This window comes from Cupriavidus gilardii, from assembly GCF_008801915.1.
Taxonomy (GTDB): Bacteria; Pseudomonadota; Gammaproteobacteria; order Burkholderiales; family Burkholderiaceae; genus Cupriavidus; species Cupriavidus gilardii.
Window position 1 is genome coordinate 1 of record NZ_VZOV01000015.1, and the last position, 113796, is coordinate 113796.

Annotated in this window: 98 protein-coding genes, 1 tRNA gene and 3 pseudogenes (1 of these 102 only partly in view); 69 read left to right on the forward strand and 33 right to left on the reverse strand. The window is 66.4% G+C overall.

Going from position 1 to position 113796, the window contains the following annotated elements:
• A pseudogene (locus F7Q96_RS27205) lies at positions 1-125 on the reverse strand (EamA family transporter); the annotation flags it as partial.
• On the opposite strand from F7Q96_RS27205, the gene msrQ reads away from it, so the two are divergent.
• Complete coding sequence (gene msrQ / locus F7Q96_RS17350; protein WP_151023025.1) at positions 83-772, forward strand: protein-methionine-sulfoxide reductase heme-binding subunit MsrQ; 690 nt, start codon at positions 83-85, stop codon at positions 770-772. The pseudogene F7Q96_RS27205 and the gene msrQ overlap by 43 nt on opposite strands.
• Here the strand turns inward: msrQ and lysA are convergent.
• The gene (gene lysA / locus F7Q96_RS17355) at positions 769-2040 is read right to left on the reverse strand and encodes a diaminopimelate decarboxylase (protein ID WP_053823222.1); all 1272 of its coding nucleotides are present in this window, start codon (positions 2038-2040) and stop codon (positions 769-771) included. The two genes, msrQ and lysA, sit on opposite strands and share 4 nt — an antisense overlap.
• Positions 2041-2463: 423 nt before the next feature.
• Here lysA and cyaY point away from each other — a divergent pair, with 423 nt between their 5' ends.
• Positions 2464-2799 (forward strand): iron donor protein CyaY, encoded by a 336-nt coding sequence (gene cyaY / locus F7Q96_RS17365; RefSeq protein ID WP_053822666.1) that lies wholly within the window; start codon positions 2464-2466, stop codon positions 2797-2799.
• A 140-nt stretch (positions 2800-2939) separates the two neighbouring features.
• Here the strand turns inward: cyaY and F7Q96_RS17370 are convergent, their stop codons facing one another.
• Positions 2940-5318, reverse strand: coding sequence for a penicillin-binding protein 1A (locus tag F7Q96_RS17370; RefSeq protein WP_053822665.1), 2379 nt, complete (start codon positions 5316-5318; stop codon positions 2940-2942).
• 164 nt (positions 5319-5482) lie between these two features.
• On the opposite strand from F7Q96_RS17370, the gene F7Q96_RS17375 reads away from it, so the two are divergent.
• The 9 genes and pseudogenes from F7Q96_RS17375 (at position 5483) to F7Q96_RS17415 (ending at position 19750) form a co-directional block, all read left to right on the forward strand.
• Positions 5483-6478, forward strand: coding sequence for a PilN domain-containing protein (locus F7Q96_RS17375; RefSeq protein WP_144425847.1), 996 nt, complete (start codon positions 5483-5485; stop codon positions 6476-6478).
• Positions 6465-7625: a pilus assembly protein PilP gene (locus tag F7Q96_RS17380; protein ID WP_053822663.1), complete on the forward strand. Its 1161-nt coding sequence runs from the start codon at positions 6465-6467 to the stop codon at positions 7623-7625. Before F7Q96_RS17375 ends, F7Q96_RS17380 begins: the two co-directional genes overlap by 14 nt.
• 155 nt (positions 7626-7780) lie before the next feature.
• Positions 7781-9121: pseudogene (locus F7Q96_RS17385) on the forward strand (type IV pilus secretin PilQ); the annotation flags it as partial.
• Positions 9122-9309: 188 nt separating this feature from the next.
• Positions 9310-9945: a shikimate kinase AroK gene (gene aroK / locus F7Q96_RS17390; RefSeq protein ID WP_226994776.1), complete on the forward strand. Its 636-nt coding sequence runs from the start codon at positions 9310-9312 to the stop codon at positions 9943-9945.
• Complete coding sequence (aroB, locus tag F7Q96_RS17395; protein WP_053822661.1) at positions 9932-11038, forward strand: 3-dehydroquinate synthase; 1107 nt, start codon at positions 9932-9934, stop codon at positions 11036-11038. The genes aroK and aroB overlap by 14 nt, the downstream gene beginning before the upstream one ends.
• A 60-nt stretch (positions 11039-11098) precedes the next feature.
• Positions 11099-12235 carry a deoxyguanosinetriphosphate triphosphohydrolase gene (locus tag F7Q96_RS17400; RefSeq protein WP_053822660.1) on the forward strand — a complete coding sequence of 379 codons (1137 nt, stop codon included), beginning with the start codon at positions 11099-11101 and terminating at the stop codon, positions 12233-12235.
• Positions 12236-12315: 80 nt separating this feature from the next.
• A complete protein-coding gene (locus tag F7Q96_RS17405; protein ID WP_151023029.1) occupies positions 12316-13032 on the forward strand; it encodes a transposase in 717 nt (238 codons plus the stop codon).
• 301 nt (positions 13033-13333) lie between these two features.
• On the forward strand, positions 13334-18148 hold the full coding sequence (locus tag F7Q96_RS17410; RefSeq protein ID WP_053822658.1) for a glutamate synthase-related protein: 4815 nt from the start codon (positions 13334-13336) through the stop codon (positions 18146-18148).
• Positions 18149-18286: 138 nt separating this feature from the next.
• Positions 18287-19750: a glutamate synthase subunit beta gene (locus F7Q96_RS17415; protein ID WP_053822657.1), complete on the forward strand. Its 1464-nt coding sequence runs from the start codon at positions 18287-18289 to the stop codon at positions 19748-19750.
• Between the two features lie 181 nt (positions 19751-19931).
• Here F7Q96_RS17415 and F7Q96_RS17420 read toward each other — a convergent pair whose 3' ends face one another.
• Entirely contained in the window at positions 19932-20456 is a 525-nt protein-coding gene (locus F7Q96_RS17420; RefSeq protein ID WP_053822656.1) for a GNAT family N-acetyltransferase, read from the reverse strand.
• Positions 20457-20705: 249 nt separating this feature from the next.
• Here F7Q96_RS17420 and F7Q96_RS17425 point away from each other — a divergent pair, with 249 nt between their 5' ends.
• The 26 genes and pseudogenes from F7Q96_RS17425 to F7Q96_RS17550 all read left to right on the forward strand — a co-directional run bounded on the left by F7Q96_RS17425 (position 20706) and on the right by F7Q96_RS17550 (position 41477).
• Positions 20706-21866 carry a Bug family tripartite tricarboxylate transporter substrate binding protein gene (locus F7Q96_RS17425; RefSeq protein WP_053822655.1) on the forward strand — a complete coding sequence of 387 codons (1161 nt, stop codon included), beginning with the start codon at positions 20706-20708 and terminating at the stop codon, positions 21864-21866.
• A gap of 217 nt (positions 21867-22083) precedes the next feature.
• Positions 22084-22905 (forward strand): ABC transporter ATP-binding protein, encoded by an 822-nt coding sequence (locus F7Q96_RS17430; RefSeq protein ID WP_053822654.1) that lies wholly within the window; start codon positions 22084-22086, stop codon positions 22903-22905.
• Complete coding sequence (gene mlaE / locus F7Q96_RS17435) at positions 22905-23693, forward strand: lipid asymmetry maintenance ABC transporter permease subunit MlaE (protein WP_023263295.1); 789 nt, start codon at positions 22905-22907, stop codon at positions 23691-23693. Before F7Q96_RS17430 ends, mlaE begins: the two co-directional genes overlap by 1 nt.
• Positions 23694-23742: 49 nt before the next feature.
• On the forward strand, positions 23743-24222 hold the full coding sequence (gene mlaD / locus F7Q96_RS17440; protein WP_006575761.1) for an outer membrane lipid asymmetry maintenance protein MlaD: 480 nt from the start codon (positions 23743-23745) through the stop codon (positions 24220-24222).
• Positions 24219-25052, forward strand: a complete 834-nt coding sequence (locus F7Q96_RS17445; RefSeq protein WP_151023031.1) for an MlaA family lipoprotein — start codon at positions 24219-24221, stop codon at positions 25050-25052. Before mlaD ends, F7Q96_RS17445 begins: the two co-directional genes overlap by 4 nt.
• 194 nt (positions 25053-25246) lie before the next feature.
• Positions 25247-25870, forward strand: a complete 624-nt coding sequence (locus tag F7Q96_RS17450; RefSeq protein ID WP_006575763.1) for an MlaC/ttg2D family ABC transporter substrate-binding protein — start codon at positions 25247-25249, stop codon at positions 25868-25870.
• 119 nt (positions 25871-25989) lie between these two features.
• Positions 25990-26280: pseudogene (locus tag F7Q96_RS17455) on the forward strand (STAS domain-containing protein); the annotation flags it as partial.
• Between the two features lie 390 nt (positions 26281-26670).
• A complete protein-coding gene (locus F7Q96_RS17460) occupies positions 26671-27708 on the forward strand; it encodes an ABC transporter ATP-binding protein (protein WP_053822653.1) in 1038 nt (345 codons plus the stop codon).
• 77 nt (positions 27709-27785) lie between these two features.
• Positions 27786-28556: an ABC transporter permease gene (locus F7Q96_RS17465; RefSeq protein WP_043436578.1), complete on the forward strand. Its 771-nt coding sequence runs from the start codon at positions 27786-27788 to the stop codon at positions 28554-28556.
• A gap of 65 nt (positions 28557-28621) precedes the next feature.
• Positions 28622-28894, forward strand: a complete 273-nt coding sequence (locus F7Q96_RS17470) for a BolA family protein (RefSeq protein WP_053822652.1) — start codon at positions 28622-28624, stop codon at positions 28892-28894.
• Positions 28895-28919: 25 nt separating this feature from the next.
• Positions 28920-30173 carry a UDP-N-acetylglucosamine 1-carboxyvinyltransferase gene (gene murA, locus F7Q96_RS17475; RefSeq protein WP_053822651.1) on the forward strand — a complete coding sequence of 418 codons (1254 nt, stop codon included), beginning with the start codon at positions 28920-28922 and terminating at the stop codon, positions 30171-30173.
• A 19-nt stretch (positions 30174-30192) separates the two neighbouring features.
• Positions 30193-30855, forward strand: a complete 663-nt coding sequence (hisG, locus tag F7Q96_RS17480; RefSeq protein WP_006575769.1) for an ATP phosphoribosyltransferase — start codon at positions 30193-30195, stop codon at positions 30853-30855.
• Positions 30856-30886: 31 nt separating this feature from the next.
• On the forward strand, positions 30887-32215 hold the full coding sequence (hisD, locus tag F7Q96_RS17485) for a histidinol dehydrogenase (protein ID WP_053823221.1): 1329 nt from the start codon (positions 30887-30889) through the stop codon (positions 32213-32215).
• A gap of 63 nt (positions 32216-32278) precedes the next feature.
• Positions 32279-33379, forward strand: a complete 1101-nt coding sequence (gene hisC / locus F7Q96_RS17490; protein ID WP_053822650.1) for a histidinol-phosphate transaminase — start codon at positions 32279-32281, stop codon at positions 33377-33379.
• Positions 33380-33383: 4 nt separating this feature from the next.
• A complete protein-coding gene (gene hisB / locus F7Q96_RS17495; RefSeq protein WP_006575772.1) occupies positions 33384-33971 on the forward strand; it encodes an imidazoleglycerol-phosphate dehydratase HisB in 588 nt (195 codons plus the stop codon).
• A gap of 153 nt (positions 33972-34124) precedes the next feature.
• Entirely contained in the window at positions 34125-34778 is a 654-nt protein-coding gene (hisH, locus tag F7Q96_RS17500) for an imidazole glycerol phosphate synthase subunit HisH (protein WP_053822649.1), read from the forward strand.
• A 91-nt stretch (positions 34779-34869) separates the two neighbouring features.
• Positions 34870-35616 (forward strand): 1-(5-phosphoribosyl)-5-[(5-phosphoribosylamino)methylideneamino]imidazole-4-carboxamide isomerase, encoded by a 747-nt coding sequence (hisA, locus tag F7Q96_RS17505; protein WP_006575774.1) that lies wholly within the window; start codon positions 34870-34872, stop codon positions 35614-35616.
• A 77-nt stretch (positions 35617-35693) separates the two neighbouring features.
• Complete coding sequence (gene hisF / locus F7Q96_RS17510; protein ID WP_006575775.1) at positions 35694-36464, forward strand: imidazole glycerol phosphate synthase subunit HisF; 771 nt, start codon at positions 35694-35696, stop codon at positions 36462-36464.
• A 2-nt stretch (positions 36465-36466) separates the two neighbouring features.
• Positions 36467-36874, forward strand: a complete 408-nt coding sequence (gene hisI / locus F7Q96_RS17515) for a phosphoribosyl-AMP cyclohydrolase (RefSeq protein ID WP_006575776.1) — start codon at positions 36467-36469, stop codon at positions 36872-36874.
• A complete protein-coding gene (locus tag F7Q96_RS17520) occupies positions 36874-37266 on the forward strand; it encodes a phosphoribosyl-ATP diphosphatase (RefSeq protein WP_053822648.1) in 393 nt (130 codons plus the stop codon). The genes hisI and F7Q96_RS17520 overlap by 1 nt, the downstream gene beginning before the upstream one ends.
• An 85-nt stretch (positions 37267-37351) precedes the next feature.
• Positions 37352-37759 (forward strand): DUF4870 family protein, encoded by a 408-nt coding sequence (locus tag F7Q96_RS17525; RefSeq protein ID WP_053822647.1) that lies wholly within the window; start codon positions 37352-37354, stop codon positions 37757-37759.
• A 66-nt stretch (positions 37760-37825) separates the two neighbouring features.
• Complete coding sequence (locus F7Q96_RS17530; protein ID WP_006575779.1) at positions 37826-38182, forward strand: histidine triad nucleotide-binding protein; 357 nt, start codon at positions 37826-37828, stop codon at positions 38180-38182.
• A gap of 147 nt (positions 38183-38329) precedes the next feature.
• Entirely contained in the window at positions 38330-38572 is a 243-nt protein-coding gene (gene tatA / locus F7Q96_RS17535) for a Sec-independent protein translocase subunit TatA (protein ID WP_006575780.1), read from the forward strand.
• Between the two features lie 144 nt (positions 38573-38716).
• A complete protein-coding gene (tatB, locus tag F7Q96_RS17540) occupies positions 38717-39238 on the forward strand; it encodes a Sec-independent protein translocase protein TatB (protein ID WP_151023034.1) in 522 nt (173 codons plus the stop codon).
• Positions 39239-39363: 125 nt separating this feature from the next.
• A complete protein-coding gene (gene tatC / locus F7Q96_RS17545) occupies positions 39364-40152 on the forward strand; it encodes a twin-arginine translocase subunit TatC (protein ID WP_053822645.1) in 789 nt (262 codons plus the stop codon).
• A gap of 236 nt (positions 40153-40388) precedes the next feature.
• A complete protein-coding gene (locus tag F7Q96_RS17550) occupies positions 40389-41477 on the forward strand; it encodes a porin (RefSeq protein ID WP_053822644.1) in 1089 nt (362 codons plus the stop codon).
• 552 nt (positions 41478-42029) lie between these two features.
• Here the strand turns inward: F7Q96_RS17550 and F7Q96_RS17555 are convergent.
• Complete coding sequence (locus tag F7Q96_RS17555) at positions 42030-43220, reverse strand: Do family serine endopeptidase (protein WP_053822643.1); 1191 nt, start codon at positions 43218-43220, stop codon at positions 42030-42032.
• Positions 43221-43239: 19 nt separating this feature from the next.
• On the opposite strand from F7Q96_RS17555, the gene F7Q96_RS17560 reads away from it, so the two are divergent.
• Positions 43240-43986, forward strand: coding sequence for a Nif3-like dinuclear metal center hexameric protein (locus F7Q96_RS17560; protein WP_053822642.1), 747 nt, complete (start codon positions 43240-43242; stop codon positions 43984-43986).
• Positions 43987-44032: 46 nt separating this feature from the next.
• Here the strand turns inward: F7Q96_RS17560 and mscL are convergent, their stop codons facing one another.
• Positions 44033-44464: a large conductance mechanosensitive channel protein MscL gene (gene mscL, locus F7Q96_RS17565; RefSeq protein WP_053822641.1), complete on the reverse strand. Its 432-nt coding sequence runs from the start codon at positions 44462-44464 to the stop codon at positions 44033-44035.
• Positions 44465-44696: 232 nt separating this feature from the next.
• Between mscL and petA the strand changes: the two genes are divergently transcribed.
• The 6 genes from petA to F7Q96_RS17595 all read left to right on the forward strand — a co-directional run bounded on the left by petA (position 44697) and on the right by F7Q96_RS17595 (position 49045).
• Positions 44697-45314 carry a ubiquinol-cytochrome c reductase iron-sulfur subunit gene (gene petA, locus F7Q96_RS17570; RefSeq protein WP_053822640.1) on the forward strand — a complete coding sequence of 206 codons (618 nt, stop codon included), beginning with the start codon at positions 44697-44699 and terminating at the stop codon, positions 45312-45314.
• Positions 45315-45316: 2 nt separating this feature from the next.
• On the forward strand, positions 45317-46720 hold the full coding sequence (locus F7Q96_RS17575; RefSeq protein ID WP_053822639.1) for a cytochrome b: 1404 nt from the start codon (positions 45317-45319) through the stop codon (positions 46718-46720).
• Positions 46721-46746: 26 nt separating this feature from the next.
• Positions 46747-47490, forward strand: a complete 744-nt coding sequence (locus tag F7Q96_RS17580) for a cytochrome c1 (protein WP_053822638.1) — start codon at positions 46747-46749, stop codon at positions 47488-47490.
• Between the two features lie 237 nt (positions 47491-47727).
• A complete protein-coding gene (locus tag F7Q96_RS17585; RefSeq protein WP_006575790.1) occupies positions 47728-48339 on the forward strand; it encodes a glutathione S-transferase N-terminal domain-containing protein in 612 nt (203 codons plus the stop codon).
• A gap of 55 nt (positions 48340-48394) precedes the next feature.
• Positions 48395-48889, forward strand: coding sequence for a ClpXP protease specificity-enhancing factor (locus F7Q96_RS17590; protein ID WP_006575791.1), 495 nt, complete (start codon positions 48395-48397; stop codon positions 48887-48889).
• 80 nt (positions 48890-48969) lie between these two features.
• A tRNA-Thr gene (locus F7Q96_RS17595) sits at positions 48970-49045 on the forward strand.
• Between the two features lie 85 nt (positions 49046-49130).
• Here F7Q96_RS17595 and F7Q96_RS17600 read toward each other — a convergent pair.
• Together F7Q96_RS17600 and F7Q96_RS17605 are read right to left on the reverse strand one after the other, a co-directional pair.
• A complete protein-coding gene (locus tag F7Q96_RS17600) occupies positions 49131-49826 on the reverse strand; it encodes a FadR/GntR family transcriptional regulator (protein WP_053822637.1) in 696 nt (231 codons plus the stop codon).
• 129 nt (positions 49827-49955) lie between these two features.
• Entirely contained in the window at positions 49956-51287 is a 1332-nt protein-coding gene (locus F7Q96_RS17605) for an MFS transporter (RefSeq protein WP_053822636.1), read from the reverse strand.
• Between the two features lie 201 nt (positions 51288-51488).
• Here F7Q96_RS17605 and F7Q96_RS17610 point away from each other — a divergent pair, with 201 nt between their 5' ends.
• Positions 51489-52049, forward strand: coding sequence for an ureidoglycolate lyase (locus F7Q96_RS17610; protein ID WP_053822635.1), 561 nt, complete (start codon positions 51489-51491; stop codon positions 52047-52049).
• Between the two features lie 78 nt (positions 52050-52127).
• On the opposite strand, the gene F7Q96_RS17615 is transcribed toward F7Q96_RS17610, so the two are convergent.
• Positions 52128-52370 carry a DUF2164 family protein gene (locus tag F7Q96_RS17615; protein ID WP_006575799.1) on the reverse strand — a complete coding sequence of 81 codons (243 nt, stop codon included), beginning with the start codon at positions 52368-52370 and terminating at the stop codon, positions 52128-52130.
• 164 nt (positions 52371-52534) lie between these two features.
• On the opposite strand from F7Q96_RS17615, the gene F7Q96_RS17620 reads away from it, so the two are divergent.
• Positions 52535-53419 (forward strand): glycosyltransferase family 2 protein, encoded by an 885-nt coding sequence (locus tag F7Q96_RS17620; RefSeq protein ID WP_053822634.1) that lies wholly within the window; start codon positions 52535-52537, stop codon positions 53417-53419.
• 394 nt (positions 53420-53813) lie between these two features.
• A complete protein-coding gene (locus F7Q96_RS17625) occupies positions 53814-55184 on the forward strand; it encodes an HdeD family acid-resistance protein (RefSeq protein WP_053822633.1) in 1371 nt (456 codons plus the stop codon).
• A 20-nt stretch (positions 55185-55204) separates the two neighbouring features.
• On the opposite strand, the gene F7Q96_RS17630 is transcribed toward F7Q96_RS17625, so the two are convergent.
• Both F7Q96_RS17630 and F7Q96_RS17635 read right to left on the reverse strand, forming a co-directional pair.
• Complete coding sequence (locus F7Q96_RS17630) at positions 55205-55432, reverse strand: hypothetical protein (RefSeq protein ID WP_151023036.1); 228 nt, start codon at positions 55430-55432, stop codon at positions 55205-55207.
• A 190-nt stretch (positions 55433-55622) separates the two neighbouring features.
• Complete coding sequence (locus tag F7Q96_RS17635) at positions 55623-55847, reverse strand: hypothetical protein (RefSeq protein WP_053822632.1); 225 nt, start codon at positions 55845-55847, stop codon at positions 55623-55625.
• A gap of 143 nt (positions 55848-55990) precedes the next feature.
• Here F7Q96_RS17635 and ettA point away from each other — a divergent pair, with 143 nt between their 5' ends.
• Positions 55991-57658 (forward strand): energy-dependent translational throttle protein EttA, encoded by a 1668-nt coding sequence (ettA, locus tag F7Q96_RS17640; protein WP_053822631.1) that lies wholly within the window; start codon positions 55991-55993, stop codon positions 57656-57658.
• Between the two features lie 109 nt (positions 57659-57767).
• Here ettA and F7Q96_RS17645 read toward each other — a convergent pair whose 3' ends face one another.
• The 4 genes from F7Q96_RS17645 to F7Q96_RS17665 form a co-directional block, all read right to left on the reverse strand.
• Positions 57768-58907, reverse strand: coding sequence for a metallophosphoesterase (locus F7Q96_RS17645; RefSeq protein WP_053822630.1), 1140 nt, complete (start codon positions 58905-58907; stop codon positions 57768-57770).
• A 150-nt stretch (positions 58908-59057) separates the two neighbouring features.
• On the reverse strand, positions 59058-60569 hold the full coding sequence (locus tag F7Q96_RS17650; RefSeq protein ID WP_226994775.1) for an MATE family efflux transporter: 1512 nt from the start codon (positions 60567-60569) through the stop codon (positions 59058-59060).
• On the reverse strand, positions 60553-61074 hold the full coding sequence (locus tag F7Q96_RS17660) for a winged helix-turn-helix transcriptional regulator (protein WP_144425842.1): 522 nt from the start codon (positions 61072-61074) through the stop codon (positions 60553-60555). Before F7Q96_RS17660 ends, F7Q96_RS17650 begins: the two co-directional genes overlap by 17 nt.
• Positions 61075-61219: 145 nt before the next feature.
• On the reverse strand, positions 61220-62143 hold the full coding sequence (locus F7Q96_RS17665; protein ID WP_053822628.1) for a LysR family transcriptional regulator: 924 nt from the start codon (positions 62141-62143) through the stop codon (positions 61220-61222).
• Between the two features lie 178 nt (positions 62144-62321).
• Here F7Q96_RS17665 and F7Q96_RS17670 point away from each other — a divergent pair, with 178 nt between their 5' ends.
• From F7Q96_RS17670 to F7Q96_RS17685, 4 genes are all read left to right on the forward strand, one after another.
• Entirely contained in the window at positions 62322-63827 is a 1506-nt protein-coding gene (locus tag F7Q96_RS17670) for an acyl-CoA synthetase (protein ID WP_053822627.1), read from the forward strand.
• 178 nt (positions 63828-64005) lie between these two features.
• Positions 64006-64935 (forward strand): Bug family tripartite tricarboxylate transporter substrate binding protein, encoded by a 930-nt coding sequence (locus tag F7Q96_RS17675; RefSeq protein WP_053823219.1) that lies wholly within the window; start codon positions 64006-64008, stop codon positions 64933-64935.
• 123 nt (positions 64936-65058) lie between these two features.
• Positions 65059-66531: a chloride channel protein gene (locus F7Q96_RS17680; protein ID WP_151023038.1), complete on the forward strand. Its 1473-nt coding sequence runs from the start codon at positions 65059-65061 to the stop codon at positions 66529-66531.
• A gap of 97 nt (positions 66532-66628) precedes the next feature.
• On the forward strand, positions 66629-67420 hold the full coding sequence (locus tag F7Q96_RS17685) for a hypothetical protein (RefSeq protein WP_053822626.1): 792 nt from the start codon (positions 66629-66631) through the stop codon (positions 67418-67420).
• Positions 67421-67578: 158 nt separating this feature from the next.
• Here the strand turns inward: F7Q96_RS17685 and dapB are convergent, their stop codons facing one another.
• Together dapB and F7Q96_RS17695 are read right to left on the reverse strand one after the other, a co-directional pair.
• Positions 67579-68388: a 4-hydroxy-tetrahydrodipicolinate reductase gene (gene dapB, locus F7Q96_RS17690; RefSeq protein ID WP_053822625.1), complete on the reverse strand. Its 810-nt coding sequence runs from the start codon at positions 68386-68388 to the stop codon at positions 67579-67581.
• Between the two features lie 152 nt (positions 68389-68540).
• A complete protein-coding gene (locus tag F7Q96_RS17695) occupies positions 68541-68990 on the reverse strand; it encodes an Lrp/AsnC family transcriptional regulator (protein WP_053822624.1) in 450 nt (149 codons plus the stop codon).
• A gap of 251 nt (positions 68991-69241) precedes the next feature.
• Between F7Q96_RS17695 and F7Q96_RS17700 the strand changes: the two genes are divergently transcribed.
• The 3 genes from F7Q96_RS17700 (at position 69242) to F7Q96_RS17710 (ending at position 72313) form a co-directional block, all read left to right on the forward strand.
• On the forward strand, positions 69242-70408 hold the full coding sequence (locus tag F7Q96_RS17700) for a saccharopine dehydrogenase family protein (RefSeq protein WP_053822623.1): 1167 nt from the start codon (positions 69242-69244) through the stop codon (positions 70406-70408).
• Positions 70405-71925 (forward strand): L-piperidine-6-carboxylate dehydrogenase, encoded by a 1521-nt coding sequence (gene amaB, locus F7Q96_RS17705; RefSeq protein WP_053822622.1) that lies wholly within the window; start codon positions 70405-70407, stop codon positions 71923-71925. The genes F7Q96_RS17700 and amaB overlap by 4 nt, the downstream gene beginning before the upstream one ends.
• 151 nt (positions 71926-72076) lie before the next feature.
• The gene (locus F7Q96_RS17710) at positions 72077-72313 is read left to right on the forward strand and encodes a hypothetical protein (RefSeq protein ID WP_053822621.1); all 237 of its coding nucleotides are present in this window, start codon (positions 72077-72079) and stop codon (positions 72311-72313) included.
• Between the two features lie 63 nt (positions 72314-72376).
• Here the strand turns inward: F7Q96_RS17710 and F7Q96_RS17715 are convergent, their stop codons facing one another.
• The 5 genes from F7Q96_RS17715 to prfA all read right to left on the reverse strand — a co-directional run bounded on the left by F7Q96_RS17715 (position 72377) and on the right by prfA (position 76028).
• Positions 72377-72976, reverse strand: a complete 600-nt coding sequence (locus F7Q96_RS17715) for a UbiX family flavin prenyltransferase (RefSeq protein ID WP_053822620.1) — start codon at positions 72974-72976, stop codon at positions 72377-72379.
• Between the two features lie 16 nt (positions 72977-72992).
• Positions 72993-73304, reverse strand: a complete 312-nt coding sequence (gene grxD, locus F7Q96_RS17720) for a Grx4 family monothiol glutaredoxin (protein WP_053822619.1) — start codon at positions 73302-73304, stop codon at positions 72993-72995.
• A 135-nt stretch (positions 73305-73439) separates the two neighbouring features.
• The gene (prmC, locus tag F7Q96_RS17725; protein ID WP_053822618.1) at positions 73440-74363 is read right to left on the reverse strand and encodes a peptide chain release factor N(5)-glutamine methyltransferase; all 924 of its coding nucleotides are present in this window, start codon (positions 74361-74363) and stop codon (positions 73440-73442) included.
• A 79-nt stretch (positions 74364-74442) separates the two neighbouring features.
• Positions 74443-74769 carry a hypothetical protein gene (locus F7Q96_RS17730; protein ID WP_006577776.1) on the reverse strand — a complete coding sequence of 109 codons (327 nt, stop codon included), beginning with the start codon at positions 74767-74769 and terminating at the stop codon, positions 74443-74445.
• Between the two features lie 176 nt (positions 74770-74945).
• On the reverse strand, positions 74946-76028 hold the full coding sequence (gene prfA, locus F7Q96_RS17735) for a peptide chain release factor 1 (protein WP_053822617.1): 1083 nt from the start codon (positions 76026-76028) through the stop codon (positions 74946-74948).
• On the opposite strand from prfA, the gene F7Q96_RS26840 reads away from it, so the two are divergent.
• Positions 76015-76185, forward strand: a complete 171-nt coding sequence (locus F7Q96_RS26840) for a hypothetical protein (RefSeq protein ID WP_158507270.1) — start codon at positions 76015-76017, stop codon at positions 76183-76185. The genes prfA and F7Q96_RS26840 overlap by 14 nt on opposite strands.
• Here F7Q96_RS26840 and hemA read toward each other — a convergent pair.
• Positions 76182-77486, reverse strand: a complete 1305-nt coding sequence (gene hemA / locus F7Q96_RS17740; protein WP_053823217.1) for a glutamyl-tRNA reductase — start codon at positions 77484-77486, stop codon at positions 76182-76184. The two genes, F7Q96_RS26840 and hemA, sit on opposite strands and share 4 nt — an antisense overlap.
• A 275-nt stretch (positions 77487-77761) precedes the next feature.
• Here hemA and F7Q96_RS17745 point away from each other — a divergent pair, with 275 nt between their 5' ends.
• On the forward strand, positions 77762-78007 hold the full coding sequence (locus F7Q96_RS17745; RefSeq protein ID WP_023264535.1) for a hypothetical protein: 246 nt from the start codon (positions 77762-77764) through the stop codon (positions 78005-78007).
• A 10-nt stretch (positions 78008-78017) separates the two neighbouring features.
• Here F7Q96_RS17745 and F7Q96_RS17750 read toward each other — a convergent pair whose 3' ends face one another.
• Positions 78018-78821: a 5'-methylthioadenosine/adenosylhomocysteine nucleosidase gene (locus F7Q96_RS17750; RefSeq protein ID WP_053822616.1), complete on the reverse strand. Its 804-nt coding sequence runs from the start codon at positions 78819-78821 to the stop codon at positions 78018-78020.
• A gap of 270 nt (positions 78822-79091) precedes the next feature.
• Here F7Q96_RS17750 and F7Q96_RS27445 point away from each other — a divergent pair, with 270 nt between their 5' ends.
• Genes F7Q96_RS27445 through F7Q96_RS17775 form a run of 3 tightly spaced genes read left to right on the forward strand, consistent with a single transcriptional unit; the run spans position 79092 to position 82740 of the window.
• Complete coding sequence (locus F7Q96_RS27445) at positions 79092-81362, forward strand: DUF4401 domain-containing protein (protein WP_315904143.1); 2271 nt, start codon at positions 79092-79094, stop codon at positions 81360-81362.
• The gene (locus tag F7Q96_RS17770; RefSeq protein ID WP_053822615.1) at positions 81359-81850 is read left to right on the forward strand and encodes a GDYXXLXY domain-containing protein; all 492 of its coding nucleotides are present in this window, start codon (positions 81359-81361) and stop codon (positions 81848-81850) included. Before F7Q96_RS27445 ends, F7Q96_RS17770 begins: the two co-directional genes overlap by 4 nt.
• Entirely contained in the window at positions 81847-82740 is an 894-nt protein-coding gene (locus F7Q96_RS17775) for a DMT family transporter (RefSeq protein ID WP_053822614.1), read from the forward strand. Before F7Q96_RS17770 ends, F7Q96_RS17775 begins: the two co-directional genes overlap by 4 nt.
• A gap of 17 nt (positions 82741-82757) precedes the next feature.
• On the opposite strand, the gene F7Q96_RS17780 is transcribed toward F7Q96_RS17775, so the two are convergent.
• Complete coding sequence (locus tag F7Q96_RS17780) at positions 82758-83645, reverse strand: LysR substrate-binding domain-containing protein (protein WP_053822613.1); 888 nt, start codon at positions 83643-83645, stop codon at positions 82758-82760.
• A 108-nt stretch (positions 83646-83753) separates the two neighbouring features.
• Here F7Q96_RS17780 and F7Q96_RS17785 point away from each other — a divergent pair, with 108 nt between their 5' ends.
• Positions 83754-85040, forward strand: a complete 1287-nt coding sequence (locus F7Q96_RS17785; protein WP_390885752.1) for an MFS transporter — start codon at positions 83754-83756, stop codon at positions 85038-85040.
• Between the two features lie 17 nt (positions 85041-85057).
• Here the strand turns inward: F7Q96_RS17785 and F7Q96_RS17790 are convergent, their stop codons facing one another.
• Positions 85058-85957 (reverse strand): LysR family transcriptional regulator, encoded by a 900-nt coding sequence (locus tag F7Q96_RS17790; protein ID WP_151023041.1) that lies wholly within the window; start codon positions 85955-85957, stop codon positions 85058-85060.
• A gap of 106 nt (positions 85958-86063) precedes the next feature.
• Between F7Q96_RS17790 and F7Q96_RS17795 the strand changes: the two genes are divergently transcribed.
• The 3 genes from F7Q96_RS17795 to F7Q96_RS17805 all read left to right on the forward strand — a co-directional run bounded on the left by F7Q96_RS17795 (position 86064) and on the right by F7Q96_RS17805 (position 89210).
• Positions 86064-87059 carry a zinc-dependent alcohol dehydrogenase family protein gene (locus F7Q96_RS17795; protein WP_053822611.1) on the forward strand — a complete coding sequence of 332 codons (996 nt, stop codon included), beginning with the start codon at positions 86064-86066 and terminating at the stop codon, positions 87057-87059.
• 89 nt (positions 87060-87148) lie between these two features.
• Positions 87149-87433 (forward strand): HigA family addiction module antitoxin, encoded by a 285-nt coding sequence (locus tag F7Q96_RS17800; RefSeq protein WP_315904369.1) that lies wholly within the window; start codon positions 87149-87151, stop codon positions 87431-87433.
• A 163-nt stretch (positions 87434-87596) separates the two neighbouring features.
• Positions 87597-89210, forward strand: a complete 1614-nt coding sequence (locus F7Q96_RS17805; RefSeq protein WP_053822609.1) for an ABC-F family ATP-binding cassette domain-containing protein — start codon at positions 87597-87599, stop codon at positions 89208-89210.
• 171 nt (positions 89211-89381) lie between these two features.
• On the opposite strand, the gene F7Q96_RS27210 is transcribed toward F7Q96_RS17805, so the two are convergent.
• The 7 genes from F7Q96_RS27210 to ychF form a co-directional block, all read right to left on the reverse strand.
• On the reverse strand, positions 89382-89633 hold the full coding sequence (locus tag F7Q96_RS27210; RefSeq protein ID WP_249041688.1) for a DUF262 domain-containing protein: 252 nt from the start codon (positions 89631-89633) through the stop codon (positions 89382-89384).
• A gap of 251 nt (positions 89634-89884) precedes the next feature.
• Positions 89885-90652: an HNH endonuclease gene (locus F7Q96_RS17815; protein WP_053822608.1), complete on the reverse strand. Its 768-nt coding sequence runs from the start codon at positions 90650-90652 to the stop codon at positions 89885-89887.
• On the reverse strand, positions 90649-92592 hold the full coding sequence (locus F7Q96_RS17820; protein ID WP_082371557.1) for a chromosome partitioning protein ParA: 1944 nt from the start codon (positions 92590-92592) through the stop codon (positions 90649-90651). The genes F7Q96_RS17815 and F7Q96_RS17820 overlap by 4 nt, the downstream gene beginning before the upstream one ends.
• Before the next feature lie 3 nt (positions 92593-92595).
• On the reverse strand, positions 92596-97509 hold the full coding sequence (locus F7Q96_RS17830; protein WP_211923511.1) for an Eco57I restriction-modification methylase domain-containing protein: 4914 nt from the start codon (positions 97507-97509) through the stop codon (positions 92596-92598).
• 24 nt (positions 97510-97533) lie between these two features.
• On the reverse strand, positions 97534-100323 hold the full coding sequence (locus F7Q96_RS17835; RefSeq protein WP_053822605.1) for a helicase-related protein: 2790 nt from the start codon (positions 100321-100323) through the stop codon (positions 97534-97536).
• Positions 100324-100329: 6 nt separating this feature from the next.
• The gene (locus F7Q96_RS17840) at positions 100330-105603 is read right to left on the reverse strand and encodes a DEAD/DEAH box helicase (RefSeq protein WP_053822604.1); all 5274 of its coding nucleotides are present in this window, start codon (positions 105601-105603) and stop codon (positions 100330-100332) included.
• Positions 105604-106717: 1114 nt separating this feature from the next.
• Positions 106718-107809 (reverse strand): redox-regulated ATPase YchF, encoded by a 1092-nt coding sequence (gene ychF / locus F7Q96_RS17845; protein WP_053822603.1) that lies wholly within the window; start codon positions 107807-107809, stop codon positions 106718-106720.
• 150 nt (positions 107810-107959) lie between these two features.
• Here ychF and F7Q96_RS17850 point away from each other — a divergent pair, with 150 nt between their 5' ends.
• The 5 genes from F7Q96_RS17850 to F7Q96_RS17870 form a co-directional block, all read left to right on the forward strand.
• Positions 107960-109249, forward strand: a complete 1290-nt coding sequence (locus F7Q96_RS17850; RefSeq protein WP_053822602.1) for a UbiH/UbiF family hydroxylase — start codon at positions 107960-107962, stop codon at positions 109247-109249.
• Between the two features lie 277 nt (positions 109250-109526).
• Positions 109527-110237 (forward strand): DsbC family protein, encoded by a 711-nt coding sequence (locus F7Q96_RS17855; RefSeq protein ID WP_053823214.1) that lies wholly within the window; start codon positions 109527-109529, stop codon positions 110235-110237.
• A gap of 135 nt (positions 110238-110372) precedes the next feature.
• Positions 110373-111371, forward strand: a complete 999-nt coding sequence (gene acuI, locus F7Q96_RS17860; protein ID WP_053822601.1) for an acrylyl-CoA reductase (NADPH) — start codon at positions 110373-110375, stop codon at positions 111369-111371.
• A gap of 151 nt (positions 111372-111522) precedes the next feature.
• Entirely contained in the window at positions 111523-113391 is a 1869-nt protein-coding gene (locus F7Q96_RS17865) for a M61 family metallopeptidase (protein WP_053822600.1), read from the forward strand.
• Between the two features lie 58 nt (positions 113392-113449).
• On the forward strand, positions 113450-113796 hold the 5' portion of the coding sequence (locus F7Q96_RS17870) for an FUSC family protein (protein WP_053822599.1). Its footprint extends 2158 nt past the window's final position; only the first 347 of its 2505 coding nucleotides appear in the window; the start codon lies at positions 113450-113452; its stop codon lies beyond the right edge, outside the window.

A 113796-nucleotide genomic window follows, 5' to 3' on the forward strand; every position in this document is an offset into this window, starting at 1 on the left:
GACAAGCCGTACTTCAGGCTCAGATAGGTGAACGAGAAATAGCCCGCCTGCAGCAGCAGGCCAACCATCGCCAGATGGCCCCATGCCGCCCACGTGGCCGGCAGGGCGGGCCGCACCCACAGCCACGCCCGGCACCTTGCCGCCGGCGCGGCTGCGCGCGCTGAAGGCGCTGATCTGGGTACTGGCGCTGCTGCCGTTCGCGCGCCTGGCCTATCTTGGCGCGATCGGCCAGTACGGCGCCAATCCGCTGGAATTCGTCACGCGCTCGACCGGCACCTGGACGCTGGTGATGCTGTGCGCGACGTTGGCCGTGACGCCGCTGCGCCGTCTGAGCGGCTGGAACTGGCTGCTGCGGATACGGCGATTGCTGGGCCTGTTCGCCTTCTTCTACGGCACGCTGCACTTCCTGCTGTGGCTCGGCGTGGACCGCGGCTTCGACCTGGCCTACATGGCCAAGGACGTGTTCAAGCGTCCGTTCATCACGATGGGGTTTGCCGCGTTCGTGCTGATGGTGCCGCTGGCCGCGACCTCGACGCATGCGATGGTGCGGCGGCTGGGAGGGCGGCGCTGGCAGGCCCTGCACCGCAGCATCTATGCGATCGCGGTGCTGGCGATCCTGCACTACTGGTGGCACAAGGCCGGCAAGAACGACTTCGGCGAGGTGTCGATCTACGCCGCGGTGGTGGCGGCGTTGCTCGGCGCGCGGCTGTGGTGGTGGTGGCGCGGCACGGGCCGCGCCGCGCCCGCGCCGGGCGAGTCGTCGCGGACTTAGCGCGGCAGCAGCTTCTCGTCGCGGAACAGGTCCTCGACGCGCTCGCGGGCCCGCACCAGATGCACCGCCTCGCCGTCGACCATCACCTCGGCCGCGCGCGGACGCGTGTTGTAGTTCGAGCTCATCACGAAGCCATAGGCGCCGGCCGACATCACCGCCAGCAGATCGCCCGGCGCCACCGCCAGCGCGCGATCGCGTCCCAGCCAGTCGCCCGATTCGCAGACCGGGCCGACCACGTCATAGGTCACCGGTTGTCCCGGGTTTGCCAATCCCGCCGGCGCCACCGGTTCGATCCGATGAAAGGCCTCGTACATCGCCGGGCGCGCCAGATCGTTCATTGCCGCGTCGACGATGCAGAAGTTCTTGGCCTCGCCCGGCTTCAGGAATTCGACGCGCGTCAGCAGCACGCCGGCATTGCCGACCAGCGAGCGGCCGGGCTCGAACAGGACTTCCCGATGGCCGTGCCCGCGCTGCGCCACGCGCTCGAGCAGCGTGCGCGCAAAGCCGGTGATATCGGGCGGCGTCTCGTCGTCATAGGTGATGCCCAGCCCGCCGCCGACATCGATATGCGACAGCACGATGCCGTCGCGCTCGAGCGCCTCGACCACGTCGAGCACCTTGTCCAGCGCCTCCAGATAGGGCGACACCTCGGTGATCTGCGAGCCGATATGGCAATCGATGCCGGTGATCTCCAGGTGCGGCAGCGCGGCGGCGGCACGGTAGGTCGGCAGCACGTCGTCGAAGGCGATGCCGAACTTGTTGCCCTTCAATCCGGTGGAGATATACGGATGGGTGCGCGCATCGACGTCCGGATTGATCCGCAGCGATACGCGCGCGCGCTTGCCGACGCGGCCCGCGACCGCATTCAGGCGATCGAGCTCGGGGATCGATTCGACGTTGAAGCACAGCACGTCGTGCGCCAGCGCCAGCTCCATCTCGGCTTCCGACTTGCCGACGCCCGAGAACACGACCTTGCGAGGATCGGCGCCCACCGCCAGCACGCGCTGCAGTTCGCCGCCGGAGACGATGTCGAAGCCCGCGCCGAGTTGCGCGAACACCTGCAGCACGGCGAGATTCGAATTGGCCTTCATCGCGTATTGCACGCGCGCGCGATGGCCGGCGCAGGCGCGGGCATACGCCTGATAAGCGGCGGTCAGCGCCGCGCGCGAATAGACATAGGTCGGCGTGCCGAACTGCTCGGCGATACGGGCGAGCGGCACCTGTTCGACGGCGAGGGCGCCGTCGCGGCGATGGAAAAATGCGGTCATGTTATTGGGCGGCAGGAGCAGCGGGGGCGGCAGGAGCGGACGCGGGCAGCGGGGACGAAGACGTGCGGGGCGCCGTGCGCGCCGGCATCGGCGCGGCGTCCGGCTGCGACAGGCCGGGATCGGGGACGCTCGGTTGCACCGGCGCGGGTGGGCGCTGCGGCATCACCAGCGGGCCGCGAATGCCGCATCCGCCGAGCAGGGGCATCGCTAGGCCGGCGGCAAACGCCGCTACAATCGCAACACGACGCAACATCGGGTCGTCCTTGGAAACAGGGGTCGAACGGGAGGCGGACCGGGACAGCGCGGCCGGGCAACGGTGCCCGCGGGCACTCGGGCCGGCATCTGATTGGCCCGCAGAACAATGCATCAGCCCGGAACGAGTCCCGCAGGGACCGGCCGTGGCTGGCGGTCTTGGAGTGTAGCATGTCCCTTTTGAGCGAAAGCGAGTTCCTGGCGCTGGCGACCGGCGAGCTCGATCGGCTGGAAAGCGCGATCGAGCAGGCCGCCGATGCGGCCGACGCCGATATCGAGATCAACCGCAGCGGCAATGTGATGGAACTCGAGTTCGAGGACGGCTCGAAGATCATCATCAACAGCCAGGCGCCGATGCAGGAGTTGTGGGTCGCGGCGCGCGCCGGTGGCTTTCACTTCCGCCGCGACGGCGAACGCTGGGTCGACACGCGCGAAGGCACCGAGCTGTACCAGGCGCTGTCGCGCTATCTGAGCCAGCAGGCCGGCACCGCCTTGACGCTGGGCTGACCCCCGCACGCACGCCGACGAACGCTTGACCACCACGTCCTGGGTTCGCGAGGACGACGGTCCCGGTCAGTAAAAAGGCCAGCCCAAATCGGGCTGGCCTTTTTGTCGTGCGATCGGCCTGGGCCGTCGGCGCGGCCGCATCAGCCGCCGCCGAACATCTCCAGGATCCGGCGCTTTTCCTGCTCGAGGTCTGCCGCCGACGGCGCGGCGGGATCGGGCGCCTTGCCCGGCCACGGATCGCCCAGGCCCACCGAGGCCACGCCGGCGCCGCCGGCATTCTCTTCCAGCGTCCAGTCGCCGGCCACCATCACCACGCCTTCCGGCGGCTGGCGATCCGGGCTCTCGGGCACGCCCTTGAGCATCTTCGACATGTAGCTGATCCAGATCGGCAGCGACAGGCCGCCGCCGGTCTCGCGCACGCCCAGGCTCTTGGGCTGGTCGTAGCCCATCCAGGCCACCGCCACCAGCTTCGGCGTATAGCCGGCGAACCAGGCATCGACCGCATCGTTGGTGGTACCGGTCTTGCCGGCGAGGTCGTTGCGGCCCAGCCGCTGCTTGGCCGTGTACGCGGTGCCGGTGCGCACCACGTCGCGCAGCATGCTGTCGGCGATGAAGGCCGTGCGCGCGTCCAGCACCCGTACCGCGTCCTCGCCGGCGCGCTGCGGCTTGGTCTCCGACAGCACGTTACCGCGCGCGTCGACCACGCGCTGGATCAGGTAGGGGTTGATGCGATAGCCGCCGTTGGCGAACACCGAATAGGCGCCCGCCATCTGCAGCGGCGTCACGCTGCCCGAGCCCAGCGCCATCGGCAGATAGGCCGCGTGCTTGTCGGCATCGAAGCCGAAGCGCGTGATGAACTCCTGTGCGTACTGCGTGCCGATCGCGCGCAGGATCCGCACCGACACCAGGTTCTTCGACTTGGCCAGCGCGCGGCGCATCGTCATCGGACCTTCGAAGCGGCCGTCGTAGTTCTTCGGCTCCCACACCTGGCCGCCGGTATCGGGGCCGATCGACAGCGGCGCGTCGTTGATCACGGTCGCCGGCGAGAAGCCCTTTTCCAGCGCGGCGGTATAGATGAACGGCTTGAAGCTCGAACCCGGCTGGCGCCACGCCTGCGTGACGTGGTTGAACTTGTTGCGGTTGAAGTCGAAGCCGCCGACCATCGCGCGGATCTCCCCGTCCTCGGGGTTCAGCGAGATGAACGCCGCGGCCACTTCGGGCAGCTGCGCCACCGACCACGCGCCTTTCTCGTTCTGCACCACGCGGATGATCGCGCCGGGACGGATCTTGACCTTGGGCTGGGCGTTGGCCGCCAGCGACGGCGCGATATAGCGCAGCGCCTGGCCCTCGATCACCACTTCCTCGCCGGACAGCAGCACCGCGCGCACCTGCTTGCTCGATGCCGCGGTGACCACCGCCGAACGCATGTCGTCGCTGGCCGGATGCTCGACCAGCGCGTCGTCGATCGCCTGCTCGCGCTCGGCCGGATCCGACGGCAGGTCGATGAAGGCCTCGGGTCCGCGGTAGCCGTGCTTGCGCTCGTAGTTCATGATGCCGGCGCGCACCGCCTCGTAGGCCGCGTCCTGATCGGCCTTGGTCAGCGTGGTGTAGACCGTCAGCCCGCGCGTGTAGGTTTCCTCGCGGTATTGCGCGTACATCAGCTGGCGCACGATCTCGGCCACGTATTCGGCGTGGGTCGAGAACTCGTTGCCCTCGTTGCGGACCTTCAGTTCCTCGTGCACCGCCTCGTCGTACTGCTGCGGCGTGATATAGCCCAGGTCGCGCATCCGCTGCAGGATGTATTCCTGCCGCACCTTGGCGCGCTTGCGGTTGACCACCGGGTTGTAGGCCGACGGGGCCTTGGGCAGGCCGGCCAGCATCGCCGCCTCGGCCACCGTGACGTCCTTGATCGACTTGCCGAAGTAGACGCGCGCGGCGCTGGAGAAGCCGTAGGCGCGCTGTCCCAGGTAGATCTGGTTCATGTACAGCTCGAGGATCTGATCCTTGCTCAGGTTCGCCTCGATCTTGTACGCCAGCATCATCTCGTAGATCTTGCGCGTGTAGGTCTTCTCGCTGGACAGGAAGAAGTTGCGCGCGACCTGCATCGTGATGGTCGACGCGCCCTGCGACAGGCCACCGCGCAGATTCGCCAGGCCCGCGCGCAGCACGCCGATGAAGTCGACGCCGCCATGCTCGTAGAAGCGGTCGTCCTCGATCGCCAGCACGGCTTTCTTCATCACGTCGGGGATTTCGGCGATCGGCACGAAGTTGCGCCGCTCCTCGCCGAATTCGCCGATCAGCACGTTGTCGGCGGTGTAGATGCGCAGCGGGATCTTCGGACGGTAGTCGGTCAGCGTGTCGAGCGACGGCAGGTTCGGTGCCGCGACCAGAAGCGCGTAGCCGAGCAGCAGGGCCACCGTGACGACACCCGCGGCCATCAGGCCCAGCGCCCAGTAGCTGGCGCGTATCCACAGCGGGCGGCGAGCCGGTTTGGCCGGCTTCTGTTGTGCAGTAGCCATTGGGTAATACCTAGTTGGAGGTGCCCGGATTATATCGCTCGCGTTCGCGGCTCCCGGGCGGGTAGTGCCGTGGCGGGCGCATCCATGCTGTTACAAGTTGTAAGGCCGGAAATCGCCGCCGCCAATACCAGTATGGGCGCCCGCGGCCCAAGCGCAATCGCGTCGTGACTTGCGAAAACCGGCTCGATGGGCATGGCGTCGCATTGCCGGTGCCATGGCTGGCTGCCGAGAATCGGTCCATCGGCGCGCCCTCGATCGTGGCACGGATCGCGGTGTCGGCAACGAACGGGCAGGCAAGCGGCAGGTCGGCGGGTTGGTGGCGGATTGGCGGCAGGTTGCGGCGGATTGGCGGCGGATTGGCAATGCTGGATCGGCGCACAGCAGTGGAAGCGCCGGTTAGAGCCGCTGTCGCGCCGCCGAGTTCAACGCCGCGCCCGGAACGAAGGTTCGACGGAGGGACCGGGATCGTGCGAAGGCAAGGCATCTGGCGTTGGGGATGGCATCGCGCAGCGGGTGTCGCACGGCGTCTGACACGGCGTCTGGCACGTCATCTGGCGCGGCGGGCCGGTTCGTTGCGGCCGGGATGGCGCGCCGCCGCCGGCTTCGCCGGAGCCGCCGTGCTGGTGGGCGGCTATGGCGTCGATCGGAGTATCGCGGCTGTCGAGCGCGAGAACCGCACGCTGGCCGAGCAGGCCCGCCAATGGGAAGCGCCGGCGCGCGAGGCGGCCCGCTTGCGGCAGGAGATCACCGTGGCGAGCCGGCGCGGCAGCGCGCTCGATGCGCTGCTGAGCGACCGCCTCCGGCCGGCTCGACTGCTCGATGCGCTGGCCCGCCATGTGCCGCCCGGGATCCAGCTGCGCAACATCGGTCAGCAGGGCGACACGGTGACGATCGAAGGCGTGGCGCGCCGTCACGAGCGGGTCGCGGCATTGCTGCGCGGGTTCGAACCGTTGCCGTGGCTGGCACGGGCCGAGCTGATCGAGTCCCGGGCGGAATCTTTCGAAGCCGGTACCGCGGGCACGGCGGACCAGGCGGCGGGATTCGCATTCTCGGTGCGGCTGGTCTATCGCCCGTTCGACACCACAGGCACGGACAGCACGGTCGGCGCTTCCACGCCAACGCCGGCGCAGCCGCACAGGGGCGCGGATGGGCCCGCATGACGACGACGAACTGCCGTACGCCTCGACCTGCTGGCCCGGGGACGCGGCGCAAGGCGATGCCGGCGCGCGGCACGGGTTTGCCCCGGGGCTTGCGTTGTGGCCGATGCTCGTCGCGGGCGTGGTGCTGGCGGCCGGCTGGCAGTGGCATTGGCGCGACAAGCTTGCCTTGCTCGACAGCCGGCGGGCCGAGCAGGCCGCACTGCGCCAGTCCGTCGCGCGGCAGGCGACCGAGGCAGCGAGCGCCGAGCCGACGCGACGGCGCCTGGCCGGGTTGACGCAGGCGCTGACGATACGCGAGCGCCATCTGCCCGAGCATGGCGGCGTCGACGATCTGCTGGTCACGTTGAGCGCGCTCGCCGCGGCCCGTGGGCTTCGGATCGCGCTGTTCCAGCCGCAGCCCGCGGCGGCGGGCGAGGACTTCGCCCGGATTCCGCTGAAGCTGCGCGTCGACGGCGGCTATCGCGAGATCACCGCCTGGCTGGCCGATATCGCGGCCTTGCCGAGGCTGGTGACGCTGCAGTCGATGCAGCTGGCGGTCGGCAAGGGCGGCAGCCAGGGCGGCGGGCTGACGATGGAGGCGGTCGCGCTGGCCTACCGCGCGCTCGATGCCGTGGAGCGCGAGGCGAAACAGCGGGCGGCGCGCACATCGCGCGGCAAAGCCGCGGCCCAGGCTCCGCCGCCGACGTCATGGACACCGACACCGCCAGGTTCGCCGCCTCGGCTGGCCTTGCCGGATGCCAACCGTGCCAGCCATGCCGGCCATGCCGGCGACGCCGGCCCGGCGGCGGCCGATCCCTTCGCCTACGCGCGGCTGGTGGCGCCGCTGATCGGACCGCCGGACGATCCGCTGGCCGCCGCGCGCCACGCACGGGCGCGGGAGCCGCTCGAGGCGTATGCGCTGGAGCAGATGCGGATGGTCGGCAGCCTGCACGGCGGGGGCCGCGCCTACGGTCTGGTGCGGGTCGATGGCGTCGATGGCGACGATGGCCTGGTCGCGGCGGTACAGGCGGGACAGCGTCTGGGCCGCCGCGATGGCGTCGTGGTGCGCATCGGCCGGGACGAGATCGTGCTGCGCGAACGCGTCTGGAACGGGGAGGATCGATGGATCGAAACGACGTCCCGCCTTGCGCTCGGTGCGCCGGCATGATCGTGCCCCTGCCGCGGCGGCTGATGCGACGGATGCTGGCGTTCGCGCTTGCGCTGGCCATGCCGTGGGCGGTTCCGCTGCGCGCGCTCGCCGTGCCCACGGTCGAAGCGTCGGCGACCGAGGCCGTTGCCTGGCCGTCGTCCTCGCCCCCGCGCGAGCGCCTGTCCCTGAATTTCCAGCGCGTCGATGTCCGCGCGCTGCTGCAGGTCTTCGCGGATTTCACCGACCTGAACGTGGTCGCCAGCGACAGCGTGCAGGGCAATCTGACGCTGCGGCTCAAGGACGTGCCCTGGCAGCAGGCGCTGCGCATCGTGCTCGATGCGAAGGGCCTGGCGTCGCGGCGCGACGGCAATGTGCTGTGGGTCGCGCCGCGCGCCGAGCTCGCGGCACGGGACCGGCAGGAACTGGAGGCGCGGCAGCAACTGGCCGATCTGGAGCCGGTCGCAAGCCAGGTGTTCCAGCTGAACTATCAGCGTGCGGACGACGTCCGCCGGCTGCTGCTCGGCGGCGGATCCGGGGCGCCGGCGGGCGCGGCGTCATACGGCGGTTCGCAAGGGCACGGCGCATCGGCTGGCGCTTCTGCGCTGCGGCTGCTGTCCCGGCGCGGCAGCCTGACCGCGGATGCCCGCACCAACCAGCTGTTCGTCTCGGACCTGCCCGAACGGCTGCAGCAGATCGCCGCCTTCCTGGCCCGCATCGATGTGCCGGTGCGCCAGGTCATCATCGAGGCGCGCATCGTCGAGGCCGACGACAAGTTCAGCCGCAACCTGGGCGTCAAGCTGAGCTTTGCCGCGCAATACGGGCGCGGCCGCATCGCCGATACGCTGTCCGACGTGATGCCCGGCGCGGCCGGGCAGCCCGGCCCGCTGCTCAGTCTGCCGGCCGGCGCGCTGCATGGCGCCGATCCTGGGCATCTGGCGGTCAGCCTGTTCAACAGCGCGGCCAGCCGTTTCGTCGCGCTGGAGCTGTCGGCGCTCGAGGCCGACGGCAAGGGCAAGATCGTGTCGAGTCCGCGCGTGGTCACCACCAACAACATCAAGGCGCTGATCGAGCAGGGCACCGAGCTGCCCTACCAGGCGGCCACCTCCAGCGGCGCGACCTCGGTGCAGTTCCGCAAGGCCAATCTGAAGCTGGAGGTGACGCCGCAGATCACGCCCGAGGGCCAGGTGCTGCTCGACGTCGACGTCAGCAAGGACAGCGTCGGCGTGCAGACCACGCAGGGCTTCGCGATCGATACCAGGCACGTGCAGACCCAGGTACTGCTCGAGAACGGCGGCACCGCGGTGATCGGCGGCATCTATACGCGCGCCGAGCGCGGCGATGCCGCCAAGGTGCCGCTGCTCGGGGATATCCCGCTGCTCGGCCGCCTGTTCGGCAGCCGCGCGGTCTGGCGCGACCGCACCGAGCTGCTCGTCTTCCTGACCCCACGCATCCTGCACGATGCCGCCGCGCCGGCCCGCGCCGATTCGCGCGCTCCGCCAGGCGGGATGCAGTAGACTGAGGCCCGCAAATGCAGCGGCGGCGCCGGCATGCGGCAGGATCGGGCGAATTCCGCCGAAGATCGGCCGCCGGTGCCGGCCGCGCGGCTGCACGGGTCTTGCCCCGCCGGGCCCGACATAAGAAGATGATGCCGTTTCCAACCCGCGAGCCGCCTGCAGAGCGCCGATCGGCTCGCCGCGAATCCGTGACCGCTTCCCGTCCGAACCTTTTTTTCGTCGGCCTGATGGGCGCCGGCAAGACCACTGTCGGCCGCACCGTAGCTCGCCGCATCGGCTATTCCTTTTTCGATTCCGACCATGAGATCGAGGCGCGCTGCGGCGTTCGCATCCCGGTGATCTTCGATCACGAAGGGGAGAGCGGCTTTCGCGACCGCGAGGCGCAGATGATCGACGAGCTGACGCAGCGCCAGGGCATCGTGCTGGCGACCGGCGGCGGCGCGGTGCTGCGGCCGGAGAACCGCAGCCGGCTGAAGGCGCGCGGCACCGTGGTCTATCTGCGCGCCAGCCCGCACGACCTGTGGCTGCGCACGCGGCACGACCGCAACCGGCCGCTGCTGCAGACGCAGGACCCGAAGGCGCGCCTGGAGGCGTTGTATGCCGAGCGCGACCCGCTCTATCGCGAGGTGGCCGATTTCGTCATCGAGACCGGCAAGCCCTCGGTAGCCCAGCTTGCTAATATGGTGCTGATGCAACTCGAGATGTCCGGCTGGATCGCCGCGGCGGCCGGCGGCAACGATCCCCGCAACGATGTTCCAGACGATGCCCGCGGCGATGCCGGCATCGAGCCGGCCAAAGATACCAACACCGATGATCACGCTTGAAGTTGACCTGGGAGAGCGCAGCTATCCCATCCATATCGGCGCGGACCTGCTGGACCGCGCCGAACTGCTGGCCCCGCACATCCGTGGCCGCCACGCCGTCATTGTCACCAACGAGACCGTCGGCCCGCTGTACGCGGCGCGCGTCGAAGCCACGCTGGCCGGTCTGGGCAAGATCGTGCGCACGGTGACGCTGCCCGACGGCGAGTCCTTCAAGCACTGGCAGACGCTGAACCTGATCTTCGATGCGCTGCTCGGCGCCGGCGCCGACCGCAAGACCACGCTGATCGCGCTCGGCGGCGGCGTGGTCGGCGACATGACCGGGTTTGCCGCCGCCTGCTACATGCGCGGCGTACCGTTCGTGCAGATGCCGACCACGCTGCTGGCCCAGGTCGATTCGTCGGTGGGCGGCAAGACCGGCATCAACCATCCGCTCGGCAAGAACATGATCGGCGCCTTCCACCAGCCGCAGGCGGTGATCGCCGATATCGGCACGCTGAAGACGCTGCCGCCGCGCGAACTGGCCGCGGGCCTGGCCGAGGTCATCAAGCATGGCGCGATCGCCGACGCCGACTACTTCGGCTGGATCGAGCAGCATATCGGCGCGCTCAACGCCTGCGACGGCGACATGCTGGCGCTGGCCGTGCGGCGTTCGTGCGAGATCAAGGCGGCGGTGGTGGCGGCCGACGAGCGCGAAGGCGGCATCCGTGCCACGCTCAATTTCGGCCATACCTTCGGCCATGCGATCGAGGCCGGCATGGGCTACGGCGAATGGCTGCACGGCGAGGCGGTGGGCTGCGGCATGGTGATGGCCGCGGACCTGTCGCTGCGGCTGGGTTTCATCGACATCGAGACGCGCTCGCGCATCGAGCGGCTGGTGGCCGCCGCGATGCTGCCGGTCGTCGCGCCAGACCTCGGCGTGGACCGCTACATCGAACTGATGAAGGTCGACAAGAAGGCCGAGGCTGGCCAGATCAAGTTCATTCTGCTGAAGAAGCTGGGCGAGGCCCTGATCACCAGCGTGCCCGATGCCGACCTGCGTGCCACGCTGCAGCATGCCGTATTGAAACGTCCCGCCGAGGCACCGGTCGCGTAAGCGGTCGGCCATGCCTCGCAACCTTCAGACGATGCCCGCATCGCCCAACCGGATTGCCGCATGACCGACCTCGAAAGCCATCTCGCACCCTATGCCGCGCACTCGGCGCAGTCGCGCGGGCGTGTCCATGTCGAACCGGCGTCGTCCTCGCGCAGCGAATTCCAGCGCGACCGCGACCGCGTGATCCACAGCACCGCGTTCCGCCGGCTCGAATACAAGACGCAGGTCTTCGTCAATCACGAGGGCGACCTGTTTCGCACGCGGCTGACGCATAGCCTCGAGGTGGCGCAGATTGCCCGCTCGATCGCCCGCAACCTGCGGCTGAACGAGGACCTGGTCGAGGCGATCTCGCTGGCGCACGACCTCGGCCACACGCCGTTCGGCCACGCCGGGCAGGATGCGCTGAACGCCTGCATGAAGAACCACGGCGGCTTCGAGCACAACCTGCAGAGCCTGCTGGTGGTGGACGAGCTGGAGGAGCGTTACGGCGGCTTCAACGGCCTGAACCTGACGTTCGAGACGCGCGAGGGCATCCTGAAACATTGCTCGCGCGTCAACGCGGCCGCGCTGGGCGAGCTGGGGCGGCGCTTCCTCGAGGGCACGCAGCCGTCGCTGGAGGCGCAACTGGCCAATCTGGCCGACGAGATCGCCTACAACAACCACGACATCGACGACGGGCTGCGCTCGGGGCTGCTGACGCTCGAGCAGATGGAAGAGGTGCCGATGTGGGGCCGTCACCGCGCCGAGGTCATCGCGGCCTATCCGGGCATCAACGGCCGCCGGCTGATCAACGAGACGGTCCGCCGGATGATCAACACGCTGATCGTCGACCTGATCGAGACGACCCGCCGCAATATCGCCGCGGCGCGGCCGGCCGACATCGACGCGGTGCGGGCCGCCGGGCCGCTGGTCGCGTTCAGCCCGGCGGTCAGGGAGGAGGCGCAGGCGCTCAAGCGCTTCCTGTTCCGCCATCTGTACCGCCACTACCTGGTGATGCGGATGTCGGCCAAGGCCCAGCGCATCATCGGCGACCTGTTCGAGGCGTTCATGGGCGACCCGCGCCTGCTGCCGCCGCAATATCAGGCGGCCCACGGCGGCGACCAGCCGCGGCTGATCGCCCACTACATCGCCGGCATGACCGACCGCTACGCGATCCGGGAGCATCGGCGCATGTTCGCCGTCGGCGAACAGAACTGATGACCGGCCGGGGGGGGGCGCCCTTAAAAAATAGGGACAGATCAGCTATCATGGCGCCATCGCATTGACACGATGGCGCCATGGCTCGACTTCCCCGCTTCTCTCCGACCGGCCTGCCGGCACTGGTGTTGCAACGTGGCAACAACCGCCAGCCGGTCTTCCTGACCGCGGACGACTACCGCTTCTACCTCGATTGCCTGCGCATGGCGGCGCGCAAGCACGATCTGGCGGTGCACGCCTATGGGCTTCGGCCCAACCATATCCACCTGGTGGCGACGCCGCGGCGCGACGACGCGTTGAGCCTGACCATGCAGGCGGTCGGACGCCGCTACGCCCGCTACTTCAATCGGGTCGCCAACCGCACCGGCACGCTGTGGGAAGGGCGCTTCCGCTCCGCGGTGCTGGAGCCGGACGCCTGGCTGCTGCCGGCGATGCTCTATGTCGAAGGCAATGCGGTCCGCGCCGGCGAAGCCAACACGCCGGAGGAAGACCGCTGGAGCAGCCACCGCCATCACGTCGGCCTCGAGGCGAGCCCCTTTGTGAGCGATCACTCCGCCTATTGGGCGCTTGGCAATACACCGTTCGAGCGCCAATCGCGCTACCAGTCGCTGGCGGCCGAAGGGTTGTCGTCCAGCACGCTGGCCACGCTGCGCAAACACGCGCACAGCGGCTGGCCGCTCGGCAGCGAAGCCTTCCTGCACGGACTGGAGCGCCACGCGGAACGGCGTGTGCAGCCGTTGCCCAAGGGCCGGCCGAAGCGCGCGACGACCGAAGCCGAGGCTCCGGCAATGTCCTGAAACGGTGTCCGCGGCGGGTCGAACCGGCGCCCCGAATTGGTGCAATAATAATGTGTCCCCAATTAATGACCATCACCAAAACAGGGCATGGAATAATATGATCTGACCCTATTTTATTTTTTTGCGGGACTCGGACGATTCTTTTATATTTGCTCCACCCACATTCATTGTGCGGCGCGTCACGTCCTGTGTACGCCGCTGCGGTCCCCTTCGCTGCCAATCATGTCCGACCGGACTGCACGCGAACGCCGTTCCGGCCGATGCCACACGAGGCGCGCTGCCCTCACCGGAATCGAAGCCCGTGGACCAATCGCAATTCCCGCCGGCCGAGCAGGCCCAGCAGGCCCAACAGGCCCAACAGGCGCTGCAGACCCACGCCAGCGCCGAGCGCCCGCAGGCGCAAGGCATGTACGACCCCGCCAACGAGCATGACGCCTGCGGCGTCGGCATGGTCGCCCATATCAAGGGCAAGAAGAGCCACGAGATCATCCTGCAGGGCCTGAAGATCCTGGAGAACCTGGATCACCGGGGCGCGGTGGGCGCGGACCACCTGATGGGCGACGGCGCGGGCATCCTGATCCAGATTCCCGACCAGTTCTATCGCGAGGAAATGGCCGCGCAGGGCGTCACGCTGCCGCCGGCCGGCGAGTACGGCGTCGGCATGATCTTCCTGCCGAAGGAGCACGCGTCGCGCCTGGCCTGCGAACAGGAGCTAGAGCGCACCGTCCGCCTGGAAGGCCAGGTCGTGCTGGGCTGGCGCGACGTGCCGGTCGACGCGGCGATGCCGATGTCGCCGACCGTGCGCAAGACCGAGCCGGTGATCCGCCAGATCTTCATCGGCCGCGGCCGCGACATCATGACGACCGACGCGCTCGAGCGGAAGCTGTACGTGATCCGCAAGACCGCCAGCCACGCGATCCAGGCGCTCAAGCTCAAGCACGGCAAGGAGTACTTCGTGCCGTCGATGTCGGCGCGCACCGTGGTCTACAAGGGCCTGCTGCTGGCCAACCAGGTCGGCCAGTACTACCGCGACCTGCAGGATGCGCGCGCCGTGTCGGCGCTGGCGCTGGTCCACCAACGGTTCTCGACCAACACCTTCCCGGCCTGGGAGCTGGCGCACCCGTACCGGATGGTCGCCCACAACGGCGAAATCAACACCGTCAAGGGCAACGTCAACTGGATCAACGCGCGTACCGGCGCGATCTCGTCGCCGGTGCTGGGCGAGGACCTGCCCAAGCTGTGGCCGCTGATCTATCCGGGCCAGTCCGATACCGCGTCGTTCGACAACTGCCTCGAGCTGCTGACGATGGCGGGCTACCCGCTGGTCCACGCGATGATGATGATGATTCCGGAAGCGTGGGAGCAGCACACGCTGATGGACGACAACCGTCGCGCCTTCTACGAGTACCACGCGGCGATGATGGAGCCGTGGGACGGCCCCGCGGCGATCTGCTTCACCGACGGCCGCCAGATCGGCGCGACGCTGGACCGCAACGGCCTGCGTCCGGCGCGCTTCTACGTGACCGAGGACGACGTCGTGGTGCTGGCCTCCGAGGCCGGCGTGCTGCCGTTCCCCGAGTCGCGCGTGGTGCAGAAGTGGCGCCTGCAGCCGGGCAAGATGTTCCTGATCGATATGGAGCAGGGCCGCATCATCGACGACAAGGAACTGAAGGACAACCTGGCCAACGCCAAGCCCTACAAGAGCTGGATCGACGCCGTACGCATCAAGCTCGACGAGATCGACGCGAAGCCCGAGGACGTCGCCTCCGAGGCCAAGCCCGCGGCCAAGCTGCTGGACCGCCAGCAGGCGTTCGGCTTCACGCAGGAGGACGTCAAGTTCCTGATGGCGCCGATGGCGCTGTCCGGCGAAGAGGCGACCGGCTCGATGGGCAACGACTCGCCGCTGGCGGTGCTGTCGTCGAAGAACAAGACGCTGTACCACTACTTCAAGCAGCTGTTCGCCCAGGTCACCAACCCGCCGATCGACCCGATCCGCGAGAACATGGTGATGTCGCTGGTGTCCTTCATCGGACCGAAGCCGAACCTGCTCGAACTGAACAACATCAACCCGCCGATGCGCCTCGAAGTGTCCCAGCCGGTGCTGGACTTCAAGGACATCGCCAAGATCCGCAACATCGAGCACTACACCGGCGGCAAGTTCCGTTCGTACGAGCTCGACATCTGCTATCCGGCCCAGTGGGGCAAGGAAGGCATCGAGGCGCGCCTGGCGTCGCTGTGCGCCGAGGCCGTCGATGCGGTGAAGTCGGGCTACAACATCCTGATCGTGTCGGACCGCCGCGTCGATCCGTCGCACGTCGCGATCCCGGCGCTGCTGGCCACCTCGGCGATCCACCATCACCTGGTCGAGAAGGGCCTGCGCACGTCCACCGGCCTGGTGGTCGAGACCGGCTCGGCGCGCGAGGTCCATCACTTCGCGCTGCTGGCCGGCTACGGCGCCGAGGCGGTGCACCCGTACCTGGCGATGGAGACGCTGGCCGAGATGGCCGGCGGCCTGTCGGGCGACCTGTCGGCCGACAAGGCGATCAAGAACTTCATCAAGGCGATCGGCAAGGGCCTGCAGAAGGTGATGTCCAAGATGGGCATCTCGACCTACATGTCGTACACCGGCGCGCAGATCTTCGAGGCCATCGGCCTGTCGCGCGAGCTGGTGCAGAAGTACTTCCACGGCACCGCGTCGAACGTCGAAGGCATCGGCATCTTCGAGGTCGCCGAGGAAGCGCTGCGCCTGCACCGCGACGCCTTCGGCGACAGCCCGGTGCTGGAGAACATGCTCGACGCCGGCGGCGAATATGCGTTCCGCATCCGCGGCGAAGAGCATATGTGGACCCCGGACTCGATCGCCAAGCTGCAGCACTCGGTGCGCGCCAACGAGGGGCAGGGCGCCTACCAGACCTACAAGGAATACGCGAACCTGATCAACGACCAGAGCCGCCGCCACATGACGCTGCGCGGCCTGTTCGAGTTCAAGGTCGATCCGTCGAAGGCGATTCCGCTGGAGGAAGTCGAGCCGGCCAAGGAAATCGTCAAGCGCTTTGCCACCGGCGCGATGTCGCTCGGCTCGATCTCGACCGAGGCGCACACCACGCTGGCGATCGCGATGAACCGCATCGGCGGCAAGTCGAACACCGGCGAGGGCGGCGAGGACGAGAAGCGCTATCGCAACGAGCTGCGCGGCATTCCGATCAAGAACGGCGACACGCTCAAGAGCCTGCTGGGCGACGACGTGGTCGAGCGCGACATCGAACTGAAGGACGGCGATTCGCTGCGCTCGAAGATCAAGCAGGTCGCCTCGGGCCGGTTCGGCGTGACCGCCGAATACCTGGCCTCGGCCGACCAGATCCAGATCAAGATGGCGCAGGGCGCCAAGCCCGGCGAGGGCGGCCAGCTGCCCGGCCACAAGGTGTCGGACTACATCGGCAAGCTGCGTTATTCGGTGCCGGGCGTCGGCCTGATCTCGCCGCCGCCGCACCACGACATCTATTCGATCGAGGACCTGGCGCAGCTGATCCACGACCTGAAGAACGTCAATCCGCAGGCCGACATCTCGGTCAAGCTGGTGTCCGAAGTGGGCGTCGGCACGGTCGCGGCGGGCGTGGCCAAGGCCAAGGCCGACCACGTGGTGATCGCCGGCCATGACGGCGGCACCGGCGCCTCGCCGTGGTCGTCGATCAAGCATGCCGGCACGCCGTGGGAACTCGGCCTGGCCGAGACGCAGCAGACGCTGATGCTCAACGGTCTGCGCAACCGCATCCGCGTGCAGGCCGACGGCCAGATGAAGACCGGGCGCGACGTGGTGATCGGCGCGCTGCTGGGCGCCGACGAGTTCGGCTTCGCCACCGCGCCGCTGGTCGCCGAGGGCTGCATCATGATGCGCAAGTGCCATCTGAACACCTGCCCGGTCGGCGTCGCCACGCAGGACCCGGTGCTGCGCAAGAAATTCCAGGGTAAGCCCGAGCACGTCGTCAATTTCTTCTTCTTCGTCGCCGAGGAAGCACGCGAGATCATGGCGCAGCTGGGCATCCGGACCTTCGACGAGCTGATCGGCCGCGCCGACCTGCTCGACACCCGTGCCGGCATCGAACACTGGAAGGCGCGCGGCCTGGACTTCTCGCGCATCTTCTATCAGCCGCCGTTCCCGGGCGACCAGCCGCGTTTCCATACCGATACGCAGGACCACGGCCTGGCGCCGGAATCGGGCAAGGCGCTCGATCACGTGCTGATCGCCAAGTCGCGCGCGGCCATCGACAAGGGTGAACGGGTGTCGTTCATCCAGCCGATCAAGAACGTCAACCGGACCGTCGGCGCGATGCTGTCGGGCACGGTGGCGCGCCAGTACGGCCATGAGGGCCTGCCGGACGACACCATCCACATCCAGCTGCAGGGCACCGCCGGCCAGTCGTTCGGCGCGTTCCTGGCGCACGGCATCACGCTGGACCTGGTGGGCGACGCCAACGACTACGTCGGCAAGGGCCTGTCGGGCGGCCGCGTGATCGTGCGCACGCCGCACGAGTTCCGCGGCGATCCGACCCGCAACATCATCGTCGGCAACACCGTGCTGTACGGCGCGATCGCGGGCGAGGCCTTCTTCAACGGCGTGGCCGGCGAGCGCTTCGCGGTGCGCAACTCGGGCGCCGTCGCGGTGGTCGAGGGCACCGGCGACCATGGCTGCGAGTACATGACCGGCGGTACCGTAGTGGTGCTCGGCGCCACCGGCCGCAACTTCGCGGCCGGCATGTCGGGCGGCGTGGCCTACGTCTATGACGAGGACGGCCTGTTCGACAAGCGCTGCAACACCTCGATGGTCGCGCTCGAAGCGGTGCTGGGCGCCGCCGATCAGGAGAAGGGCCAGAGCGCGGCGAGCTGGCACAAGTTCGGCGGCAAGCGCCAGCTGGACGAGGTGATCCTGCGCGGCCTCATCGAGCAGCACTTCCGCTTCACCGGCTCGGAGCGCGCCAAGGCGCTGCTGTCGGACTGGACCACGGCGCGCCGCAAGTTCGTCAAGGTCTTCCCGACCGAGTACAAGCGGGCGCTGGGCGAGATGTACGCCAAGGAACAGGCCGCGCGCGACAGCGACCGCGAGGCGATCGCCGCCTGAGGGCGGGCACCGCAGCCGGGACGGCGCGGGCGGCAACGGTGGCGAATCGCTGCCGCCGCGCGGTCCACCACACCACTATGACCTCACAACGGGGCGCGCGCGTCGCGCTGCGCCCCGAGCACAACCCAAGGAAGCGACATGGGCAAGGCGACTGGCTTTCTCGAATTTCCGCGCCAGAGCGAGAGTTACGAACCGGCACCGAAGCGGGTCCGGCATTACAAGGAATTCGTGTTCCGGCTCAGCGACAACGAAGCCAAGGTGCAGGGCGCGCGCTGCATGGACTGCGGCATCCCGTTCTGCAACAACGGCTGCCCGGTCAACAACATCATCCCGGACTTCAACGACCTGGTGTATCGCCAGGACTGGAAGTCGGCGATCGACGTGCTGCACCAGACCAACAACTTCCCCGAGTTCACCGGCCGCATCTGCCCGGCGCCGTGCGAGGCCGCCTGCACGCTCGGAATCAATGAAGACCCGGTCGGCATCAAGTCGATCGAGCGCGCGATCGGCGACAAGGCCTGGGAAGAGGACTGGGTCAAGCCGCAGCCGCCGGCGCACAAGACCGGCAAGACCGTGGCCGTGGTCGGCTCGGGTCCCGCGGGCCTGGCGGCCGCGCAGCAGCTGGCGCGCGCCGGCCACGACGTCACGGTGTTCGAGAAGAACGACCGCATCGGCGGCCTGCTGCGCTACGGCATCCCCGACTTCAAGCTCGAGAAGGCGCTGATCGATCGGCGCATGGCGCAGATGCAGGCCGAGGGCGTGACCTTCCGCGCCGGCGTGATGGTGACCGACGGCAAGCTGCCGGCCGGCATCAAGAACTACGCGCGCGAAACGATCTCGGCGCAGGAACTGATGGACCAGTTCGACGCCGTCGTGCTGGCCGGCGGCGCCGAAGTGCCGCGCGATCTGCCGGTGCCGGGACGCGAGCTGCAGGGCGTGCATTTCGCGCTGGAATTCCTGATTCCGCAGAACAAGGAAGTGGCCGGCGACGGTCCCAACGAGATTCGCGCCGACGGCAAGCACGTGGTGGTGATCGGCGGCGGCGATACCGGTTCGGACTGCGTCGGCACGTCGAACCGCCATGGCGCCGTCTCGGTGACCCAGTTCGAACTGCTGCCGCAGCCGCCGGAAGAAGAGAACAAGCCGCTGGTGTGGCCGTACTGGCCGATCAAGCTGCGCACCTCGTCGTCGCACGAGGAAGGCTGCGAGCGCGACTGGTCGGTGGCGACCAAGGAGTTCATCGGCGAGAACGGCAAGGTCACCGCGCTGAAGGCCTGCCGGGTCGAATGGAAGGACGGCCGCATGCAGGAAGTGCCCGACAGCGAGTTCGTGCTGAAAGCCGACCTGGTGCTGCTGGCGATGGGCTTCACCAACCCGGTGGGCTCGATGCTGGAAGCGTTCGGGGTCGACACCGATGCGCGCAAGAACGCCAAGGCCTCGACCGAAGGCGAACGCGCCTACTACACCAATGTGCCGAAGGTGTTCGCCGCCGGCGACGTGCGCCGCGGCCAGTCGCTGGTGGTCTGGGCCATCCGCGAAGGCCGCCAGGCCGCGCGCTCGGTCGATGCCTTCCTGATGGGGCATTCGGAACTGCCGCGCTGAGGCGGTTGCCGGGGGCGCTTGCCCTCTCCCCCAACCCCTCTTCCGCCAGCGGGAGTGGGGGGCCAGACCGGCAGAACTGTCCACGCGATCGGGTTCTCCCTCTCCGCTGGCGGGACAGGGCCGGGGAGAGGGCAGCGGACAGCGGGCAGCGGGGCATGCGCCATGCCACCGTCCTGCGACACTACGCCCCGATTTCCTTCCCCATCACCACCGCCCCCTTCCCGTAGCGCGACAGCTTGGTCGCCGCTTCCCCGGCAAGCGCCACCGGTGCATAGCCGAGCCCCTGCCACCAACGCGCCGCGCTCTGTACGGCGATCAGCCGCGAGCAGCGCAGGCCGGCCTGCTTCGCCCCCTGCCGGGCCTTCTCGTAGAGCCGTTTCGCCAGGCCTTGCCCCTGTCCGGCAGGCGCCACCGCCATGTCGTGGATAAACCAGGCCAGGCGTGGGTCGGCGGGCGCGTCGTGCCGCAACACGCCGTCCAGCGGCGGCAGCGACTCGCGCGGCCACGGGTGGGTCAGCAGATAGGCGGCAAGCCGTTGCGGCGCATCGGCGTGCGTGGCGACCCAGCATAGCGTCGGTGCCAGCGCCAGCCGGCTGGCCAGCGCGTCGGCCGATTCGATCAGTTCGGGGCGGTAGCACTGCGCCTGCACCGCCAGCACTTTGGGCAGATCGGCCGCCGCCATCGGCCGCAACAGGAATTCGGACATGGCGCGGATTATAGGGCGTGCCGGCATGCGGCCTGGCGAAGCGCGCCCGGCGCAGTGCTTCCAGCGATGGACCTGCGCGCGATGGACTTCCGCGCGAAGTGCTTCCGGGTTGACCCGGCTATGGTTAACGCGGTTTGTGCTGGCCGGAACCGGCTTCGTACAATCGTCCCAAGCAAAAACAACGCTGCCTCGCTCACCCCTGTCAGCCAATCCAGGCGCCCCACCAGCGCGGCGCCCCGGAGGATCTTGATGCCCGAAGTACGCATGCTTGCGCGGCTTTGGCGAGGTAAGGCGACGTTGCACTTCCCCGCCGTGACGGCGACCGGCGCACCTGGCGCGCGGCCGCGCGCCGCGGCCGGCCCCGGGCGCGCGGTGGTCGTGATGTGTCTTCTGTCGGCTCTCCTCGGCCCGGTCAGCGACGCGCTGGCTGCCCCGCCGGCCGCCCAGTCCAACGCGCAGCCCGCCACGCCGTCCGCCGCGCCATCGGGCGCCGCCGCGCGCTCCGCCTCGATGTCCTTTCCCGCCCGCCCGCTGCGGCTGGTCGTGCCGTTTCCCGCCGGCGGCGTGCCGGACGCCATCGCGCGCACGCTGGCCGAGAAGCTGGCCGCCAGGCTGGGCGTGCCGGTCGAGGTCGACAATCGCCCCAGCGCCAACGGCACCACCGCCGGCGACGTCGTGGCCAAGGCCAGTTCCGACGGCCATACGCTGCTGCTGCACCAGTCGACGATGCTGATCCAGTCCGGCGTCGAGCCGCTGCCCTACGACGTGGTGCGCGATTTCACGCCGGTGGCGCGCGTCGCCGCGATGCCGCTGTTCCTGGTGATCGACGCCCGCCTGCCGATCCGCACACCGCAGCAATGGATCGCGGCGGTGCGCGCCAATCCCGGTGCCTACAGCGTCGGCACGGCACAGGCCGGCACGCCGGCGCATCTGTATGCGGAATACGCGGTGCGCGGCATTCCCAACGGCGTGCCGCTGGTGACCGCCAAGGGCGAGGCGGCGCTGGTGCAGGAGATGCTGGCGGGCCGGATCAGCGCCTGTTTCTGCAATTTCGCGCCGGTCCAGCAGCATGTGCGGGAGGGTACGCTGCGGCTGCTCGGCGTGGCGGGATCGGCCCGTTCGCCGCTGGCTCCTGGCGTGCCGACCCTTCACGAGAGTGGACTCGACGGCTACGGCGCGGGTCCGTGGCTGGGCGTGCTGGCCCCGGCCAAGACGCCGCGGGCCATCGTCGCCAGGCTGGCCACGGTGCTGGACGAGGTCATGCGCGAGGGCGACGTCGGGCGTCGGCTGGAATCGGTCGGGCTGACGCCGCTGCGCGACTCGCCCGAGGCCTTCGCGACCTCGATCCGCGCGGAATCGATCCAGTGGCAGGTGATCCTGCGCCAGGCCGGCCGGCCGGTCGAACCTTGATAGCGCCGCGGCGTGCGCCGCTTTTGTCGTCCCCTCGTCGCTCCCTCGTCGCCCCCCTCGTTGCTCCCTCGTCGGCCCTTCGTCGGCCCTTCGTCGCCCGATAGTGCACGTCGCGCTGCCCTGCAGCATTTCATCGCGGGCGCATTGCCCGGCACGCGAACGGACGAGTATAGGTATTAGCACTTATAATGCCGACCGTCTCTAGCGCGATGCCAACGTGACCGAAACCACACCCAACCTCGTCGAGCTGCAAGCGGTCGACTTCGCCTATGCGGCGGGCGGCAAGCCCATCCTGTCGGGCCTGTCCATGCGGATTCCGCGCGGCAAGGTCGTCGCGGTCATGGGCGGCTCGGGCTGCGGCAAGACCACCGTGCTGCGGCTGATCGGCGGCCAGGTCCGGCCTCAACGCGGCCACGTGCGCTTCGACGGCGCCGATATCCCGGCGCTGGATCGCGCGGGCCTCTATGCGGCGCGGCGGCAGATGGGGATGCTGTTCCAGTTCGGCGCGCTGTTTACCGACCTGTCGGTGTTCGACAACGTCGCCTTCCCGCTGCGCGAGCATACCGACCTGCCCGAATCGATGATCCGCGACCTGGTGCTGATGAAGCTCAACGCGGTCGGCCTGCGCGGCGCGCGCGACCTGATGCCGGCGCAGATCTCCGGAGGCATGGCGCGGCGCGTGGCGCTGGCGCGCGCGATCGCGCTCGATCCTTCGCTGCTGATGTACGACGAGCCCTTTGCCGGGCTCGATCCCATTTCGCTGGGCCTGACCGCGCGCCTGATCCGCACGCTGAACGACGCGCTCGGCGCCACCACGATCATCGTGTCGCACGACGTGCACGAGACCTTCCAGATCGCCGACTACGTGTATTTCATCGCCGAAGGCCGCATCGCGGCGGAAGGGGAGCCCGAGGCGCTGCGCGCGTCGACCGACCCCTTCGTCCACCAGTTCGTGCATGCCGAGGCCGACGGCCCGGTGCCGTTCCACTACGGCGGGCCCTCGCTCGCCGAGGACTTCGTCGGCGGGGCGGGACGGTGATGGGCGCGCTCTACAACGCCATCGCGATGATCGGCTCGGCGGTGCGCCAGACCGTCGAGGGCCTGGGCATGGCCACGCGGATGTTCTTCGCGATGCTGGCGATGTCGCCGTCGATGCTGCGGCGCTTCCGGCTGGTATCGGACCAGATTTTCTTTGTCGGCAACCTGTCGCTGGTGATCATCGCGGTGTCCGGGCTGTTCGTCGGCTTCGTGCTGGGCCTGCAGGGCTACTACACGCTGAACCGCTACGGCTCCGAACAGGCGCTGGGGCTGCTGGTCGCGCTGTCGTTGGTGCGCGAGCTCGGGCCGGTGGTGACCGCGCTGCTGTTCGCGGGCCGCGCTGGCACCTCGCTGACCGCCGAGATCGGCCTGATGAAGGCGGGCGAGCAGCTGACCGCGATGGAAATGATGGCGGTGAACCCGCTGCAGCGCGTGGTCGCGCCGCGCTTCTGGGCCGGCGTGATCGCGATGCCGGTGCTGGCGGCGATCTTCAGCGCGGTCGGCATCCTGGGCGGCTATATCGTCGGCGTGCAGCTGATCGGCGTCGACGCCGGCGCGTTCTGGTCGCAGATGCAGGGCGGCGTCGACGTGCGCGACGACGTGCTGAACGGCGTCATCAAGAGCTTTATCTTCGGCATTGCCGTGACGTTTATCGCCTTGTACCAGGGCTACGAGGCCAAGCCGACGCCCGAGGGCGTGTCGCGCGCCACCACCCGCACCGTGGTGATCGCGTCGCTCGCCGTGCTGGGGCTCGATTTCCTGCTGACGGCGCTGATGTTCAGTACCTGAGCCCCGCATGGGCGCCGTCGCATCCCGCTGGTTGAACTAGAGAATTCCGATGAGAAAGAACGCACTCGATTTCTGGGTGGGGCTGTTCGTGGTGGCCGGCTTCGTGGCCCTGCTGTTCCTTGCGCTGAAGGCCGGCAACATGAGCGCCTTCACCTTCGAGGACACCTACACCGTGCAGGCCCGCTTCGACAATATCGGCGGGCTGAAGGCGCGCGCGCCGGTCAAGAGCGCCGGCGTGGTGGTGGGCCGGGTCGCGCAGATCAGCTTCGACGACAAGAACTACCAGGCCACGGTGACGATGCACCTGGAGCAGCGCTACCAGTTTCCCAAGGACACGTCGGCCAAGATCCTGACCTCGGGGCTGCTGGGCGAGCAATACATCGGCCTCGAAGCGGGCGGCGACACCGCAATGCTGGCCGACGGCGCACGGATCACGATGACCCAGTCGGCCGTGGTGCTGGAGAACTTGATCGGGCAATTCCTGTACAACAAGGCGGCCGACGCGGGCGGCACGGGAGCGGAGAAATGAGGGGTTCGGGAGTACACGTGCGCTGGCTGCTGGCCGGCGCGATGGCGGTCGCCCTGGCGGGCTGCGCGACGGGGCCGGACGCCAATCCGCGCGACCCGCTCGAGCCGTTCAACCGCGAAGTCAACAAGATCAACGAGGACTTCGACAAGGGCGTGATGCGCCCGATCGCGGAGGTCTATGCCGACTATGTGCCGTCGCCGGTCCGCACCGCGGTCAGCAACGTGTTCTCCAACGTCAGCGATGTCTACTCGGCGCTGAACAACCTGCTGCAGGGCAAGCCGACGCGCTTCGCCGAGGACACGATGCGGGTGGCGATCAACACCGTGCTCGGCATCGGCGGCCTGATCGACATCGCCACGCCGGCCGGCCTGCCGAAGTACAAGGAAGACTTCGGCCAGACGCTGGGCGTCTGGGGCGTGCCGCCTGGTCCGTACCTGGTGCTGCCGCTGTTCGGGCCGAGCACCGTGCGCGACACCGGCGGCATGCTGGTGGACCGGCAGGCCGACCCGACCGCCTACCTGCATCCGGTCTGGATGCGCAATACGCTGATCGGCGTGCGCGTGGTCAGCGCCCGCGCCGAACTGCTGGGCGCCAGCAGCCTGGTCGAGATGGCCGCGCTGGACCGCTACTCGTTCATGCGCGACGCCTATCTGCAGCGCCGTGAGTACCTCGTCTACGACGGCAATCCGCCGGACCGCGAGGACGATGGCGTCGACAGCGACGCCGAGCCCAAGCCGCCGGGCTCGGGTTCGGGCGAAAGCCTGCCGGGCCAGACCATGCCGGTGCCGCCGGTGGCGCCGTCGCTGACGCCCGGCCGGCTCGGCCTGTGAGCGCCGGCGCCGCGAGGCTTGTGCGCCACTGTGGTCGACCGGCTTTGTCAGTGGCCGGTCACCGCTGCAACAAACTGTGATAACGGGTGCCAGCGCCGTGCGCGCCGGGCACCATGAACTTGCCCGGGGTGCGCGCTCTCCAACGTACGCACCCCCCGCCGCCCCCGGCGGAACAAGATAGACAAGGAAAAACCATGTTCAAGCGACTGTTGCTTCCCTTCATCGCCGCCTTCGCCATGGCGGGCGCGGCCATGGCCCAGAGCGCGGATACGTCCACGCCCGACGGGCTGATCAAGGCCCTGGTGGACGACGTGATGGCCACCGTCAAGGCCGACAAGGAAATGCAGGCCGGCAGCATTCCGAAGATCACCGCGCTGGTCGAGCAGAAGATCCTGCCGAACGCCAATTTCCAGAAGACCACGCAGATCGCGATGGGCCGCAACTGGGCCAAGGCGACGCCGGAGCAGCAGAAGCAGATCGTCGAGGAATTCAAGATGCTGCTGATCCGCACCTATGCGGGCGCCGTTTCGCAGATCCGCGACCAGACCGTGCAGTTCCGCCCGTTCCGCGCCGCGCCCGAGGACACCGAGGTGACCGTGCGCACCCAGGTGATCAACAAGGGCGAGCCGATCCAGATGGACTACCGCCTGGAGAAGACCGCGCAGGGCTGGAAGGTCTATGACATCAACGTGCTGGGCGCCTGGCTGACCGAGGCCTACAAGGGCAGCTTCAATACGATCGCCAGCCAGCAGGGCATCGAAGGCGTGATCAAGACGCTGCAGGACCGCAACCGCCAGCTGGCCAGCGCGAAGGGTTAAGACCCGTTGCGGCGCAGCACATGGATGCTGCGCCGCGTTACAATGCCGGCTCGGTGTGCACGCTTTGCGCGCTCCGGCCGCCAAATCCGATCCGCCCCGATTCCTGACCGACCGCCTCGATGCTTTCACTCGGAACCTCGCTGACCAACCGCAACGCCGCCGCCGTGCTGCGCGAAGCGGCCGCGCGCGTGGCGCAAGGGGAAGCGCAGGTCGATTGCAGCACGCTGGGGCAGGTCGATTCTTCGGCGGTGGCCGTCATGCTGGCGCTGCATCGCGACGCCAGCGCCCGTGGCCGCACGCTGTCCTTCGTCGGCGTGCCGCAGCAGCTGGCCGCACTGGCCAGCCTGTACGGCGTCGATACGCTGCTGGCGCTGTCGCCCCGGAACCCGGCGTCCGGACCGGCGCGAGCGGTTGCCGGAACGGAGGCAGAACCCGCCGCCGAATCCGCTTCGGCATCCGTCGCCGCACCGCTCGAGCAAGTCGCCTTGCATCGACATTGAACCGGCATCCGCGGTGAGCGCAGGGCCAGGGCCCGCGCCGGCACCGTCGCGATGCCTCGGCGCCGGCCGCCCGCCCGCGCCGCGTCCCAAGCGGGGACTTCCCCGCATCCCCTATAATTCCGGGTTATTCGTTCGTCAGCACCGCCGCGCGCCAACGCGCGATGCGCCTGCCACGCCGGCAGCCGGCAGACCAGGCGGGCGACCAGTCCGGCTGCTGCAACACCCTCAGGCGGTCCCCGCCATTTCCAGGAGCCCGGCGCGGCAGCGCGACGCTCGCACGCCCGCCAGACGATATCGGCCATGAAAGCCATCGAAATCCAGGATGTCCGCAAGCGCTACCGCAATCTGCAGGCGCTCAAGGGCGTCAGCTTCAGCGTCGAGCGCGGCGAATTCTTCGGCCTGCTCGGCCCCAACGGCGCGGGCAAGACCACGCTGATCTCGATCCTCGCCGGACTGAACCGCGCCGACTCGGGCCAGGTGCGCGTGCACGGCCACGACGTGGTCGGCGATTACCGGCTGGCGCGCCGCATGCTGGGCGTGGTGCCGCAGGAGCTGGTGTTCGATCCGTTCTTCACGGTGCGCGAGACGCTGCGCCTGCAGTCGGGCTATTTCGGCCTGACCCGCAACGACGACTGGATCGACGAGATCATGGCCAACCTGGACCTGACCGACAAGGCCGACGCCAACATGCGCCAGCTGTCGGGCGGCATGAAGCGCCGCGTGCTGGTCGCGCAGGCGCTGGTGCATCGTCCCCCGGTGATCGTGCTCGACGAGCCGACCGCGGGCGTGGACGTGGAGCTGCGCCAGACGCTGTGGAAATTCATCTCCCGGCTGAATCGCGAAGGTCATACCATCATCCTGACCACCCACTATCTGGAAGAGGCCGAGGCCCTGTGCGATCGCATCGCGATGCTCAAGTTCGGCGAGGTGGTGGCGCTGGACCGCACCAGCAGCCTGCTGAGCCAGTTCGCCGGCCTGCAGCTGGTGCTGACGCTGTCGGCCGGACGCCTGCCGGCTTCGCTGGAGCCGCTGCGGATGCCGTCCAATCCCGGCGAGCGCGCGATCCGGCTGCGGCTGTCGGGCTACCAGGTGGTCGAACCGATTCTCGCGGCGTGCCGCGAGGCGGGCTGCGAAATCGAAGACATGGAAATCAACAAGGCGGACCTCGAGGACGTATTCGTGCAGATCATGGGAAGGGAAGGGCGCAAGCCGGCTTCCCGTGACCCGAGCGCAGAGGAAGGAGCGGACGGACAAGGCAAGGGCGACGGCGACAAGCGCGCCACGGACCCGGCCGAACCGGTCAATACCACCCCTTCTTCGCTGGAGAGCCCGGTATGAAACATCCCGCCGGACTCGATCACGCGCAGCAGGACGGCCGCCACGGCGGCGGCGACGACAGCCGGCACCTGGCGCCGATGGCGGTGGGCGGCCTGGTTGGCTTTCGCACGCTGCTGTACAAGGAAGTGCTGCGCTTCTGGAAGGTCAGCTTCCAGACCGTGGCCGCGCCGGTGCTCACGGCGATCCTCTATCTGCTGATCTTCGGCCATGTGCTGGAGGACCGCGTCCAGGTCTACGACCAGATCAGCTACACCGCCTTCCTGGTGCCCGGGCTGGTGATGATGAGCATTCTGCAGAACGCGTTTGCCAACAGTTCGTCGTCGCTGATCCAGTCCAAGATCACCGGCAACCTGGTGTTCGTGCTGCTGCCGCCGCTGTCGCACTGGGAAATGTTCGGTGCCTACGTCACCGCGGCCATCGTGCGCGGGCTCGCGGTCGGACTCGGCGTGCTGCTGGTCACGGTGTGGTTCGCCGATCTGCATGTGGCCAATGTCGCGTGGATCGTCGTGTTCGCGCTGCTCGGCGCCGGCATGCTGGGCACGCTCGGGCTGATCGCCGGCATCTGGGCCGAGAAGTTCGACCAGCTGGCCGCCTTCCAGAACTTCCTGATCATGCCGGCGACCTTCCTGTCCGGCGTGTTCTATTCGATCCACTCGCTGCCCGCGTTCTGGCAGAAGGTATCGCACGCCAACCCGTTCTTCTACATGATCGACGGGTTCCGCCATGGCTTCTTCGGCGTCTCCGACGTGTCGCCGTGGTTCAGCCTGGCCGTGGTCGCGAGCGCCTTCGCGGTGGTCGCGACGATCGCGCTGCGGCTGCTGCAGAGCGGCTACAAGCTGCGGCACTGATCTTGCGAGACCAGGCCGGATCAACACGCGACAGCGGGACGCACACAGACGAAACGAGATTCACCATGCTGCCTACACCGGAACAAGTCAGGGACTACATCGCCCAGGGGCTGCCCTGCGAACACCTCGAAGTGGAGGGCGACGGCCAGCACTTCTTCGCCACCATCGTCAGCGCCGAGTTCGAGGGCAAGCGGTTGATCCAGCGCCATCAGCGCGTCTATGCCGCGCTGGGCGACCGCATGCGGGCCGAGATCCACGCGCTGTCGATGAAGACGCTGACGCCGGCGGAATGGCAAGGCGGTCAGGGCGACCAGGCCGGCCAGCCGGGCCGCGGCTGAGCGGCCGCGTACCTGCGTATCCCTCATGGATCAACTGCAAATACACGGCAACGGCCCGCTGCGCGGCGAGATCCGCGTTTCGGGGGCGAAGAACGCCGCGCTGCCGATCCTGTGCGCCAGCCTGCTGACGGGCGACACGCTGACGCTGCGCAACGTTCCCGGTCTGCACGACGTGCGCACCATGCTGGCGCTGCTGCGCCAGATGGGCGTGCGCATCGGGCAGGATGGTGCGCAATTGTCGCTGGACGCGGCCCAGATCGTCTCGCCCGAGGCGCCGTACGACATGGTCAAGACCATGCGCGCGTCCATCCTGGTGCTCGGACCGCTGGTCGCGCGCCTGGGCGAGGCGCGGGTGTCGCTGCCCGGCGGCTGCGCCATCGGCGCGCGGCCGGTGGACCAGCACATCAAGGGCCTGCAGGCGATGGGCGCCGAGATCGCGATCGAACATGGCTACATCCACGCCCGCGCGCGCCGGCTCAAGGGCGCCCGCATCGTCACCGACATGATCACGGTGACGGGCACCGAGAACCTGCTGATGGCGGCCACGCTGGCCGAGGGCGAGACCGTGCTGGAGAATGCGGCGCGCGAGCCCGAGGTGACCGACCTGGCCAATCTGCTGGTCGGCATGGGGGCACGGATCGACGGCATCGGCACCGACCGGCTGGTGATCCAGGGCGTCGAGCGGCTGCACGGCGCCGAGCATGCGGTGATTGCCGATCGCATCGAGGCCGGGACCTTCCTGTGCGCGGCCGCCGCGACGCTGGGTGAGGTCGTGGTGCGCGATGTCTCGCCCGGAATCCTCGACGCGGTGCTCGACAAGCTGGTCGAGGCCGGCGCGTCGATCGAGCGCGGCACGGACTGGGTGCGGCTGTCGATGCGCCAGCGCCCGCGCGCGGTCAGTTTCCGCACCTCGGAGTACCCGGCCTTTCCGACCGACATGCAGGCGCAGTTCATGGCGCTCGATTGCGTGGCCGACGGCGCCGCGCGGATCACCGAGACGATCTTCGAGAACCGCTTCATGCACGTGCAGGAGCTGAACCGGCTCGGCGCCAATATTGCGGTCGAAGGCAATACGGCGGTGGTGACCGGCGTGCCGCGCCTGTCCGGCGCCCGCGTGATGGCCACCGACCTGCGCGCCTCGGCCAGCCTGGTGATCGCCGGCCTGATCGCCGATGGCGAGACGGTGATCGACCGCATCTATCATCTGGACCGCGGCTACGACCGCATGGAAGACAAGCTGTCGGCAGTCGGTGCGCACATTCGCCGCATCGCCGGCTGACCCAGCGACGAACAAGACGATGAGCCCATCTCCGAACCAGCTGACCCTGGCCCTCTCCAAGGGCCGGATCTTTACCGAAACCATGCCGCTGCTGGCGGCCGCGGGCATCGAGGTCACCGAAGACCCGGAAACCTCCCGCAAGCTGATCCTGCCGACCACCGACCCGGACGTGCGGGTGATCATCGTGCGCGCCTCCGACGTGCCGACCTATGTGCAATACGGCGCCGCCGACTTCGGCGTGGCCGGCAAGGACGTGCTGATGGAGCACGGCATGGCCGGCCTGTATGCGCCGATCGATCTGAATATCGCGCGCTGCCGCATGTCGGTGGCGGTGCCGGCGGGCTTCGACTATGCCCGCGCGGTGCGCCAGGGCGCGCGGCTGGCGGTGGCGACCAAGTATGTGCAGACCGCGCGCGAGCATTTCGCCAAGAAGGGCGTGCACGTCGATCTGATCAAGCTGTACGGCTCGATGGAGCTCGGTCCGCTGGTCGGGCTGGCCGATGCGATCGTCGACCTGGTCAGCACCGGCGGCACGCTGCGTGCCAACAATCTGGTGGAAGTCGAGGAGATCGTGCAGATCTCGTCGCGCCTGGTGATCAACCAGGCCGCGCTCAAGCTCAAGCGCGAGCGGCTGGCGCCGATCCTCGAAGCGTTTGAACGGGCCTCCGCGGCCGTGGCGTGATGCCATGGCCGACGGCCCGGGGAATGGAATCATGAACGAACAAAGTCTGAACATTCGCCGACTGGATTCGGCCAGCACGGACTTCCCCGTGCGGCTGCGCCAGCTGCTGGCCTTCGAGGCCGGCGAGGACGAGGCCATCGAGCGCGCCGTCGCGCAGATCCTGGCCGACGTCAAGGTGCGCGGCGATGCCGCGGTGCTGGAATACACGCTGCGCTTCGATCGCGTCGAGGCGGAATCGCTGGCCGCGCTGGAACTGTCGCCGGCCGAGATGGACGCCGCGCTCGAGGAGCTCGAGCCCAAGCGCCGCGCCGCGCTCGAGGCGGCCGCGGCGCGCGTGCGGGCCTACCACGAGAAGCAGAAGATCGAATGCGGCAGCCACAGCTGGGAATACGCGGAGGCCGACGGCACCGTGCTGGGCCAGAAGGTGACGCCGCTCGATCGCGTCGGTCTCTATGTGCCGGGCGGCAAGGCGGCCTATCCGTCGTCGGTGCTGATGAACGCGATTCCGGCCCGCGTCGCCGGCGTCAAGGAAGTGATCATGGTGGTGCCGACCCCGGGCGGCGTGCGCAACCCGCTGGTGCTGGCGGCCGCGGCGATCGCCGGCGTCGACCGCGTGTTCACGATCGGCGGCGCGCAGGCGGTCGGCGCGCTGGCCTACGGCACCGAGACGCTGCCGCAGGTGGACAAGATCGTCGGCCCGGGTAACGCCTATGTCGCCGCGGCCAAGCGCCGCGTGTTCGGCACGGTCGGCATCGACATGATCGCCGGCCCGTCGGAGATCCTGGTGATCTGCGATGGCAGCACCGACCCGGACTGGGTCGCGATGGACCTGTTCTCGCAGGCCGAGCACGACGAGATGGCACAGTCGATCCTGCTGTGCCCGGATGCCGGCTATCTGCTGAAGGTCGAGGACAGCATCCGCCGTCTGCTCGACGACATGCCGCGCCGCGACGTGATCGCGGCCTCGATCGGCGGCCGCGGCGCGCTGATCAAGGTACGCGACATGGACGAGGCCTGCGACATCGCCAACGCGATCGCGCCCGAGCACCTGGAGATCTCCGCGCTCAATCCGCGCCAGTGGGCCGAGAAGATCCGCCACGCCGGCGCGATCTTTCTGGGCCAGTTCACCAGCGAATCGCTGGGCGACTACTGCGCGGGGCCGAACCACGTGTTGCCGACCTCGCGCACCGCGCGCTTCTCGTCGCCGCTGGGCGTCTACGACTTCCAGAAGCGCTCGAGCCTGATCGAGGTCAGCGAAACGGGCGCGCAGATGCTGGGCCAGATCGCCGCGGAACTGGCCTATGGCGAGGGTCTGCAGGCGCATGCCCGCAGCGCCGAATATCGTCTGAAGCGCAGTTGATTTGCCGGGGCATGCGTGCCGCGCCGGCGTGCCGCCCCATCACTCCCCACCGAAGAGGAAACCATGTCAGCAGTGGAGCCTTCCCTGATCGAGCGAATCATCCGTGACGACGTCCGCGCCATGGGCGCCTATCACGTGGCCGATTCGCACGGTCTGATCAAGCTCGACGCGATGGAGAACCCGTACCGGCTGCCCGCGCCGCTGCGCGAGGCGCTTGGCAAGCGGCTCGCCGAGGTCGCGCTGAACCGCTATCCGGTGCCGACCAGCGAGGCGCTGCGCGCGCGGCTGAAGACCGTGATGAAGGTGCCCGCCGGCATGGAGATCCTGCTCGGCAACGGCTCGGACGAGATCATCAGCATGCTGGCGCTGGCGGTCGCAAGGCCGGGCGCGAAGGTCATGGCGCCCGTGCCCGGCTTCGTGATGTACGCGATGTCGGCCCAGTTCACCGGCCTCGAGTTCGTCGGCGTGCCGCTGCGCGGCGACTTCACGCTGGACCGCGAAGCGATGCTGGCCGCGATGGCCGAGCACAAGCCGGCGGTGATCTACCTGGCCTATCCGAACAATCCGACCGGCACGCTGTTCGATGAGAACGACATGGAGGCGATCGTGCGCGCCGCGCAGGGCGAGGTCTGCCACAGCCTGGTCGTCGTCGACGAGGCCTACCAGCCGTTCGCCCAGCACAGCTGGATGCCGCGGCTGCCCGAGTTCGGCAATCTGCTGGTGATGCGCACCGTGTCGAAGCTGGGCCTGGCCGGCATCCGGCTCGGCTACCTGGCCGGCGACCCGGCCTGGCTGGCGCAGATCGACAAGGTTCGTCCGCCGTACAACGTCAACGTGCTGACCGAGGCGACCGCGCTGTTCGTGCTCGAGCATGTCGATGTGCTCGACGAACAGGCCGCGCAGCTGCGCGCCGAGCGCGCCAGCGTGGCCGCGGCGATGGCCGCGCACCCCGGTGTGACGGTGTTCCCGAGCGCCGGCAATTTCCTGCTGGTGCGCGTGCCCGATGCCGCGCGAATCTTCGATCGGCTGCTCGCGCGCAAGGTGCTGATCAAGAACGTGAGTAAAATGCACCCATTGCTGGCCAACTGTCTGCGCGTGACGGTCAGCACCCCCGAAGAAAATGCGCAGTTTCTCGAGGCGTTTGCCGCCTCGCTGCAGGATTAGCACCATGCGTGTTGCCGAGGTCACCCGCAATACCTCCGAGACCCAGATCCGCGTCGCGCTGAATCTGGACGGCACCGGACGCCAGCTGCTGGCTTCCGGCGTTCCCTTCCTGGACCACATGCTGGACCAGATCGCCCGCCATGGCATGTTCGACCTCGAGGTCGAGGCCAAGGGCGACACCCATATCGACGACCACCATACGGTCGAGGACGTCGGCATCACGCTGGGGCAGGCGGTGGCCAAGGCCATCGGCGACAAGAAGGGCATCACGCGCTACGGGCACAGCTACGTGCCGCTGGACGAATGCCTGTCGCGCGTGGTCATCGATTTCTCGGGCCGGCCGGGGCTGGAATTCCACGTGCCGTTCACCCGGGCGCGCGTGGGCAGCTTCGATGTCGACCTGACCATCGAGTTCTTCCGCGGCTTCGTCAATCATGCCGGCGTGACGCTGCATATCGACAATCTGCGCGGCATCAATGCCCACCATCAATGCGAAACGGTGTTCAAGGCGTTCGGCCGGGCGCTGCGCATGGCGGTGGAGCTGGACCCGCGCGCGGCCAACACGATTCCGTCGACCAAGGGCACGCTCTGATATCGCTGCATGCGTGATCCGGGGCGGCACCCGTGTTGCCGCCGCCGAACACGCCGAACACGGCCGACACGCCGACCGATCTCTACCGGACTTCACCACCCTACACCGTTTCCGAGGGGACGGCCGCGCGATGCCACGGCCGTTTCCAACATCATGACTACGATTGCAATTGTGGATTACGGCATGGGCAACCTGCGCTCGGTGGCGCAGGCGCTGCGCCGTGCGGCGCCGGACGCCGATGTGCGCATCGTCGATGCGCCCGAGGGCATTCGTGCCGCCGAGCGCGTGGTGCTGCCCGGCCAGGGCGCGATGCCCGACTGCATGGCGGCGCTGAACGCCTCCGGGCTGCGCGAGGCCGTGCTCGAGGCCGCGGCCAGCAAGCCGCTGCTGGGCGTGTGCGTTGGCGAACAGATGCTGTTTGAAGCCAGCAGGGAAAGTAGGGCCGGTGCGGACAGCACGCCATGCCTGGGCCTGATGCCCGGCGAGGTCGTGCGCTTCGAACTCGACGGCATGACGCAGCCCGACGGCTCGCGCTACAAGGTGCCGCAGATGGGCTGGAACCGCGTTCGGCAGACTCGCCCGCATCCGCTGTGGCAGGGTATTCCCGATCAGAGCTGGTTCTATTTCGTACACAGCTACTATGTGCAGCCGCGCGATTCCGCCCATACTGCCGGGGAAACCGAATATGGCGTCGTGTTTACCAGCGCGGTGGCCCGAGATAATATTTTTGCCACGCAGTTCCACCCCGAGAAGAGTGCGGCGCTCGGCTTGCAGCTCTACCGGAACTTCGTGGACTGGAAGCCCTGATTCACCAAGCCGTTCGACGCAGGCAAGGCCGGGCCGGCAGCGCCGGGTCACGCCAGGACAACCTTTTTACTTCAACACGCTCGTCACGCTTATGTTGCTCATTCCGGCCATCGACCTGAAGGACGGTCAGTGTGTACGCCTAAAACAAGGCGATATGGACCAGGCCACCGTCTTCTCCGAAGAGCCCGCCGCCATGGCACGACATTGGGTGGAACAGGGCGCGCGCCGTCTGCACCTGGTCGACCTGAACGGCGCCTTCGTCGGCAAGCCCCGCAATGAGGCGGCCATCAAGGCCATCATTGCCGAGGTCGGCGAAGAGATCCCGGTCCAGCTCGGCGGAGGCATCCGCGACCTGAACACCATCGAGCGCTGGCTGGACGACGGCCTGTCGTACATCATCATCGGCACCGCCGCGGTCAAGAATCCGGGCTTCCTGAAGGACGCGTGCTCGGCGTTCGGCGGCCACATCATCGTCGGCCTCGATGCGCGCGACGGCAAGGTCGCCACCGACGGCTGGAGCAAGCTGACCGGACACGAGGTAATCGACCTGGCGCGCAAGTACGAGGACTACGGCGTCGAGGCGATCATCTATACCGACATCGGCCGCGACGGCATGCTGCAGGGCATCAACATCGATGCGACCGTCAAGCTGGCCCAGTCGGTGTCGATCCCGGTGATCGCCAGCGGCGGCCTGTCGAACATGAGCGATATCGATCGGCTGTGCTCGGTCGAGAGCGAAGGCGTCGAAGGGGTGATCTGCGGCCGCGCGATCTACTCCGGCGACCTCAATTTCGCGGACGCGCAGGCGCTCGCGGACAAACTCGGCGCGGACAAGTAAGCCGTCGCCATTGCGCCCCGGGGGCGCTGCTGCCCGCGTCGCGTCGCACTGGCGCGCGCCGCGTGGCAAGGATTCCGATGCTAGCCAAACGTATCATCCCCTGCCTGGACGTGACCAATGGGCGGGTGGTCAAAGGGGTCAACTTCGTCGAATTGCGCGACGCCGGCGACCCGGTCGAGATCGCGCGCCGCTATGACGAGCAGGGCGCGGACGAAATCACATTCCTCGACATCACCGCGACCAGCGACGGCCGCGATCTGATGCTGAACATCATCGAGGCGGTCGCCTCGCAGGTCTTCATTCCGCTGACGGTGGGCGGAGGCGTGCGCACCGTCGAGGATGTGCGCCGGCTGCTCAATGCCGGCGCGGACAAGATCAGCGTCAATTCGTCGGCGATCAGCAATCCGCAGCTGGTGTCCGATGCCACCGCGCGCTACGGCTCGCAATGCATCGTGGTGGCGATCGACGCCAAGCGCAGTTCGGCACCGGGCGAGCCGCCGCGCTGGGAGGTGTTCACCCACGGCGGGCGCAAGGCGACCGGGCTCGACGCGGTCGAGTGGGCGCGCGAAATGGCGCGCCGCGGCGCCGGCGAGCTGCTGCTGACCAGCATGGACCGCGACGGCACCAGGAGTGGTTTCGATCTGGAGCTGACCCGCGCGGTCAGCGACGCGGTCGGCGTGCCGGTGATCGCCTCGGGCGGCGTCGGCGGGCTGCAGGATCTGGCCGATGGCATCCGCATCGGCCACGCCGACGCGGTGCTGGCGGCGAGCATCTTCCACTACGGCCAGCACACGGTGGCCGAGGCGAAGGCATTCATGGCCCGCGAGGGCATTCCGATGCGGGTTTGACGATGCAAAAGAAGTGGCTCAACAAGGTCAAATGGGACGATCACGGCCTGGTGCCGGTGATCGTGCAGGAAGTCGGCTCCAACGACGTGCTGATGTTCGCGTTCATGAATCGCGAGGCGCTGCAGCGCACCGTCGAGCTTGGCGAGGCGGTGTTCTGGTCGCGCTCGCGCAAGCGGTTGTGGCACAAGGGCGAGGAATCGGGCCATGTGCAGAAGGTGCATGAAATCCGCCTCGACTGCGACGAGGACGTGGTGCTGCTGAAGGTCACGCAAGCCGGCGACATCGCCTGCCATACCGGCCGCCATTCCTGCTTCTTCCAGAAATTCGAGGGCGACGTCGAGGACGGCGACTGGCAGACCGTCGAACCGGTGCTCAAGGACCCCTCGTCCATCTACGGCGGCAATCACTGATGAGCGACTCTGCTGCAAACCAGGCGGACGCGCTGGCCGACGTGCTGGCACGCGTGGCCGCGGTGCTCGAATCGCGCAAGCCGGAACACGGCGGCGATCCCGACCAATCCTATGTGGCGCGGCTGTTTCACAAGGGCGACGATGCGATCCTGAAGAAGATCGGCGAGGAAGCGACCGAAACGGTGATGGCGGCCAAGGACGCGCGCGCCGCCGGCCTGGCCGGGCCCGCGCTCGACAAGGTCGTCTACGAGGTCGCGGACCTGTGGTTTCACAGCATGGTGCTGCTGGCCCGCTTCGGGCTCGGCCCGGCCGACGTGGTGGCCGAACTGGCGCGCCGCGAAGGGCTGTCAGGGCTGGCCGAAAAGGCGGCGCGCACGCCCGGGTCGAAGTGATCGCCGGCGCTCCTCGGCGGGCCGCGGTGTATCGTGTGGCACAGTATCGTCTGGACCGAACCGTGCGCACATGCAAGGAGGCGCAATGAGCAATGACTATCCCGGCCGCGATTATCCGGGCCAGGTGGTGCCGAGCAGCGGCGGCGCGCAGCTCGACAGCCTGCGCAAGCTGACCCATATCCTGTACGGGCTGTATGCGATCTTCTGGCTGACCGGCGGCATCACCGCGCTGATCGCGATCGTCATCAACTACGTCAAGCGCGACGATGCGCGAGGCACGCTCTATGCATCGCACTTTGCGTGGCAGATCCGATCGTTCTGGTGGTCGGTCGCGTGGACCGTGCTCGGCGGCGTGCTGTTCGCCACCGTGGTCGGCATCGCGCTGGCCTTCATTGTCTGGGGCCTGTTGTCGCTGTGGATTCTTTACCGTATCGTCAAAGGCTGGTTGTATTTGAACGACAGCAAGCCGATGTACCCGGAGCAGCGTTTCTAAAGGGCGCGAACCGGGTCAGGCTCGAATCCGGCTTGCCGGTGTCCTTCACTTCGCAATGAAACTTTCATGAACGCACACGAGAATTGCATCTTCTGCAAGATCGTCGCCGGCCAGATACCGTCGCGCAAGGTGTACGAGGACGCCGACATGCTGGCGTTCCACGATATCCATCCGAAGGCGCCGGTGCACTTCCTGATCATTCCGAAGGTGCATGTGAACTCGCTCGCCGACTGCGGCCCGGGCGAGGGCGACGTGCTTGCTAAAATGCTGCTCAAGGCGCCGCAGCTGGCCCAGGAACTGGGTTGCGGCAATGGCTTCCGCACCGTGATCAACACCGGTCCGGATGGCGGCCAGGAGGTCTATCACCTGCATCTGCACGTGATGGGCGGGCCGCGGACCGAATGGAAGGTCGCGCTGCCGTAGCCGCGGCAAGCCTTCAGCAGAGAATGACGTCTGGCCGCTTGCGGCGGACGAAACAGCGCCGGCTACCGTCGCCCGGCGTGCGAGCTCGGACGGAACAACGGGTCCGCGTGGCAAGGTGCCCCGCGGGGCTTCATCAGGAGCAGGAAAATGGGTTCGTTTAGCATTTGGCATTGGCTGATCGTGCTGGTGATCGTCATGCTGGTCTTTGGTACGAAGAAGCTGCGCAACATCGGCCAGGATCTGGGCGGCGCGGTCAAGGGCTTCAAGGACGGCATGAAGGATCCCAACGCCCCGGCGGGCGAGGACACCGCTACCGGTACGCCGAAGGAACTGCGCGATTCGACCACGATCGACGTCGACGCCAAGGAAAAGTCGCGCCAGCAGCAGTAATCCGACCATGCAGTCAGTCGGCGTCCGGCCGGCACGGCCCCGCAGCGGCCCGGCCGTGCCCCGGTACACTGATTCCCTCCTTCCTCCGGGTGGCGGCATTGGGCATTGCGCCCGGCCGCGCTCGGCACTGGCATTGAATCCCGCATGATCGATCTGGGCATTTCCAAGCTGGCGCTGATCGGCGCGGTCGCGCTGATCGTGATCGGGCCCGAGCGGCTGCCCAAGGTTGCCCGCACCGTCGGCGCGCTGGTCGGCCGCGCGCAACGCTATATCAGCGATGTGAAGGCCGAGGTCAGCCGCGAAGTCGAGCTCGACGAGTTGCGTCGGATGCGAACCGAGTTCGAGGAGGCCGCGCGCGACGTCGAGCGGACCATCCATAAAGAGGTCAACGAGCAGACGCAGTCGCTGAACGAGGCGCTGTCGGATGCGATCGCCGAGCCCGGCGCGCCCGGCGCCGGCCCGGGCGATGCGCCGGCGCCGTATGTGCCGAGCTGGGATACCGCGCACAAGATGCACAACGGCCGCAAGAGCTGGCGCGTCAAGCAGGCCGCCGTGCCGAAGTGGTACAAGCGCCAGAACAATGTCCGCGGCTGGGCGCAGTCCGGCGCCGCCCGCGTCAAGCGGCACCGCCCGGCAACGCGCCCCGCGCGTTCTTTCTTCGAGTGACCATGCGGCAGTCCGCCCCGATGCCGGCGGCCGACCGGTCCGCACGTATGTCGCGCGCCTTGCCGCGCGCGACGTCGCTTTTCTCTTCTCTGTTGTCCGCCCACCGCTGCTGAGCGGCTGCCGCCATGAGCGAATCGCGTTCTCCCGAACCCCAAGACGAATCCCAGCAGGAAACCTTCATCTCGCACCTGGTGGAGTTGCGCGAGCGCATCGTCAAGGCTGTCGCCGGCGTGCTGGTGGTATTCGTCAGCCTGGTGTACTGGGCACCGGATATCTTCAACCTGTTCGCGCGGCCGCTGATGGAGTCGCTGCCCAAGGGCGGCAAGATGATCGTCACCGACGTGACAGGCTCGTTCTTCGTGCCGATGAAGGTCACGTTGCTGGTCGCCTTCCTGATCGCATTGCCATGGGTGCTGTACCAGATCTGGCAATTCGTCGCGCCCGGTCTCTATCAGCACGAGAAGCGGCTGATCATGCCGCTGGTCACCAGCAGCTATCTGCTGTTCCTGTTCGGCGTGGCGTTTGCCTACTTCCTGGTATTTCCCACGGTGTTCCATTTCATGGCGCACTACAACGCGCCGCTGGGCGCCGAGATGTCGACCGACATCGACAAGTATCTCGGCTTCGCGATGACCACCTTCCTGGCCTTCGGCATCACCTTCGAGGTGCCGGTGGTCGTCATCGTGCTGGTGCGCTTCGGCGTGGTGGAACTGGAGAAGCTCAAGCAGATCCGCCCGTATGTGATCGTCGGCGCCTTCATCATTGCAGCGATCGTCACTCCGCCCGACGTGCTGTCCCAGCTGCTGCTGGCAATTCCGCTGATCCTTCTCTACGAGCTTGGCTTGCTGATGGCCAAGGTCATCGGCCGTCCGTTGCCCAATGACGGCGCTGCAAAGGAGTCGCAAGCCGACTGATTGGTGCCGGAAGGCGCAAACATTGCGTCCTTTTTGCACCAAATTGGGGAAAATCACCGTTTCTCCTGTTGCTGTTCAGCAACAAAAGCCGCCCTCAGGAACGGTTTACGACGAAAAAGCCTTCTGAGCGCGCGGGAGCCTGACACATAATACGCAGCAGACGTGATGGTGAATGCGTCGCCCAAGCACTTGGGCAACCCAAGATTTCCCAATCAGTTGACAAGGAAAGTGTCGATATGAAGATGAAACTGTTTGCAGCTGCAGTCGCCGCCCTGGCCGCTGGTGGTGCCTACGCCCAGTCGAGCGTGACCCTGTACGGCGTGGTCGACGCTGGTATCGAGTACAACAACAACGCTGGTCAGACGGGCGAAAACCTGTTCAAGATGACGTCCGGCGGCCAGTCGGGCTCGCGTTGGGGCCTGCGTGGCGTGGAAGACCTGGGCGGTGGCCTGAAGGGTCTGTTCGTGCTGGAAAGCGGTTTCGATCTCGACACCGGCCGTTCGGGCCAAGGTGGCCGTCTGTTCGGTCGTAGCGCCTACGTCGGTCTGCAGAACCAGTTCGGCACCCTGACCCTGGGCCGTCAACAGACCCCGTTCTACGACTTCGGTCTGCAGTTCGACCCGATGGCGATCGCTCCGCGTTACTCGATCACCTCGCAAGCTGTCGAGTTCCAATCGCGTGCTGACAACGCCGTCAAGTACGTCGGCAAGTTCGGCGGCCTGACCGCGTCGGCGATGTACTCGTTCCGCGCTGACGGCCAAGAAGTTGCTGGCCGCAACGTGTTCGGCCGCGAAATGGGCGCCATGCTGTCGTACGCAGCTGGCCCGTTCGCGATCGGTGCTGCCTACGACGACCTGCACGTCGGTACCGAAGCTAACCAGGCTCCGGTGATCCGCCGCGCTACGGTTGCTGGTACCTACGCTTTCGGTCCGGCCAAGGCTTTCGTTGGCTACCGTTGGGCGAAGGCTTCGGACGGCGCTGTTCTGCCGGGCGCTGTTGGTGCTGACACCACGACGTCGAACCTGTACTGGGCTGGCCTGGCGTACCAAATGACCCCGGCCTTCTCGGTCACGGGTGCTGCGTACTACCAGGACTTCCGCCGCAGCGGTGCTGATCCGTGGCAATTCGTGCTGACCGGCGACTACGCCCTGTCGAAGCGCACCGACATCTACACCTCGCTGTCGTACACCCTGAACAAGGATGGTTCGGGTCTGGGCGTGTCGGGCTTCAACACCATCGGCGCTACCGCCGCTGCCAGCACGTTCAACGTGGAGCCGGGCAAGGACCAGTTCGGCGCCATCATCGGCGTGCGCCACAAGTTCTAATTTGACGCGAGCGATCGCATCAAGTTAGCTTGATCGAAACGCCGGCATCCTTCGGGATGCCGGCGTTTTGTTTTGTGGTGCCCCGATCGATGTCGTTGCGCGGCGCTCGGTGGAGCCCGGCGAAGAGGCCCGGGCGAAGAGGCCTCGGCGAAGAAAGGTCCGGCAAGAGCCATGCTCCCCCGGGCAACACACGGAAGGGAAATAAGCAACCCCAATAGGCAACAGGCGCGGTGCCATGCCCTGTCCTCGCCATGAATGGGCAAGTTCGGGCCCTGATGCCTTGGCGATGCGTATCCGCCAACCGGATGCTCTCGATCACCGCCGAAGCGCAGGCCCGTCGGGCTGTGAATGCAAAGAGAGAGACCCCGTAGCAGGCGCATCTGAAAATGCCTTGGCGAACCTCGGTATCGGCGGTCGCCATCACATCCCCCAGTGCGTCGGGACCGGCGTCCACACTGCCCCGCCTCCCTGCATCGATCAGCAGGCGCCAACAAAAAAAGCCCCTTGGCATCACCAAGGGGCTTTTCAGTTCATCGAACGTTCAGAACGTCCTCAATCTTCCTCGTCATAAGGCAGGACGCGCCGCGGCGGAGGAGGGCGCTTGCCGATCATTACCGTCACCTCGGTCGGCTTGCCGCGACGTACCACCTTCATCTTCACTTCCGTACCGGGCTTGAGCTGCGCGATGGCATTGAGCAGGGCCGTGGTATCGGTGATCGGTTGATCCTGCACGGCGACCAGCACGTCTCCCGGACGCACGCCGGCCTTGTCTGCCGGGCCGCCCTGGACGATCGCGGCAATCAGCGCGCCTTCCTTCGCTTCGAGCCCGAACGATTCGGCGATCTCCGGCGTCATGTCCTGCGGTTCGACGCCGATCCAGCCGCGCGTCACCGAACCGGTCGAAATGATCGACTCCATCACCTGCTTGGCGGTCGACACCGGAATCGCGAAGCCGATCCCCAGCGAACCGCCCGAGCGCGAGTAGATCGCCGTATTGATGCCGAGCAGATTGCCTTGCGCATCGACCAGCGCGCCGCCCGAGTTGCCCGGGTTGATCGCGGCGTCGGTCTGGATGAAGTTCTCGAAGGTATTGATGCCGAGATGGCTGCGGCCCAGCGCCGACACGATACCCATCGTCACCGTCTGGCCGACGCCGAACGGATTGCCGATCGCCAGCACCACATCGCCAACCTTGACGTTCTCGAGGCGTCCCAGCGTGATCGCCGGCAGATCCTTCAGCGTGATCTTGAGCACCGCCAGGTCGGTCTCCGGGTCCGAGCCCACGACCTTGGCGTTGGCCTTGCGGCCGTCGGTCAGCGCGACCTCGATCTCGTCGGCGCCGTCCACCACATGGTGGTTGGTTAGAATGTAGCCCTCGGCGCTGACGATCACACCCGAGCCCAGGCTCGATACCGGCTCCTGCCGCTCGGGCAGCCGGTCACCGAAGAAGAAGCGGAACCACGGATCGTCGGCCTGTGGATTGCCGCGCCGCGCACCGTTCTTGCTGGTGAAGATATTGACCACCGCCGGCATCGCCAACTGCGCCGCCTCGCTATACGAGCGTTCCGCCGACGGTCCGGTGACATTTGGCACCACTTCCTTGAGCGCGACGATTGGCGAGCCGGATTGGACCGCGACGCGCCCGCGTTGCAGCCATTCCGGTTTCAATGTCGCCACGACAAACCAGATGGCCAGCACAACTGTGACGGCCTGGGCAAAGAACAGCCAGAAGCGGCGCAACATATTGGAGTTTGGGCTGAAAATGAAAACAAAAGAGCTTGAATTGTACTTGAACGACCTGTTGGAAGTGCCCCGCTACAAGGACTATTGTCCGAATGGTCTGCAAGTACAAGGTCGGCCGGAAGTCACCCACATCGTGACCGGAGTGACGGCCAGTGTCGCCTTGCTCGATGCCGCAATCGAAGCCGGCGCCGATGCGATCCTGGTCCATCATGGCTATTTCTGGCGCGGCGAGGACGCGCGTGTCATCGGGCAGAAGCATGGCCGGCTGCGCCGCCTGCTGGTGTCCGACACCAATCTGCTGGCCTATCACCTGCCGCTGGACGGCCATCCCGAGCTGGGCAACAACGCCCAACTGGGACGAGAGCTCGGATTGAATCCCACCGGCCGCTTCGGCGACGATCAGCTCGGCTGGACCGGCACGTTGCCGCAGTCGATGACGCTGCGCATGCTGGCAGACCACATCGCGGGCGTGCTCGGTCGCGAGCCGCTGGCGATCGGCGATCCCGATCAGCCGGTACGCACGGTGGGATGGTGTACCGGGGGCGCGCAAGGCTACTTCGACGGAGCGATTGCCGCGGGAGTCGATGTCTATCTGAGCGGCGAGGTGTCCGAGCAGACCACCCATCTGGCGCGCGAGAGCGGCGTCGGCTATATCGCCGCCGGCCATCACGCCACCGAGCGCTACGGCATTCGCGCCCTCGGCACGCATCTGGCGCAGCAGTTCGGCCTGCGCCATACCTTCATCGACATTCCGAACCCGGTATAAAAGGCGTCTCGCCGGGCGCCGGCCGTCAGGCCGGTACCAACGGCACTCAGGCCCGGCTGCTCTTCAGGCTGTCGCGGATCTCGCGCAGCAGCTTGATGTCTTCCGGATCTTCCGGCGCCGGTGCCGGCGGTTCGGCGGCGCGCAGGCGATTGATCGCTCGCACCATCATGAAAATGATGAAGGCCAGAATCAGGAAGTTGACCAGGATGGTCAGGAAATTGCCGTAGGCGAATACGGGGACGCCGGCCTTTTTCAACGCATCGAGCGTCATTGGCGTTCCGGCTGGAGGGTCGGACAGCACCAGGAACAGATTCGAAAAGTCCAGCTTGCCGATGATGCGGCCCACCAGCGGCATGATCAGGTCATTGACCACGGAATCCACGATTTTTCCGAAAGCTGCGCCGATAATCACGCCGACCGCGAGGTCGACCACGTTGCCGCGCATCGCGAAGGTCTTGAATTCCGAGATCATGCTCATGGTTTAACTCCTTGCTGTTGTTCATTTTTCACCACGGACCGCAGCGCAAGACTGCCGCAACGATGCCGCAAACGCAAGCCTGACGCGGCTTTGCGGCAGACTGATGTCGCTTGCTTACACCCTCGCGCGATGAGCGAACACCCCCGGGTAACCGCGCTTTCACTGGCCAATGTGCCTAAGGTACAATTTACGGTTGACGCAAAATCTAAATTGACTTCCCCTGGGGTTTGGAATGAATGACCAGCAAAGCGTGAAGAGCGTGGATAAGGGGCGTCGCAACTGGTTGATCGCGACGTCTGTGGCTGGCGGCATCGGAGGAGTGGCAGTTGCGGTGCCGTTTGTCAGTACGTTTGCACCGTCGGAAAAGGCCAAGGCGGCAGGCGCGCCGGTCGAGGCCGACATCAGCGGGCTCAAGCCCGGCGAAATGATGACGGTCGAATGGCGCGGCAAGCCCGTCTGGATTCTGCGTCGCACCGACGAAATGCTCGCGTCGCTGAAAAAGACCGACGCCGAAGTGGCCGACCCGAACTCGGAAATCCCGTTCACGATGGAGACCCCCGAGTACTGCAGGAACGAAACCCGTTCCCGGCCCGAGCACAAGGACATCCTCGTCGTCGTCGGTATCTGCTCGCATCTCGGTTGCTCCCCGTCCGGCCCGTTCGCGGCTGGCGCCAATCCCACCCTCGGTTCCGACCCCGGTTTCCTCTGCCCATGCCACGGCTCGACCTTCGACCTGGCAGGCCGCGTCTTCAAGAACAAGCCGGCACCCCAGAACCTTGACGTTCCCCCATACCAGTTCCTCACCGACACCACGATCGTGATCGGCAAAGACGAAAAAGGAGAGGCTTGATCATGGCGGCGGAAAAGCAAGTCAAGACGACCGGCCTGCTGGGCTGGATCGACGCGCGCTTCCCGGCGACGCAGCTGTGGGAAGACCATCTGTCGAAGTATTACGCACCGAAGAACTTCAATTTCTGGTACTTCTTCGGCTCGCTGGCGCTGCTGGTGCTGGTGATCCAGATCGTCACCGGCATTTTCCTGGTGATGAACTACAAGCCCGACGGCACGCTGAACGCCGCCGGCATCCCGGTGGCCTACGCCAGCGTCGAATTCATCATGCGCGAGGTCCCCTGGGGCTGGTTGATCCGCTACATGCATTCGACCGGCGCCTCGGCGTTCTTCGTGGTCGTCTACCTGCACATGTTCCGTGGGCTGCTGTACGGTTCGTACCGCAAGCCGCGTGAACTGGTCTGGATCTTCGGCTGCCTGATCTTCCTGACGCTGATGGCCGAGGCCTTCATGGGCTATCTGCTGCCGTGGGGCCAGATGTCGTACTGGGGCGCGCAGGTGATCGTCAACCTGTTCTCGGCGATCCCGGTGATCGGCCAGGACCTGTCGCTGTTCATCCGCGGTGACTACGTGGTCAGCGACGCGACCCTGAACCGCTTCTTCTCGTTCCACGTGATCGCGGTGCCGCTGGTGCTGCTGGGCCTGGTGGTCGCGCACATCATCGCGCTGCACGAAGTCGGCTCGAACAACCCCGATGGCGTCGAGATCAAGGCCAACAAGGACGAAAACGGCGTGCCGGTCGACGGCATCCCGTTCCACCCGTACTACTCGGTCCATGACCTGATGGGTGTGGGTGTGTTCCTGATCATCTTCTCGGCCGTGATCTTCTTCTTCCCCGAGATGGGCGGCTACTTCCTGGAACACAACAACTTCTTCCCGGCCGATCCGCTGAAGACGCCGCCGCATATCGCGCCGGTCTGGTACTTCACGCCGTTCTATTCGATGCTGCGTGCCACCACGGCCAACTTCCTGCCGATCCTGTGGATCTTCTTCGCGGTGCTGCTGGGCATCCTGTTCCTGCGCAGCAAGAGCCTGAAGGTCAAGGGCATCGCGGTCGCGATCGCGGTGCTGCTGGCGCTGGGCTTCTACTTCATCGACGCCAAGTTCTGGGGCGTGGTGATCATGGGCGGTTCGGTGATCATCCTGTTCTTCCTGCCCTGGCTCGACCATTCGCCGGTCAAGTCGATCCGCTACCGTCCGGCCTTCCACAAGACGATCCTGATGGTCTTCGTCGTGTTCTTCCTGATCCTGGGCTACCTCGGCGTGCAGCCGCCGTCGCCGATCGGCGAGAAGGTGTCGCAGCTCGGTACGCTGCTGTACTTCGCCTTCTTCCTGACCATGCCGCTGTGGAGCCGCGTCGGCACCTTCCAGCCGGTGCCCGACCGCGTGACGTTCAAGCACCACTAAGCCAGGCCCAAGGACAAGGAACAACGATGAAAAAGCTGCTTTCCATTCTCGCGCTGGCCGGCGCGTGCTTTGCCGGTGCGCCCGCCATCGCCGCCGAAGGGGGCTATCCGCTCGAGCCGGCGCCGGTCAATACCAGCGACCTGTTCTCGCTGCAGCGTGGCGCCAAGCTGTTCGTCAACTACTGCCTGAACTGCCACGGCGCGTCGATGATGCGCTACAACCGGCTGCGCGATATCGGCCTGACCGAGGAGCAGATCCGCGAAAACCTGATGTTTACCGCGGACAAGGTCGGCGAAACGATGACCATCGCGATGCAGCCGAAGGACGCCAAGGCGTGGTTCGGCGCCGCGCCGCCGGATCTGTCGGTGATCGCGCGCGCCCGCGGCGACGCCTGGCTGTATACGTATCTGCGTACCTTCTACCGCGACGACACCCGTGCGACCGGCTGGAACAACCTGGTCTTCCCGAGCGTCGGCATGCCGCACGTGCTGTGGGAACTGCAGGGCCAGCGCGCCGCCAAGTTCGCCGAGGCGGAAGAGCATGGTCAGAAAGTGCATAAGTTCGTCGGTTTCGAACAGCTGACACCCGGCAGCATGACGCCGCTGCAGTACGATACCGCCGTCGCAGACTTGGTCGCGTATCTGGACTGGATGGCCGAGCCGGCGCAGAACCATCGCCGCCGTCTGGGCGTCTGGGTGCTGCTGTTCCTGGGCGTCTTCACCGTGTTCGCCTGGCGCCTGAACGCCGCCTACTGGAAAGACATCAAGTAATTCCGGTAGACCGCCAGAGGGCTAGTGCGGAGTTGCGTATGCGGCACCGCCTGGCCCTTTTTCCTTTGTGACGGGATGAAATGGATCTGGCCCCACGCGCGCCCCAAGCGCCGCCCGGCAAGCCACCGATCCGGCATTCCGTTACGCTATTTGTAACGAATTTGCTTTCCGATGGTGGGTTCTGACAGAATGTTTGACCCAACTTCGGCCTAGCGCCGCCTCCAAGGAATCCCAACCATGATGGTGTTGTATTCGGGCACCACCTGCCCGTTCTCTCAGCGTTGCCGCCTGGTCCTGTTCGAAAAGGGCATGGACTTCGAAATCCGCGACGTCGACCTGTTCAACAAGCCGGAAGACATCTCGGTGATGAATCCCTACGGCCAGGTGCCCATCCTGGTCGAGCGCGACCTGATCCTGTACGAATCCAACATCATTAACGAGTACATCGACGAGCGCTTCCCGCACCCGCAGCTGATGCCGGCCGACCCGGTCCAGCGCGCCCGCGCGCGCCTGTTCCTGTTCAACTTCGAGAAGGAACTGTTCACCCACGTCTACGTGCTGGAGAACGAAAAGGGCAAGACCGCCGAGAAGAGCCACGAGCGTGCCCGCGGCGCGATCCGCGACCGCCTGACGCAACTGGCGCCGATCTTCGTCAAGAACAAGTACATGCTCGGCGAAGAGTTCTCGATGCTGGACGTTGCCATCGCCCCGCTGCTGTGGCGCCTGGATCATTACGGCATCGAACTGTCGAAGAACGCCGCCCCGCTGCTGAAGTACGCGGAACGGATCTTCAGCCGCCCCGCCTATATCGAAGCGCTGACCCCGTCGGAAAAGGTGATGCGCCGCTAAGCCGGCCCTGGCCCGAGTCCGCTCGGGCCACCGGCGCGACGCCACTGGAAGTCTTATGCCTGAAACCTCGACCAAGCCCTACTTGATCCGCGCCATTTACGAATGGTGCACGGACAACGGCTTCACTCCGTATATCGCCGTGTTCGTCGACGCGAACACCAACGTGCCGCGCGAATTCGTCAAGAACAACGAGATCGTGCTGAACGTCAGCTTCGACGCGACCAGCGGTCTGGAAATGGGCAACGAGTGGATCAGCTTCAGCGCCCGCTTCGGCGGCGTCTCGCGCAAGCTCGACGTGCCGGTCGACAACGTGCTGGCGATCTATGCGCGCGAAAACGGGCAGGGCATGGCCTTCCCGGTCGAACGCAGCGTGCCGGAAACCCAGGCCGCGACCGAACGCGAACTGAATCCGCCGCCGAAACTGGCTCCGGTCGAAAGCGACGGCGCGGCGCAAGCCGACGGCGCCGACGCGTCGGACGACGACGATCCGAATCCGCCGCCGGTCCCGCGGATCGGCACGCGCAAGCCTTCGTTGAAGGTCGTCAAGTAAGCCCCTTCGGCCAGTCTGTTCTGACTGGCCGACCATCGCCAACGCAGCCCGCATGCAGTAGAATCGCGGTCTGCATCAAAGCCGGCTTAGCTCATCAGGTAGAGCAGTTGATTTGTAATCATCAGGTGGCGGGTTCGAGTCCTGCAGCCGGCACCAAAATTCAAAGGGTCACGCGAATATCGGCGTGACCCTTTTTCGTTTCTCAGCCTGCAAAACGGCAATCCCGGTACGGCGCTCGCATTTATCTGCCATCCAAACTCGTCGGAAAATGCACCCCCGCCCGCTGCGCCGCCTGAACGATATGCTCGGCCATCGCCCGCTGCGCCAGTGAAGGATCCCCCGCAGCCAGCGCATCGATGATCGCCGTGTGCTCGTTGAACGTAGCCCGTCGCGCACCGCGCTTGTAGAACGGCAGGCGCTGGCTTTCCTGAATGATCTCCGCACTGTTGCGCAGAATCTCCGCAATCGCTCGATTGCCGGAGATCGCGATGATCTGCATGTGGAAATCGAAATCGAGCTGCGCCGCTTGCGTGAAGTCCGACACTTCGATGCAGGCCTGCATGGCTTCCGCATTGGCTCGCAGCGCATCGATATCGGCTGGCTCCACCACCAATGCAGCGAGCCGCGCGGTGAAATTTTCCAGCGCGAAGCGCAGCTGGTAGATGTCGGTCAGCGAGTGTGAATCGGAGAAGCGCCAGGGCTGGGCGGAGGGCGAAGGGTTTTCCGCGACGTACACGCCCTTGCCGGGACGCGCCACGATGAGCCCCAATCCCTGCAAGGTCGAGAACGCTTCCCGCAGCGAAGTCCGGCTGATGCCAAGGCGTTCGGAGAGCTCGCGCTGGGAGGGCAGCAGCGAGCCGGCGGGGTAGGTGCCGTCGTTGATCCACTGCTGGATCAGCCGGGCGGCATTGGCGGCGACTGCGGTCGAATTGAACATGCCTGATGTCTGAACGAGGAAGAGCGCCGAGGCAGCAGCGGACGAACTCGTCGCGCAACGAAGCGGAAGGGGCGCCGCTCAGGCCAACGATTGTACCCGAGCGTCGCCCCGTCCCCCGTGCCGTGGCGCCTACTTGTTGACCAGCTTCGCGGGCACCGTGTACGTCAGCAGGGCGCCCATCAGCAGCACGCCGGCGAGGACGAACATCGCCAGGTTGGTGCTTTGCGTCGCGTCCTTGATCAGCCCGATCATGTAGGGGCTCAGGAAGCCGGCGAGATTGGCGAAGGAGTTGATCATCGCGATGCCCGCGGCCGCGCCGGCGCCCGAGAGGATCGCGGTCGGCAGGCTCCAGAAGAGCGGCGAGGTGGCGAGGCTGCCGCCGGCTGCCAGTGCCAGCGCGGCGAGGGACCACGCCACGTTGTCGCTGAACACGGCGCTGAGCATCAGTCCCGCAGCGCCGCAGCAGAACGGCACGATCAGATGCCAGCGCCGTTCGCGCATGCGGTCGGAGCTGCGGCTGACGAGAATCATCGAGCAGACCGCGACCGAGAACGGCACCGCGGTCAGCAGACCGATATGGAGCGCACCCGATACGCCGGACTGCTTGATCAGCGTCGGCAGCCAGAAGGTCAGGCCGTACTGGCCCATCACCGTGCAGAAGCAGATGAAGGCCATCTTGACGATGCGCGTATCGGCGAACAGCGCGCGCAGCGTCGGATGGGCGTCCTTGGTTTGGCGTTCGTTCGCGATATTGCGTTCGAGCACGGCTTTTTCCGATTCGGTCAGCCACTTTGCGGAACGGATGTTGTTGTCGAGGTAGAACATCACCGCGACACCGACCAGCAGCGAGGGGATCGCCTCTATCAGGAACATCCACTGCCAGCCGCGCAGCCCCGATACGCCCTGCATCGATTCCATGATCCAGCCCGACAGCGGCCCGCCGAAGATGCCGGACACCGGGATCGCACACATGAACAGCGCGACCATCCTGGCGCGCCGATGCGACGGGAACCAGTAGGTCAGGTACAGGATCATGCCGGGATAGAAGCCGGCCTCCGCGGCGCCGAGTAGAAGGCGCAGTACGTAGAACTGCGTCGGCGTGGTGACGAACATCATCGCGGCGGAGATCAGCGCCCAGGTGATCATGATGCGGGAAATGGTCGCCTTGGCGCCGATCCTGTGCATCAGCATGTTGCTGGGCACCTCGAAGAAGAAGTAGCCGATGAAGAAGAGGCCCGCCCCCAGCCCGTACATGGCTTCGCTGAATTGCAGGTCGGCGAGCATGTGCAGCTTGGCGAAGCCGACGTTGACGCGGTCGAGGTAGGCGACGACGTAGCACAGCATCAGGAACGGCAGCAGTCGCCAGGCCACCTTGCGGTAGAGGGCGTTCTCTTGCGCGACGGCCGGAGTGTCCGCCTCGGCTGCCGGCGCAATCGCCTGGCCGGCTTGGTAGGGTGTCATGGCAGGTCTCCTCTTGTTTGTTGTGTCGCCGGGTTGGCTTCAGCTGGTCGTACCAGTATGATCGAAATGTCCGGGCGCAACGATAACTGCTTGTCATGCTGCAAATGTATCGGCGTTTACCCGTCATACACGCGCGTTGACAGTGGCGGCCCATATCGTAATACTGGTAAGACCAGTATGCGAACCTGATTCCGAATTGCCATGCCTCTTCTCGCCGATTCAATACCCCTGATCGCGCAACCGCTGACCGCCGACGCCTTCGCGCCGTTTGGCGACGTCATCGAAAGCGATGGCCACGCACCCATCGCCATCAACCGGGGCATGTGCCATCGCTTTCATGACCTTGCCGAAGTGGACGTATCCACGAACGACGGACGCCCGCTGATCAATCTGTTCGAGTCGCAGCCCTATGCGCTGCCGCTGGCGCTGACCTCGTTCGAGCGGCACCCGCTCGGCAGTCAGGCGTTCATTCCGCTGGGGAATGTGCCGTTCCTGGTCGTGGTTGCGCCGCCTGGCGACACGGTGGAACCGCATGCGGTGCGGGCCTTCGTCACCAACGGCCGGCAAGGCGTCAACTATCGAAAGGGCGTGTGGCACCACTCGCTGATCGTCACGGAAGGCGTGGCGCGGTTCATCGTCGTGGACCGTGGCGGGCCGGGGAACAATTGCGATGAGCTCGAACTGGCGGGGGGCGCCACGCTGTGGCTGACCTTGCAGACAGAGTTGGAACGGGCATCGGCAACCGAAGCCACGCTGTTCTGAGTTGCCGGTTGTATCGTTGGTCGTAATCGAGGGAAGCGAAAGGCGAGGGGGACCTTGCCTTCGCTTTGAAGTGTTGCGCTACTGATACTGCAGCAAGATATCCAGCTGCTCGGAAACATCCGTCAGCTTGCGCTCCATCACGCGTTTCGCGTCGAGCACGCCTTCGTTGTAGGCCTGTGATCGCACCAGCTTGTACAGCTTCTCGGCAAAGGGGACGACTTCCATATTGCCCACCGATACCTGAAGCTCGCTGTCGAGCAGATCCCGGACTGCGGAAGAAAACTTGATCAGGTCGAAATTGTCGTTTTGCATCGGACTCATCGGTGTCTCCTCGGTCGAGTTCAGGAATGTAATCCATCGAGCCGACCTGACGGAGCGGGGCGGTAACCAATCCAAGCGCGTCGAACGCCGATGCCCGATTTCCGGGCCCGTCACGGGGGGTATGCGATCATTGGCCCCAACCGCAGAATCCGCTTTCCCCTTTAATGCTGTTGAAGTCTCTTTCCAGAATCCGCCGTCCGCACACCGATTCGCCGCCCGAAGTCTCCATCATCGTCCCCTGCTACAACCAGGCGGCCGTGATCGCCGACACGCTGAAATCGGTGCAGCGCCAGACCTACCGGCACTGGCGCTGCATCGTGGTCGACGACGGCTCCACCGACGATACCGCGCAGCGCGTCCAGGCCTTCGTGCAGAAGGACCGCCGCTTCACCTATATCCGCAAGCAGAACGGCGGCGTGGCGTCGGCGCGCAATCTCGGCATCCGGCTGACCGGCGGCGAATACATCGTGCCGCTCGATGGAGACGACAAGATCCATCCGGACTACCTGCGCCGCGCGATCCGGCATTTCCGCAAGCAGCCGGATACCGCCCTGGTCTACTGCCAGGTCAAGCGATTTGGCGCGAAGAAGGGCAAATGGCGCTTGCCCGAATACAGCTATCAACGGCTGCGATTCGAGAACATGATCCACAACTGCGCGGTCTACCCGCGCGCGTTGTACGACCGGACCAGCGGCTATTCCGAAGCGATGAAGCACGGCTTCGAGGACTGGGAGTTCTATATCCGGCTGCTGGACTCCGAAGCGAAGGTGCATCGGATCGATGCGCCGCTGTTCTACTACCGCATCAGCAAACGCTCGCGAACGACGCAGCAGTTATCGGGCGGCCATGAGCGCGAGTCGTTGGCGACGATCTATCGAAACAATACGGACGTCTATTCGGACGTAGTCGACGATCCGATTACGAGCTTCAAGATGGCGCGCCAGCTGTTCCTGCCGGACGTGGTGCGGCGCTACAAGCGGCAGCGCACGCGCATGCATCTTGGCTATCTCGCGGTGATCCTGCTGTTGGCGGTGCAGGCGTTCGATTGAACGGCGGAACTCTCGTGCAGCGGCGGTACTGAGGCGCTGCACCGAATTACATGAATGCCGGCATGCCGCGTCCCGACGGCGCTGCAATCTATCGCGGACCAGGTTTTTTCCCGCAAGCTACCGCTGTGCCAGCGGATTTGTTCAGTGCAATTTTTGCGCGGTGCTCGCGTGCCATGCATGCGGATAAATATGGCGCCCCCTGGTCCACCTTGCCTTGACACCAACCCGCCGCTGTACTATTTCTGCGTACGCGTGCAATCGCCGCTGTCTTAAGCGGTATTTCAATCTGATCTAGGCAATGGCTTGCGATGGCGTCATCCCTCGATGACGTCAGGCTTCTGCTGATCGAGTTCCCGTTGCCGCCGGGAATCGGTATCTCGATTGTTCTATTCCAATGACCGATCTTGTCCTTCTGCTTCTCGGCGTCGAATACCTTCGGGGGCGGTGTACGGCCATCGCGATTGCCGGTGCCATCCTTCTTTTCGCGGGAATTTTTCTTTTTGTCGATGCCATCGACGGCTGGCTGCAATTGCCGCTGCATCTGTTCGCGGCACTTTTTCTGATCGAGGGCCTCGCCACATTGGCGATTGCCACGGTCGGCGTCGGCGGACAGCGCGTCCTGCGTTCGGTAAAGGGAGCGTTCATGTTGCTGGTCGGCGTTCTGGTTTTTGCCGGACATCACCATGGCAATTTCTTGTTGTCCATGATCTTCGCCATGCTGTTCCTGATCGATGGATCAATGCAGTGTGTGGCCAGCTATGTGGTGCGCTATCCGCGATGGCGCTATGTGTTCGCCGCAGGGGCCGTTGAAATATTGCTGGCCGTCTTCTTTTTCCAGCCCTATCCGACCCACTACGCCGGCACGCTGCCTTATGCGATGGGGCTGTTCATCGGATTTACCGGATTGAAGCTGCTGTCCCTGTCGATACGCGCAGGGACGCTGTCGGAGAATCCGGCGGCGATGCGCAATCGCGCTTCCGCATTCGCTCCGGCCTCTCAGCACGCCGGTGTCGGACAAGTGCCAGACGATTGCACGCCGGTGGATGCCGAGCATGCGCTGACGGTCCATGTCTGGACGCCGACGGGTTCGGCGAAAGCGCAGACACGCAACTATCCGGTGATTGACCGCTATATCGCCGCGGTGGATATCAATGGCGTGGTATCGACGGGGCATGCCGCGCTGGAAGCGCCCGGCGGCATCTATATCAGCCTGTATCCCGCCGAGGAAATCGATCACTCCCCGGCGCAGTTCGGCAGCATTCTGCGGGCGACCGCGGAAAACAACGTCCCGGGAAAGTTCCAGCCGGACTATGTCACGGAGTCGCGAGCCTGGTGTCCATCCAATGCCAAGGTCACGATCCGCAATTACAACCACGCGAGCCTGGCCGCGTTCTGGGCGGCATACCGGCAGGACACCACCTATAACCTGACGCATCGCAACTGCTCGACTTCGGTGGCGCTTGCTCTTGAGGCGGCATTGGATGGTGTGGTCGGGCGGCTCGCGGGTTCGCAGGCGGGATGGTATGCATTGATCCGCTTGCTGCTGACGCCGGAGTTATGGGTAGCTGCGCAGATCCGCAAGCGCGCATTGACGATGGCCTGGACGCCTGGGATGACGCTCGACTATGCCCGGGCGCTCAGCATGCTGGCCGATCCGCGGCCATTCGGCTGGTTCAGGCTGGCCGGACTTGCGGTCGGGGAGATTCGCCGGATGCGCCGAGGATGGCGCGAGGAAGACCGGTCTGCCGCGCTTCGGCGCCCGTAGCGCCGAAGCATCGCCATCGCTTATTTCTTCTTCTTCAGTTCTTCCATCTTCATGCGATCGAGGAAGCGCTGAGAATTCTCGTTATCCATCTTTTCCTGCTCGAGCAGGCAATTCGAATAGGCGTCCGTGCCGCGCTGGAATCCCAGTTCATCGCATTTCTGCCGATAGGTGGGCATCGGGTCCAGCGCGGAACAGCCAGCTGCCAGACAGCATGCCACGAGCGTCAGAGCGATTGATTTCCTTGCCATCTCGGCATATCCCCCTTTTCTGAATATCGGCCAATTGCCGGCACGCAATCATAGGACGCAAAAAGGGGGAGCCGCAAGCGCGATGCCTTCAGTATTCTGAAATGCAGATATTAGGCCGGCGCCATTTACGGCGATCGCGGCATGCCGATTTATCGGCCGCCGATGCCATCATGTCGGCGCGCCGGATTGCTCAATGATGATGATGGTGATGCGCCCAATGAATATCGTTCGACTCCACGAACGACGCGACCGCATCCTTGTCACCGGTCGCGTGGCGCATCATTTCGCCGCACTTGCAGAAGCCCTGGTACGGCGTGATGTGCGAGCAGGCGGAGACCTTCTGCAGATATAGCGTCACGGGCTTGTTGCACTTCTTGCACTTGAAGGTCAGCGTGCGGGCGGGTTTGGGGCTCATGGTGGTATTCGGCAAGCGGAAATTGGCCCGGAGGCGAGGGGCATGATGATACCGCGCCCGCACCAATCGGGTGCGGCGGCCGCGCCCGGTTTGCTACACTGCGCCATCCCCCTCCAACACCGTCATTTCACCGGATAAGCCGCATGGCACAGTACGTCTATACGATGAATCGCGTGGGCAAGATCGTTCCGCCCAAGCGTCAGATCCTGAAGGATATTTCGCTGTCCTTTTTCCCCGGCGCCAAGATCGGCGTGCTCGGCCTGAACGGTTCGGGCAAGTCGACGCTGCTCAAGATCATGGCCGGCGTCGACAAGGACATCGAGGGCGAAGCGATCCCGATGCCGAATCTGAACATCGGCTATCTGCCGCAGGAGCCGCAGCTCGATCCCGAGCAGACCGTGCGGGAAGCGGTCGAGGGCGGCCTGGGCGAGGTGTTCGAGGCGCGCAAGAAGCTCGAGGAAATCTACGCGGCCTACGCCGAGCCCGACGCCGACTTCGATCAGCTCGCCGCCGACCAGGCCAGGTACGAGGCGATCCTGGCCGCCAGCGACGGCAACAATGCGGAGCAGCAGCTGGAAGTCGCTGCCGACGCGCTGCGGCTGCCGCCGTGGGACGCGAAGGTCGGCCATCTGTCGGGCGGCGAGAAGCGCCGCGTCGCGCTGTGCCGGCTGCTGCTGTCGCGCCCCGACATGCTGCTGCTCGACGAGCCGACCAACCACCTGGACGCCGAGTCGGTCGAATGGCTCGAGCAGTTCCTGACGCGCTTCCCGGGCACCGTGGTCGCGGTGACCCACGATCGCTACTTCCTTGACAATGCGGCCGAGTGGATCCTGGAACTGGACCGCGGCCACGGCATTCCGTGGAAGGGCAACTACAGCTCGTGGCTGGACCAGAAGGAAAACCGCCTGAAGCAGGAAGAGTCCAGCGAGTCGGCGCGGCAGAAGGCGCTGAAGAAGGAGCTGGAATGGGTGCGCCAGAATCCGAAGGGCAGGCAGGCCAAGTCGAAGGCGCGTCTGGCGCGCTTCGACGAACTGAACAGCCAGGAATACCAGAAGCGCAACGAAACCCAGGAGATCTTCATTCCGGTCGGCGAGCGGCTCGGCAATGAGGTGATCGAGTTCGAGAACGTGTCGAAGGCCTATGGCGATCGGCTGCTGATCGACAACCTGAGCTTCAAGGTGCCGCCGGGCGCGATCGTCGGCGTGATCGGTCCGAACGGCGCCGGTAAATCGACGTTGTTCCGCATGCTGACCGGCAAGGAGCAGCCCGACAGCGGCTCGATCAAGATCGGCCCGACCGTCAAGCTGGCCTATGTCGACCAGAGCCGCGATGCGCTCGACGGCAGCAAGACGGTCTTCGAGGAAATCTCCGGCGGCGCCGACGTGCTGACCGTGGGCCGCTACGAGACGCCGTCGCGCGCCTATATCGGCCGCTTCAACTTCAAGGGCTCGGACCAGCAGAAGCAAGTGGGCACGCTGTCCGGCGGCGAACGGGGCCGCCTGCATCTGGCCAAGACGCTGATCGCCGGCGGCAACGTGCTGCTGCTCGACGAACCGTCCAACGACCTCGACGTCGAAACGCTGCGCGCGCTGGAAGACGCGCTGCTGGAGTTCGCCGGCTGCGTGATGGTGATCTCGCACGACCGCTGGTTCCTGGACCGGATCGCGACGCATATCCTGGCCTTCGAAGGCGACTCGCACGTCGAGTTCTTCGCCGGCAACTATCAGGAATACGAGGCCGACAAGAAGCGCCGCCTGGGCGAGGAAGCGGCCAAGCCGAAGCGCATCCGCTACAAGCCGATCGCTCGTTGAAGCGATCGCGCTTTCCCTCTCCCCCGGCCCCTCTCCCGGCTGGCGGGAGAGCAGAGAACACCGTCAGAGCCCCGTTCGCGGACGGCTCGTCCGTTTCTGGCCCAGGCCGCTAGGCGCCCGCGGCGCGCAGCCGTATCCGCGTGATCTCCGACGGCGCGCCGAAGCGCTTGGGCGGACCCCAGTAGCCGGTGCCGCGGCTGACATAGACCCACATGTTGCGGTGGCGGTGCAGACCGGCGACATAGGGCTGCTGCATCGGCACGAACAGGTTCCATGGCAGAAACTGTCCGCCGTGCGTATGGCCGGACAGCTGCAGGTCGAAGCCGGCCTCGGCCGCCGCCGCGGCGCTGCGCGGCTGGTGGGCGAGCAGCACGCGTACCGCCGCCTCGGCCGGCGCGCCGGCCAGCGCCGCGATGGGATCGCTGCGATGTGCCGGATCGAAATGCCCGGCGCTGAAATCGGTGACGCCGGCCAGCACCAGCGTGGCGCCGTCGCGCTCGATCGCCACGTGCTCGTTCAGCAGGACCCGCAGCCCCAGCCGCCGCAGCTCGTCGATCCACGCATGCGCGCCGGCGTAGTACTCATGATTGCCGGTGACGACGTAGACGCCATGCGGCGCGCGCAGCGAGCCGAGCGGTGCGGTGTGTTCGCTCAGTTCGGGCACCTTGCCATCGACGAGGTCGCCGGTAAGCGCGATCGCATCGGCGCCCAGCGTATTGGTGCGTTCGACGATGCGCTGCAGATATGGCCGCTTGATCGTGGGGCCGACGTGGATGTCGCTGAGCTGGGCGATCGTGAAGCCGTCAAGCGCGGCGGGCAGCCCGGCGATCGGCACCTCGACATCGACGACGCGCGCGACCCGCCGCGCGTTCCAGTAGCCGAGCAGCGAGACCAGCAGCGCCAGCGCGACGGTGGCGACCGCGCTCCAGACCGGCAGCCCGGGCGGATACCAGCCGGCCAGCGCGCAGGCGATCAGCACCAGTTCGCGCAGCACGGTCAGGATCAGCAGCGTCGAGAACAGACCCATCGCCAGCATGCCGAGCCAGGACAGTCGGTCGCCCCAGGGTGGCTCGAAGCGGCGCGCCAGCAGCGCGGTCGGCATCGATATGGTCGAGATGGCGAGCCACAGCGCGGCCAGCGCTTTTGCCGCCAGCGGCCACGGCAGCGCGGGCAGCAGGCGCGCGCCGATATAGAGATGCAGCAGGGCGACGATCAGCGCGGCCGTCACGATCGAGCGGCGAGGGGTCATGGTGCTCCGGGCAGGCGTGCCGCGTCGGCACGATAAGCCGCACGATACCGGGGTTACGGCGCGCGCGCATGTGCGGGCCTCGGGCGGCGCCGTGCCCCCCGGGGCGCCGCAGCTGACCTGCAGCCGTACCGCTGCTGCCCTACCGCGTCGCTACCTTCCCGACCACACCTCGCGCCGCACGCCCATCGCTGTCACCGCGCCATAGGCGGTGATGCCGAGTGCCACGCCGAGGAAATGGCCATCCAGCCCCATGCCGCCGACATGCGCCAGCAGCCAGCCGCCGCCCGCGGCAAGCCCGATTCGCGCGATGCCGGCCGCGATCGGCCAGCGCATCCGGCCCGCGCCCATCGACGCGAAATACAGCGCCATGCCGAGCCCGAAGCCGCCAAAGGCCGGCGCGATCCACGACAGCGCCCGCGCGGCGATCGCGGCGACTTCCGCATCGCTGGTGAACCAGCTGGCAAAGCGCGCCGGCGCGAGCCCCACGGCGATGCCGATGGCGCCGGCCAGCGCCAGCGCCAGCAGCGCGCCGACCCAGGCGGTGCGTCGCGCCCCGGCCCAATCGCCGGCGCCGACCGCGCGGCCGACCAGCGCGGTCAGCGCCGAGCCCACGCCAAAGGCCAGCGGGATCATCAGGAATTCGAGCCGCGCCGAGATGCCGTATGCCGCGACCGCCGCGGTGCCATAGGGGCGCAGCTGCGCCGTCACCAGGATCGTCGCCAGATTGGCCAAGGCGGCCAGCCCGCAGGCAACCAGCCCGACTGACAGGATGCGCTGGAACAGCGCCGCGTTCGGCCGCACGCGCAGCACCGGCACGAAGCCCGCGCCGCCGCGCAGCACGACCACCGCCATGCCGAGCGCCGCGGCCCACGACACCAGCGCAAAGGCGGCGCCGATGCCGGCCAGGCCCATGCCGGCCGCTTCGGCCAGCGTCCAGGCCAGCAGCGGAAACGCGATCCACATCAGGCACAGCACGCGCGCCGCCAGTGCATGGCGGCCGCCGCCGCGCAGCACCGAGGCCATCGTGTTGGCCAGCCAGGCCGGCACCGCGCCGGCGCCGAACAGCCAGATCGCATAGCTCGCGGCGGCTTCGGCGGCCGTCGCGCCGGCCACCGCGCCGAGCACGGCATGCGGAAAGCCGGCCAGCGCGATCGCGAAGCCCAGGCCGGCCAGCACGGCGATGATCAGCGCGTGCAGCACCAGCGCCGACGCGTCCTCGCGCTTGCCGGCACCGAGCGCACGGGCGATGGCCGACACCACGCCGCCGCCCATCGCGCCGGTCGACATTTGCTGCAGAAGCAGCGCGAATGGCAGCACGACGGCCCAGCCGGCGAGCGCGGCGGTGCCCTGGCGCGCCGCCAGCCAGGTCTCGATCAATTGCGCGACGGCCTGCAGCAGCGCGATCAGGCTGGTCGGCGCGGCCAGCTTGACGATGGCCTGCAGCACCGCGCGGGGTGCCGCCGCACCGGTCGCGGCCGCCTTCGCGGCGCCGGCCGCAGCCGGTTCGGGAGTGAGAGCGGAAGCGGCAGCCGCAGCGGATTCGGAAGCGGGTTCGGAAGCGTGTTCGGAAGCGGGACCGGGAGTCGGAGTCCGAGCCGGAGCGCGGGTCGGAAAGGCTGCGGCGGGCGCGCCCACCCGCACGGCCTCATGCAGTTCGGTCATCGCCCACCTCCGTGGCTTCGACGGTGTCGGCTTCGGACGCGAAGCGGCGGCGCAGGTGGTGGCCGGCGGCGGGGCCGGCGGTGACGCGCAGATCGTCCAGCGTGACCGGGCTGCCGTCGGCGCGGGTCAGCGCCGGGGCGGCGATCTCGTCGCCGGTGCGCCGGTCCAGCAGCACCGTCATCGGGCCGCGGTCGGTCATCCAGCGGTCGGCCCAGGCCTTCAGCGCGACGAAGGCCGGGAAGAAATCGCGGCCCTTGTCGGTCAGCCGGTAGTGGTGGCGCGCGCCGCCGTCGGCCGGCACGCGCTCGAACATGCCGTGCTCGACCAGCGTCTTCAGCCGCGCGCTCAGGATATTGGGCGCGATGCCGAGGTTGCGCTGGAATTCGTCGAAGCGCGTGCTGCCGTAGAAGGCCTCGCGCATCAGCAGGATCGCCCAGCGCTCGCCCAGTACCGCCATCGAGCGGGCGATCGGGCACGGCATGCTGGCAAAGTCGGTGTGGCCCACGTCTCCTCCGTTTGGGACAGCCAATGACGCAATCGGTCGATCGCGAAATGGCTTTTACTTTCAATTTGCAAGCATTCTAGCTTGCAAATTGAAAGTGCGTGAGGAGCGGTTGGCTGCGAGCGGTTCGGTCGGGTACGTTGGCCGTTCAGGCGGAACCGTCGGGCGCGTCGCGGAACACCGGCAAGGCAGGGATCTGCTCTCGCAGGAAGTCGATCAGCGCCCGCGTCGCCATCGGCGGATGCGGGTTCGGCGTGGTGATCAGGTACAGCCGGTCGCCCAGCCCCTCGGGCCGCCAGTCCGGCAGCACCTTGACCAGCCGGCCGGCGTGCGCGTCCTGCCAGCCGGCGTAGACCGGCAGCAGGCAGACGCCGTGGCCGGCCTGCACCGCGCGGATCAGGAAGGGGAAGTGCTCGGACTGCAGCCGCGGCAGCAACTGCACCGCGTCGCGTTGGTCGCCGCGCGTCAGATGCAGTTCAAAGGGGCGGGCGAAGTAGGGCGGGCACAGGAAATCGGCCGCGGCGAGGTCCGCCGGCACCCGGATCGGACCAGTCCGTTCCAGATAGGACGGCGCCGCATAGAGGCCCCACTCGATCGCGCAGACGTCGCGCGCCACGTGGTCCAGCGGCGGTTGCGAGGTGACTTTCAGCGCCACGTCGATCTCGGCCGCGATCAGGTCGTTGACGCGATTGTTGAAGAACACGCGCAGCGTGATGCCCGGATGCCGTTCGGCGAATGCCAGCAGCAGCGGCGCGACAAAGGTGTCGCCCAGGCCGGTCGGCACGCTCAGGCGCACGTGGCCGCGCAGCGTCTTGCCCAGGCTGTCGATCTCGGCCTGCGCCGACGCGACCTCGCGCAGGATCGCCAGCCCGTGGCGGTACAGCGCGTGACCGGGTTCGGTCAGCTCCAGCCGGCGCGTGGTCCGGCGCATCAATTGCGCGCCCGACTGGATCTCCAGCTCGCGCAACTGCCGGCTGACCTGCGAGCGGGTGACGCCGCGCCGGCGGCCGGCTTCGGCCAGATTGCCGGCGTCGACGATATCGACGAAGGCCTGGATCAGGTTCAGGTCCATGGTGCGTCCATCGGGGATTGCCAGGGGGATTGTCGCGCTGGGCTCAACATTGTGCTGCGCAGGGCGGCAATTGTCGATGACGATGCCCGCCGTTACAGTGACCGGTCAATATGGCGCCCGTGTCCCGATGCCGATGTCCCGGGCACGCATGGGGCGCCCAGCGTAAAGGAGCACTCGAATGGCGGCGGACCTCTGGTTCCAGGATCTTCATCGCAGCGGCGACGAACTGCTGTCGCGCGGCAGCCGGCTGGCCGGCGGCCTGCGCGCGCTTGGCGTGGCGGAGGGCGATGTGATCGCCGTGCTGCTGCGCAACGACGCGCCGTTCGCCGACATCGTGCACGCCTGCCGCACCGCCGGCTGCTACTACTGCCCGATCAACTGGCATTTCACCGCGGACGAGGTCCGCTATCTGCTGGAGGACAGCGGCGCCAAGGTGCTGATCGCCCATGCCGACCTGCTGCCCGCGGTGCAGGCGGCGGTGCCGGCCGGCATGCCGGTGCTGGCGGTCGGCGAAGAGGCGGCCCCGGCGGGGCTCGATGCCCTGGCATACGAACCGTGGCTCGCCGTCCAGCCGTGCTACGACGGCCCGCGCGTCGCGCCGCGCGGCCATATGGCCTACACCTCCGGCACCACCGGCCGCCCCAAGGGCGTGCTGCGCCAGGCGGTGCCGCTCGACCGGCTCGACGCCCAGCAGGCCGCAATGCGTTCGGTGGTGGCGCAGGCGATCGGCATCGTGCCGGGCTGCCGCGCGCTGATGTCGGCGCCGCTGTATCACAGCGCGCCCGGCGTCTTTATCCAGAACGCGCTGCAGATGGCCGAGCGGCTGGTGCTGACGCCGCGCTTCGATGCCGAGCAGGTGCTGGCACTGATCGAGCGGCATCGCATCGATGTCGTCTATCTGGTGCCGATCATGTATGTGCGGCTGCTGAAGCTGCCCGACGCGGTACGCCGGCGCTACGACCTGTCGTCGCTGCGCTTCGTCGCGTCGACCGGCTCGCCGTGCGCACCCGAGGTCAAGCGCGCGATGCTCGATTGGCTGGGCCCGGTCATCCATGAAACCTATGCGTCCAGCGAGGCCGGCATGGTGACCGTCGCCACGCCCGCCGATGCGCTGGCGCGGCCGGGCACCGCGGGCCGGCCGGTCGACGAGGCCAGCGTGCGCATCCTGCGCGAGGACGGCGCGCCTTGCGAGACCGGCGAGGTCGGCCTGATCTATGTGCGCCAGCCCGCCTATCCGGATTTCACCTACCGCCACAACGACGCCGCGCGCCGCGCAATCGATGTCGACGGGCTGGTGACGCTGGGCGACATGGGCTATCTGGACGCCGATGGCTATCTGTTCCTGTGCGACCGCGCGTCGGACATGGTGATCTCGGGCGGCGTCAACATCTATCCGGCGGAGATCGAGCACCAGTTGGTGCGCTATCCGGGCGTGGCCGACTGCGTGGTGTTTGGCGTGCCCGACGACGAGTACGGCGAGCGGCTGCTGGCGATGGTGCAGCCGATGCCGGGCGAGCGCCTGGACGAGACCGAGATGATCGCCTGGCTGCGCGAACGGCTGTCGGGCTTCAAGGTGCCGCGCACGATCGTGATCGCCGAGCAGTTGCCGCGCGACGAGACCGGCAAGCTCGCCAAACGCCGTTTGCGCGACCAATACTGGCAGGGGCGGACACGGCGCGTCTGAACGCGGCCGGCACCCCGACCGGAACGCAGCACACTAGGAAGCAGGACATAACGGAGGAGACACCATGCAAGGCTCGAAAACGGCAGGGCAGGTCCGGCGCGGCATCGCCGCGGTGGGGGCGAGATTGGCGCCGAAATTGGCGAGGTTGGCGCTATGGTCGACGCTGACGTTGGCGGTGATGTTCGGTGCCGTGACGGCGGCTGGCGCGGCGTACCCGGACCGGCCCATCAAGCTGATCGTGCCGTACACGCCGGGCGGATCGACCGACCAGTTCGGCCGCGCGCTGGCCGAGGGCATGAGCAAGGTCCTGAAGCAACCGGTGGTGGTCGACAACAAGCCCGGCGCCGCCACGATGATCGGCACCAATCTGGTCGCTCGCGCGCCGGCCGACGGCTACACGGTCGGCTTCGCGACCAACGGCAGCATGGTGCTGAACCCGATGCTGTACAAGAAGATCACCTACGACCCGCCGAAGGACTTCAAGATCTTCAGCATCGGCGCCGAGGTGCCGCTAGTGGTGGTCACCAATACCCAGGTGCCGGCCAACAACATTCGCGAGTTTGCTTCTTACGCGAAGAGCCAGGGCGGCAAGCTGAACTACAGCTCGGTGGGCCTGGGCAACGCGCTGCAGCTGGCCACCGAGATGCTGAAGACCGAGCTCGGCATCGAGCTGACCCATGTGCCCTACAACGGCAGCGCGCCGGCGCTGGCGGCGCTGCTCGCCAACGACGTGCAGCTGATGGTCGATGTGGTCAGCACCTCGCTGCCGCACATCAAGGCCGGCAAGCTGAAGGCGCTGGCCGTGACCAGCCGCAACCGGCTCGACGTGCTGCCCAATGTGCCGACGGTGGCCGAGAGTTATCCGAACTTCCAGGCGGCGACGTGGTTCGGGCTGGCAGTGCCGGCGCAGACGCCGCCCGAGGCGGTCGAGAAGCTGCGCGCGGCGGCCGATCAGACCCTGCGTGACCCGCAATTCCGCGCGACCTTCAACGGGCTCGGCCTGCAGGTGCTGCAGCCGATGAGCCAGGCGGAGATCGACCGCTACGTCGCCGCCGATCGGCAGCACTGGGGCAAGGTGATTCGGGCGAAGAATATTTCGCTGGATTGAGCGAGGGCGGGCGCCTGGGTTTGTTCCAGCACCGGCAAGCGTCCGTCATGCTGAGCGCGGCCCCGTTTCCCCGGGCCCGATTTCCGAAGCGGGTATAGTTGTGCGCGCTGTCGTCTTGTGCCCATGACCGAGCCCGAATCCTCATCGTCCCGCCGCCCGGCCCCGCCGCCGCCTGAACCGGCCGAACCGGCCGAACCGGCATCTGCAGCCGACTCCCAGACCGCGCGCCTGCGCCGCCGTGCCCGCATGGCCGCGTGGCGCAAGACGCGCCAGGTCGGCCGCATCTCCCGCACCACCCTCCGTTACGCCATCTTCATGTGCGGTGCCGGCGGGGTGGCGCTGTTCTCGCTGGCGTTCGCCTGGATCGCCGAGATCGCGCTGCACTGGAACCGCCAACTGACCAGCGCGACGCCGTGGCTGGCCTTCGTGATGCTGCCGTTTGGCCTGGCGACGCTGCGCTGGCTGACGATCCGGCTGGCGCCGCAGGCCCGCGGCAGTGGCATTCCGCAAGTGATCGCCGCGGTCACGCTGCCGCCGGCGGGGCCGGCGCAGTCGGTGCTGGTGTCGCTGCGGCAGGCGCTGTGGAAAGTGCTGCTGACCGCCGGCGGGCTGTTGGCGGGCGCCTCGATCGGCAGGGAAGGGCCGTCGGTGCAGGTCGGCGCCGCCGCGATGCTGGCCTGGGGCCAGTGGTGCCATCGGCGGCTGCGCTTCCGCATCGGCTTTCATCCCAACGCGCTGATCGCCGCGGGCGCGGCCGGTGGCCTGGCGGCGGCCTTCAATACGCCGCTCGCCGGCGTGGTGTTCGCGATCGAGGAACTGGGCCGCGGCACGGCGGTGCGCTGGGACCGGCTGGTGCTGTCCGGCGTGCTGACAGCGGGCTTCGTGTCGCTGGCGCTGTTCGGCAACAATCCGTATTTCAACGTCAGGACGCCGATCCTGGCGCTGGACGACGCCTGGGGGCCGGTGCTGCTGTGCGCGCTGATCAATGGCCTGCTCGGTGGCCTGTTCGCCAAGGCGCTGATTCGCGGCGTGCCGGGCATGCTGCCCGCGCGCTGGCGCGGCTGGCCCGCGGCGCATCCGATCCGGGTGGCGTTCGTTTGCGGCCTGATTGCCGCGGCGATCGGCTGGGCCACCGATGGCGCGACGTTCGGCACCGGCTACGAGCAGGCGGCGGGTCTGATCAATGGCGAACCGGTGACCGGCGTGGCGTTTGGCCTGGCCAAGCTGGGCGCCACCGTGGTGTCGTACTTCGCCGGCGTGCCGGGCGGCATCTTCACGCCGGCGCTGGCGATCGGCGCGGGGCTGGGCGAAAACGTTGCCCATCTGGTCGGCGGCATCGGCGAGCCGCGCGTGCTGGCGCTGGTCTCGATGGCGGCCTTCCTCGCGGCGGCGACCCAGGCGCCGATCACCGCCAGCGTCATCGTGATGGAAATGACGCGCTCGCAGGACCTGACGCTGTTCCTGCTGGCCGCGTCGCTGCTTGCCTCGTTCTTGTCGCGCCAGTTCAGCCCGCGGCCGTTCTATCACCAAGTCGGTCACGCGTTCCGCCGCGAGGCCGTGCAGATCGAGCGCAAGGCGGCGCCAACGGCGCCTTAGACCGATCGTTTGCACCTCGGGGCCCGCGTCGGCGTCACATCCGGAACAACGGGCGGTGGGGTTGCTCCAACGCCCGACCCTAATATCAGGAGCTTGAATGCGATTCCATCTTGCCGGCCTGGCTGTGGCCGGTCTTGCCGCGGCCGGTGTGCTGGCTGCGGCGCCTGCAGTCCATGCGGCCAGTGCGGCCTCCGCTTCCACGGCTTCACCCGCGAATGCCGCCCCCGCGGCTTCCGCCGCTCCCGCAGCGAATGCCGCCAGGCCTGTCCAGAACCCCTCCTCGCCATCCACGGCCGACCTGCTGGCGCCAATGCTCGGCACGCTGAAGATCGGCAATCCGATGCCCGACCTGCCCGACTGCGCGGACAAGCGCACGCCGGACGGCACCGATGTGACCGCCTTCTGCGTGGAAGTGCGCGGCGATGGCGCGATGCGCCAGGTCGGCGTGCCGCGCAAGCAGCGCCCGGCCTTCATGGACGGCCCGCATGCGCTGGCGGTGGTCGATCGCAATGCGCTGGTCGGCCTGATCGTGCCGACCGACGGCGTGCGCTCGGAACAGTCGACGCTGCGCACGCTGACCGCGCGCTACGGCAAGCCGTTCCGCGAGGAGCAGGTCGCGCTGCTGGACAAGGACGGCAAGACGGTCAACAGCGTCCACGCCGGTTGGATGCAGGCGCCGCTGACGGTCGAGGTCTATTCGATTCCCGACGATCCCGACACCGGCAGCATCGAGCTGTTGCTGCCGCGCGCCCGCACGGTGATGGCGCAGAAGGATGCGGCGATCACGCAGCAACTGAACCCCGGCGCCGCCTCGGCACCGAGCGCGCCGAAGGCCGTGGCGCAGAAGCCGAAGAAAGGCGAGGGCGACGGCAAGCCGGGCAGCTGGTAAGCGCGGCCGGTGTCGTCTGCATGTCCGGTTGTTCCCGCGCAGGCGGGAACTCGGCGGCCCGATGGAGCGAGGTACCGGTCGCCGAGCACGGCAACAGTCGCTGCGCCCCCGCGTTCGCGGGGGCGACGATGCCCGGCGTACCTGGAGTACCTGCCGCCCTACAGGCCCTCCATCACCTTGTCCAATCCCCGCACGACGCCGCGCAGGGTATGCACCTTGCGGATCGCCAGCAGCGCGCCGGACACATAGGGCTTGGAGCCGTCGCCGGCCTCGTGCTTCAGATGCAGCCGCTGGCCGTCGGCGCCGAAGATCACCTCGACACCGAGCTGATAGCCGGGCAGCCGCACCGCGTGGACCTGCGTGCCGGACATCGTCGCGCCGCGCGTCTCGACCGGTCCCTTGACCTGGTCCAGCGGCACCGTCTGCGTAGCCGCTTTGACCTGTCCTAGCCGGTAGGCCAGCTCGCGCACGGTGCCCGACGGCACATCGACCTTGCCCGCCTTGGCGTAGTCGATGATTTCCCACTGATCCAGATGGCGCGCAGCCATCTCGGCGAACTTCTGCAGCAGCACCACCGTGATGGCGAAATTGCCGCAGGCCAGCACACCGCGGTCGGCCGCGCGCGCGGCGGCGTCGATCTCCGCATAGTCCTCGTCCGACAGCCCCGAGGTACCCACCACCACATGGGCGCCCTGCGCCAGCGCCTGCAGGATGTTGTGCTTGGCGATGTCCGGCTTCGTGTATTCCACGTAGACGTCGTACGGCGTGCCCGCCAGTTCGGCGATGCTCGCCACCGCCTTGCCCGGCGTGCCGGCGTGGCCGGTCAGCTGCGCCAGCGTCTGGCCGGCCGCGCCGCGCGAGAGCCCTGCGACCAGCGTCATGTCCTGCGCGTGCGCGACGCCGCGCGCCAGTTCGCCGCCGGCCCAGCCGGTCACGCCGCCCACGGCGACACGGATTGGTGTGTTCATCGGCAGATTCCTCCTGGTGCCATGTTGCGATGTTGCGATGTCCGCGTTGCCGCGGACGGCCCGCCAGTTTGCCGCGTTTGCGCGATGTGCGCAGGCAAGCGCGCGGCATCGGGCGGGGGAGGGCGACCCGGCGCCGAAGACGAGGCTGCCCGTCACCCCACGGGGCGCCGCCGATCGATCTTGCGCGCCAGCACGATCGACGTGCTGGTGTGATTGACGCCGTCGAGCGCGCCGATCTCGTCGAGCAGCCTGTCCAGCCGCGCGTGCGTATCGCAACGGATCACCGCCATGTAGTCGACCGGCCCGCTGACCGAATCGAGCTCCACCACCTCGGGGAAGCGCTGCAGCGCGCGCAATACCGTCGGCGCGGTCTTGGGCTGCACCGACAGCCCGCAGAAGGCCAGGATCGCGTTGTCCTCCATCTGCTGGCCCAGCCGCACGCCATAGCCGGCGATCACGCCGAGCCGCTCCAGCCGCGCGATGCGCGCGACCACGGTGGTGCGGGCGATGCCGAGCTTGCGCGCCAGGTTGGCGGCGCTGTCGCGCGCATTGGCCTGCAGCAGCGACAACAGGTGGCGGTCGGTCTGGTCGAGGTCGGTCATGCGGTCTCCGGTCTCCGGTCTCCGGTCTCCGGTCTCCAGTGGGTCTTCGGTATGCGAGCGGCGCCGGCATCTCGTCGTTTCGTCGAGACAGGCCGCCGAATCGACCGATTATGGCGGGTTTTCGTCAATGTTGTCTGTTCAATCCGACGCCACCGCGGCCCATACTTCGATCACGGCATGGCGGTGCAACTGCTGCGCAGCCATGGCCGGCGCGACCAGCGCGCTTCCTTTCCCCGCGTCGGAGGACCGTCATGAACAACAACCTTTCCTTCCCTTCGGCTCGCTCCGGTGCGGCGCTGCCCGTCACCGTGCTCGGTGCCGGCAAGATCGGCCGCACCATCGCCGGCATGCTGCAGGACAGCGGCGACTATGCGGTGACCGTGGTCGACCGCTACCGCGACGCCCTCGACACGCTGCCCGCGGGCGTCTCCACCCGCGTGGCCGATCCGTCCGAGCGGCAGGCCTGCATCGACGCGCTGGCAGGCGCCGCGGCGGTGATCAACGCCTTGCCGTTCCACGCCGCGGTGCCGGTCGCCACCGTCGCCGCCGAACTGGGCGTGCACTATTTCGACCTGACCGAAGACGTGGCGGCCACCCGGGCGATCCGCGCGCTGGCGGCCGATGCGCGCGCGGTGCTGATGCCGCAGTGCGGACTGGCGCCCGGCTTCATCGGCGTGGTCGGCCACGATCTCGCGCAGCGCTTCCTGCGCGGCGGCGGGCAGCTGCTGGACCTGCGCATGCGCGTCGGCGCGCTGCCGCGCTATCCCAACAATGCGCTGAAGTACAACCTGACCTGGAGCACCGAGGGTCTGATCAACGAGTACTGCAACCCGTGCGAGGCCATCGTCGACGGCCGCCGCGTCGAGGTGCCGGCGCTGGAGGGGCTGGAGAGCTTCGCGCTGGACGGCATCGAGTACGAGGCCTTCCATACCTCGGGCGGGCTCGGCACGCTGCCGGAAACGCTGGCCGGGCGCGCCCGCCACGTCGATTACAAGTCGATCCGCTATCCTGGCCATTGCGCGGTGATCAAGCTGCTGCTCGACGATCTGCGGCTGCGCGAACGGCGCGACTGGCTGCGCGAGATCTTCGACAGCGCGATTCCGCTGACCGAGCAGGACGTGGTGGTCGTGTTCGCCAGCGCCACGGGACGCACGGCCGGCGAGGACGGACGGCTGGGCCCGCTGACGCAGGCGTCGTTCTCCGCGCGCATCGGCGGCGCCGAGGGCGAGCACGGCCATCTGAACGCGATCCAGCTGACCACCGCCGCGGGCGTCTGCGCCGCGCTCGACATGGTGATCGCCGGCCAGCTGCCGCAACGGGGCTTCGTCCGCCAGGAGGACATGCGGCTCGAGGCCTTCCTCGCCAATCGTTTCGGCAGGCACTACACCTGCCATCCGCTACAGGAGGCCCTCGCATGAAAGCCGACGCATTCGAGCGCTGCTGGCGCGCCATCGGCCAGCCCATTCCCTGGCGCGACGGTGCCGGCGGCCCCGGCGCGCTGCCGGCGCGTTCGCCGATCGACGGCGAGGTATTCGGCCATATCGCGGCCTGCAGTGCCGACGAGGCGAACGCCCGCATCGCCCAGGCCCATGCCGCGCAGAGCGGCTGGGCGCTGGTGCCGGCACCGGTGCGCGGCGAGGTGGTGCGGCGCTTCGGCGAGGTGCTGCGCGAACACCGCGGCGCGCTCGGCGAACTGGTCTCGCTCGAGACCGGCAAGATCCTGCAGGAAGGGCTGGGCGAGGTGCAGGAGATGATCGACATCTGCGACTTCGCGGTCGGCCTGTCGCGACAGCTGCATGGGCTGACGATCGCCAGCGAGCGGCCCCAGCATGCGATGCGCGAGACCTGGCATCCGTTCGGCGTCTGCGGCGTGATCTCGGCGTTCAACTTTCCGGTGGCGGTGTGGGCGTGGAACGCCGCGCTGGCGCTGGTGTGCGGCAACGCGGTGGTATGGAAGCCGTCGGAGAAGACGTCGCAATGCGCGCTGGCGGTGCAGGCGCTGCTCGATCGCGTGATCGAGGCCGCGGCGCCCGAGCACGCCGGCATCGCCACGGTGCTGTGCGGCGGCCGGCAACTGGGCGAGCGGCTGGTCGCGCATCCCGATGTGCGGCTGGTCAGCGCGACCGGTTCGACGCGGATGGGGCGCGAGGTCGGCATCGCCTGCGCCGGGCAGTTCAAGCGCAGCATCCTCGAACTCGGCGGCAACAATGCGGCCATCGTCGCGCCGTCGGCCGATCTCTCGCTGACGTTGCGCGCGATGACGTTCGCCGCGGCGGGCACGGCCGGACAACGCTGCACCACGCTGCGCCGCGCCTTCGTTCATGCCGATCTGTTCGGCACGGTGCGCGAGCAGCTGACGCAGATCTTCGCCCGCCTGCCGGTCGGCGATCCGCTCGAGGCCGGCACGCTGGTCGGCCCGCTGATCGACCGCGCCGCCGGCGACAACATGGCCAATGCGCTGGCCAGCTGCCGCGCCCAGGGCAACGCCGTGCATGGCGGCGAACGGCTGCTGGCCGACCGCTATCCGCATGCCTGCTACATGCGGCCGGCGCTGGTGGTCACCGACACGCAGCACGACACCATGCTGACCGAGACCTTCGCGCCGATCCTGTACCTGATGCCGTACACCTCGCTGGAGGAGGCCATCGCGCTGAACAATGCGGCGGCGCACGGCCTGTCGTCGTGCATCTTCACCGAGTCGCTGCGCGAGGCCGAGCGCTTCCTGTCGTCGGCCGGCAGCGACTGCGGCATCGCCAACGTCAATATCGGCACCAGCGGCGCGGAAATCGGCGGGGCCTTCGGCGGAGAGAAGGCGACCGGCGGCGGGCGCGAATCGGGCTCGGATGCGTGGAAGGGCTATATGCGGCGGGCCACCAATACGATCAACTACGGCGACGCGCTGCCGCTGGCGCAGGGCATCCGCTTCGATCTGTGAGGCCGGGAAAGCGTGAACGTGGAAAGGCGGAAAGGCGGCCGGCCGCCAGCTCTTTGTAGGGAACGGTAACGCAGGTTACAGGGCCCTGACCCCGTATTACCAACCCGCCCCGTATAACGGCGTCATCAATTCCGTATAACAGGGGCAAAAAATGAAAGCGTGGTTGGCAGGTCTGGGGGCAGTGGCGGCGGCGGGCTTGTCCGGCTGCGCGGTCTACCCGGCGCCGGTCGATGCTGGCGTCACGGTTGGTGTGGGGGCGCCCGTCTATGTTGCACCGCCGCCGGTGGTGGTGGCGCCGCGGCCTTATTACTACGGCTATCCGTATCGGGGCTATTACCGCGGCGGGCACGGCCACTGGCATGGCCATGGACGCGGGCACTGGCGCTGATACCGGAAGGGGGGGAATCGCAAGGGGGGGCCGTGGCCGGCAGGACGCCGCGATGCCGGCGGCTCAGATCTGTCCGTTCAGGCCGGCCCAGCTCGGCGCGAGTGTCTGCGGCACATCGATCAGGTCGAGCACACGGCCGATCGTATGGTCGACCAACTGCGCGATGGTATCGGGCTTCTGATAGAAGCCGGGCACCGGCGGAAAGACGATGCCGCCCATTTCGGTGACGGCCGTCATATTGCGCAGATGCGCCAGGTTCAGCGGCGTCTCGCGCACCATCAGCACCAGCTTGCGGCGTTCCTTCAGCGTGACGTCGGCCGCGCGGGTGATCAGGTTGTCGGACAGGCCATGCGCGATCGCGGCAAGCGTACGCATCGAGCACGGCGCGATCACCATCGCCTGCGCGCGGAACGAACCGCTGGCGATGGTTGCGCCGATATCGCGCACGTTGTGCACCACGTCGGCCAGCGCCTCGGCCTCGGCCTTGCCGATGTCGAGCTCATGCTGCAGGTTCATCACGCCCGCGGGCGAGATCAGCAGATGCGTTTCGACGTCGGCGACCGCGCGCAGAACCTGCAGCAGCCGCACGCCATAGACGGCGCCGGTGGCGCCGGTGATCGCGACGATCACGCGCCGCGGCACAGCGGCAGGCCCGGCGCTCATCGGGGTTTCCAGGGCGTCAGCCCTTCAGCAGGGTTTGCAGCTCGCCGCTCTGGTACATCTCCATCATGATGTCCGAGCCGCCGACGAATTCGCCGTTGACGTAGAGCTGCGGGATGGTCGGCCAGTTGGCGTATTCCTTGATGCCCTGGCGGATGCTGTCGTCTTCCAGCACGTTGACCGTCATCGGCGCATCGACGCCGCAGGCCTTCAGGATCTGGATCGCGCGGCCGGAGAAACCGCACATCGGAAACTGGGCCGTGCCCTTCATGAACAGCACGACGGGATGGCCCTTGACGATCTGGTCGATCTTTTGTTGCACGTCACTCATGATTTTCGCTTCGGAGGAGGGGCGCTGAGGCGAACCGCGCGCCATGGAGTCGGAGACGCGCGCCGGCCGATGGCATGAAAAGCCGAAGGGTGGCGCGCGGGATCGGGTCGATTCTACCGGATTCGGACCACCGCTTCAGCGCTCGGACCCGGCCCCGGCGGTGTCAACGCCGGCATCGCCGCCGGGCCAGCGACCGCCGCTGCAGCGTTCGTTGCCGCCCAGGTCGCGCTCGGTGAAGACGCTGCCAAAGCCCGCGTCGCGCAGCAGTTGCCGGGCGGCCTCGCCCTGGTCGAAGCCATGTTCCATCAGCAGCCATCCGCACGCTTGCAGGTGCGGGCCGGCGCCCGCGACGATGGTGGCGAGGTCGGACAGCCCGTCGCCATGGTCGGTCAGCGCATCGACCGGTTCGAAGCGCAGATCGCCGCTGGACAGATGCGGATCGCCGGCCGCGATATAGGGCGGATTGCTGACGATCATCGTGAAGCGGGCGTCGGCAGGCAGCGCCGCATACCAATCCGATTCGAGGAAGACGACGTTGCCTGCCCCCAGCGCGGCCGCATTGGCGCGCGCGATGTCGAGCGCCGCGGGCGAGATGTCGGTCGCCCAGACCCGCGCATCGGGCCGTTCGCAGGCCAGCGTGACGGCGAGGATGCCCGAGCCGGTGCCGAGGTCCAGCACCCGCGGCGCCTGCGTGCCCGTCAGGCGCGCCAGCGCCGCCTGCACCGCGATCTCGGTGTCCGGACGCGGGATCAGCACCGCGGGACTGACACGGAACGGGCGGCCGTAGAACTCGCGCTCGCCGACCAGATAGGCCATCGGCTCGCCCGCCAGCCGCCGCGCCAGCAGCGCGGCGAGCGCGTCATGCTGGGCGGCGTCGAGCGGCTGGGTATCGCGCGTGATCAGCTGCGTGCGGGAGAGACCCGTTACATGAGTCAGCAGCATCCGCGCTTCCAGCGCCGGCAGCCCGGCCTGCGTCATCGCGGTCAGCGTCTCGCGCAGCGTCGCCTGCGCCGGCAGGGTGCCGGGCGGCAGCGGTGCGGAGGACGGGGAATCGTTCATTGGAATCGAGGCCATCAAAAAGACGAGAGCCCCGCCGGCACTGTGCCGTGGCGGGGCTCGGTACCGCGCGGGCGACGGTTTAGTTCTTGGTCGCTTCCTTGGCCTTGTCGGCGGTCTCGTTGACCGCATTGCTGGCGGCGTCCTTGGCATTTGCCATGGCGGCGGCCGCTTCGTCCTTGGCGCGCTCGGCGGCGGCGGACACGTCCGAAGCTGCGTTGCTGGCCGCGGCCTTTGCAGCGTCGGCGGCGGATTCCGCAGCCGCGGCAGCGTCGCTGGCCGCCGACTTGGCCGATTCGGCCGCGCTGGCCATCGCGCTATCGACGTTCGACGAGGCGGGGGCTTCATCCTTCTTGCCGCAAGCAGCCACTGCAGCGGTGACCATCAACAACGCAAGCAGTTTCTTCATGATTTCGTCCTTTTGTCCGTTTTTCGAGAAAAGACCCGCCCGGTATTTGTGCCGGGTTAGCCGTTTCCGATTATAGCGACCAACCATGTCGTTACCATGGCTGTTTCAGGCATTTGCAAGAAATACAAGTATTTTGCCGGCGGAAAACAACCGTAGCGAATATCCCGCCGCGGCATTTACGCGTCCTCGCCCAGCGCCGCCAGTTGATCGGCCTGGTGCTCCGCCGCCAGCGCCCCGATCAGTTCGTCGAGGTCGCCGTCCATGATCATGTCGATCTTGTACAGCGTCAGATTGATGCGATGGTCGGTCACGCGGCCCTGCGGGAAGTTGTACGTGCGGATGCGGTCGCTGCGGTCGCCCGAGCCGATCAGGTTGCGCCGCGTGGTCGCTTCCTTCGCCTGCGCCGCGCGCAACTGCATGTCCTTCAGACGCGCCGCCAGCACCTTCATCGCCTTGTCCTTGTTGCGGTGCTGGCTGCGGTCGTCCTGGCATTCGACGACGATGCCGGTCGGCAGGTGGGTCAATCGCACCGCCGAATCGGTCTTGTTGATGTGCTGGCCGCCGGCGCCCGAGGCGCGGAAGGTGTCGACGCGCAGATCGCCGGGATTGATCTCGATCTCGCCGAGTTCGTCGGCCTCGGGCATCACCGCGACCGTGCAGGCCGAGGTATGGATGCGCCCCTGCGCCTCGGTGGCCGGCACGCGCTGCACGCGATGGCCGCCCGATTCGAACTTCAGCTTCGAGAACGCCGCATCGCCGGCGATGCGCACGATCACTTCCTTGTAGCCGCCCAGATCCGATGGCGACTCGCTCATGATCTCGACCTGCCAGCGCTGCCGCTCGGCATAGCGCGTGTACATGCGCAGCAGATCGCCGGCGAACAGCGCACTTTCCTCGCCGCCGGTGCCGGCGCGGATTTCCAGGATCAGGTTGCGGTCGTCGTTGGGGTCCTTGGGCAGCAGCAGCGTCTGCAGGCTGGCTTCCAGTTCATCGAGCTTCGCGCGCGCGGCATCGATCTCGTCGCTGGCGAAGGCCTTCATCTCGGGGTCGTCGAGCAGCGCCTGCGCGGTGGCCAGATCGTCCTGGGCCTGCCGGTAATGCGCATATTGCTCGGCCACGGGCGACAGCTCGGCATGCTCGCGCGTCAGCTTGCGGTACTGCTCCATGTTCGCGGTCGCGTCTTCGCGCGCGAGCAGGGCGTTGACTTCGTCGAGGCGCTCGGCCAGTTGGTCGAGCTTGGCTTGCATGCTGGCTTTCATCGGAATCCGGCGTGTTGGGGCGGTGTCTTTGGGCGGCGTCCTGGAACGGCGTGCTGGTGCTGAGCGCCTGGCGCAGGCGGATGCCGCGCTGGCGTGGCGCGGTGATGCGGACGACGACCTTGGCGCGAAGGCGCGGACGCTGCCCGCGAGCGGCTAGCGCTCGGAGTGGCTGCTGTGGCGGAACAGGCCGGGCACCAGGCGCAGCAGCGCCTCGCGGTCCTCGCCCTGGGTGTGATTGAGCGCGTGGGTGGGACCGTGCAGGAACTTGCGGGTCAACGCGCCGGACAGCGCCTCGAGCACGGCCTCGGGATCGTCGCCGCGCGCCAGCATCCTGCGCGCGCGTTCGAGTTCGGCCTGGCGCATCGCCTCGCCGTTGGCCTGCAGTTCGCGGATCACCGGCACCACGCTGCGCGTCTCCAGCCAGTGCATGAAATGCTGCACGCGCGTTTCGATGATCGCTTCGGCCTGCGCCACCGCGGCCTGGCGCATCGCATTGCCTTCCCGCACGATCGCGCCGAGGTCGTCGACGGTGTACAGGAAGACGTCGTCGAGCCGCGCCACTTCGGGCTCGACATCGCGCGGCACGGCAAGGTCGACCATCATGATCGGGCGGTGCTTGCGCTGCTTGACCGCACGTTCGACCGCGCCCAGCCCGATGATCGGCAGCGAACTGGCGGTGCTGGAGACGACGATGTCGAACTCGTGCAGCCGCGAGCCGAGGTCGGACAGGCGGATCGCTTCGGTATTGAGCCCCTGCGCGGCCAGCTGCTCGGCCAGCTTCTCGCCGCGCTCGACGGTGCGGTTGGCGACGACGATCTGGCGCGGGCTCTGCGCGGCGAAATGGGTGGCGCACAGCTCGATCATTTCGCCGGCGCCGATGAACAGCACACGCTGGCCCGAAATGCTCTCGAAAATCCGCTGCCCCAGCCGTACCGCGGCCGCCGCCATCGACACCGAATGCGCGCCGATCTCGGTCTGGCCGCGCACTTCTTTCGCCACGGCGAAGGTGCGCTGGAACAGCTGGTTCAGATAGGTGCCGAGGGTGCCGGCCTCGCCGGCGGTGCGGACCGCATCCTTCATCTGGCCAAGGATCTGCGTCTCGCCGAGCACCATCGAATCGAGGCCGCTGGCGACGCGGAAGGCATGGCGCACCGCCTCGGACTGCGGCAGCGAGTACAGATGCGGGGCCAGCTCCCCGGCGGGGATATTGTGGTGCTGCGACAGCCAGCGCAGCGTGTGATCGAAGCCCTCCGAGCCGGACAGCACCAGGTCGGTGGCGCAATAGATCTCGGTCCGGTTGCAGGTCGACAGGATCGCCGCCTCGGTCCCGCGCTTGCCGGCCAGCTGGGTGCGCAGCGCGCCCAGCGCCGGCTTGATCTGCTCGAGCGGAAACGCCACCCGCTCGCGAAGCGAGACGGGCGCCGTGTTGTGATTGATTCCGATTGCGAGCAGTTGCATGGTTGGGGACGTTTCGCTGTCCGGCTGGCGGGCCGTTCCGGCCTCGCGCCAGCTTTGCCTGCGCTGGGCATGGCGGCGCGCACACTGGCCATTCAGGGCCGGGCCGAGCGCCGCCGGGACGGCTTGCATTATACCGTCCGGGCGCGATCCTTGCGTTCGCGGCCCGGCCGAGGCTATCGGGAGTCGGCCGGCGCTGTGACTTGAGTTATCGTTACGCCGCTGCCGCCACGGGCGGCGGGCGGGTCAGGTCGATGGTCGAACAACGGAAGCGGGCGATGCTGGGGACGTTCTTGGTGGGCATGGTGGTCGGACTGGTGGCGCGGGCGATGCATCCGCGCGGCCCGGTACTGACCGTCGCGATGGCGCTGCTGCTGGGCGGCGTCGGCGCGCTCGCCAGCTTCTACCTGGGCCGGGCGCTGCGCTGGTTCATCGATGGCCAGCTGAGCGGCTGGACCGCCGCCATCCTCGGCGCCGCGCTGCTGGTCGGGCTGGGCGGGCTGTTCGCGCGGCGCGGACGCTGAGCGCCCAACCTCACCGCAGCGCCGCCAGCAGCCGCCGGATCACGCCCTCCGAGTAGTGGCTGGCCACCTCGGCCAGGAACGCCGGGAAATCGACATGGGCGCTGTCGTCCGCCCGATCCGACACGGTCCGCATGACCGCGTGCGGTACGCCGTATTCGTGGCAGACCTGACCGACCGCCGCCCCTTCCATTTCGACCGCCAGCAGGCCGGGCAGCCGCGCCCGCAGCTCCGCCACCGTGGTCGGCGCCCCGATGAACTGATCGCCGCTGGCGATCATGCCCAGATGCAGGTTCGGCGCGGTGACGCCCGCAGTGACCCCCGCAGTGACGCCCGCAGTGACACTAAAACGGGCACGCACCGCGGCCGGCACGGCGCTGGGCAGATCCTCCGTCAGGAAGGCCTGCGCCGCCTCGCACAGCGCGGCCGTCAGCGCCGGATCGGTCGGGAATGCCTCCAGGCCTAGCAGCGGCACCTGATGGCGCGGAAACAGCGGACGCGCGTCCATGTCGTGCTGCAGCGTCCGATCGGCGATCACCAGATCGCCGACCTGCACGCCGGCGCCGATCCCGCCCGCCAGCCCGGTGAAGACGATGCCGTCGACACCGAATTCGCGGATCAACGTCACCGTGGTTGCCGCGGCCGCCACCTTGCCGACCCGGGCCAGCACCACCACGCAGCGCTGCCCGTACAGCTCGCCCACGTAGTAGTCGCGCATGCCGATCCGATGGACGGTCGCGCGGGCATCGTCGTGGCGCATGGCGGCGATCAGGCCGTCGATTTCATCGTGGAGGGCGGCGAGGATGCCGAGGGTCATGGCGTGCAGGTATCGAAACGAGATGGAGGACGGTGCGGCCGAGCCGGCAGCCCGAGCCGCAAGCCGGGCCCTAAGCCGTAAGCCGTAAGCCCCAAGCCCCAAGCCCCAAGCCCCAAGCCCCAAGCCCCAAGCCCCCGAGCCGGAAAAGCCGACAGCATACCGGCACCGCCCGGTGCTTTGCTGGTTCGTGTCGCACCGCCTTTGATCGTGCGGTCGCCACGGCGCTTTGCTAGAGTGCAGCCAACGCCTTTCCGGAGCGCTCCCCAATCCATGCCCACCGATCGCCAAGCCCACCGTCTGAACATCCGGCATGCACAGCGGCGCGCGCTGGCGGACTGGTGCGCACAGGGGCGGCTGGCGGTGCCCCGAGCGCGCCAGGCTTGGACCGATACCGAGCCCTGGACTGCCGACTGGCACCGCTGGCTGCAACGGGCGCTGCTCGCGCTCGGCGTGGCGCTGCTGTGCGCCGGCGTGATCGTCTTCTTCGCCTTCAACTGGCAGGCCCTGCACGAGTTCACCCGCTTCGCCGTGCTTGCGGTGGTGATCAGCGCGCTGGCGGCGTTCGCCTGGCGCCGGCCCGACGGCGACGCGGCCGGTCGCGCGGCGCTGTTCGCCGCGCAATTGATCACCGGGGCATTGCTGGCGGTGATCGGACAGGTCTACCAGACCGGCGCCGATGCCTGGCAACTGTTCGCGTGGTGGACGTTGCTGGCCGTGCCGTGGGCGCTGGCCGCGCACGCGCCGTCCCATTGGTGGCTGGTGGTGGTGCTGGCCAATGTCGCGCTGCTGCGCTTCTTCAGCGTCGAACTGGGCGCCGGCCTGCCGTTCACGCTGCTGTTCGGCGTCGAGGGCGGCAAGCTGGTCGGCCTGTGGCTGCTTGCCGCTGCCTTGCTGCAGCTCGCGCTATGGCTGGTCCTGTCGGCGCACGCGCCGCGTGTTGGCGTGCGAGGCCAGGGCGGCGTGCGGCTGCTGGCGGCGCTGGCTTGCGCGCATGCGGTCTGGCTCGGGCTCGGTGCGCTGTTCGGCGACCGCTTTGACGGTGCGATGCTGATCGTCGCGCTGGCCGCCGTGCTGGGACTGGGCGCCTGGTTCCGGCGGCGCAACGTCGATCTGCTCGTGCTGAGCGGGATTGCGCTGTCGCTGATCGCGCTGATCGTCGGGGGACTCGGCCGCCTGCTGTTCGAGGCCGGCGCGGAATTCGGCGGCTTCCTGCTGCTCGGCCTGCTGACACTCGGCCTGTCGGCCGTGTCGGCGACGTGGTTGATGCGTTTGCATCGCGATCATGCGCAGGGGCCCATCGATACGTTCGCCGACGCGTCCACCGACAGCTCCACCGACAGCTCCACCGATAGCACCACCGCCACGTTCGCCGAGCGGCCGCCGTCGCGTCAGTGGAGCGGGACGGTGCAACCGTCAGCGGCGGTGCAGGCGCTGTGGCGCGCGCTGGCCGCGGAAGGCGCGGTCGCAGGGCACCCGCCCGCCGAGACCGATGCACCATGGTCCGTGCGGCTGTTGACCGGCATGGCCGGATGGCTCGGCGCGGTGTTCTTCCAGCTGTTCCTGCTCGGCACCGTGTTCGTCGCCGCGCGCGAGAACAGCGGGGCCATTCTCGTCTGCGGACTGGCGCTGATCGCACTGGCCGCGCTGCTGTACCGGCGCCGCGGGGGCCATACCGGCTTCGAGCAATTCGCGTTGGCCAGCAGCCTGACCGGGCAAGGGCTGGCGTTTTATGCCGCCGCCGATCTGCTCGGCCGCGCCCGCGCCGTGGAGACCGCTGCGTTCTGGTTCGGGGTCGCGGCCTGCGAGATGCTGCTCTATGCGGCGATCGGCAATCGGCTGCATCGCTTGTTGTGCGCGCTTGCGGCGATGGTGTCGGTGGCGATGGCGTTGACCATCGCCATCGCGATGGGTCCGTCCACGCCCTGGCAGGCGATGGGGTGGGCGCTGGTCTGGCTGGCGCCGGTCGCCGCGCTGAAGGCGACGCTGTACGCGACCACCGAGGGACGGCTTGCCGCGCTCCGGCGCCATCACTGGCTCGCCCCGGCCGCGGACGCCTTGCTGCTTTGCAGCCTGCTCGCCGCGCTGATCGTGACCGGCATCGGCCATCCATTGGCCCTCTTCACCGAACCGGCGGCACGCGGCGTGCCGCATTGGCTGGCGGGCGCGCTGTTTGCGGTGCTGCTGGTCGGCTTTGGCATCGCCGAAACGGCCCGGCTGCAACGATCGCTCCGCCGGCGCGCCGGGGTCGGCGGTGTGCTGGCGCTCTGTGCCGCGCTGATGATCGGCGCTCCCGCCGTGGTGGCGGGCGTGCTGGCGACCGGGCTGGCCTTGCGGCGGGCGTCCCTGACCTGGCTCGGACTGGGCCTTGCGACGATCGGCCTCGGTTTCATCTGGTACTACAGCGCGCTGCACTGGACGCTGGCGATCAAGTCGGCAACGCTGGTAGCGGCCGGTATCGTCGTGCTGGCGGCACGCGCGTGGTTGACCCGGCCCCGGTCCGCGCTCGGTGCGGCCGACATCGCAGAGGAGGGCAGCCGATGAAACGCTGGATCCTGATTGCGTGGGCGCTGACGCTCGCGGTCGCGGGCGCCGGCGTGATCGGCAAGGAACGACTGCTCGCGCGCGGCGATGTGGTGCTGCTGCGGCTGGCGCCGGTCGATCCGCGCTCGCTGATGCAGGGCGACTATATGGCGCTGAACTTCGCCATCGGCGCGCCGATCCTGCGCGCGCTGGAGACGACCGACGACCGTATCCGCACCGCGGTGGTTCGGCTCGATGCGCACGGCGAGGGCAGCTTCGTGCGGCTGCATCGCGGCGAACCACTGGTCGCTGGCGAACACCTGCTGCGCTTCCAATTGAAACCGTCGCGCTGGGGTACCGATCAGATCCAGATCTCGACCGACGCCTTCTTCTTCCAGGAGGGCCATGCGCGTCGATACGAGGGCGCGCAATTCGGCGCCTTTCGCGTCGATGCCGACGGCCAGGCGCTGCTGGTCGAGCTGCGCGACGCGGCAGGGCATCCGCTGTGAGCACGCGGCCGTCCGCCGCGCTGGTGGTCGGCTGCACCGCGCTGTCGATGCTCGCCTTCGCCGGCAACTCGCTGCTGTGCCGGCTGGCGCTGCGGGACACCACCATCGACGCGGCGAGCTTCACCACCGTGCGGCTGCTGTCGGGCGCCATCACGCTATGGGTGCTGGTGCAACTGCGTGGTGGCGCTTCGCGCGCGCCCGAGGCAACGCCAACGACTGAGGCATCGAGCGGCAACTGGCGCTCGGCGCTGGCGCTGTTCGCCTACGCGATCCTCTTCTCCTACGCCTACGCGCAACTATCGGCCGCGACCGGCGCGCTGCTGCTGTTCGGCGCGGTGCAGGTGACCATGATCGGCCGCGGACTCTGGCTCGGCGAACGGCCTCATCTCGTGCAGACGGCCGGCTATCTGATCGCGGTCGCGGGACTGATCGGCATGCTGCTGCCGGGCCTGTCCGCGCCACCGCTGCTTGGTGCGCTGCTGATGATCGCGTCCGGCGCGGCGTGGGGCATCTATTCGATCCGCGCCAAGGGCGCGCGCGATCCGGTGCGCGCCAACGCCGGCAACTTCCTGCGCGCCTCGGTCTGCTGCCTGCCGATCTATCTCGCCGCGCTGCCCTGGGCCAGCCACGATGCCGCTGGCATGCTGTACGCGGTACTGTCCGGCGCGATCGCCTCGGCGCTCGGCTACGCCATCTGGTATGTCGCACTGCGGGGGTTGACGGTGACTACCGCTGGACTGGTGCAACTCAGCGTGCCGGTGATTGCGGCGGCGGGTGGGGTGTTGCTGTTGGGTGAGGCGGTGACGTGGCGGTTGGTGGTGGCTTCCATCGCCGTGCTCGGGGGCGTGGGCCTGGCGATCGCCTATCGTCGTTCCGAACCGCCTCGATGAACCAACGCGTCTGCGGCTCAGACAGGACGCAACGCTTCCAACATGATGTCCGCCAGCCGCTGCGAAACCTCGGAGGCCGGGCCCGGCGCACGCAGCAGCATCAGCGGCATCTTGCCCAGCGGCGGCAGCCCATCGGCAGGCCCGAGTTGACGCAGCGAGGCGGGCAAGCCGTAAGGCGTGCGCACGACCAGACCGAGACCGGCTGCCGCGGCAGCCCATAGGCCGCCGAGGTTCGGACTGGTGAACGAGACGCGCCACGGAATGCCGGCGCGATCGAGCGCGGCGGTGGCGGCGTCGTGGAAATGGCAGGGCCGGTCGAACACGGCCAATGGGACGGGTTCCTCGGGATCGAGACGCCAGGGCAGCGAGGCCGGTCCGACCCAGCACATCTGCGGTTCGCCGACCAGCGTGATATCGGCGCCTGGCGCTCTTGCCGCGGCGGCACCATTCGTACCGCCCCACACCAGCGCCAGATCGAGCGTGCGCGCCTGGATGCGGGCGAACAGATCGTGATTGCGCGCCACCATCGCCTCGACCCGCACCTTCGGATGCGCGCGCGCAAACCGGCCCAAGACCTCGGGCAGCGTCGCCTCGCCGAATTCTTCCTGCAGTCCCAATCGCACGCCGCCGGACAGATCGACACCGCGGACCGCCGCGGCGGCCTCGTCGTTCAACGCGACCATCCTGCGTGCATAGCCGAGCAGCAGATTGCCGGCCTCGGTCAGTTCCAGCGTCCTGCCCGCCTTGCGAAACAGCGGCGTGCCCGCCATGTCTTCGAGCTTGTGGATCTGCGCGCTGACGGCCGAGGTGGAACGGCCCACCTGATCGGCCGCGCGGGCAAAGCTGCCGAGGTCGACGCCGGCGACAAGGCTGCGCAGCGCGGCGATGTCCAGATTCAGTGCCATGAGAATCGTCCGGAAATTCAAAACGATCGGTTCAAAACTTTCCGATTTTCATGATGAATGGTCGTTGGAATACTGGCGATCCGTCAACTGCCCGATCGGAGAGCCGTCGTGGCCGAATCCACTTGCTTGTCCCGTCCTTCCCGTCTTTCCGGCCCTGGTGCCGAACCGATTGCCATCTTCGCCGCTTCACATCGCTGGAAAGTGCTGGGCGTCGGCGTGGCCGCCAACGCCAGCTTCATCGCCGCCGCCAACGGGTTGCCGGCCACCGCGGTATGGCTGCGCAGCGCTTACCACCTCGATAACGCGGGGCTCGGCTTGCTGCTCGGCGCGTTGGGCGTCGGCGCCGCGCTGTCGGAGTTGCCGTGGGGCGCGGCGGCCGACCGCTGGGGCGACCGTCGCGTGCTGCTGTACGGGCTCGGCGCCACGGCGCTGACGCTGGCGATCATGGCGCTGTTTCTGGCGCCGACGGCGGACCGCGTGCCGCCGCTATGGATGGCGATGGCCTGCATGGCACTGCTGGGGCTGGCGGGCGGCAGCGTCAATGGCGCCAGCGGACGCGCGGTGATGCGATGGTTCGCCGAGGGCGAGCGCGGCCTGGCGATGAGCATCCGCCAGACCGCGGTGCCGCTCGGTGGCGGGTTGGGGGCCCTGGTGCTGCCATGGCTCGCGGTGGCTGCGGGCTTTCGCTGGGTGTACGCGGTGCTCGCCGCCTTCTGCGTGGCATCGGTTTGGCTGACCTGGCGATGGCTGCACGAGCCGCCGCATGCCGATGCGCGCGCGGCCGTACGGCGCCATGCACACGGTGATGCGGGGCCGCTGCGCAGCGTACGCGTCTGGCGCATCGCGGCAGCGATCGGCATCCTCTGCGCGCCGCAATTTGCGATCCTCAGCTTCGCCTCGGTGTTCCTGCACGATGCCGCCCACGTCGGCGTGTCCGGCATCGCCGCGACGCTGTGCGCGGTGCAGGTCGGCGCGATGGCGATGCGGATCTGGAGCGGCCGCCATACCGACCGGCGCGGCAACCGCCGTGCGTGGCTGCGTCATTGCACGATGGTCGCGGCGCTGATGTTCGTACCGCTCGCGCTGTGCGCCGCGATGGGAAGCAGCGTGCCTGCCTTGGCGACGATGGTCGCGGTCGTGCTCGCCGGCATCGCGGTGTCGGCGTGGCATGGGGTCGCCTACACCGAGCTCGCCACGCAGGCCGGCGCAGAACGCGCCGGTACGGCGCTGGGACTGGCCAATACGCTGGTGTTTGCCGCGTACTTCGTGGCACCGTCGGCGATCCCGCAACTGCTCGATCGCAGCGGCTGGACCGGTGTGTGGCTGGTGGCGGGCGCCTGTGCGGCGATGGCGTGGCCGCTGTTTCCGCGGGCGGGGAAGGACGCGAAAGGCTGAACGCGAAAGGCTGAACGCTATTGCATGCGGTGGGGCAGTTCCGCCGCCAACGCATCGACCGCAAGCCGTACCTTGCGCGCAAGATGCGGGGTGCGCAGCCAAAGCGCATAGGCGTCGTACAGGAAAGCCGGCTCGTCCGGGAACAGCCGCACCAGTGCACCGGCGTGGATCCGTTCACTGACGAGCCAGGAGGGAAGCCATGCGACCCCCATGCCGGCGGCCGCCGCGTCGGCAATCGCATCGAGGTCGTCGAGCTGCAGCCGGCCTGCCGGATGCCATTCCACCGGTGGCCCATCGTCGCGCGGGAACAACCATGGCGCCACCGGTCCGGTGCGGCGATAGACGATCGCATGGTGCTGGCGCAGCTCTTCGATTTGTTGCGGCTCGCCATGGCGATCGAGATAGGCCGGCGAGGCGCAGACGATCATGCGCTGGCGAGCGATCCGGCGCGCGATGGTGTCGGCCCGGTCCTGCAGGCTTCCGGTGCGGATCGCGAGGTCGTAGCCGTCTTCCGCCAGGTCGATCAACCGGTCGCTGAACGACAGCTCCAGTTCCAGCGCCGGATATTGCCGCGCCAGCTCCAGCAGGATCGGCATCGCGCAATGCCGGCCAAAGTGAACCGGCATCGTGACGCGCAGCTTGCCGCAGGGCTCGGCCAATTGATCGGCCGCGAGGGCATCGGCGGCCTCGGCCTCGGCCAGGATCAGGCGGCAGCGTTCGTAGTAGGCGCGGCCGAAGTCGGTCAGGCTCTGTCGGCGCGTGGTGCGGTTCAGCAGCCGCGTGCCGAGGCGCTCTTCGAGGAAGCGGACGTGCTTGCCGACCATCGGCCCCGTGATGCCCAGCGCGTCCGCGGCGGCGGCAAACGAGCCAAGATCGACGGCCTTGACGAACACGGCCATGCTGGTCAGGCGGTCCATGATTCAAAAGTATTGGTTTCGATCGTCGTGCCGGAGAGGCGATTTATCGATTTATTGACGGAGATCATACTGGATTCATTGCAATTGATTTGGAGTGAATTCAGCCATGCAAACCGCTCGCGTCGTCCGTTTCCATCAAATCGGCGGGCCTGAAGTCCTGCGCATCGAACATGCCGAAGTGCCGGAGCCCGGCGTCGGCGAGGTGCGGATTCGCGTCAAGGCGCTCGGTCTGAATCGCGCTGAGGCATTGCTGCGGACCGGCCGCTATATCGAGACGCCGACCTTTCCTTCCGGGCTCGGGCTCGAAGCGGCGGGCGTGATCGAAGCCGTCGGCCCCGGTGTCGAAGGCTTGGCGCCGGGCGATGCCGTCAGCATCGTGCCGCCGAAGTCGATGGTGCAGTGGCCGGCCTATGGGGAGTTGGTCCGCTTTCCCGCCGAGCTTGTCGTCAAGCATCCGCCGTCGCTGAGCTGGGAAGGCGCCGCGGCGCTGTGGATGCCATACCTGACCGCTTATGGCGCGTTGATCGATGTCGCCGGACTCGGCAAGGGCGACATCGTGGCGATTACCGCGGCCTCCAGCAGCGTCGGCCTCGCAGCGATCCAGATTGCCAATATGGTTGGCGCCATTCCCATCGCGATCACGCGATCGTCGGCGAAGCGGGCGGCCTTGCTCGACGCCGGTGCGCGGCATGTCGTGGCCTCGGGCGAGGAAGACCTCGAGGCACGGCTGAAGGAGATTGCCGGCGAGCAGGGCGTGCGCGTCGTGCTCGACGCGATCGGCGGCCCGATCTTCGAACCATTGACGGCAGCGATGTCGCGCGGCGGCATGCTGATCGAATACGGCGGCCTCAGCCCGTCGCCCACGCCGTTTCCGCTGTTCACGGTCCTGAGCAAATCGCTGACGCTGCGGGGGTATCTGGTGCACGAGACCATCGGCGACCCGGCGCGGCTGGCGGCGGCGAAGGCGTTCAGCGTGCGCGGACTCGACGAAGGGCAACTGCGGCCGACCATCGCCCGGACTTTTGCGTTCGACCAGATCGTCGAGGCCCATCGGTTTCTGGAGTCGAACGAGCAGTTTGGGAAGGTGGTGGTCAGGGTTTGAAGGGCGTTTTTTGGAAGAGATACGTTGAGAGTTGCAGCAATCTCCTCCGCTTCAAAACGCTCGTATCCCCAAGGAAGACGACCATGCGCATGCACAATCTCCCGCATCCCGGCGAGATCCTGCGTCAGCTCTGGCTGAAACCGCTGCAGCTGACCATCACCGAGGCGGCCACTGCTTTGGACGTGTCGCGGGAAACGCTGTCCGAGATCGTCAGCGGCCGTGCTTCCATCACGCCTGAAATGGCGGTACGGCTTGAAATGGCCTTCGGCAAGAGCGCGGAATCGTGGTTGGCGCATCAGGCCGCGTATGACCTGTGGCAGGTCGATCAGCGGCGCGATGGACTGCACGTGCGGCGGTTGAAGTCGGCTGCATGATGGCCGCCCACCCGTCAATTTCGTCTGCCCGCTATACTTCGACCTTCGTTAATCCCCACCGAGGTATTCGTCCCATGCGCCATTGATGCCGCCGTCGACATGACGGCCAGTCTCCACCAGCCCCTGCAGCAGGGGGAGTGCTTGGCATCCCTGGAATTGAAGCATGACGAATCCCTATCTCGCGCTCGAAAGCGTGTCCTACGCCCTGCCGGATGGCAGGACGCTTTTTTCCCAACTGAGCGAAACCTTCGACGATCGGCCCACCGGCCTCGTCGGGCGCAATGGCGTGGGCAAGAGCGTGCTCGCGCGCCTGCTAGCCGGGCAGTTGGAGCCGACCGGCGGACGTTGCGTGCGCTCCGGCAGCGTGTACTACCTCGCCCAGCAGGTGTCCCCTTCGGCCGATGCCACGGTAGCCAGTCTGGCCGGCGTACAACACACGCTCGAGGCGCTGCTGCGCATCGAGGCGGGCAGCAGTGCGCCGGAAGACTTCGATGCGGTTGGCGAGCGTTGGGATATCCGCCAGCGTTTGCGGCATGAACTGGAACGCCATGGCCTGGGTCATCTCGATGCCACTACGCCAGCGGGCAGTCTCAGCGGGGGCGAAGGGATGCGCGTGGCCTTGCTGGGCGCCATGCTGTCGGACGCTGACTTTCTGATTCTCGACGAGCCCAGCAATCATCTGGATCGTCCGAATCGGCAAGCGCTGATCGAACAATTGCGGCTCTGGCCGCGCGGGCTATTGATCGTCAGCCATGATCGCCAACTGCTCGAAGCGATGGAGCGGATCGTCGAGCTGTCGTCGCTCGGGCTGCACAGCTACGGCGGCAATTATTCGTTCTATGCCGAGACGAAGGCGCAGGAGCGGCTGAACGCCGCGCAACAGCTGGAACGGCGCAAGCTCGACCGCCAGCGGGAAGAACTTGCGCTACGCGAGCAACGCGAGCGGCAACAGCGAAGGCAGGCACGCGGGGACCGGCGCGGCAAGGAAGCGAATCAAGCGAAGATCCTGCTCGGTCGCCAGAAGGAGCGCAGCGAGAGTTCCGCTGGCAAATGGCGCCAACAGCAGGCCGACACGCTGCAGCAGCTCACCGAGCGCATTCGGGAAGCCGCGCAGGAACTCGAAAGCGAAGCGGCAATCAGCCTGCATTCGCTGCCCGTCCTGCAGGCAGCGCAGCGGCGCGTGGCGGAACTTGATGCGGTGGAACTGCCGTTCGTATCGGAAGCCGCGCGCCGGATCAGCCTGGTCCTGACGGGGCAGCAGCGCGTCGGCGTGGTCGGCCCCAACCGTTGTGGCAAATCGACGTTGCTCAAGGTCATCGCCGGCCATCTCGCCCCGTTGGCCGGGACCTTCAGGGTGACCCCGGAGAGCGCGTATCTCGATCAGCGGTTGGCCAACCTGCATCCCGAGCAGTCGGTGCTGCAGCAGCTGATGGCGGTCAATCGCCGCGCCAGCGAAGGAGATCTGCGCATGCGGCTCGCGCATCTCGGTCTTGACGCACAGAGGATTGCCGCACCGACGGAATCCCTGAGCGGCGGGGAGCGGCTGAAGGCGGCACTGGTCTGCCTGCTCTATGCCGACGCGCCTCCGCAACTGCTATTGCTCGATGAACCGAGCAATCACCTCGACCTTCCATGGATCCAGGCGCTGGAGGCCATGCTGCGCAGCTATCGCGGCGTGCTGCTGGTGGTGTCGCATGACGATGCGTTCATGGACAACCTGGCGCTGACGGACCGGCTAGCCGTCAACGAAAAGGGCTGGCTGATGGAACCGTGGTGATTCCATTAGGCGCAGTCCCGGGAGCAAACGCAGAACGAGTTCGAAAGATCAGCCGTTGATCACACGTTTAAACGTTGATCGGTCGGCAGTGCTTCGTCTGACGGGGATCAACCGGGCAGGCCAGCACCGCGATGCGCTGATGGGGCACATACTCAGCGAGCTGCATCAGGTTCACGAAACCGCCCTCGGCTTGCAACAGGCCTGTGCGCTCGGTCGAGTCCGTTTTGTCACCAATCGGTTGCTATCGTCGTCGACATCGTCCTCGTCGCCGCCGTTCTCTTCCACTTCAGTCACGACAGCTAGCTGGTCGGGATGGTCCGAGTTGAACAGCAGATCGGCAGGCCGGCGACGGCCGCGTACCGACACCGGCCCGCCACGGATGACAGCCGAGAGCGATGTCAGACGCTGCTGACCATCAAGCATGAGCCGAGTGCTCTGGTCCGGATTTGTGCTCTGGCTGACCGCGAAATCCTGCAGCGGCACAGCTCATCTGTTTCCCAAAGTAGGATTGCGCTCGATGGGTAGCCGCGATACAGCGAATTCAGCAGATCGCGCACTCCCGTGGGGCCAAACATACTGGCGCCGCATCTCCGGCAAGCGCAGCTCGCCGCGCTCGATTATGAATACCAGTTCTTCAACGCTTGCTCCGGCCTTGGCCAAGTTTTTTCCTTCGATCAGGCACCGAGCAGGAAGCGAGCTCGGTGCCACTGCAAATAGGGCTGGTGCTCGCTCGCCAGCCAGCGCAACATCATCCTCGGATGAATGCCAAGCTCATGCAGATCGCTTTGGGACAGACGGGCGCTGCTCAACAGATGCCCGGTATCGTCGAAGCTGATCAGAAAGCGGTCGAATAGCGCATCGAGGTTGGCCACCAGCAGAAAGCCGTTGAAGGCATCCAGCCGCTCGGCGTCGTCGGCGCATTCGGCCCACGGTCTGGCGTGACTGGCGCGCAGCGCCGCGGTCACGGTGACACCAGTCACTGCGCAGGCCCCACCCCAGTAGGTCATCAAGGCATCGCGGTAACGCTCCTGCCCCAGGCGCTGGCGCACCAGGCGTTCGACTTCAGTGCCTCGAGCCTCGATAGACATCGTTTCGACAGCTTCCGTCACGGCCGCGTGGTAATCGCGCACTGCCTGATTCGGCAAGGCCCGCGACAGGCTGGCCGCACGGCGCAGCAGGGCGGCCACATCGGCCAGTGTGGGCGCGCGAAATACGTCATCAGCTCCAGCCCACGGCTGGAAACTGCGCAACAGTTCAGGCTGCAGCGTAGGCGTGGCCGGTTGAAAGCGCACGTCAAAGCCGCCGGCCGATGCCGTCACCACCGCCCGGCTACGGTGGCGGGCCGAGGCCAGTACCACCGCAGTGCCAGCAGATGGCAGCACGTGCTCGAAGCCGTTGTCGTGGCCGGTTTTTTCGATGAGGGCGCGTTGCAGAAGATTCATGTCAACGCCGCTTGTTCGACACCCAAACGCTTACGAAGAAGAAGCCCGTCTACGCTATCTGTTGAGAGCCTATGTCGCTCAAAAGGCTTGAATGTTTCAGGTGGCTCCGTTGAGGTGGTGACAATGTATTGCAACGAGTCGTCACCGTTTTCAGCGACATGCCGGAGCAATGCCCAGAGTATGTCTTCGCTCATTTCCGCTTCGCGTGGAGAATCGTGCAACAGGAACCCGGGATGGAAACTTTGCTCCTGCGTACTATCGATCAAACAGGCGACATCGCCGGCTAGAATTTCCAACACTTTATATGTAGTCGAATGCATCGGCCCCATCTGGAAGGGGTGGCTGCGGTGTCTTTCATCATCGTTGAAAACACCCCACTGGAAAGAGGGTAACGACTTTGCAACGGCCATCATGGCTTTGCTAATCGCTTCGCGGCGGCCTGCCACTACTTGGTGCTCTTTCTCAAGTTGCAGCTGCAACTTCTCGTGGCGGCGCCGAACTGCATCCAGCTTGCGCTGTACCGCATTCATGTCAGTTGAACGTGATTTTCCTGATGCGAGGCTTTCGTAATATTCGTAATTCTCGATAGCTTCGCTGAGTAGCTGATCAGCCGATAGTGTTTCAGCGTACCTCTTGTCCAGTTCCACACTTTTCCTGTCAATATCGGCAAGTGCTTTATGCAATGGCGCCATCTCCTTCCCCAGTTCGCCCAGGCGGCGCCGCAGCGGGGGCAGACGACTCTCAAGGGATTCTTTGGTTTGCTGATGAAGTACGATGCGCTGCTTTCGATCAATTTGAACCTGTTCGATGCGCTGAATGACATAATCACACTCTTTGAGCAGGCGATTTCCTGCATCGCAATGCTTCGTGAGATTCTGTTGCAATGATGTGGCTTCGTTTTGCAGTGCCTCCAACTGCTCGATATCGCCAGCAATCAACGCTTCCATCTGCCTGATCTCATTGGATAAAAAACTAACGACACTATTCAGCGGCATCCGTTTCTCCAGCCACTTGTTGCGCTCATCTCCAAGCGATTTTCTTCCTTCTTCAATGGATTTCAATTCTTGTTGATAGGCCTCGTGGCGTTGCCTGGCAATATCAATCAGGTTGGGATGTTCGATCAGGCCTTCTTGGCGGAACGGTGTATTGTTAGGCGCTTCAAGGCGATTGGCCAATTGGCGGCGCACATGGTTCAGCAAACGTACGGGTTCCTCCCGCAACTCATCCAGCCTGGACTTGTGGGCTTCTAAAGCTTTGGTCGTGCTATCCACGTCGCGCAGCGTCGTGGCGTCGTGCAGCAGACCCAACACGATCCGTATGAGAGCAAGGGGCGATTTCGCCGGCAAACTGAATCGGACACCTTCTGCTCGCCATTGGAAGTAATGCTGGTATCGCGCGTTTTGGTCGCGGGAGCACCAGGCCAGAATGTGGTGCCATTCAATAGGCTGCCCGGAATTAGGAAGTTCGTGAACTGGCAAAATTTTGACGAAATGCCGCCGCAGTGAATTCTGGTAAGCGTGGTATTCGTTTTCTGCACTTCCGGCGGCCAATTGCCTCCAGTCAGCTATTCGGGAAGCGCGGTACAACTTCTGATGTCGCCACGGCTTCAGGACGGTCCATGCATGCCCACCGACATGCACACGGGCCGCAATAGCACCTTCCTTCAGATCCTGGTCTTGTAGCAGTTCGTCACGCAACGTCGACCCCTCTGACCAGAAAGGATCGTCCAGCGCGAATCGCAGCAATTGGCAAAAAGCGGTTTTCCCGACGCCATGCCCAGAGCTACCTTTTCCCGGCGGGGAAACAATCAGATTGAGCCCCGGACGTAGTGATATTTCCCGCAAGGGCTCATTCGCCGTGAGTGACTCCAGCAGCCACAGGGTCTCCACCCATAGGCGTGGCTTTGTGGGAAGCGGTGCCGGAATACCGATTGCGTTCATTCCTTACCCCCTTTTTTGGAGACTTCCCGTTTGCATAGCCGAATCTGCTGTGATGAGCGCCTGCGCCAGGGCCGATTCTTGTTGTTGCCTTGCCTCAATTAGTGCCCTGGCAAGCAATGCCGTACGATCGTCACCAAGCACCTGTGCCAAGCCTTCCGGATCACGGATGGACAGCGGCGCTGTCGCCGGCACACCCAACAGGCTGCGAAGCCAGGCACAGATATGCAACCACCGTTCGCTATTGACGGGCTGCAACCAGTCGGTCAAAAGCTCTCTGTGCGGACTATGCTGCGGGACGGTTGTCAGAAGGATTTGACCCAGGCGAATGTCGTCGCACGAGCCCCCCTGAAGGAGAATGTCGCAGACCAGCCCTGCCAGCCAATCCTCGGCTTCGGTTGCCGGCGTGTGGCCCGCTGCATAGGTTCGGAATGGTGTGCTGGAACGAGCAGGCTGAGCTTGCGGGATGAGGACGGAAGGCTCTTGTTGCAACCGCTTCCACGCTCCCAGCACCAGCCGTTGCGTGCGGTATTCGCCGAACTCCTTGCGCTCTTTATCCTTAAGCACGCGGAAGGTTTCACTGGGGTGATCTTCACCCATGACGTCGGCGGGGTCGAGGATGTAGCGCAGTTCTTTCTCGGTAAGGCCGTAGAGTTTGGCGTAGTAGGCGTCGAGTTCGGCGCGCAGGGTGGCGCGGCGTTCGGAGTCGAAGGCGAAGGGTGGACCTTCGTAGCCCAACTCCTTGGCCCAAGCGGCGAGATCGTGGGCAGTGTAGGTTAGTTCCAGCACGCGCGGGACGATGAAGGCGAGGTCGGCTTCGGTGTAGCGTTCGGGAGGTAGAACGGGGAACTGCTTGATATAGAAGTAGTTCAATGTTGTACCGCCAATCTTCTGCCGTGCAGCGAAATCTAGCGCGAGACTGGACAGATTGGCGAGGAATGCCGCAGCTTGTGGCGCTTCGACTTGGTGGCCAAATAGAAACAGCGGGAGTTTGTTTCCCACTCCAGCCAACGGCGTCACCGACGCAATCACCGTCCGCTCATCGGTTGAACGACAAATATCCCGCCAACCCATCAACCACTGCGGGCAAGCGGCTTGCAGCCAGCGTTCAGCCAGGGCCAACACATCATGTTCCTCCGCCAAGGGCGCATCCGGTACTGGCAGATGGCCGTACGCGGTGGCAAGCGCCAGTACGGCACGTTCGGCTTCGGGGTCGGTGGCGTACCAGGCGGTGGCACTGCGGGCGCCGGACCTGTAGGGCTGCACCTTGGCTTCGCCTTCGGCGGGCAAGTAGCCATCGTTCAGGGGGTGCAGGCTTTCCGGGCTGTTGCCCACGAGACCCAGCGATGTGGGAGCGATGGCCTGCGCATAAGGATGGCGGGTGACAAAGGCTTTCCAGACGGGATATGTGCCCATGCCCGGATTGGCGCGGCGCTGTTCGGCCAGGTGCCAGCCGAACAGCAACTGGGTCACGCCGAGCACGGTGGCCTGTGCGTTGCCGTTCTTGAGGGCCTTCAGCAAGCCTTCGGGCAGACGGGCGACGCGCAGGCAGACTTCCCGGGCCTCAACCCAGTAGCGCGGAGTGACGGTGAAATCCGGGTTGGATTTTTCGACCAGCGTGACATCGCGACTGTGGCCGTCCGCCGTGTAGGCGGCCCAGCGGTGGTCGAACTGGTGGATAAGCTTGGCTTCGTACAGCGGCAAGTGTTCGGCGGCTGGCTCGTCCTTGAACAGGTGGCTGTCGTTAGACATGTGAAACATCGTCATGAAAGAGATGCCCCACGGGTTTTGCGCGACTTCCACTACCTTGGCCTGCTTGCCCTCGCCTTCGACCACGGCATCGCGCATCAGCACCGGGGCGGCGCGGTAGAGCTTCTTGGTCAGTTCCGCGTCGCGCTCGCAGCGGAATATCGGGCAGGTGAGCGTGTTGGGGTTGATGAGGCGGAATTCGTCGGGCGTGAGGGTGAAGCGACGGCGCGGGTCAGCCAGTTGGCTGACCTGGGTGGCGAAGCAGACGAATTCGGCCTGTCCCGCTGCGCCCAAGGTGAGGAGGCAGAATTTGTAGCTGCGGTGTACCGAGGGGAATACCGCCTCGCGGTTCTCGATGTCGTACAGACTAACCAATCGCCGATTCTGCGTGATGTAGCCGAAATACGCCTTGGTACTGTCGTCGGTGGCGATGCCGGTGGGCACGATGAAACCTGCGCGGCCGCTGTCGGCATGGATTTGCAGGATGGTTTCGGCAAACAGCGCGTAGGTGTTCACGTCCCCCACGCCGGTCAGCGGGTAGCGGCCGCCCTCCATGCCTTTCACATGGGCGAACACGCTGGCTGCCTCCGCCGTGCGGCGGGCGGTAACGAATTCGCGGTAGAGGCGTTTTTCCGCCTCATCCTCATGCACCTCATGGGCCAGATCGGGGTACAGGTGGCGCGCCAGCATGCCTTCGCTGAGCCATTGGATGCGCTGGGCGCGTTCGGCCTTATTGCGGGCCTCCGCCACATCACGATGGCGGGTGGCGAAGAATTCTTCCTCTTGCAGCTTGATGCGCTCCCACGGAGGATTGCCCAGCACGCAATCGAAGCCGCCTTGCGCGAACACCTGCGGGAAGGCCAGCGGCCAGTGGAACACGCGGGCTTGTTCACAGGCGTCGCGCGCCGCAACGATAGGAGCGCCATGCTCGGCCTGGGCGCGTTCCGGCGCGGTCAGCAGCGCATGCAGGGTGATGCTGGTGGGTACGGTTTCTGCCGTGCCCTCTGTCTTGGGCAGCAGGTAGGCGCCGACCAGTACATCGGCGGCGTGGGCCAGCGGGCTCTGGGCTGAGTCCTCCAGAAAGTGGCGCCAGGCTTGCTCCTTGGCGGCCACCTGTTCGGGCGTGTCGGCGGGCAGAGTTTCGATGGCGCGCAGAGCTTCCAGGCCGCTGCGGTTGTCCACGCCCAGCAGCATCTGCTTGCCTTGCAAGTCTTTGGCGATCTGCTTGAGGCCGGCGGCGTTGGCCTTGGCCAGCTCCTTGCAGACGTCCTTGTCGTCGCCGCTCAAGGGCTTGAAGGCATCCTTGGCGATGCCTTGTTCCAGCCCGTTCAGGTCGGTCAGGCCCAGCAGGGCGTCACCTACTTGCAGGTGGTGGTCGAGAAAGCCTAGCGGGCGGCCTTCTTCGTAGCCCTCCAGCCACAAGGCCATGCGCGCCAGTTCGATGGCCATGGGGTTGCGGTCCACGCCGTAGATGCAGCGGGCCACCACTTCGCGCAGGGCATGGCGGTAGTCCTGCGGCTGGATGGCGCCTTCCTGCCCGCCTTCGAGGCTGCGCAACTGGGCCAGCTTTTCCGCCAGGCGGCGCGCGGCGGCCAGCAGAAAGTGACCGCTGCCGCAGGCTGGGTCAATCACGCGGATGGCCAGCAGCGCCTCGGTGGGCTTGTCAGGGTGGGCGGCAAGGCGCTGTTCGATGACGGGATCGAGCGCGCTCTTGATCAGTTCCTGCACCAGGCTGTCGGGGGTGTAGTAGCTGCCGGTGAGCTTGCGGGCGTTGCCGGCGGTGCTGCCCTCTTCGGTGCGGCCAACGAAGCCGAACGTGCGCGCTGGCAGATCGATGGCGGGAACCAGTTCCAACAGGCTTTCATAGACGCTGCCGAGTTCTTCTGGCCCCATGTTGCGGTAGTCCACCGGAGTGAGGCTGCTACCCTTGCCTTGCGCGACGACTGCCCAGCGCAGGTGTTGCAGGGCGGCGAGCAGGTGGGCGTTGTCCAGGCTGGCGGCATCCAGATCGGGGCATTGCTCGGGTGCGAACAGACCGCCCAGCGCGGGCAGCGCCAGGCGCGGCTCGCCTTGCGCCAGGCCGCGAAACACGATGCAGATGGCTTGCCACTGGTCGTCATGACGAGTGCGGGCGCGGCGCTTGAGGCAGAGTTCGCGCAGGCGGGCCAGGGCGTAGCCTTCGGCATAGGCGCGGCGGGCAACCTGTGCTTCGGCGCTGTCTTCCTGCGGGTGCAGCACGCCGCGCTCCTCGACTGTGAAGACGAAGATGAGGCGGTAGACCAGGCGCAGCAGTTGCTGAAAGTAGTTGTCCTTGCTGAGCGTGCCGTCGTTCAGAGCGGTGCGTAAGGCTTGGTTGGCGGGGTGTTGCAGGAAGCCTTGACCGAGTGTCAGCAGAGCTTGTTCGACACCATTGCGCAGGCCGTCGCGCACGCGGGTGCCTTCCTGTTGGCCTTCGTTGCGCCATTGTTCCCAGATGCACACCGTAGCGCCCTGGCCAAGGCGGGATGCGCGACTCGCGTGCAGCAGGCGCCAGACGTTGGCGAATTCGGCGTAGCGCTGGCCGCCGAGCAGGTCATCCAGATCGACTTCGAGAAAACTGGGGCGGGTGAGGCTGGCCGCGTCGCGCAGCAGGCGTAGTTGCTTGCCGTTGCTAACGATGCCCCATTGCAGCGCTTCGCTGGCGTTGAGCAGTTCCTGCATCGCCTGGAACGGGGATTTCTTGCGGTTGCCGCCGCCCTGCACGGCAAATCGCGCGTCGGTCTCGTCCAGGCCCAGAGTGTGTGGTCCCACCAGGACGGGCAAGGTATCAGCCTTGAGGCTGATCGGGTAACGCAGCTCACCCACTTGCTGTGCTGCCGTGGCTTGCAAGGTGGTGTAGCCAAAGACGTCGCGCAGCAGTTCGTGGACGAAGGCTGTAGTGAGCTGCGCGGCATCGATGTCGGCGCGCCCAACCTGCGCGGCGAAGTGCTGCCATTGGGCGCAGGCGATCTGGAAAGCGCGGCTGTATTCGTCCTTGAGCTTGACGCCCTTGGGGGTACCGTAGTCGGCCTCGCTCTGGGCGCTGGCGCGGCCCTGGGCGGCTTTTTCCAGTTGATCGGGCAGGAATAACCCGCCTTCGAGCTTGAGGGTGGGGAGGTTCAGCGTGGCCTGGGCCTTGCGGATGCGTTTCATGGTTGTTCTTCTGCAGGCCGAGGCTTATAGCGAGTCAGGCAGCAGCACGTACACGCCCATCACATCGACCGGCAGGCAGGGGCTGACGCTGTACTGGCCGACGTCACGGGTGGCTTTGCGCACGCGCTGGTGGTCGGCCAGCAGGGCATCGGCCCGCTGTTGGGCTACCGCTTGCAGTTGCTGCGGGTGCGCGGCGAGGAAGTCGAGCGCGATGCGGATTTCGCGCTGTGCCGCCTCCGGCGGCAGGTTGCCGCTGGGCGTGCATTCGAGCAGGCGACTCACGCCATCGTCGGCCAGCCATTGCGGGGCGTTGCGGCCCTGCACAGCTAGAGCAACGGTTTCCTCCGCCATCATCTGGAAGGGTTCGCGACGGCGTACGTAGCTGAGCTGGTGGCGCAGGCGCAGAAGATAGAGGGTGGTGACGACCTCCACGTCATTGGTAAGAGTGGCAGCACAACGGGCGGCCAGCGGACGTTCGCCGCCAAGTGCGTCTTCCAGCAGGTGCTGTGCCAGCAGGCCAACCAGCGGGTGACTGCGGTGCAGTTCGATGAAGTCGATGAGCTGGGGTTTGTCGATGCCCTCGTCGGCCAAGCGTTGGCGCAGGGCTTCGGGGAGGTGCTGCGGCAAGAAGCGTGCAGTCTGCTTGCGGTCGATTTCCAGCGGTGACCCTAATCGCACACAAGCGCTTTGCAGAAAGCACGACACGTCAGCCTGGGTGCCCAAGGCCTGCTGCTGTTTGTGCCATTCGGGAAGCACCTCGTCTGGCTTGATGCGACGCTGGGCGAACACGGTGCGATTGGCCTTGGCTTTTTCCAGCGCGTCGCGCCATTGGCCTTGCAGTGGAGCGAGCAATTGCTCCGACTCACCGAAGTCGAATACCGCCTGCGGCGATGAGATGCGACTGTCGCTGCGTTTCATCAATGCCGCCTTGACCAGGGCCTGATTGATGCGGGCTTCGTCCTCGGGCATTGGAACCAGCACGCCGAGTTCCTTCTGGATGGCCTCGCCCTTCTTAAGAATAACGTTGAGCACGAAGCCATCCACCGGATTGTCTTGCCCGTAGAGCATGGTGCAGCGCACTTCATCGGCCTGCTGACCGAAACGATCGACGCGGCCTTCGCGCTGTTCGTGGCGAGTGGGGTTCCAGGCCAAGTCGTAGTGGACGACAGCGGTGAACAGATGTTGCAGGTTGATGCCTTCGGAGAGGCAGTCAGTGGCGACCAGGATGCGTCGCTCTGCATCCTCCAGCTCATCCACGCGCTCTCGCCGCTCTTCGGGGGTGAGTTCGCCGGTGACGGCATCGACGGTGGCCTTCGGAAAAGCAGCCTTGAGGTGTTCGGCCACGTAATGAGCGGTGGCGATGTAGCGACAGAACACCACCGGGTGGTAGCCATCCTTCACAAGAAGGTCAATATGCCGGATGAGCGCAGCCAGCTTTGGATCACCGGCCTTACCGGAAAGACGTTGCGCGTCGGCGATCAGGGCTTGCAGGCGCGGCGCAGCGTCCTGCACCTGGGCTGGCGGCTCCAGATCACTGCCGGAGAGGTCATCGGCCTCGCCATCGTGCAGGCGCTCGTCGCCGAGAAGCGCCTCATCCGGCACAGTGCCTTCCAGCCGTGTGGTCAACGCCTTGACGGCGGCTGCGGGCGACGATGCCACGCAGCGCAACAATGCCAGGGTGGCGTACCAGATGAGGCGCGCGCCGCCTTGCTGTTCTTGCTGCTCAACGGTTTCAGCCAGTTCGCGGCAGTAATCCTGCACGGCGTCGAAGAACGCGCCCCATTCGCCGCTTAGTTGATAGGTAAGCTCGGTTTTCATGCGTCGAGGAAAACCTCGTCCGTCATGGATCTCGGCCTGCCATTCAACGATGTCCTTGCGACGGCGCTGGACGAAGTGGCGGGCCAGTTCTTGACGCAGCGGGTCGGAGGCTGTCATGCGGCCTTGTAATGCGGAAAACCGTGGATCGAGCAACGACAGCAAGTTGTAGAAGGCGGTTTCGTCACCAGAGTGTGGGGTGGCGGTCAGCAGGACCAGGTGTCGCTGTGCGTCGCGGGCAAGGCGTTGCAGCAACTCGAAGCGCAATTGCTTGCCCGCGCCGCTGCTGGCGCAGGTGTGGGCCTCGTCAACGATGATGCACTCGGGGGCGGTGGCGAGAAACTGTTCGCGGTGGCGTTCGCTCTTGATGTAGTCCAGGCTGACGACCACCACGGGATGATGGTCGAACAGACGCGCACCATGCGGAAGATCACGTTCGATGCGGGAGGCCGAAGCCGAAGTCAACGCCACGGCCTGAAGGTTGAAGCGGGTTTCCAACTCACTTTGCCACTGCTCGACAAGGTGTGGCGGGCAGAGGATGGCCAGGCGGGCGATTTCGCCACGGTCCATCAGCTCGCGTGCGATCAGGCCGGCTTCGATGGTCTTGCCGATGCCCACGTCATCAGCGATCAGCAGGCGCACAGTGGACAGGCGCAGTGCCATCAGCAACGGCACAAGCTGGTAGCCGCGAGGTTCCACGGCGATATTGCCAAAGGAGCGGAACGGGCCGGCGCCGGCGCGCAGGGTCAGGCGCAAGGCATCGCGTAGCAACAGCGCGGCGGCGTGGTTGCCAGCGCGCGCGGGATCGGGCCAGTCGAAGGTGGCAGGTTCGACGGGATGCAGTTCCAACTCGGGGATCAGGGCAATGCTTTCGTCATCGGCACCGCTCAATGGGCGCAGGCGCAACCAGTCGCGGCGGGAGTCGCTTTGCACCACCCATTCGCGGCCTCGGGCGCGCACCAGGTTGCCGGGCAGAAAGTCGTGTTCGAGGATCGTCATACGTCCTTATTCGTTGGAACCGAACACATCGGCGTGCGCGGCGAATTGTTGTGACCAACGTGAAGCGTCCGAAAAATCGAGCACCTGCCAGCCTTTGTCCTGCAATACGCTGGTGGTCTGCTCATCCACCGCGGATAGAAACACCAGAGCACGAGATGCCTTGTACTGGGCCGCCGCAGTGGCTGCGCCATTGTTGACCGACACGTTGACCGCATCAGGTTGCACGGCCCCTGCCTGGCGGAGCGTGGACAGCCAGGCGTCGAGTGGCGCGTCTGCCAAGGTCGTTGCTGCAACGGTGGCCGGGCTGCATTCCACAGGCTGTACCTGGGCATTGGCCAGCGCGACCAGCAGCTTGAGCGCATCCGCATTGCGGCGGTTGATGTGTTCGTGATCCGGCTGGTTGAAGTAGGACAGCAGGCACTGATAGCAGCCGGCTTCGCACTGATGATTGCCAAGCGCATCGGTCTGTTCCAGCGACGGCAGATCGTCCAGCGTCCAAATGCCGCTCTGCGGTTTGCGATAGTGAATCAGTTGCAGGGCATTGCTGGCTACGAGCGCAAGGTCGTCGCGATTGTTTGCCAGGCGAGTGAGCACACCCGCACCGCCTTCCGCCGCTTCGTAGAACAGCAAGGCGCGGCGCTCGTCGGACTTCGGCAGTGGCTCGACCACCAGTTCGGATTCCTCGATCTGGAAGGTCATTTCGATGCCGCGCTTGAGCGCGGCATGCAATGTCGCCATGGCCTCCAGAGGCAAGGCATGTACGGGAGAGAAGATCAGCAGATTGCGATGATCTTCCACAAAAGGAACGATGCGCTGGTTGGGCACCTTCTCCAGCAAAGCATCGTCGCCGCCCTGGTCGTCTTCGGCATCCGGTGCATCCTGCTTGCTCCAGGTGCCCGTGATGGGGTTGATGTAGAAGCCCAGTTGCTCCTTGTCCTTGCGCCTGCGCCAGCCGCGATTGATGCGCCAGATTTGCGCAGCGGGCGCGTAGGTGAGCTCGCCCAGCACGTCTTCGCCTTGTTGGATCGTGGCCTTCTGCTGCTGGATACGGCCATCGGGGCCGGGCAGGAAGCGGTAGGTGGTTTGCAGCTCGAAGCCCTGACGCTGGCGCTCCTCGTCGTTGATGGAGATGCGCTCGGTGGCCACAGTCTCCACGGTTTCGATTCGGTAGAGCTCGCGCACCCAATCGTGCTCGGTGAGCAAAGCGTCGCAGTTCTCGCAGCGATTGACCAGCGGCTGTTCGCCGCCCGGCTCGCCGAGATGGCCGTAGCCACACTGGCTGCACACCAGAGAGGCAATAGTCGCCAATTGGCTGTTGCCGGAAATGTGGTCTGTATTGCCCACGTTGAGTTTGGCACGCACCACGCGGTACATGCGGCCCTGGTGATAAATGAGGCTGCGGGGGCCGAATTCGGAAAGGGCCAGGAAGCGCGGTCGGCTGACCATGCTGCCTTCGTCATCCTTGCCATTGACAGCCTGGCCGCCACGGGCGGGAATCCAGGCCATCAGCGGCAGGCGCGGGAAGTTGTAGCCTGGCAGGAAGCCTTGGCTGGCCAAATAGCGATAGGTGTAGAAGTCATTGTTCTGGCCGTTGCCGGACTTGAGCAACACGGCGTACTGGCGCGCGGCGTCACCGTAGCGGCGCTGGGCATTTTGGCGTTCTGTGTGCGAGGCTGTATGGCTCTTGACGATGCGATCAGCTATCTCCATCTGTTGGCGGGTGGCATCGAACAGCACGCGCCAGCGCTCCAGCGCCCCAGAGAACGCTTGCGCCGCGTTGTCGATGACCTGGCGCACATAGTCAGGCGTGAACCAGGCGCTGCCTTCAAGCTCGCCAGCGAGCTGGTCGATGACCCGGTCCGCACTGGCCAAGGCCCGCTGCTGGACAGCCTGCGCCCGGAGCGCCTCGTACAAGGGCTGTTTCAGTGGTTTACCGGGCTGGTCGAGATCTAGCATCGGCGCAATGCTGTCGTCCAGCGGCACCTGGGTACTGGCAAGCCAGACCGCTTGCAGGTGGCTGTCGATGAGATCACGGTTGCTCAGATCGAGGGTTGGCGCGCGCACTACGCCATGCACCATTTGTTCGGCATTGTGGAAGAACCACTGGTCATGCGGACTGAGTGCCGCGCAGTAGGTGATGACCAACGCCTGCTGACCCGAGCGACCCGCACGGCCGCTGCGCTGGGCGTAGTTGGCGGGGGTCGGCGGCACATTGCGCAGGTACACGGTGTTGAGCGCGGAGATATCCACGCCAAGCTCCATCGTGGGGGAGCAGAACATCACCGGCAGACGTTCCAACGGCGCTTCGTGGGCCGGGTTCTGCGCCCAATCCTGCCTGTCTTTTTCGGTGTAGCGAAAACGCTGCTCCAGCAGTTGCCGGCGTGGCGCATCCACCTGGGCTGTGTGTTCCTGGGCCTCGAAGTCGAACAGCGGATGCGAGGGCTGACGCAGCAGGTCGGCAATGCCGAGATACAGCGTGCGGAAATACTGGTTGATTCGATTGCCATCAGTTTGCGGCTGATCGGCAATCAGGCACCAGTCCAGAGCAGCTGCGTTCAGGCGCCAACCTGCGAGCTGGGCGTCGATTGGTTGGCGCTGCACATAACCATAGTCCTTGGCGGACTCCAGCAGCACTTCGATCAGCTTAGCCCACTCGACATCTTTCCACTGCGCGACCTCGCTGGCGCAGGCGCTGTTGCGCCAGAAGGCGGCCGTTTTTATTTGCCGTAGCAGACGGGAGCGTGGACCACCTGTCACCAAGTCGGCGCGCGGTTTACCCTTGTATTCCGGGCGCTTGCCGAGGATGAGATAGCGGCCGGTATCGAGTTTCTCGTCTGGAGCGAAGGCCCAACGTTCATTCAGGTAGGTGTGGGCGCTGGTGCGTGCCTTGTCCTGCTCAACCGGGTCGAGGTAACGACTTTCCAGGCACAGATGGCGGCGCAAGGCGTCGAACAGTAGTTCGAACAGAACTTTCCGCTGCACTGCAGTCAATTTGGTCAAGGTGCTGTCTGCAGCAAAGATGCTGGCGTCAGCGCAAAAGGCATCTAGGTCTCGATACCGAATCTGCAACAGGCCGAGTTGATCCAGGTTCGGATTATTGAAGCGCCAGCCACGCCGCAGATCACGCAGTAGCCGGTAGGCGATGATGAAGCGCAATGTGCGTTGCGCTTCTTGTCGGGCCAGTCCCATGAGCTTGGGGGTGCGCAGATACTCCACCAAGGTCGCTTCATCGACCCCTTGAAAGCCGAGGGCCTTGAATACGCTTTCGGCCAAGTGTTCTTCATCGAGTTGGCCGCCGCTGCCCTGTAGCGCGCCGATCAAGCCGGCACGCAGAGTCAGCAGGAAAATGAAGTCGTTGAAATGTCCCGCCTGCAGAGCGGCATCCTGGCGGTTGTCGGTAAACCCAAGCAACTTGCGTGGGTCAGGCTGCCCTGGCGCAGGTTCGGAAAGTGCGAACAATTGCTGCAAGGCCGCCAGGGCAATCATGGTAGTGGCCGAAGAGCGGCCTTCGCCGGACAAGCTGGAGAGGCGGTTCGCATCCTTGCCGTGGGCTTCGTGTGTCGTGCCGCAGTTCAGGCAGAAACGGAACTTTCCCGGAATGAACCAGAACTCCGTCCCCGAGCCCGTTTGCCCTTTGGCATCGACCGTGACCATATAGGGAACGGCATTCTTGTAAGCTGGCTTGATTTTGGGTTCGCTACGGCTGAGGTCGATCCAGGTTTCCGGCAGGTCTTCGAGCAGGCCGCCGTATTGCTGCCCGGGCACCAGAGGACACAGGAAGCCATAGCTGGCGTCGTCTTCTGCCGCGATATCGTCGATTTCACGTGAGCTGAAGCTGACCGGTTGCTGTGCGTGCCAGACAGGTAGGTACTCCTGGCCGCAATCACGGCAGAAGTGCGTCGGGTAAAGCAGCACATTCTCTTGCTGTCGCCCCGGCGCGAAACGCTGAGCATCGAGCGTGACATGGCGCTTACCTCGCGCCTCCAGCGTGGTGAGTACCTTGCCGGGACCGCTGATGAACTGGTGCAGCTTGAATGCGAAAGGCGGCCTGCCCTGGGGCGTGCGCACATCATGGGCAGCCACTAGAAAGCGCTGCAGGGCGGTGCGAGCGGCTTCAGGCTGGCAACCCGCGTCTTCGGCGAGACGGCGGCTGGCCTCTTCCAACATCATGGGTCTCGCACGCCTAGGAGGCTCGTCGGCAGGTAGTTCGATACCCAGGTTCAATTCCACCCAGATGGATAACGGGTCATTGCGAAAGGCGTCGAAGTCAGCCCAGATATCCTGCTTTCGCGTAATGGCCGCCGGTAGTTCTGTGCGGATGGCGTTGACGTCCTTGAGCGGGTTGGTGACACGCTCCAAGGTCTCGCCGATGACGTCATGCTCTGTGATCGGGGTGCCAAAAAGTTTGCTAGCCACGTCGGCCACCACGCGGTTGCGGTCGGCTTGGCTACCTGTGCTGGACATGGTGGCCGACGTGCCGATGCAGACCAGTTGCTCGGCTTTCAAGCGCTCTCGCAGGCGCCGCACTAGCAAGGCAACGTCCGCCCCTTGACGGCCACGATAGGTATGCAACTCATCCAGCACCAGGAACTCAAGTCCCTCGCAGTGTTCCACCACACGCCGATCCACTTCGTCGAAGCGCGTGAGGATGTACTCGAGCATCATGAAGTTAGTGAGCAGGATATCGGGCGGGTCATCCGCGATGGCGCTGCGTTCCGCCTTGCTTTCCTGGCCGGTGTAGCGCTTGACGGTGAAGGGACGAAGCTCTGGCGCATAGCCATGCAGAAACTTGTCGAGTTCTTCCAGCTGGCTGTTGGCCAGAGCATTCATCGGATAGATGACAATGGCCCTGGTACGTGCTTTGCCATCGGATTGCTTGGCCTTGAGTATGCGGTCGATGATCGGGATGAAAAAGGACAGGGACTTCCCCGACCCCGTTCCGGTCGTGACCACATAGCTTTGGCGTTCCTGGCCTTTGGCCAAGGCTTCCATCTGGTGCTTGTAAAGATGCAGGGGTTCTGGCGAACCTTCAGACTTCCCGACCTGGAAGATCTCTGCGCAGGCAGCATGCAAGACCCCCTGTGCCGCCAGGTTCTGCACGGTGCCCTGGCGTTGGTAATTCGGGTTGATCTGCACCAGCGGCTCAGGCCAATAGCGACCTTGCGCATATTGATGTTCGACCTCGGCTTGGATATCAGGCGCAGCGATACGAACGAAACTGCGGGAAAAGCTGCCGTATCGTTCGATGAGCTGGTCGCGGAATTGGAAAACGTTATCCATGGAGAACCCTCATTGATCCATCTTGTGGCAAACCGCCCTAACCGCCGTACGATCGATGGTGCCCTGGGCCAACAGATAGGTCATGCGCTGCTACGGTCGGGAAACGACAGGCGGACGAATGGCCGTGTATTGCCAGCGGAGCAACCATAAGTCGCGTAGCAGGTTGCCAATCCTGTATAGTGTCTTAAGATCGGGCGAGATTCGCCATGCGCTGCAATTGCAGCGCTACGCCATTCTTGAAAGGCGTACGCAAGCCAGCTTTTGCGATTAACGCCCCGGCGTGGCCCTAGCGCGGGCCGTCGATGGTCCTGCGATGGGTTGAGGAGGACTACCGATTTCAATCTCGAGGCTGCGGCGACAATGCCTTCGGCGCGATTGGATGCCCCGATGGATTCGGTTGCCACCAGCTGGCGTTGGTCTTTGAGCTTTTCCTGAGACTGGACAGTGCAAAGCTGCAGCTTGTCTTGGTACTTACCCAAAGGGCACGAAAGGCCGGCGTGGCCGCCTTCGGGGCGACGCGTGATTGGAAGAAAACGCATTGAGATATAGCCCAAGCTCCCTCAATGGGAAAGTAAATTGTTCCAATAAGGCATTCTCTCAAAAAATACGCCAATCCGTTCGCCTGATTTCCCTATTTCTACAACAGCAGTACTGATGAGGTCGGAAGACCTTGGTGGAGAGGGTTGACTTGTCCGTGTGAGTACGCGGCGTGAGCCAATGTATAAAGCCGTATTCCGGCGCACAGTGCTTGCCGTAATGTTTTGACTCCGCTTTTCAAGTCGGCTTTTCCTGTAAGGGACGTCCGCGGGAAATGGCTCCCGAGGGACAATGGCCCTACACAGAAGATGGAGGAGCCTAGGCGGGCCAGGTCGGTGCCCGGCCTGGGCCATCCCTTACCGATCGTCAAACGTAACAAAAGGTAGCGGCCGCATTGTTAACCGCCCGTGCACGAACTATATGATCTGCCACAACAAGTCGTGCGCCGCGGCAAACTAAGGTTTGTCGAAATATCGTCTTCGACCTCGGTGCGCTTGTTTTGCCAACGGCTCGAAATTGGGCAGTTTCACCTAGGGGTTATGGTCCGAAATGCTTACGTTCGTAGGGTCAAGGACCGTCAGACGTTGAACAGGAAGTTCATCACATCCCCATCCTTGACCACATACTCCTTCCCTTCCGCCCGCATCTTGCCCGCTTCCTTGGCGCCCTGTTCGCCCTTGAAGGCGATGAAGTCCTCGAAGGCGATGGTTTGCGCGCGGATGAAGCCACGTTCAAAGTCGGTGTGGATCACGCCGGCCGCCTTGGGGGCGGTGTCGCCGACGTGGATGGTCCAGGCGCGCACTTCCTTGACGCCTGCGGTGAAGTAGGTCTGCAGGCCCAGCAGCTTGAAGCCGGCGCGGATCACGCGGTCCAAGCCCGGCTCTTCCATGCCGAGGTCGGCGAGGAACACGGCCTTGTCCTCGTCCTCGAGGTCGGCGATCTCGGCCTCGATCGCGGCGCAGACGGCGACGACCGGCGACTTGGTCGTCTCGGCGTACTTGCGCACGGCGTCCAGGTGCGGATTGTTCTCGAAGCCGTCCTCGCGCACGTTGGCGACGTACATGGTCGGCTTGGCGGTGATCAGGCAGAACGGGCGCAGCGCGTCCCATTCTTCGGGCGCCAGATCCAGCGTGCGCACGGCCTTGGCCTCGTCGAGCACGGCCTGGGCCTTCTCCAGCACGGCGACCAGCCGCTGCGCTTCCTTGTCGCCGGCGCGGGCCGGCTTGACGTAGCGTGCCAGCGCCTTTTCGACGGTGGCGAGGTCGGCCAGCGCCAGTTCGGTATTGATGACTTCGATATCGGACAGCGGATCGACCTTGCCGGCCACGTGGATCACGTTGGGATCCTCGAAGCAGCGCACCACGTGCGTGATGGCGTCGGTCTCGCGGATATTGGCCAGGAACTGGTTCCCCAGGCCTTCGCCCTTGGACGCGCCCGCCACCAGGCCGGCGATGTCGACGAACTCGACCGTCGCCGGCACGACGCGCTCGGGTTTGACGATCTCGGCGAGGGCCTTAAGCCTCGGATCCGGCACTTCCACCACGCCGACATTGGGCTCGATGGTACAGAACGGATAGTTTTCGGCGGCGATGCCGGCCTTGGTCAGGGCGTTGAACAGCGTGGACTTGCCGACGTTGGGCAGGCCGACGATGCCGCATTTGAGGCTCATGGTGTTCCGGGCGGTAAGCGATGGCAAAGCCGGTATTCTAGCGGATGGCCGTCCGGAAGCCTGCCCGTCCGCGCGGTCCATACCAAGGGGCGCGCCGGCTGCCGGGCGAGCGCTGGGTGACCCATCAAGGCCGCTGGCTATAATCGCCCCATGACCAGAGCCAGCGCGTCCACGCGGACCTCGTTTTCCCATTTCCAGATTGCCGTGGTCGGCGGCGGCATCGTCGGCAAGACTTGTGCGTTGCTGCTGGCGCAGCAGGGCATGCAGGTCGCCCTGATCGCGCCGCGGCCCGGCAATGCCTCGGCCGGCTCGGCCGCGCCCGGTGAGGGAGACTGGGACAGCCGCGTCTACGCGTTCTCGGCCAGCTCTCAGGCGTTGCTGAGCCGGCTGCGGATCTGGGAGGCGCTGGACCCGGCGCGGATGCAGCCGGTGCGCGACATGCGGGTGTTCGGCGACGATACCGCGGCGCGGGACGACGCCGGCCTGACCGGCGATCTGCATTTCTCGGCCTACGCGGCCGCGGTGCCGGAGCTGGCGTGGATCATCGAATCGAGCCATGTCGAGCGCGTGCTCGACACCGCGCTGCGCTTCCAGCATCAGGTCCATTGGTATCAGCAGGCCGCCACCGGCTTCGAGCGCGACGAGCTGGGTGTCACGCTGACGCTGGCCGATGGCGCGCGGGTCCGCGCCAACTGCGTGGTCGGCGCCGATGGCGCGCGCTCGTGGGTCCGCACGCAGTGCCACATCGGCGTCAGCACGCGGCGTTACCGGCAGTCTGGGGTGGTCGCGAACTTCGCCTGCGAGCTGCCGCATCACGCGACCGCGTGGCAGTGGTTCCTCGGCGCGCCGCCGAAGCTGCTGGCCGACGAGGAGTCGTGCAACTGCGAAATCCTGGCGATGCTGCCGCTGCCGGGCAATTACCTGTCGATGGTGTGGTCGGCCGACGAGGCCCATGCGCGCGAATTGACCGCGCTGACGCCGGAGCAGCTGGCGCAGGCGGCGATGGACGCGGCCTGCGGCGCGGTCGGCCGCCAGTTCGGCGCGCTGCGTTGCGTGACGCCGGCGCAGGCGTTCCCTCTGGTGCTGCAGCATGCCGAGTGCGTGGTGCAGCCCCATGTGGTGCTGGTCGGTGACGCCGCCCACGTCGTGCACCCGCTGGCCGGGCAGGGCATGAATCTCGGCTTGCGCGATGTCGCGGAACTTGGCCGCGTGATGGCCGCCAAAGAGTCGTTCCGCGACGAAGGCGATCTGCGTCTGCTGCGCCGCTACGAGCGCGCGCGCGCCACCGATCTGCTGTCGCTGACGGCCGCCACCGACGGCCTGCATCGGCTGTTTTCGCTGCAGGGCGGGCTGGCGCGGATGGTGCGCAATACCGGCATGCGGGCGGTGGGCGGCCAGGCGCTGCTCAAGCGCTTCCTGATCGGACGGGCGCTCGGCTGAGCGCCGGCGCCATCGAGGCGGTCCAGCCGCGCAACAAACGCAACCGAAGTAGCCAACGCAGCCAACGCAACCGACGCCGCCAGCGCGCTGCACGCAGCCAACGCCGCCAATGCACCGAACCCATCCGCGGCCGATCCGCCCGGTCCACCCACATCCGAGCCAACCAGAACCCGGAGTCAATATGCCGTATTCCCTCGGGCGCTCCGCCCGCCCGAACCCGCAGCACGCTAACCCGCTGCGCAACGTGCTGACCCAGCGCGCCGCGCGCGCGGTGGCAATGCTGACGCTCGCCGTTGCCACCGCCGCCTTCGCGCACCCGGCACTGGCCGCAAGCGACCCGACCGCGGACCGCATCAAGGCCAACGTGCAGAAGATGCTTGGCGGCCGCGCGGAGATCAAGAGCGTCGAGAAGACGCCGATCGCCGGCCTCTACGAGGTCAATATCGGCGGCCAGCTGGTCTATGCCGATGCCAGCGGGCGCTACATCCTCAATGGCGAACTGCTCGACACGCGCAGCGGCACCAACCTGACCGAACAGCGGCTGGCCGAGATCAATCGCATCAAGTGGTCCGACCTGCCGCTGTCGCGCGCGATCAAATGGAGCAAGGGCGACGGCAGCCGCCAGGTCGCGGTGTTCTCGGATCCGAACTGCGGTTATTGCAAGCAGATCGAGCAGACCTTCCAGCAGATGGACAACATCACGGTCTACACCTTCCTCTATCCGGTGTTGTCGCCGGACTCGACCGTCAAGGCCAGGCAGGTCTGGTGCGCGTCCGACCGGACCAAGGCGTGGCGCGACTGGATGCTGTCGAAGGTCACGCCGAGCGGTGCCGGCAATTGCAAGACACCGCTGGAAGAAAACCTGGCGCTGGGCCACAGCCTCAATGTCACCGGCACGCCGGCGGTGTTCTTCACCGATGGCACGCGCATTCCGGGCGCGGCCGATGTCGCCACGCTGGAGCGCAAGCTGTCGAGCCTGAAGAAGTAAGGAACCAAGCAGGTCCGGCGCGGCAGGCCGGCGTGGGCCGGCATGGCCTCCAGGGCCTGCACGATCGCATAACGGAACTCACAACCGATCGCACAACGGAACACATAACGGATCGCATCCCCAGGAGACACCACCATGACCTTCCGCGCACTGTTGCTGACCCAGACCGACGGCGACAAGCCGTCGACCCGCGCCGAGATCGCGACGCTGCAGGACGACCATTTGCCCGCCGACGGCGACGTGCTGGTCGAGATCGACTATTCGACGATCAACTTCAAGGACGGCCTGGCGATCACGGGCCGCAGTCCGGTCGTGCGCAAATGGCCGATGGTGGCCGGCATCGATGGCGCCGGCACCGTGCTGGAGTCGTCGAATCCGCGTTGGCGTGCCGGCGACAAGGTGGTGCTGAACGGCTACGGCGTCGGCGAGACGCACTGGGGCTGCCTGGCGCAGCGCGCGCGCCTGAAGGGCGAATGGCTGGTGCGCCTGCCCGAGTCGCTGACGACGCGGCAGGCGATGGCGATCGGCACGGCCGGCTATACCGCGATGCTGTCGGTGCTGGCGCTGGAGGCCTCGGGCGTACGGCCGGAGCAGGGCGAGGTGTTGGTCACCGGTGCGTCGGGCGGCGTCGGCACCGTCGCGATCGCGCTGCTGGGCAAGCTCGGCTATCGCGTCGTGGCCTCGACCGGCAAGACCGGCGAGGCCGACTTCCTGAAGGCGCTTGGCGCGGCCGACGTCATCGATCGCGCCGAGCTGTCGGCGCCGGGCAAGCCGCTGCAGAAGGAGCGCTGGGCCGCGGTGGTCGATGCGGTCGGCTCGCACACGCTGGTCAACGCCATCGCGCAGGTGCGCTACGGCGGCGTGGTGACCGCCTGCGGACTGGCCCAAGGCATGGACTTCCCCGGCTCGGTGGCGCCGTTCATCCTGCGTGGCGTGACGCTGCACGGCATCGACAGCGTGATGGCGCCGATGGCGCGGCGCGAGCAGGCGTGGGCGCGGCTCGCGCAGGACCTGGAACCGGACCGGCTGGCGGCGATCACGCAGGAGATCGGCCTGGCGGAGGCGATCGAAGCGGGCCAGCGCATCATTGCGGGCGGCATGCGCGGACGCGTGGTGGTCGACGTCAATCGCTGACATTGGAGGCGGCGCCGCGCGCGGCGGGCGTACCGCGACGGCACCAACGCGACACCAACGCATCAGCGCACCGACGCATCAACGCATCAACGCCCGAGCGGGTCAACGGCAGCGCCCGGGCCCACGTGCCCGTGACGCTACAATCGTGGCCATGAAGCCGATCCACTACGCCATTGCCCCGCTTCAGCCCGAAGCGCATCTGTTCGCGGTCACCGTCACGGTGGACGATCCCGATCCCGCCGGCCAACGTTTCTCGCTGCCGGCGTGGATTCCCGGCAGCTACATGATTCGCGAGTTCGCGCGGAACATCGTCAGGATTCGCGCCGATGCCGGCAATGGAGCAGACCGCCGGCCGGTCGCGCTGACCAAGCTCGACAAGCACAGCTGGCAGGCCGAGCCGATCGACCCGGCGCAAGGTCCGCTGACGCTGTCGTACGAGGTCTACGCGTGGGACCTGTCGGTGCGCGCCGCGCATCTGGACCGGACCCACGGCTTCTTCAACGGGACCTCGGTGTTTCTGTGCGTCGACGGCAAGGCCGACCGGCCCTGCACCGTCGACATCCATCCGCCGCAGGGCGACCAATATCGCAACTGGCGCGTCGCCACGGCGATGCCCGAAGCGCCGGGCCGCGGCGGTGCGAAGCGCTATGGCTTCGGCCGCTATCGCGCCGCCGACTACGACGAGCTGATCGATCATCCGGTCGAGATGGGCGAATTCGCGATGGGCTCGTTCAAGGCTTGCGGCGCGCAGCACGACGTGGTGTTCACCGGCCGCGTGCCGCAGCTGGACATCGACCGCGTCTGCCGCGACCTGAAGCGGATCTGCGAGGCGCAGATCCGGCTGTTCGAGCCGCGCAGCGAGCGCGCGCCGTTCCTCGACAGCAATCGCCGCTATGTCTTCATGACGATGGTCACCGGCGACGGCTATGGCGGCCTCGAACATCGCGCCAGCACCGCGCTGATGTGCGCGCGCGGCGATCTGCCGGTGCGCGGCAGCTCGGATACCAGCGCCGAAAGCAGCGAGGGCTACCGCGGCTTCCTGGGCCTGTGCAGCCACGAGTATTTCCATACCTGGAACGTCAAGCGGATCAAGCCGGCGGCCTTCGTGCCGTACCGGCTGCAGGCCGAAACGCATACGCCGCTGCTGTGGCTGTTCGAGGGCTTCACCAGCTATTACGACGACCTGATGCTGGTGCGCAGCGGCTGCATCACCGAGCAGCAATACGTCGAGCTGCTGGCCAAGACCTGGAACGGCGTGCTGCGCGGCAGCGGCCGCACCAAGCAGAGCGTGGCCGACAGCTCGTTCGATGCCTGGACCAAGTACTACCGCCAGGACGAAAACGCGCCCAATGCGATCGTCAGCTACTACACCAAGGGCTCGCTGATCGGACTGGCGCTGGACCTGGCCATCCGCAGCCGCACCGACGGGCGCCGCTCGCTGGACGACGTGATGCGGATGCTGTGGCGGCGCTATGGCCGCGATTTCTACGCGCCGGGCGCGGTGCAGCGCGGCGTCACCGAGGACGAGGTGCACGCGCTGATCGACGAGGTGGCCGGCGTACGCGTGTCCCCGCAGCTGCGGGCCTGGACCGAGGGCACCGGCGAGCTGCCGTTGCCCGCGCTGTTCAAGGCCTTCGGCATCCGGGCCGAACCGCGCAAGCCCACGCGCGCGGCGGCGCTCGGCATCAAGACCACCAGCGAGAACGGCTGGGTGCGCGTGACGCAGGTGCTCGACGGCGGCGCGGCGCAGGCGGCCGGCTGGTCGGCCGGCGATCTGCTGGCCGCGGTGGACGGGCTGCGCGTCACGCCGAACGGGGCCGGGCAACTCGACAAGCTGCTGGCGCGCTATCGCGCCGGCGACAGCGTGCCTTGCCACCTGTTCCGCCGCGACGAGCTGCACGTGCTGCCGGTGACCTTCGCGCCGGAGCCGGCCACCGAATATCGGCTGCAGCTCGAAGAAGGCGGAGATCGGCGCCAGCGCGGCCGCCATCCATTGCGCGCACGCTGGCTGGGCCGGTAAGCTGGCGGCCCCGCCGTTTGCCGTAGCTCGTCCGCCGTAGCTCGCCCACCGCGCCCGCATGCAATACGCCCACGATCCCCGCACCTTCGTTTTCTCGCATTACGTCTATCGCGGCCTGCGCTCGGCCACCGGCGTCATCGGCGCGACGCTGATCGCGCTGCAGCTGGCCGACCTGCCGACCGCGATGGTGGTGTCGATGGGCGCGCTGTGCACGAGCCTGATGGACCTGCCCAGCCCGGTGAACCACAAGTTCAACGAGATGCTGGCCAGCGTGCTGTTGTGTACCGCGGTGACGCTGATCGTCGCGCTGGTCACGCCGTTCCCGCGCGTGCTGCCGGTCGTGCTGGTGCTGGTCACCTTCCTGGCCGGCATGATGACCGTCTACGGCAACAAGACGATGCCGTT

What these genes read in the sequence shown, in the direction of transcription:
- murA (WP_053822651.1), top strand. Translation starts at nt 28,920, where the DNA reads ATGGATCAACTGCAAATACACGGCAACGGCCCGCTGCGCGGCGAGATC.
- F7Q96_RS17685 (WP_053822626.1), top strand. Translation starts at nt 66,629, where the DNA reads ATGCGATTCCATCTTGCCGGCCTGGCTGTGGCCGGTCTTGCCGCGGCC.
- F7Q96_RS17615 (WP_006575799.1), bottom strand. Translation starts at nt 52,370, where the DNA reads ATGAGTCCGATGCAAAACGACAATTTCGACCTGATCAAGTTTTCTTCC.
- lysA (WP_053823222.1), bottom strand. Translation starts at nt 2,040, where the DNA reads ATGACCGCATTTTTCCATCGCCGCGACGGCGCCCTCGCCGTCGAACAG.
- F7Q96_RS17650 (WP_226994775.1), bottom strand. Translation starts at nt 60,569, where the DNA reads ATGACCGAACTGCATGAGGCCGTGCGGGTGGGCGCGCCCGCCGCAGCC.
- hisH (WP_053822649.1), top strand. Translation starts at nt 34,125, where the DNA reads ATGACTACGATTGCAATTGTGGATTACGGCATGGGCAACCTGCGCTCG.
- F7Q96_RS17605 (WP_053822636.1), bottom strand. Translation starts at nt 51,287, where the DNA reads ATGACACCCTACCAAGCCGGCCAGGCGATTGCGCCGGCAGCCGAGGCG.
- F7Q96_RS17830 (WP_211923511.1), bottom strand. Translation starts at nt 97,509, where the DNA reads ATGAAACGCATCCGCAAGGCCCAGGCCACGCTGAACCTCCCCACCCTC.
- F7Q96_RS17780 (WP_053822613.1), bottom strand. Translation starts at nt 83,645, where the DNA reads ATGGCACTGAATCTGGACATCGCCGCGCTGCGCAGCCTTGTCGCCGGC.
- F7Q96_RS17590 (WP_006575791.1), top strand. Translation starts at nt 48,395, where the DNA reads ATGCCTGAAACCTCGACCAAGCCCTACTTGATCCGCGCCATTTACGAA.
- mlaD (WP_006575761.1), top strand. Translation starts at nt 23,743, where the DNA reads ATGAGAAAGAACGCACTCGATTTCTGGGTGGGGCTGTTCGTGGTGGCC.
- F7Q96_RS17460 (WP_053822653.1), top strand. Translation starts at nt 26,671, where the DNA reads ATGAAAGCCATCGAAATCCAGGATGTCCGCAAGCGCTACCGCAATCTG.
- F7Q96_RS17620 (WP_053822634.1), top strand. Translation starts at nt 52,535, where the DNA reads ATGCTGTTGAAGTCTCTTTCCAGAATCCGCCGTCCGCACACCGATTCG.
- F7Q96_RS17625 (WP_053822633.1), top strand. Translation starts at nt 53,814, where the DNA reads ATGACCGATCTTGTCCTTCTGCTTCTCGGCGTCGAATACCTTCGGGGG.
- hisF (WP_006575775.1), top strand. Translation starts at nt 35,694, where the DNA reads ATGCTAGCCAAACGTATCATCCCCTGCCTGGACGTGACCAATGGGCGG.
- F7Q96_RS17645 (WP_053822630.1), bottom strand. Translation starts at nt 58,907, where the DNA reads ATGACCCCTCGCCGCTCGATCGTGACGGCCGCGCTGATCGTCGCCCTG.
- F7Q96_RS17450 (WP_006575763.1), top strand. Translation starts at nt 25,247, where the DNA reads ATGTTCAAGCGACTGTTGCTTCCCTTCATCGCCGCCTTCGCCATGGCG.
- aroB (WP_053822661.1), top strand. Translation starts at nt 9,932, where the DNA reads ATGATCACGCTTGAAGTTGACCTGGGAGAGCGCAGCTATCCCATCCAT.
- F7Q96_RS17600 (WP_053822637.1), bottom strand. Translation starts at nt 49,826, where the DNA reads ATGTTCAATTCGACCGCAGTCGCCGCCAATGCCGCCCGGCTGATCCAG.
- F7Q96_RS17580 (WP_053822638.1), top strand. Translation starts at nt 46,747, where the DNA reads ATGAAAAAGCTGCTTTCCATTCTCGCGCTGGCCGGCGCGTGCTTTGCC.
- F7Q96_RS17635 (WP_053822632.1), bottom strand. Translation starts at nt 55,847, where the DNA reads ATGAGCCCCAAACCCGCCCGCACGCTGACCTTCAAGTGCAAGAAGTGC.
- F7Q96_RS17530 (WP_006575779.1), top strand. Translation starts at nt 37,826, where the DNA reads ATGAACGCACACGAGAATTGCATCTTCTGCAAGATCGTCGCCGGCCAG.
- F7Q96_RS17380 (WP_053822663.1), top strand. Translation starts at nt 6,465, where the DNA reads ATGGGCCCGCATGACGACGACGAACTGCCGTACGCCTCGACCTGCTGG.
- F7Q96_RS17425 (WP_053822655.1), top strand. Translation starts at nt 20,706, where the DNA reads ATGCCCGAAGTACGCATGCTTGCGCGGCTTTGGCGAGGTAAGGCGACG.
- F7Q96_RS17550 (WP_053822644.1), top strand. Translation starts at nt 40,389, where the DNA reads ATGAAGATGAAACTGTTTGCAGCTGCAGTCGCCGCCCTGGCCGCTGGT.
- hisB (WP_006575772.1), top strand. Translation starts at nt 33,384, where the DNA reads ATGCGTGTTGCCGAGGTCACCCGCAATACCTCCGAGACCCAGATCCGC.
- prmC (WP_053822618.1), bottom strand. Translation starts at nt 74,363, where the DNA reads ATGAACGATTCCCCGTCCTCCGCACCGCTGCCGCCCGGCACCCTGCCG.
- F7Q96_RS17585 (WP_006575790.1), top strand. Translation starts at nt 47,728, where the DNA reads ATGATGGTGTTGTATTCGGGCACCACCTGCCCGTTCTCTCAGCGTTGC.
- F7Q96_RS17415 (WP_053822657.1), top strand. Translation starts at nt 18,287, where the DNA reads ATGGGCAAGGCGACTGGCTTTCTCGAATTTCCGCGCCAGAGCGAGAGT.
- F7Q96_RS17470 (WP_053822652.1), top strand. Translation starts at nt 28,622, where the DNA reads ATGCTGCCTACACCGGAACAAGTCAGGGACTACATCGCCCAGGGGCTG.
- F7Q96_RS17405 (WP_151023029.1), top strand. Translation starts at nt 12,316, where the DNA reads ATGGCTCGACTTCCCCGCTTCTCTCCGACCGGCCTGCCGGCACTGGTG.
- dapB (WP_053822625.1), bottom strand. Translation starts at nt 68,388, where the DNA reads ATGAACACACCAATCCGTGTCGCCGTGGGCGGCGTGACCGGCTGGGCC.
- F7Q96_RS17525 (WP_053822647.1), top strand. Translation starts at nt 37,352, where the DNA reads ATGAGCAATGACTATCCCGGCCGCGATTATCCGGGCCAGGTGGTGCCG.
- F7Q96_RS17850 (WP_053822602.1), top strand. Translation starts at nt 107,960, where the DNA reads ATGACCAGAGCCAGCGCGTCCACGCGGACCTCGTTTTCCCATTTCCAG.
- cyaY (WP_053822666.1), top strand. Translation starts at nt 2,464, where the DNA reads ATGTCCCTTTTGAGCGAAAGCGAGTTCCTGGCGCTGGCGACCGGCGAG.
- F7Q96_RS17400 (WP_053822660.1), top strand. Translation starts at nt 11,099, where the DNA reads ATGACCGACCTCGAAAGCCATCTCGCACCCTATGCCGCGCACTCGGCG.
- F7Q96_RS17695 (WP_053822624.1), bottom strand. Translation starts at nt 68,990, where the DNA reads ATGACCGACCTCGACCAGACCGACCGCCACCTGTTGTCGCTGCTGCAG.
- F7Q96_RS17805 (WP_053822609.1), top strand. Translation starts at nt 87,597, where the DNA reads ATGACGAATCCCTATCTCGCGCTCGAAAGCGTGTCCTACGCCCTGCCG.
- F7Q96_RS17800 (WP_315904369.1), top strand. Translation starts at nt 87,149, where the DNA reads ATGCACAATCTCCCGCATCCCGGCGAGATCCTGCGTCAGCTCTGGCTG.
- hemA (WP_053823217.1), bottom strand. Translation starts at nt 77,486, where the DNA reads ATGCAACTGCTCGCAATCGGAATCAATCACAACACGGCGCCCGTCTCG.
- F7Q96_RS17745 (WP_023264535.1), top strand. Translation starts at nt 77,762, where the DNA reads ATGCTGGGGACGTTCTTGGTGGGCATGGTGGTCGGACTGGTGGCGCGG.
- hisI (WP_006575776.1), top strand. Translation starts at nt 36,467, where the DNA reads ATGCAAAAGAAGTGGCTCAACAAGGTCAAATGGGACGATCACGGCCTG.
- F7Q96_RS17465 (WP_043436578.1), top strand. Translation starts at nt 27,786, where the DNA reads ATGGCGGTGGGCGGCCTGGTTGGCTTTCGCACGCTGCTGTACAAGGAA.
- F7Q96_RS17630 (WP_151023036.1), bottom strand. Translation starts at nt 55,432, where the DNA reads ATGGCAAGGAAATCAATCGCTCTGACGCTCGTGGCATGCTGTCTGGCA.
- ettA (WP_053822631.1), top strand. Translation starts at nt 55,991, where the DNA reads ATGGCACAGTACGTCTATACGATGAATCGCGTGGGCAAGATCGTTCCG.
- ychF (WP_053822603.1), bottom strand. Translation starts at nt 107,809, where the DNA reads ATGAGCCTCAAATGCGGCATCGTCGGCCTGCCCAACGTCGGCAAGTCC.
- tatA (WP_006575780.1), top strand. Translation starts at nt 38,330, where the DNA reads ATGGGTTCGTTTAGCATTTGGCATTGGCTGATCGTGCTGGTGATCGTC.
- F7Q96_RS17730 (WP_006577776.1), bottom strand. Translation starts at nt 74,769, where the DNA reads ATGAAGAAACTGCTTGCGTTGTTGATGGTCACCGCTGCAGTGGCTGCT.
- tatC (WP_053822645.1), top strand. Translation starts at nt 39,364, where the DNA reads ATGAGCGAATCGCGTTCTCCCGAACCCCAAGACGAATCCCAGCAGGAA.
- petA (WP_053822640.1), top strand. Translation starts at nt 44,697, where the DNA reads ATGAATGACCAGCAAAGCGTGAAGAGCGTGGATAAGGGGCGTCGCAAC.
- F7Q96_RS26840 (WP_158507270.1), top strand. Translation starts at nt 76,015, where the DNA reads ATGCTGGCTTTCATCGGAATCCGGCGTGTTGGGGCGGTGTCTTTGGGC.
- amaB (WP_053822622.1), top strand. Translation starts at nt 70,405, where the DNA reads ATGAAAGCCGACGCATTCGAGCGCTGCTGGCGCGCCATCGGCCAGCCC.
- F7Q96_RS17715 (WP_053822620.1), bottom strand. Translation starts at nt 72,976, where the DNA reads ATGAGCGCCGGGCCTGCCGCTGTGCCGCGGCGCGTGATCGTCGCGATC.
- F7Q96_RS17555 (WP_053822643.1), bottom strand. Translation starts at nt 43,220, where the DNA reads ATGTTGCGCCGCTTCTGGCTGTTCTTTGCCCAGGCCGTCACAGTTGTG.
- F7Q96_RS17815 (WP_053822608.1), bottom strand. Translation starts at nt 90,652, where the DNA reads ATGAATCTTCTGCAACGCGCCCTCATCGAAAAAACCGGCCACGACAAC.
- F7Q96_RS17665 (WP_053822628.1), bottom strand. Translation starts at nt 62,143, where the DNA reads ATGGACCTGAACCTGATCCAGGCCTTCGTCGATATCGTCGACGCCGGC.
- F7Q96_RS17420 (WP_053822656.1), bottom strand. Translation starts at nt 20,456, where the DNA reads ATGTCCGAATTCCTGTTGCGGCCGATGGCGGCGGCCGATCTGCCCAAA.
- F7Q96_RS17710 (WP_053822621.1), top strand. Translation starts at nt 72,077, where the DNA reads ATGAAAGCGTGGTTGGCAGGTCTGGGGGCAGTGGCGGCGGCGGGCTTG.
- F7Q96_RS17680 (WP_151023038.1), top strand. Translation starts at nt 65,059, where the DNA reads ATGACCGAGCCCGAATCCTCATCGTCCCGCCGCCCGGCCCCGCCGCCG.
- msrQ (WP_151023025.1), top strand. Translation starts at nt 83, where the DNA reads ATGCCGCCCACGTGGCCGGCAGGGCGGGCCGCACCCACAGCCACGCCC.
- F7Q96_RS17820 (WP_082371557.1), bottom strand. Translation starts at nt 92,592, where the DNA reads ATGAACGCAATCGGTATTCCGGCACCGCTTCCCACAAAGCCACGCCTA.
- F7Q96_RS17445 (WP_151023031.1), top strand. Translation starts at nt 24,219, where the DNA reads ATGAGGGGTTCGGGAGTACACGTGCGCTGGCTGCTGGCCGGCGCGATG.
- F7Q96_RS17865 (WP_053822600.1), top strand. Translation starts at nt 111,523, where the DNA reads ATGAAGCCGATCCACTACGCCATTGCCCCGCTTCAGCCCGAAGCGCAT.
- mscL (WP_053822641.1), bottom strand. Translation starts at nt 44,464, where the DNA reads ATGAGCATGATCTCGGAATTCAAGACCTTCGCGATGCGCGGCAACGTG.
- F7Q96_RS17855 (WP_053823214.1), top strand. Translation starts at nt 109,527, where the DNA reads ATGCTGACGCTCGCCGTTGCCACCGCCGCCTTCGCGCACCCGGCACTG.
- F7Q96_RS17370 (WP_053822665.1), bottom strand. Translation starts at nt 5,318, where the DNA reads ATGGCTACTGCACAACAGAAGCCGGCCAAACCGGCTCGCCGCCCGCTG.
- F7Q96_RS27210 (WP_249041688.1), bottom strand. Translation starts at nt 89,633, where the DNA reads ATGCTTGATGGTCAGCAGCGTCTGACATCGCTCTCGGCTGTCATCCGT.
- F7Q96_RS17610 (WP_053822635.1), top strand. Translation starts at nt 51,489, where the DNA reads ATGCCTCTTCTCGCCGATTCAATACCCCTGATCGCGCAACCGCTGACC.
- F7Q96_RS17670 (WP_053822627.1), top strand. Translation starts at nt 62,322, where the DNA reads ATGGCGGCGGACCTCTGGTTCCAGGATCTTCATCGCAGCGGCGACGAA.
- F7Q96_RS17575 (WP_053822639.1), top strand. Translation starts at nt 45,317, where the DNA reads ATGGCGGCGGAAAAGCAAGTCAAGACGACCGGCCTGCTGGGCTGGATC.
- hisA (WP_006575774.1), top strand. Translation starts at nt 34,870, where the DNA reads ATGTTGCTCATTCCGGCCATCGACCTGAAGGACGGTCAGTGTGTACGC.
- tatB (WP_151023034.1), top strand. Translation starts at nt 38,717, where the DNA reads ATGATCGATCTGGGCATTTCCAAGCTGGCGCTGATCGGCGCGGTCGCG.
- F7Q96_RS17790 (WP_151023041.1), bottom strand. Translation starts at nt 85,957, where the DNA reads ATGGACCGCCTGACCAGCATGGCCGTGTTCGTCAAGGCCGTCGATCTT.
- mlaE (WP_023263295.1), top strand. Translation starts at nt 22,905, where the DNA reads ATGGGCGCGCTCTACAACGCCATCGCGATGATCGGCTCGGCGGTGCGC.
- F7Q96_RS17700 (WP_053822623.1), top strand. Translation starts at nt 69,242, where the DNA reads ATGAACAACAACCTTTCCTTCCCTTCGGCTCGCTCCGGTGCGGCGCTG.
- F7Q96_RS17770 (WP_053822615.1), top strand. Translation starts at nt 81,359, where the DNA reads ATGAAACGCTGGATCCTGATTGCGTGGGCGCTGACGCTCGCGGTCGCG.
- hisC (WP_053822650.1), top strand. Translation starts at nt 32,279, where the DNA reads ATGTCAGCAGTGGAGCCTTCCCTGATCGAGCGAATCATCCGTGACGAC.
- F7Q96_RS17520 (WP_053822648.1), top strand. Translation starts at nt 36,874, where the DNA reads ATGAGCGACTCTGCTGCAAACCAGGCGGACGCGCTGGCCGACGTGCTG.
- F7Q96_RS17835 (WP_053822605.1), bottom strand. Translation starts at nt 100,323, where the DNA reads ATGACGATCCTCGAACACGACTTTCTGCCCGGCAACCTGGTGCGCGCC.
- F7Q96_RS17795 (WP_053822611.1), top strand. Translation starts at nt 86,064, where the DNA reads ATGCAAACCGCTCGCGTCGTCCGTTTCCATCAAATCGGCGGGCCTGAA.
- grxD (WP_053822619.1), bottom strand. Translation starts at nt 73,304, where the DNA reads ATGAGTGACGTGCAACAAAAGATCGACCAGATCGTCAAGGGCCATCCC.
- hisG (WP_006575769.1), top strand. Translation starts at nt 30,193, where the DNA reads ATGAGCCCATCTCCGAACCAGCTGACCCTGGCCCTCTCCAAGGGCCGG.
- hisD (WP_053823221.1), top strand. Translation starts at nt 30,887, where the DNA reads ATGAACGAACAAAGTCTGAACATTCGCCGACTGGATTCGGCCAGCACG.
- prfA (WP_053822617.1), bottom strand. Translation starts at nt 76,028, where the DNA reads ATGAAAGCCAGCATGCAAGCCAAGCTCGACCAACTGGCCGAGCGCCTC.
- F7Q96_RS17560 (WP_053822642.1), top strand. Translation starts at nt 43,240, where the DNA reads ATGAAAACAAAAGAGCTTGAATTGTACTTGAACGACCTGTTGGAAGTG.
- F7Q96_RS27445 (WP_315904143.1), top strand. Translation starts at nt 79,092, where the DNA reads ATGCCCACCGATCGCCAAGCCCACCGTCTGAACATCCGGCATGCACAG.
- acuI (WP_053822601.1), top strand. Translation starts at nt 110,373, where the DNA reads ATGACCTTCCGCGCACTGTTGCTGACCCAGACCGACGGCGACAAGCCG.
- F7Q96_RS17840 (WP_053822604.1), bottom strand. Translation starts at nt 105,603, where the DNA reads ATGGATAACGTTTTCCAATTCCGCGACCAGCTCATCGAACGATACGGC.
- F7Q96_RS17750 (WP_053822616.1), bottom strand. Translation starts at nt 78,821, where the DNA reads ATGACCCTCGGCATCCTCGCCGCCCTCCACGATGAAATCGACGGCCTG.
- F7Q96_RS17675 (WP_053823219.1), top strand. Translation starts at nt 64,006, where the DNA reads ATGTTCGGTGCCGTGACGGCGGCTGGCGCGGCGTACCCGGACCGGCCC.